Origin of the sequence: Maribacter litoralis, from assembly GCF_902506355.1 — a bacterium.
Classification (GTDB): domain Bacteria; phylum Bacteroidota; class Bacteroidia; order Flavobacteriales; family Flavobacteriaceae; genus Maribacter; species Maribacter litoralis.
This window is the reverse complement of sequence record NZ_LR733271.1, coordinates 1,068,015-1,183,357: the sequence shown is the minus strand read 5'-3', so window position 1 is coordinate 1,183,357 and position 115,343 is coordinate 1,068,015. Positions and strand designations below refer to the sequence as shown.

The 115,343-nt window shown below is 36.0% G+C and carries 104 protein-coding genes and 1 tRNA gene (2 of these 105 cut by a window edge); 47 read left to right on the top strand and 58 right to left on the bottom strand.

From position 1 onward, the window contains the following. The 4 genes in view from EXIGUO8A_RS04950 to EXIGUO8A_RS04935 are tightly spaced (at most 57 nt apart) and all read left to right on the top strand, a layout consistent with a single transcriptional unit that may run on beyond the window. Positions 1 to 722, top strand: the 3' portion of a protein-coding gene (locus tag EXIGUO8A_RS04950; protein WP_159302158.1) for an alpha-amylase family protein. 1,054 nt of this gene lie to the left of the window's left edge; only the last 722 of its 1,776 coding nucleotides appear in the window; its start codon lies beyond the left edge, outside the window; its stop codon occupies positions 720 to 722. A 57-nt stretch (positions 723 to 779) separates the two neighbouring features. Next, on the top strand, positions 780 to 1,472 hold the full coding sequence (locus EXIGUO8A_RS04945; RefSeq protein ID WP_159302157.1) for a glycerophosphodiester phosphodiesterase: 693 nt from the start codon (positions 780 to 782) through the stop codon (positions 1,470 to 1,472). After that, positions 1,472 to 2,752 (top strand): BaiN/RdsA family NAD(P)/FAD-dependent oxidoreductase, encoded by a 1,281-nt coding sequence (locus EXIGUO8A_RS04940; protein WP_159302156.1) that lies wholly within the window; start codon positions 1,472 to 1,474, stop codon positions 2,750 to 2,752. The genes EXIGUO8A_RS04945 and EXIGUO8A_RS04940 overlap by 1 nt, the downstream gene beginning before the upstream one ends. A gap of 1 nt (position 2,753) precedes the next feature. Then, positions 2,754 to 3,293, top strand: coding sequence for a DUF1697 domain-containing protein (locus EXIGUO8A_RS04935; protein ID WP_159302155.1), 540 nt, complete (start codon positions 2,754 to 2,756; stop codon positions 3,291 to 3,293). Here EXIGUO8A_RS04935 and EXIGUO8A_RS04930 read toward each other — a convergent pair. Continuing rightward, the gene (locus tag EXIGUO8A_RS04930; protein ID WP_159302154.1) at positions 3,290 to 3,763 is read right to left on the bottom strand and encodes a TspO/MBR family protein; all 474 of its coding nucleotides are present in this window, start codon (positions 3,761 to 3,763) and stop codon (positions 3,290 to 3,292) included. The two genes, EXIGUO8A_RS04935 and EXIGUO8A_RS04930, sit on opposite strands and share 4 nt — an antisense overlap. 81 nt (positions 3,764 to 3,844) lie before the next feature. On the opposite strand from EXIGUO8A_RS04930, the gene EXIGUO8A_RS04925 reads away from it, so the two are divergent. The 6 genes from EXIGUO8A_RS04925 to EXIGUO8A_RS04900 all read left to right on the top strand — a co-directional run bounded on the left by EXIGUO8A_RS04925 (position 3,845) and on the right by EXIGUO8A_RS04900 (position 10,027). Further along, positions 3,845 to 4,927 carry a diphosphomevalonate/mevalonate 3,5-bisphosphate decarboxylase family protein gene (locus EXIGUO8A_RS04925; RefSeq protein ID WP_159302153.1) on the top strand — a complete coding sequence of 361 codons (1,083 nt, stop codon included), beginning with the start codon at positions 3,845 to 3,847 and terminating at the stop codon, positions 4,925 to 4,927. A 145-nt stretch (positions 4,928 to 5,072) separates the two neighbouring features. Further along, positions 5,073 to 6,011, top strand: coding sequence for a mevalonate kinase family protein (locus EXIGUO8A_RS04920; RefSeq protein ID WP_159302152.1), 939 nt, complete (start codon positions 5,073 to 5,075; stop codon positions 6,009 to 6,011). 12 nt (positions 6,012 to 6,023) lie between these two features. After that, positions 6,024 to 6,929, top strand: a complete 906-nt coding sequence (locus tag EXIGUO8A_RS04915) for a geranylgeranylglycerol-phosphate geranylgeranyltransferase (RefSeq protein ID WP_159302151.1) — start codon at positions 6,024 to 6,026, stop codon at positions 6,927 to 6,929. Between the two features lie 75 nt (positions 6,930 to 7,004). Further along, positions 7,005 to 7,847: a pseudouridine synthase gene (locus EXIGUO8A_RS04910; protein WP_116771160.1), complete on the top strand. Its 843-nt coding sequence runs from the start codon at positions 7,005 to 7,007 to the stop codon at positions 7,845 to 7,847. A 34-nt stretch (positions 7,848 to 7,881) separates the two neighbouring features. Further along, positions 7,882 to 8,943, top strand: a complete 1,062-nt coding sequence (locus EXIGUO8A_RS04905) for a zinc-binding metallopeptidase family protein (protein WP_159302150.1) — start codon at positions 7,882 to 7,884, stop codon at positions 8,941 to 8,943. A 202-nt stretch (positions 8,944 to 9,145) separates the two neighbouring features. Then, a complete protein-coding gene (locus tag EXIGUO8A_RS04900; protein WP_159302149.1) occupies positions 9,146 to 10,027 on the top strand; it encodes a YihY/virulence factor BrkB family protein in 882 nt (293 codons plus the stop codon). On the opposite strand, the gene argH is transcribed toward EXIGUO8A_RS04900, so the two are convergent. The 14 genes from argH to EXIGUO8A_RS04830 all read right to left on the bottom strand — a co-directional run bounded on the left by argH (position 10,020) and on the right by EXIGUO8A_RS04830 (position 25,145). Beyond that, a complete protein-coding gene (gene argH / locus EXIGUO8A_RS04895; protein ID WP_159302148.1) occupies positions 10,020 to 11,300 on the bottom strand; it encodes an argininosuccinate lyase in 1,281 nt (426 codons plus the stop codon). The genes EXIGUO8A_RS04900 and argH overlap by 8 nt on opposite strands. Positions 11,301 to 11,360: 60 nt before the next feature. Then, on the bottom strand, positions 11,361 to 12,434 hold the full coding sequence (locus EXIGUO8A_RS04890; protein ID WP_159302147.1) for a M20 family metallo-hydrolase: 1,074 nt from the start codon (positions 12,432 to 12,434) through the stop codon (positions 11,361 to 11,363). 1 nt (position 12,435) lies between these two features. Then, complete coding sequence (gene argB, locus EXIGUO8A_RS04885) at positions 12,436 to 13,215, bottom strand: acetylglutamate kinase (protein WP_159302146.1); 780 nt, start codon at positions 13,213 to 13,215, stop codon at positions 12,436 to 12,438. A gap of 161 nt (positions 13,216 to 13,376) precedes the next feature. Beyond that, on the bottom strand, positions 13,377 to 14,318 hold the full coding sequence (locus EXIGUO8A_RS04880; protein WP_201304105.1) for a Rossmann-fold NAD(P)-binding domain-containing protein: 942 nt from the start codon (positions 14,316 to 14,318) through the stop codon (positions 13,377 to 13,379). Further along, on the bottom strand, positions 14,315 to 15,082 hold the full coding sequence (gene proB, locus EXIGUO8A_RS04875) for a glutamate 5-kinase (RefSeq protein WP_159302145.1): 768 nt from the start codon (positions 15,080 to 15,082) through the stop codon (positions 14,315 to 14,317). Before proB ends, EXIGUO8A_RS04880 begins: the two co-directional genes overlap by 4 nt. Before the next feature lie 209 nt (positions 15,083 to 15,291). Next, positions 15,292 to 16,488 carry a glutamate-5-semialdehyde dehydrogenase gene (locus tag EXIGUO8A_RS04870; RefSeq protein ID WP_159302144.1) on the bottom strand — a complete coding sequence of 399 codons (1,197 nt, stop codon included), beginning with the start codon at positions 16,486 to 16,488 and terminating at the stop codon, positions 15,292 to 15,294. After that, positions 16,485 to 17,609 (bottom strand): aspartate aminotransferase family protein, encoded by a 1,125-nt coding sequence (locus tag EXIGUO8A_RS04865; RefSeq protein WP_116771150.1) that lies wholly within the window; start codon positions 17,607 to 17,609, stop codon positions 16,485 to 16,487. Before EXIGUO8A_RS04865 ends, EXIGUO8A_RS04870 begins: the two co-directional genes overlap by 4 nt. Before the next feature lie 45 nt (positions 17,610 to 17,654). Further along, positions 17,655 to 18,449, bottom strand: coding sequence for a pyrroline-5-carboxylate reductase (gene proC / locus EXIGUO8A_RS04860; protein ID WP_116771149.1), 795 nt, complete (start codon positions 18,447 to 18,449; stop codon positions 17,655 to 17,657). A 189-nt stretch (positions 18,450 to 18,638) separates the two neighbouring features. After that, a complete protein-coding gene (argC, locus tag EXIGUO8A_RS04855) occupies positions 18,639 to 19,613 on the bottom strand; it encodes an N-acetyl-gamma-glutamyl-phosphate reductase (RefSeq protein WP_159302143.1) in 975 nt (324 codons plus the stop codon). Positions 19,614 to 19,709: 96 nt separating this feature from the next. Beyond that, a complete protein-coding gene (gene argG, locus EXIGUO8A_RS04850) occupies positions 19,710 to 20,897 on the bottom strand; it encodes an argininosuccinate synthase (protein ID WP_159302142.1) in 1,188 nt (395 codons plus the stop codon). A 179-nt stretch (positions 20,898 to 21,076) separates the two neighbouring features. After that, a complete protein-coding gene (locus EXIGUO8A_RS04845; protein ID WP_159302141.1) occupies positions 21,077 to 21,709 on the bottom strand; it encodes a GNAT family N-acetyltransferase in 633 nt (210 codons plus the stop codon). Positions 21,710 to 21,945: 236 nt separating this feature from the next. Continuing rightward, the gene (mptB, locus tag EXIGUO8A_RS04840; protein ID WP_317164575.1) at positions 21,946 to 23,265 is read right to left on the bottom strand and encodes a polyprenol phosphomannose-dependent alpha 1,6 mannosyltransferase MptB; all 1,320 of its coding nucleotides are present in this window, start codon (positions 23,263 to 23,265) and stop codon (positions 21,946 to 21,948) included. Between the two features lie 80 nt (positions 23,266 to 23,345). Continuing rightward, complete coding sequence (gene speB / locus EXIGUO8A_RS04835; protein WP_159302139.1) at positions 23,346 to 24,128, bottom strand: agmatinase; 783 nt, start codon at positions 24,126 to 24,128, stop codon at positions 23,346 to 23,348. A 141-nt stretch (positions 24,129 to 24,269) separates the two neighbouring features. After that, positions 24,270 to 25,145: a helix-turn-helix domain-containing protein gene (locus EXIGUO8A_RS04830; protein WP_159302138.1), complete on the bottom strand. Its 876-nt coding sequence runs from the start codon at positions 25,143 to 25,145 to the stop codon at positions 24,270 to 24,272. Positions 25,146 to 25,238: 93 nt separating this feature from the next. Here EXIGUO8A_RS04830 and EXIGUO8A_RS04825 point away from each other — a divergent pair, with 93 nt between their 5' ends. After that, positions 25,239 to 25,589: a DUF983 domain-containing protein gene (locus EXIGUO8A_RS04825; RefSeq protein ID WP_159302137.1), complete on the top strand. Its 351-nt coding sequence runs from the start codon at positions 25,239 to 25,241 to the stop codon at positions 25,587 to 25,589. 4 nt (positions 25,590 to 25,593) lie between these two features. Here the strand turns inward: EXIGUO8A_RS04825 and EXIGUO8A_RS04820 are convergent, their stop codons facing one another. Continuing rightward, complete coding sequence (locus EXIGUO8A_RS04820) at positions 25,594 to 26,475, bottom strand: LysR family transcriptional regulator (RefSeq protein ID WP_159302136.1); 882 nt, start codon at positions 26,473 to 26,475, stop codon at positions 25,594 to 25,596. A 97-nt stretch (positions 26,476 to 26,572) separates the two neighbouring features. Here EXIGUO8A_RS04820 and EXIGUO8A_RS04815 point away from each other — a divergent pair, with 97 nt between their 5' ends. Further along, complete coding sequence (locus tag EXIGUO8A_RS04815; protein WP_159302135.1) at positions 26,573 to 27,199, top strand: LysE family translocator; 627 nt, start codon at positions 26,573 to 26,575, stop codon at positions 27,197 to 27,199. Between the two features lie 224 nt (positions 27,200 to 27,423). Then, on the top strand, positions 27,424 to 28,035 hold the full coding sequence (locus EXIGUO8A_RS04810; protein ID WP_236564434.1) for a class I SAM-dependent methyltransferase: 612 nt from the start codon (positions 27,424 to 27,426) through the stop codon (positions 28,033 to 28,035). Between the two features lie 22 nt (positions 28,036 to 28,057). Here the strand turns inward: EXIGUO8A_RS04810 and EXIGUO8A_RS04805 are convergent, their stop codons facing one another. The 10 genes from EXIGUO8A_RS04805 to EXIGUO8A_RS04760 form a co-directional block, all read right to left on the bottom strand. Next, positions 28,058 to 28,399: an antibiotic biosynthesis monooxygenase family protein gene (locus EXIGUO8A_RS04805; RefSeq protein ID WP_159302133.1), complete on the bottom strand. Its 342-nt coding sequence runs from the start codon at positions 28,397 to 28,399 to the stop codon at positions 28,058 to 28,060. Further along, positions 28,396 to 28,731 (bottom strand): n-acetylglutamate synthase, encoded by a 336-nt coding sequence (locus EXIGUO8A_RS04800; RefSeq protein ID WP_159302132.1) that lies wholly within the window; start codon positions 28,729 to 28,731, stop codon positions 28,396 to 28,398. Before EXIGUO8A_RS04800 ends, EXIGUO8A_RS04805 begins: the two co-directional genes overlap by 4 nt. 234 nt (positions 28,732 to 28,965) lie before the next feature. Further along, positions 28,966 to 29,652 carry a hypothetical protein gene (locus EXIGUO8A_RS04795; RefSeq protein WP_159302131.1) on the bottom strand — a complete coding sequence of 229 codons (687 nt, stop codon included), beginning with the start codon at positions 29,650 to 29,652 and terminating at the stop codon, positions 28,966 to 28,968. A 151-nt stretch (positions 29,653 to 29,803) separates the two neighbouring features. Beyond that, the gene (locus EXIGUO8A_RS04790; protein WP_159302130.1) at positions 29,804 to 30,373 is read right to left on the bottom strand and encodes a hypothetical protein; all 570 of its coding nucleotides are present in this window, start codon (positions 30,371 to 30,373) and stop codon (positions 29,804 to 29,806) included. Positions 30,374 to 30,554: 181 nt separating this feature from the next. Continuing rightward, positions 30,555 to 32,039, bottom strand: coding sequence for a cellulose synthase family protein (locus EXIGUO8A_RS04785; RefSeq protein WP_159302129.1), 1,485 nt, complete (start codon positions 32,037 to 32,039; stop codon positions 30,555 to 30,557). Between the two features lies 1 nt (position 32,040). After that, positions 32,041 to 32,730 (bottom strand): glycosyltransferase family 2 protein, encoded by a 690-nt coding sequence (locus tag EXIGUO8A_RS04780; RefSeq protein WP_159302128.1) that lies wholly within the window; start codon positions 32,728 to 32,730, stop codon positions 32,041 to 32,043. Next, a complete protein-coding gene (locus tag EXIGUO8A_RS04775) occupies positions 32,730 to 33,221 on the bottom strand; it encodes a toxin-antitoxin system YwqK family antitoxin (protein WP_159302127.1) in 492 nt (163 codons plus the stop codon). The genes EXIGUO8A_RS04780 and EXIGUO8A_RS04775 overlap by 1 nt, the downstream gene beginning before the upstream one ends. Positions 33,222 to 33,276: 55 nt before the next feature. Next, positions 33,277 to 35,682: an alpha-L-rhamnosidase-related protein gene (locus EXIGUO8A_RS04770; RefSeq protein WP_159302126.1), complete on the bottom strand. Its 2,406-nt coding sequence runs from the start codon at positions 35,680 to 35,682 to the stop codon at positions 33,277 to 33,279. 126 nt (positions 35,683 to 35,808) lie between these two features. Beyond that, complete coding sequence (locus tag EXIGUO8A_RS04765; RefSeq protein WP_159302125.1) at positions 35,809 to 37,392, bottom strand: 4Fe-4S binding protein; 1,584 nt, start codon at positions 37,390 to 37,392, stop codon at positions 35,809 to 35,811. A 29-nt stretch (positions 37,393 to 37,421) separates the two neighbouring features. Next, positions 37,422 to 38,768, bottom strand: a complete 1,347-nt coding sequence (locus tag EXIGUO8A_RS04760) for an NAD(P)/FAD-dependent oxidoreductase (RefSeq protein WP_159302124.1) — start codon at positions 38,766 to 38,768, stop codon at positions 37,422 to 37,424. Positions 38,769 to 39,045: 277 nt separating this feature from the next. Between EXIGUO8A_RS04760 and EXIGUO8A_RS04755 the strand changes: the two genes are divergently transcribed. From EXIGUO8A_RS04755 to EXIGUO8A_RS04740, 4 genes are all read left to right on the top strand, one after another. Further along, on the top strand, positions 39,046 to 39,762 hold the full coding sequence (locus EXIGUO8A_RS04755) for a DUF547 domain-containing protein (RefSeq protein ID WP_159302123.1): 717 nt from the start codon (positions 39,046 to 39,048) through the stop codon (positions 39,760 to 39,762). A gap of 26 nt (positions 39,763 to 39,788) precedes the next feature. Then, positions 39,789 to 40,664 (top strand): hypothetical protein, encoded by an 876-nt coding sequence (locus EXIGUO8A_RS04750; protein ID WP_159302122.1) that lies wholly within the window; start codon positions 39,789 to 39,791, stop codon positions 40,662 to 40,664. 137 nt (positions 40,665 to 40,801) lie between these two features. Then, positions 40,802 to 42,091, top strand: coding sequence for a BamA/TamA family outer membrane protein (locus tag EXIGUO8A_RS04745; RefSeq protein ID WP_236564433.1), 1,290 nt, complete (start codon positions 40,802 to 40,804; stop codon positions 42,089 to 42,091). Positions 42,092 to 42,157: 66 nt separating this feature from the next. After that, positions 42,158 to 43,192: an N-acetylmuramoyl-L-alanine amidase family protein gene (locus tag EXIGUO8A_RS04740; protein WP_159302121.1), complete on the top strand. Its 1,035-nt coding sequence runs from the start codon at positions 42,158 to 42,160 to the stop codon at positions 43,190 to 43,192. A gap of 81 nt (positions 43,193 to 43,273) precedes the next feature. On the opposite strand, the gene EXIGUO8A_RS04735 is transcribed toward EXIGUO8A_RS04740, so the two are convergent. From EXIGUO8A_RS04735 to EXIGUO8A_RS04715, 5 genes are all read right to left on the bottom strand, one after another. Beyond that, positions 43,274 to 44,842, bottom strand: coding sequence for a Kelch repeat-containing protein (locus EXIGUO8A_RS04735; RefSeq protein WP_159302120.1), 1,569 nt, complete (start codon positions 44,840 to 44,842; stop codon positions 43,274 to 43,276). Between the two features lie 167 nt (positions 44,843 to 45,009). Further along, positions 45,010 to 45,714, bottom strand: coding sequence for a TIGR04283 family arsenosugar biosynthesis glycosyltransferase (locus EXIGUO8A_RS04730; protein WP_159302119.1), 705 nt, complete (start codon positions 45,712 to 45,714; stop codon positions 45,010 to 45,012). 44 nt (positions 45,715 to 45,758) lie between these two features. After that, positions 45,759 to 46,574, bottom strand: a complete 816-nt coding sequence (locus EXIGUO8A_RS04725) for a purine-nucleoside phosphorylase (protein WP_116771125.1) — start codon at positions 46,572 to 46,574, stop codon at positions 45,759 to 45,761. Then, positions 46,571 to 47,242: a TIGR04282 family arsenosugar biosynthesis glycosyltransferase gene (locus EXIGUO8A_RS04720; protein WP_236564531.1), complete on the bottom strand. Its 672-nt coding sequence runs from the start codon at positions 47,240 to 47,242 to the stop codon at positions 46,571 to 46,573. Before EXIGUO8A_RS04720 ends, EXIGUO8A_RS04725 begins: the two co-directional genes overlap by 4 nt. Positions 47,243 to 47,327: 85 nt before the next feature. Beyond that, on the bottom strand, positions 47,328 to 47,834 hold the full coding sequence (locus EXIGUO8A_RS04715) for a rhodanese-like domain-containing protein (RefSeq protein ID WP_159302118.1): 507 nt from the start codon (positions 47,832 to 47,834) through the stop codon (positions 47,328 to 47,330). A 55-nt stretch (positions 47,835 to 47,889) separates the two neighbouring features. Between EXIGUO8A_RS04715 and EXIGUO8A_RS04710 the strand changes: the two genes are divergently transcribed. Continuing rightward, positions 47,890 to 49,473 carry a glycoside hydrolase family 32 protein gene (locus EXIGUO8A_RS04710; protein WP_159302117.1) on the top strand — a complete coding sequence of 528 codons (1,584 nt, stop codon included), beginning with the start codon at positions 47,890 to 47,892 and terminating at the stop codon, positions 49,471 to 49,473. 300 nt (positions 49,474 to 49,773) lie between these two features. Here EXIGUO8A_RS04710 and EXIGUO8A_RS04705 read toward each other — a convergent pair. Beyond that, positions 49,774 to 49,846, bottom strand: a tRNA-Phe gene (locus tag EXIGUO8A_RS04705). A gap of 101 nt (positions 49,847 to 49,947) precedes the next feature. Here EXIGUO8A_RS04705 and EXIGUO8A_RS04700 point away from each other — a divergent pair. From EXIGUO8A_RS04700 to EXIGUO8A_RS04670, 7 genes are all read left to right on the top strand, one after another. Continuing rightward, on the top strand, positions 49,948 to 50,676 hold the full coding sequence (locus EXIGUO8A_RS04700) for a type III pantothenate kinase (protein WP_116771122.1): 729 nt from the start codon (positions 49,948 to 49,950) through the stop codon (positions 50,674 to 50,676). Beyond that, positions 50,677 to 51,963, top strand: coding sequence for a hypothetical protein (locus EXIGUO8A_RS04695; protein ID WP_116771121.1), 1,287 nt, complete (start codon positions 50,677 to 50,679; stop codon positions 51,961 to 51,963). Between the two features lie 39 nt (positions 51,964 to 52,002). Beyond that, a complete protein-coding gene (locus EXIGUO8A_RS04690; RefSeq protein ID WP_164674190.1) occupies positions 52,003 to 53,376 on the top strand; it encodes a hypothetical protein in 1,374 nt (457 codons plus the stop codon). A gap of 5 nt (positions 53,377 to 53,381) precedes the next feature. Continuing rightward, the gene (gene lptC, locus EXIGUO8A_RS04685) at positions 53,382 to 54,008 is read left to right on the top strand and encodes an LPS export ABC transporter periplasmic protein LptC (protein ID WP_116771120.1); all 627 of its coding nucleotides are present in this window, start codon (positions 53,382 to 53,384) and stop codon (positions 54,006 to 54,008) included. Further along, positions 54,001 to 54,207: a hypothetical protein gene (locus EXIGUO8A_RS04680; protein WP_058105041.1), complete on the top strand. Its 207-nt coding sequence runs from the start codon at positions 54,001 to 54,003 to the stop codon at positions 54,205 to 54,207. Before lptC ends, EXIGUO8A_RS04680 begins: the two co-directional genes overlap by 8 nt. Continuing rightward, a complete protein-coding gene (locus tag EXIGUO8A_RS04675; protein WP_159302116.1) occupies positions 54,207 to 55,493 on the top strand; it encodes a hemolysin family protein in 1,287 nt (428 codons plus the stop codon). The genes EXIGUO8A_RS04680 and EXIGUO8A_RS04675 overlap by 1 nt, the downstream gene beginning before the upstream one ends. Before the next feature lie 110 nt (positions 55,494 to 55,603). Continuing rightward, positions 55,604 to 57,721 (top strand): peptidylprolyl isomerase, encoded by a 2,118-nt coding sequence (locus tag EXIGUO8A_RS04670; RefSeq protein WP_159302115.1) that lies wholly within the window; start codon positions 55,604 to 55,606, stop codon positions 57,719 to 57,721. Positions 57,722 to 57,759: 38 nt separating this feature from the next. Here EXIGUO8A_RS04670 and EXIGUO8A_RS04665 read toward each other — a convergent pair whose 3' ends face one another. Together EXIGUO8A_RS04665 and EXIGUO8A_RS04660 are read right to left on the bottom strand one after the other, a co-directional pair. Continuing rightward, positions 57,760 to 58,686 (bottom strand): GYDIA family GHMP kinase, encoded by a 927-nt coding sequence (locus EXIGUO8A_RS04665; RefSeq protein WP_159302114.1) that lies wholly within the window; start codon positions 58,684 to 58,686, stop codon positions 57,760 to 57,762. A gap of 11 nt (positions 58,687 to 58,697) precedes the next feature. Beyond that, positions 58,698 to 60,014, bottom strand: coding sequence for a hydroxymethylglutaryl-CoA reductase, degradative (locus EXIGUO8A_RS04660; protein ID WP_159302113.1), 1,317 nt, complete (start codon positions 60,012 to 60,014; stop codon positions 58,698 to 58,700). Between the two features lie 211 nt (positions 60,015 to 60,225). Here EXIGUO8A_RS04660 and EXIGUO8A_RS04655 point away from each other — a divergent pair, with 211 nt between their 5' ends. Next, a complete protein-coding gene (locus EXIGUO8A_RS04655) occupies positions 60,226 to 62,391 on the top strand; it encodes a S9 family peptidase (RefSeq protein ID WP_159302112.1) in 2,166 nt (721 codons plus the stop codon). A 16-nt stretch (positions 62,392 to 62,407) separates the two neighbouring features. Then, on the top strand, positions 62,408 to 63,940 hold the full coding sequence (locus EXIGUO8A_RS04650) for a peptide MFS transporter (RefSeq protein ID WP_159302111.1): 1,533 nt from the start codon (positions 62,408 to 62,410) through the stop codon (positions 63,938 to 63,940). 6 nt (positions 63,941 to 63,946) lie between these two features. Here the strand turns inward: EXIGUO8A_RS04650 and EXIGUO8A_RS04645 are convergent, their stop codons facing one another. The 5 genes from EXIGUO8A_RS04645 to surE form a co-directional block, all read right to left on the bottom strand. Continuing rightward, positions 63,947 to 65,959, bottom strand: a complete 2,013-nt coding sequence (locus EXIGUO8A_RS04645) for a ComEC/Rec2 family competence protein (RefSeq protein ID WP_159302110.1) — start codon at positions 65,957 to 65,959, stop codon at positions 63,947 to 63,949. 1 nt (position 65,960) lies between these two features. Next, entirely contained in the window at positions 65,961 to 66,527 is a 567-nt protein-coding gene (locus EXIGUO8A_RS04640) for a C40 family peptidase (RefSeq protein WP_159302109.1), read from the bottom strand. A 68-nt stretch (positions 66,528 to 66,595) separates the two neighbouring features. Next, positions 66,596 to 67,717 carry a lipid-A-disaccharide synthase gene (gene lpxB, locus EXIGUO8A_RS04635; protein WP_159302108.1) on the bottom strand — a complete coding sequence of 374 codons (1,122 nt, stop codon included), beginning with the start codon at positions 67,715 to 67,717 and terminating at the stop codon, positions 66,596 to 66,598. Position 67,718: 1 nt separating this feature from the next. Next, positions 67,719 to 68,003 (bottom strand): hypothetical protein, encoded by a 285-nt coding sequence (locus EXIGUO8A_RS04630; protein ID WP_116771110.1) that lies wholly within the window; start codon positions 68,001 to 68,003, stop codon positions 67,719 to 67,721. A gap of 31 nt (positions 68,004 to 68,034) precedes the next feature. Continuing rightward, a complete protein-coding gene (gene surE / locus EXIGUO8A_RS04625; protein WP_159302107.1) occupies positions 68,035 to 68,808 on the bottom strand; it encodes a 5'/3'-nucleotidase SurE in 774 nt (257 codons plus the stop codon). A gap of 190 nt (positions 68,809 to 68,998) precedes the next feature. Here surE and EXIGUO8A_RS04620 point away from each other — a divergent pair, with 190 nt between their 5' ends. Next, on the top strand, positions 68,999 to 71,140 hold the full coding sequence (locus tag EXIGUO8A_RS04620) for a carboxy terminal-processing peptidase (protein ID WP_159302106.1): 2,142 nt from the start codon (positions 68,999 to 69,001) through the stop codon (positions 71,138 to 71,140). 63 nt (positions 71,141 to 71,203) lie between these two features. Here the strand turns inward: EXIGUO8A_RS04620 and EXIGUO8A_RS04615 are convergent, their stop codons facing one another. From EXIGUO8A_RS04615 to msrB, 3 genes are all read right to left on the bottom strand, one after another. Continuing rightward, positions 71,204 to 71,611 carry a DoxX family protein gene (locus EXIGUO8A_RS04615; protein WP_116771108.1) on the bottom strand — a complete coding sequence of 136 codons (408 nt, stop codon included), beginning with the start codon at positions 71,609 to 71,611 and terminating at the stop codon, positions 71,204 to 71,206. 129 nt (positions 71,612 to 71,740) lie between these two features. Next, positions 71,741 to 72,283 (bottom strand): peptide-methionine (S)-S-oxide reductase MsrA, encoded by a 543-nt coding sequence (msrA, locus tag EXIGUO8A_RS04610; RefSeq protein WP_159302105.1) that lies wholly within the window; start codon positions 72,281 to 72,283, stop codon positions 71,741 to 71,743. Then, positions 72,276 to 72,734, bottom strand: coding sequence for a peptide-methionine (R)-S-oxide reductase MsrB (gene msrB / locus EXIGUO8A_RS04605; protein ID WP_159304397.1), 459 nt, complete (start codon positions 72,732 to 72,734; stop codon positions 72,276 to 72,278). The genes msrA and msrB overlap by 8 nt, the downstream gene beginning before the upstream one ends. A 91-nt stretch (positions 72,735 to 72,825) precedes the next feature. Here msrB and EXIGUO8A_RS04600 point away from each other — a divergent pair, with 91 nt between their 5' ends. Next, the gene (locus EXIGUO8A_RS04600; protein WP_159302104.1) at positions 72,826 to 73,638 is read left to right on the top strand and encodes a DNA/RNA non-specific endonuclease; all 813 of its coding nucleotides are present in this window, start codon (positions 72,826 to 72,828) and stop codon (positions 73,636 to 73,638) included. Here the strand turns inward: EXIGUO8A_RS04600 and rodA are convergent. The 8 genes from rodA to EXIGUO8A_RS04560 all read right to left on the bottom strand — a co-directional run bounded on the left by rodA (position 73,635) and on the right by EXIGUO8A_RS04560 (position 82,641). Then, positions 73,635 to 74,924 (bottom strand): rod shape-determining protein RodA, encoded by a 1,290-nt coding sequence (gene rodA / locus EXIGUO8A_RS04595; protein ID WP_407658172.1) that lies wholly within the window; start codon positions 74,922 to 74,924, stop codon positions 73,635 to 73,637. The two genes, EXIGUO8A_RS04600 and rodA, sit on opposite strands and share 4 nt — an antisense overlap. Beyond that, on the bottom strand, positions 74,908 to 76,776 hold the full coding sequence (gene mrdA / locus EXIGUO8A_RS04590) for a penicillin-binding protein 2 (protein ID WP_159302103.1): 1,869 nt from the start codon (positions 76,774 to 76,776) through the stop codon (positions 74,908 to 74,910). The genes rodA and mrdA overlap by 17 nt, the downstream gene beginning before the upstream one ends. Beyond that, positions 76,773 to 77,282 (bottom strand): rod shape-determining protein MreD, encoded by a 510-nt coding sequence (gene mreD / locus EXIGUO8A_RS04585; protein ID WP_116771103.1) that lies wholly within the window; start codon positions 77,280 to 77,282, stop codon positions 76,773 to 76,775. The genes mrdA and mreD overlap by 4 nt, the downstream gene beginning before the upstream one ends. Beyond that, positions 77,272 to 78,096, bottom strand: coding sequence for a rod shape-determining protein MreC (gene mreC, locus EXIGUO8A_RS04580; RefSeq protein ID WP_159302102.1), 825 nt, complete (start codon positions 78,094 to 78,096; stop codon positions 77,272 to 77,274). The genes mreD and mreC overlap by 11 nt, the downstream gene beginning before the upstream one ends. 172 nt (positions 78,097 to 78,268) lie before the next feature. After that, positions 78,269 to 79,297 carry a rod shape-determining protein gene (locus EXIGUO8A_RS04575; RefSeq protein WP_027066022.1) on the bottom strand — a complete coding sequence of 343 codons (1,029 nt, stop codon included), beginning with the start codon at positions 79,295 to 79,297 and terminating at the stop codon, positions 78,269 to 78,271. A 56-nt stretch (positions 79,298 to 79,353) separates the two neighbouring features. After that, positions 79,354 to 80,886: a bifunctional phosphoribosylaminoimidazolecarboxamide formyltransferase/IMP cyclohydrolase gene (gene purH, locus EXIGUO8A_RS04570; RefSeq protein ID WP_159302101.1), complete on the bottom strand. Its 1,533-nt coding sequence runs from the start codon at positions 80,884 to 80,886 to the stop codon at positions 79,354 to 79,356. A 92-nt stretch (positions 80,887 to 80,978) separates the two neighbouring features. Next, positions 80,979 to 81,428: a GAF domain-containing protein gene (locus EXIGUO8A_RS04565; RefSeq protein ID WP_159302100.1), complete on the bottom strand. Its 450-nt coding sequence runs from the start codon at positions 81,426 to 81,428 to the stop codon at positions 80,979 to 80,981. Between the two features lie 112 nt (positions 81,429 to 81,540). After that, complete coding sequence (locus EXIGUO8A_RS04560) at positions 81,541 to 82,641, bottom strand: hypothetical protein (protein WP_159302099.1); 1,101 nt, start codon at positions 82,639 to 82,641, stop codon at positions 81,541 to 81,543. 188 nt (positions 82,642 to 82,829) lie between these two features. Between EXIGUO8A_RS04560 and EXIGUO8A_RS04555 the strand changes: the two genes are divergently transcribed. The 3 genes from EXIGUO8A_RS04555 (at position 82,830) to EXIGUO8A_RS04545 (ending at position 86,099) form a co-directional block, all read left to right on the top strand. Further along, a complete protein-coding gene (locus EXIGUO8A_RS04555; RefSeq protein WP_236564432.1) occupies positions 82,830 to 83,246 on the top strand; it encodes an HYC_CC_PP family protein in 417 nt (138 codons plus the stop codon). Between the two features lie 225 nt (positions 83,247 to 83,471). Further along, positions 83,472 to 85,709 carry a TonB-dependent receptor gene (locus tag EXIGUO8A_RS04550; RefSeq protein ID WP_159302098.1) on the top strand — a complete coding sequence of 746 codons (2,238 nt, stop codon included), beginning with the start codon at positions 83,472 to 83,474 and terminating at the stop codon, positions 85,707 to 85,709. A gap of 24 nt (positions 85,710 to 85,733) precedes the next feature. After that, a complete protein-coding gene (locus EXIGUO8A_RS04545) occupies positions 85,734 to 86,099 on the top strand; it encodes a heavy-metal-associated domain-containing protein (RefSeq protein WP_159302097.1) in 366 nt (121 codons plus the stop codon). Between the two features lie 417 nt (positions 86,100 to 86,516). Here the strand turns inward: EXIGUO8A_RS04545 and groL are convergent, their stop codons facing one another. The 7 genes from groL to miaB form a co-directional block, all read right to left on the bottom strand. After that, complete coding sequence (groL, locus tag EXIGUO8A_RS04540; RefSeq protein ID WP_116771097.1) at positions 86,517 to 88,151, bottom strand: chaperonin GroEL; 1,635 nt, start codon at positions 88,149 to 88,151, stop codon at positions 86,517 to 86,519. 92 nt (positions 88,152 to 88,243) lie between these two features. Then, the gene (locus EXIGUO8A_RS04535; protein ID WP_036156781.1) at positions 88,244 to 88,522 is read right to left on the bottom strand and encodes a co-chaperone GroES; all 279 of its coding nucleotides are present in this window, start codon (positions 88,520 to 88,522) and stop codon (positions 88,244 to 88,246) included. 143 nt (positions 88,523 to 88,665) lie between these two features. Further along, the gene (secG, locus tag EXIGUO8A_RS04530; RefSeq protein WP_159302096.1) at positions 88,666 to 89,025 is read right to left on the bottom strand and encodes a preprotein translocase subunit SecG; all 360 of its coding nucleotides are present in this window, start codon (positions 89,023 to 89,025) and stop codon (positions 88,666 to 88,668) included. Between the two features lie 6 nt (positions 89,026 to 89,031). After that, positions 89,032 to 90,183 (bottom strand): hypothetical protein, encoded by a 1,152-nt coding sequence (locus tag EXIGUO8A_RS04525; protein ID WP_159302095.1) that lies wholly within the window; start codon positions 90,181 to 90,183, stop codon positions 89,032 to 89,034. A gap of 4 nt (positions 90,184 to 90,187) precedes the next feature. Further along, complete coding sequence (locus EXIGUO8A_RS04520) at positions 90,188 to 90,709, bottom strand: LptE family protein (protein ID WP_116771705.1); 522 nt, start codon at positions 90,707 to 90,709, stop codon at positions 90,188 to 90,190. A gap of 19 nt (positions 90,710 to 90,728) precedes the next feature. Further along, on the bottom strand, positions 90,729 to 92,015 hold the full coding sequence (locus tag EXIGUO8A_RS04515; RefSeq protein ID WP_159302094.1) for a sigma-54 interaction domain-containing protein: 1,287 nt from the start codon (positions 92,013 to 92,015) through the stop codon (positions 90,729 to 90,731). 19 nt (positions 92,016 to 92,034) lie between these two features. Beyond that, complete coding sequence (gene miaB, locus EXIGUO8A_RS04510; RefSeq protein WP_159304395.1) at positions 92,035 to 93,480, bottom strand: tRNA (N6-isopentenyl adenosine(37)-C2)-methylthiotransferase MiaB; 1,446 nt, start codon at positions 93,478 to 93,480, stop codon at positions 92,035 to 92,037. A gap of 151 nt (positions 93,481 to 93,631) precedes the next feature. On the opposite strand from miaB, the gene EXIGUO8A_RS04505 reads away from it, so the two are divergent. From EXIGUO8A_RS04505 to EXIGUO8A_RS04465, 9 genes are all read left to right on the top strand, one after another. Beyond that, positions 93,632 to 94,360 carry a hypothetical protein gene (locus EXIGUO8A_RS04505; RefSeq protein ID WP_159302093.1) on the top strand — a complete coding sequence of 243 codons (729 nt, stop codon included), beginning with the start codon at positions 93,632 to 93,634 and terminating at the stop codon, positions 94,358 to 94,360. A 74-nt stretch (positions 94,361 to 94,434) separates the two neighbouring features. After that, positions 94,435 to 95,700 carry an LVIVD repeat-containing protein gene (locus tag EXIGUO8A_RS04500; RefSeq protein WP_159302092.1) on the top strand — a complete coding sequence of 422 codons (1,266 nt, stop codon included), beginning with the start codon at positions 94,435 to 94,437 and terminating at the stop codon, positions 95,698 to 95,700. A gap of 211 nt (positions 95,701 to 95,911) precedes the next feature. Beyond that, the gene (gene topA / locus EXIGUO8A_RS04495) at positions 95,912 to 98,401 is read left to right on the top strand and encodes a type I DNA topoisomerase (protein WP_159302091.1); all 2,490 of its coding nucleotides are present in this window, start codon (positions 95,912 to 95,914) and stop codon (positions 98,399 to 98,401) included. 59 nt (positions 98,402 to 98,460) lie between these two features. Further along, positions 98,461 to 99,618, top strand: a complete 1,158-nt coding sequence (locus tag EXIGUO8A_RS04490) for a formimidoylglutamase (protein WP_159302090.1) — start codon at positions 98,461 to 98,463, stop codon at positions 99,616 to 99,618. Positions 99,619 to 99,740: 122 nt separating this feature from the next. Continuing rightward, positions 99,741 to 101,105 carry a T9SS ring complex lipoprotein PorK/GldK gene (gene porK / locus EXIGUO8A_RS04485; protein ID WP_116771089.1) on the top strand — a complete coding sequence of 455 codons (1,365 nt, stop codon included), beginning with the start codon at positions 99,741 to 99,743 and terminating at the stop codon, positions 101,103 to 101,105. Between the two features lie 85 nt (positions 101,106 to 101,190). Then, entirely contained in the window at positions 101,191 to 101,847 is a 657-nt protein-coding gene (porL, locus tag EXIGUO8A_RS04480; protein WP_116771088.1) for a type IX secretion system motor protein PorL/GldL, read from the top strand. Between the two features lie 56 nt (positions 101,848 to 101,903). Then, complete coding sequence (gene porM / locus EXIGUO8A_RS04475) at positions 101,904 to 103,463, top strand: type IX secretion system motor protein PorM/GldM (protein WP_116771087.1); 1,560 nt, start codon at positions 101,904 to 101,906, stop codon at positions 103,461 to 103,463. A 64-nt stretch (positions 103,464 to 103,527) separates the two neighbouring features. Further along, positions 103,528 to 104,415 carry a type IX secretion system ring subunit PorN/GldN gene (porN, locus tag EXIGUO8A_RS04470; protein WP_116771086.1) on the top strand — a complete coding sequence of 296 codons (888 nt, stop codon included), beginning with the start codon at positions 103,528 to 103,530 and terminating at the stop codon, positions 104,413 to 104,415. A gap of 95 nt (positions 104,416 to 104,510) precedes the next feature. After that, positions 104,511 to 105,554 (top strand): NAD(P)/FAD-dependent oxidoreductase, encoded by a 1,044-nt coding sequence (locus EXIGUO8A_RS04465; protein ID WP_159302089.1) that lies wholly within the window; start codon positions 104,511 to 104,513, stop codon positions 105,552 to 105,554. Here EXIGUO8A_RS04465 and EXIGUO8A_RS04460 read toward each other — a convergent pair. Beyond that, positions 105,532 to 105,939 carry a DUF983 domain-containing protein gene (locus tag EXIGUO8A_RS04460; RefSeq protein WP_159302088.1) on the bottom strand — a complete coding sequence of 136 codons (408 nt, stop codon included), beginning with the start codon at positions 105,937 to 105,939 and terminating at the stop codon, positions 105,532 to 105,534. The genes EXIGUO8A_RS04465 and EXIGUO8A_RS04460 overlap by 23 nt on opposite strands. Before the next feature lie 136 nt (positions 105,940 to 106,075). Here EXIGUO8A_RS04460 and EXIGUO8A_RS04455 point away from each other — a divergent pair, with 136 nt between their 5' ends. From EXIGUO8A_RS04455 to EXIGUO8A_RS04430, 6 genes are all read left to right on the top strand, one after another. Then, positions 106,076 to 107,986: an ABC-F family ATP-binding cassette domain-containing protein gene (locus tag EXIGUO8A_RS04455; RefSeq protein ID WP_159302087.1), complete on the top strand. Its 1,911-nt coding sequence runs from the start codon at positions 106,076 to 106,078 to the stop codon at positions 107,984 to 107,986. Positions 107,987 to 108,147: 161 nt separating this feature from the next. Beyond that, positions 108,148 to 109,023, top strand: a complete 876-nt coding sequence (locus EXIGUO8A_RS04450; RefSeq protein WP_116771082.1) for a leucine-rich repeat domain-containing protein — start codon at positions 108,148 to 108,150, stop codon at positions 109,021 to 109,023. A gap of 211 nt (positions 109,024 to 109,234) precedes the next feature. After that, a complete protein-coding gene (locus EXIGUO8A_RS04445) occupies positions 109,235 to 110,119 on the top strand; it encodes a leucine-rich repeat domain-containing protein (RefSeq protein WP_159302086.1) in 885 nt (294 codons plus the stop codon). Between the two features lie 430 nt (positions 110,120 to 110,549). Beyond that, positions 110,550 to 111,680 (top strand): efflux RND transporter periplasmic adaptor subunit, encoded by a 1,131-nt coding sequence (locus tag EXIGUO8A_RS04440; RefSeq protein ID WP_159302085.1) that lies wholly within the window; start codon positions 110,550 to 110,552, stop codon positions 111,678 to 111,680. After that, positions 111,680 to 114,940: an efflux RND transporter permease subunit gene (locus EXIGUO8A_RS04435; protein WP_159302084.1), complete on the top strand. Its 3,261-nt coding sequence runs from the start codon at positions 111,680 to 111,682 to the stop codon at positions 114,938 to 114,940. Before EXIGUO8A_RS04440 ends, EXIGUO8A_RS04435 begins: the two co-directional genes overlap by 1 nt. After that, on the top strand, positions 114,940 to 115,343 hold the 5' end (the start) of the coding sequence (locus EXIGUO8A_RS04430) for a TolC family protein (RefSeq protein ID WP_159302083.1). It continues 961 nt past the right edge of the window; 404 of the gene's 1,365 nt are visible here — the first part of the coding sequence; it begins with the start codon at positions 114,940 to 114,942; its stop codon lies beyond the right edge, outside the window. The genes EXIGUO8A_RS04435 and EXIGUO8A_RS04430 overlap by 1 nt, the downstream gene beginning before the upstream one ends.

The window sequence follows — 115,343 nt, the reverse complement described above, 5'->3', positions numbered from 1 at the left end:
AAGGCTATGGTTGGTCTGATCACTTGCCTGTGGTGCAAAATGGTTTACGGGATATAGAACATCATATGCTTCATTTTTTAGAGAATCATGATGAACAGCGTATTGCTAGTCCAGAGTTTGTGGGTAATGCAGAAATTGGTAGACCGGCAATGGTCGTTTCTGCTACGATAAGTACGTCGCCCACAATGATCTATTTCGGACAGGAAGTAGGTGAGCCAGCAGCAGAAAATGCCGGTTTTGGGAGTCCGTCAAGAACTTCGATATTTGATTATATAGGCGTGCCACATCACCAAAGATGGGTGAACGATAAGAAGTTTGATGGTGGTCAATCTACCCCCCAAGAAGCTTCTTTACGTGATTTTTATAAGCGTTTGTTGAATTTTACTATAAGTAGTGAAGCTTTAATGGGAGCTTATAGAGAAATACATTTCTATAATAAAGAAATTACTGAAAACTACAATCATCGCGTACTGTCGTATGTACGTTGGTCTGAAAATCAAAAATTGATTATTGTTTCAAACTTCGATGTTAATGATCATTTTTCTTTCGATTTAAAAATACCGGTAGACTTGGTGGATTTGTGGAAACTTAAAGAAGGAATTTATCCTTTACATGATGCCTTATATGGTCATAAAAATTCATTACGAATAGAAAATGGAGAAGGTCATGTTTTCATTGAGCTTAATCCTCTAGAATCCTTTATTTTTGAAGTAAAACTATAACCCATGCTCAAAAGAATTACCCTAGCTTTTATTTGTTTCACGTTAGCATCTTGTCATATGAAAGAAGAACCCTTAGTAATTGGTCATAGAGGTGCTATGGGGCACGAAACCGAAAACACGATACCTTCAATACAAAAGGCAATGGATCTTGGTGTTGATATGATAGAGATAGACGTTTTTAAAATTAAGAGCGGCGAAATTGTTGTATTTCACGATGATAAGCTAGATCGTTTAACCAATGCTCCTGGAGATATAGAAGACTATTATATTGTAGATTTAATGCAGGTAATTGTTGATGGAGGTCATAAAATACCGATGCTTCAAGATGTGTTAAAGACTATTGATAATAAGGTGGCGCTCAATATAGAGTTAAAAGGAGCCGGTACTGCAGATAGGGTTAATCATATTATGAACTATTACATTGAGAACAAAAATTGGTCACCTGATAATTTTATAATATCTAGCTTTAATTGGGATGAGTTAAAGGAAATGCGCAAACATAATCCTAATGTTGCCATTGCTGTTTTAACCGAAGAAGACCCGGTAGAAGCCATACCGGAGGCAAAAGAATTAAATGCCGTAGCCATTAATCCATACTTCAAAAAATTGGATGAGCAGAAGGCTGATGAAATACATGATGCCGGATTTAAAATTTATACGTGGACAGTTAATGAGCCTGCAGATATAGAGGCTATGAAAAACATTGGGGTAGATGGCATAATTACCAACTTTCCTGAACGAGTAAATTAATGTACGATGTTCTTGTAATTGGTGGCGGTGCGGCAGGTTTTTTTGCGGCAATTCATATTGCCGAAAGTAGACCGCATACCAAAATTGCAATACTGGAACGTGGTAAAGAAGTACTAACCAAAGTAAAAGTGTCTGGTGGTGGGCGTTGTAATGTAACCCATGCAGAATTTAACCCGAGTGATTTAAGTAAAAATTATCCTAGAGGAGAAAAGGAACTTCTGGGTCCTTTTCATACCTATGCCAGTGGTGATACTGTAGGGTTTTTTGAGGAACGAGGGGTTGCTTTAAAAATTGAGGAAGATGGTAGAATGTTTCCTGTTAGTAATTCTTCCCAAACAATTATTGACTGTTTTCTCTCTGAGGCGGATAGATTAGGAATTCAAGTGAAAACACATTGCTCCGTCACTGGTATAGAGCATACGGAAGAGGAAGGAACAAAAAAATGGAAGGTTGCTGTTGGTGATAGTTTCATGTTCTGTAATAAGCTCGTTCTAGCTACCGGAAGCAATCCTAAAATGTGGAATTATATTGAATCATTGGGGCATACCATTGTACCGCCGGTACCTTCATTATTTACTTTCAATATTAAAGATGAGCGTATAATTGATATTCCCGGTGTTGCAACACACGCAGAAGTTAAGGTTATTCCGAAAAAGAATGTTGGGAAAAAATCATCGCGATTAAAATTGGATGCTTCAAATTTAACTTCAGAAGGACCATTGTTGGTTACCCACTGGGGAATGAGCGGACCAGCTATTTTAAAATTATCGGCTTGGGGAGCACGAATTTTAGAGCAGTATAATTATCAGTTTAAAATTCAGGTAAATTGGGTGCCTGAGTATCATCAAGACGGATTATTGGCATTGCTTCTTAAGGTAAAGCAGGTAGAAAAGAAAACAGTTTTAAGAACCAAAGTACTTGATATACCGAAGCGATTATGGGCAAATTTGGTCAACGCCTCGGGAATTGAAGATACAGTGACATGGCCAGCAGTATCAAAACAGCAATTGACAATTTTAGCGGAACAATTAACGGCAGGCATATTTCAGGTAAACGGAAAAAGTACTTTTAAAGAAGAATTTGTAACCGCAGGTGGGGTAAATCTGAAAGAAATAAACTTCAAGACCTATGAAAGCAAAATACTCACAGGTCTATATTTTGCGGGCGAGATTATCAATGTCGATGCCATTACCGGCGGATTCAATTTTCAAAATGCATGGACAGGTGCCTTCATTGCTGCAAAAGGTGTTGTTAACGATCTAAACACAAATAGTGAATAACATGAAAACCTATATCGCATTTCTTCGGGGAATCAATGTTAGTGGAAAGAATAAAGTTTCAATGGCTGAGCTAAAAGAGTTGCTCGTTGACCAAGAATTAAAAGAGGTGAAAACTTATATTCAAAGTGGGAATGTGGTTTTTAAAAGTGAATTGAACAATGATAAACAATTGGAAAAGCAGATAAAAGCTGCGATTTTGAGGCATTTTGAATTTAATGTTCCTGTAATAGTGAAGACGGTAGATCAGATGAAAGAAATTTTAAATGAAAATCCCTTTAAAACTAATGATGAAAACTTGCGAAAGCAAAATTACTATGTTCTTCTCAATGAACAACCAAAACAGGAAGCGGTAGAAAAGTTCAAATTAGAGAACTTTGTAAATGAGGAGTTTTATATTACAGCTAATTGTGTTTATCTAAAATGTAATGCAGGATATGGTAAAGCAAAATTGAATAATAATCTTGTAGAGCGTAAGTTGAAAGTTGAGGCAACTACTAGAAATTACAGGACAATGAGTAAGCTGTTAGAACTCTCCGATTAGTTCAATTCCCATATTTTAAAATTTAAGGCCGTGGCAAAACAGACCCACAGGAAATAAGGAGTTAAAAGATACGCTGCAAATTTACTCACTACTTTAAACCATTTTATGGTTAGGGCTAGTACAATTAGAAGTGCTATAATTATCAATAAAGCCAATAAGGGCTGTTTTAACCCAAAGAACATGATACTCCATAGACCATTTAAGAGAAGTTGAAATCCGAAATGATAGAGTCCGGTCTTAACCCATTTGTGATGAAATCCTTTGGCCCAAACCCATCCTGCCGAAATACCCATCATAACATATAACACGCTCCAAACGGGGGCGAAAACCCAATTGGGAGGGTTAAAACTTGGTTTGTTCAATGTCATGTACCAACCGTTTACCGAGCTTTGTGTTACAACACTGCTCAAAAACCCTATGGTTGAACAAATTACAATGCCAATTAATATATACGTAAGCTTTCTTTTCAATTGGTTGGTGTTTAGCTCTAAAATAAGGATTTATTTTTATTGATAGACCTAAAAACTATATTTGCACAAATTCAAAATTCAATGTCAGAAAAAGATTTTATTCCAGTATCATATATAACATTGAAAGAAAAGGGTGTGGTTGGTTATTCATCGCCCAGTAATATTGCATTGATCAAGTATTGGGGTAAAAGGGAAAATCAAATTCCTGCCAATCCGTCTATAAGTTTTACCCTTGCCGCTTGTATGACAAAAACCAGTGTTGAGTACCAAAAGAAAGCCCAAAAAAATGATGAGTTTTCTTTTGAACTTTTTTTTGAGGGAGAGGCAAAAGAAGAATTTAAGCCAAAAATTAAAACCTTTTTAAAAAGGATAGAGGTATATCTACCTTTTTTAAAAGACTATCATTTGGTGATACGAACATCAAATACTTTTCCTCATAGTAGTGGTATTGCTTCATCTGCCAGTGGTATGTCTGCTTTGGCACTATGTTTTATGGAAATGGAAAGGTCATTTTCTGCACCTATTACTGATGAGTTTTTTAATAGAAAAGTATCGTTTCTGGCCCGACTAGGTTCGGGTAGCGCATGTCGTAGCATTGAAGGTCCTTTGGTTCAGTGGGGAGAAACAGCTTCGGTTAAGGGTAGTTCAAACCTATTTGGCATTAAATATCCTTATAAAGTTCATAAAGTATTCAATAATTTTCATGATACCATTTTATTGGTAGATAAAGGCGAGAAGCAAGTAAGCAGTACCGTAGGTCATGAGCTTATGCATGGGCATCCATTTGCATCACAACGATTTGATCAAGCTCATGATCATTTAGAAAAGCTCGGCCTTGTTTTGGCAGATGGTAATTTAAAAGATTTTATAAGTATCGTTGAAAGTGAGGCACTTACTTTACATGCAATGATGATGACCAGTAATCCTTATTTTATATTGATGAAGCCTAATACCCTTTCTATCATTAATGAGATTTGGAAATTTAGGGAAGAAAGTAAAACCCATGTTTGTTTCACATTAGATGCAGGGGCAAATGTACATGTGTTATATCCTGAAAATGAAAAAGATATCGTTTTTCCGTTTATAAAAGAGAAGTTAATTTCTTTTTGTCAAAATGGGCAGTATATTTGTGATCGAATTGGTCTAGGGGCTAAGAAGTTGTAGTTGGGTTGCACACTATATATTTGTAAAATGCGTTTATTAATGAACGGTTTTGTGATTTTGTTTAACCTTTTCGGGTAAAACGTTCAACTTTATATGTTTCTTTGACTATATTTATATAAGTATAATGTTCGCTTAGTTTTTAAAAATGAAAGGACCTTTATTTTATTCAAAAATTCTTCTCTTTGGGGAATACGGCATCATTAAAGATTCCAAAGGATTATCCATTCCTTATAACTTTTATAAAGGAGCCTTAAAATCCGATGCGAGTGTATCTAAAGAAGTATCGGCATCTAACAAAAGCTTAGAAGCGTTCGCTATTTATTTGGAAAAATTAACCACAGATGAGCCTCAATTGGTTTCGTTTGACTTAGAAGTATTAAAAGCAGATGTGGCTGCAGGTATGTATTTTGATAGTTCAATACCACAAGGCTACGGGGTAGGTAGTAGTGGTGCATTAGTAGCTGCTATTTACGATAAGTATGCGCAGAACAAAATAACGGTACTTGAAAATTTAACAAGAGAAAAATTACTGAAGCTTAAAACGATATTTGGTAAAATGGAATCGTTTTTTCATGGTAAGTCTTCAGGACTTGATCCTTTGAACAGTTATTTAAGTTTGCCTATCCTTATCAATTCAAAAGACAATATAGAGTCAACAAGTATTCCATCACAGAACGCAGAAGGTAAGGGAGCCGTGTTTTTATTGGATAGCGGTATTATTGGCGAAACCGCACCAATGGTTCAAATTTTCATGGAACAAATGAAAAATGATGGTTTCAGAAGTATGCTAAAGAATCAGTTTATTAAGCATACCGATGCTTGTGTTGAAGATTTTGTTAGTGGTAATATAAAATCATTGTTCGGTAATTTAAAGCAGCTATCGCATGTTGTTTTAGATAACTTTAAGCCAATGATACCGGCAAAGTTCCATGACTTATGGAAAAAAGGTATAGATACAAATGAGTATTACCTAAAGCTTTGTGGTTCAGGTGGTGGCGGATACATTCTTGGTTTCACCGAAGATTTTGAAAAAGCTAAAACTGCGTTAAAAGATTATAAACTTGAAGTAGTTTATAATTTTTAGGTAATTTCCAAAATGCTTAATAGAAAAAATAAACTCTTACTTTTAAAGGTATTGAGTCTGTTTTCAGTGGTTAGGGGGTATAATATTCTTGTTATTGCCCTAGCTCAGTATTTGGCGTCCATTTATATTCTTGCCCCAGAGCTACCTGTTCGTAGTGTAGTTCTAGATTTTAATCTATTTGTTATTGTTTTGGCATCTGCATTGGTAATTGCGGGTGGTTATATTATCAATAACTTTTATGATGCTGAAAAAGACCTTATAAATAAGCCAAGAAAAAGTATGTTAGACCGTTTGGTAAGCCAACGATTTAAGCTGACCACATATTTTGTGCTAAATTTTATTGCGGTATTTGCCGCTAGCTATGTGTCTTTTAAAGCTGTGTTCTTTTTCTCTTCTTATATTTTCGGTATTTGGATCTATTCCCATAAACTTAAGAGAATTCCTTTTTTAGGAAATTTTATTTCGGCCACTTTAGCAATTACACCTTTTTTTGTGGTATTCGTATATTATAAGAATATACAAGCGGTAATATTTGTGCATGCAGTATTTCTGTTTCTACTGATTCTCGCCCGCGAAATAGTTAAAGATTTGGAAAATATTTCTGGAGATTTGGCACAGAATTATAGAACTATTCCTATCATTTATGGGGCTCGTACGGCAAAACTTTTGATTTCGTTTTTAATTTTTTTGACATTGGTACCCTCATTACTGTTGATTTTTAGGTTCGATGTGGGTCATATGAATTTCTATTTCGTTTTTTGTGTGCTACTGTTACTTTTATTTATAGTAATGTTATTTAAGGCAAAGGCACGTAAAGACTATGTTTGGCTTCATAATATTATCAAATTGATTATTGTAATGGGCGTATTCAGCATTCTTCTAATAGACATAGACCTTGTTTTAAATAGAATAGTGTAGTTGTTGGTAATATGTTTCATATAACTATTTGAACCGCAATGCAATTTGCTACCTTTGTGCAAAATTGGTACAATTATGAGTAGGGATGATTCTAGTAGAGGTAAGAAACCGTCAGGCAGGCAAGGAGGTAATTTTAAAAAGAAGAGCTACGCCCGAGGTAATTCGCCCATTAAGAAAAATACAACGGCAAGTAAGCCGCAAGATCCAAATTCAATTCGATTAAATAAATACGTGGCCAACTCTGGGGTTTGCTCTAGAAGAGATGCCGATATCTATATAGCGGCAGGTAGCGTTACGGTGAACGGAAAACCTATTACAGAAATGGGTTATAAGGTCAAATTGAGCGATGAGGTAAAATTTGATGGTCAACTTTTGAATCCTGTTAAAAGGGAGTACGTTCTTTTAAATAAGCCGAAAGACTTTGTAACCACTATTCGTGATGATAGAGGTAAAAGACACGTTTCTGGGTTAATATCAAGTGCTTCTAAGTCAAAATTACTACCTGTAGATAAATTGGAAAAGGAACATACCGGTTTACTTTTGTTTACCAATGATGGTAATATGACCAAGACTCTAAAAAGTCCTATAAATGGTTTACGAAAGATATATCATTTAGTTCTTGAGCAAGAATTGCGTAGTGCCGATTTGAAGAAAATACAAGAAGGTGTTGTCGTAGATGAGAAAGTTGTACGTGTACAAGATATTAGTTTCATTGCCGATGCTCCAAAAAGAGAAGTTGGTATTGAAATTTACAGCTCTAGAAATAAAATTGTAGAGCGTTTGTTCGAAACCTTAGGATATAAAATCCAAAAATTGGATAGAGTAGTATATGGTGGTCTTACCAAAAAAGATTTGCCAAGGGGACACTGGAGGTATTTGACCGATCAAGAAGTTATTAATTTTAAGATGATCAAATAATACATGCTCCTTGTCTATGTAAAGGCTAGAGGATATGAAATTATTTCAGTGTACCAATTGTAAGAATACGGTTGTTTTTGAAAACAATAAATGTTTAAACTGTGGTTTTAAACTAGGGTATTCATCGTATTATAATAAAATTGTTTCATTAGATCCTAGTGCCAGCTCATGGCAGGTAGAGGAGTTAGATGGCAAGACTTACGAATATTGCGAGAATTACAATCACAAGGTCTGTAATTGGTTGGTTGATGTTTCGAGAGGGCGAAAATTCTGCCTGGCTTGTACTTTAAACCGAACCATACCACATCTTTTAAATGATGACAACTTAGAGAAGTGGAAACATATCGAAATTGCCAAACATCGATTGGTATATCAGCTACTACGTTTTCGGCTTCCTGTAGTTAGAAAAACAAAAGATGCCATAGATGGTTTTTGTTTTGATTTTTTAGCAAAAGATGATTTGCCAGAAGAATCTAAAGATTTAAAAACCGGACATGCCAATGGCGTAATTACGCTCTTAATATCTGAAGCAGATCCTGTTGTTCGAGAACAGATCAAGCAGCAAATGGCTGAACGTTATAGAACTTTATTAGGGCATTTTAGGCATGAAGTGGGGCATTATTTTTGGGATTTGCTCATTAGGGACAACCCCGATGTTTTGGTGGAATTCAGGAATATTTTTGGCGATGAATCTCAATCTTATGCAGATGCATTGGCCAATCATTATAATAATGGTCCAAAAGCGCATTGGCAGCAAAGTTATATTAGTAAATACGCATCATCTCACCCATGGGAAGATTGGGCAGAAACATGGTCTCATTACTTACACCTTACCGATGTTTTGGAGACGGCCTATAATTTCGGACTCAGCTCTGATCCCAAGATAACAGCAAAGAAAAACCTAAAAATGAACGCAGGTTTTGACCCATATAAAGTAAAGGATTTTAAAAAAATAATGGATACCGGTATTCCGCTGTTATTTGCCTTGAACAGTATGAATCGTTCAATGGGGGAAGATGATCCCTATCCGTTTGTGATTTCAAAATCTGTAGAGAACAAATTAGAATTTATTCATAATTTATTGAAAGGTATTTAAGCTCTAATAAACCTTTCCCCAAAAAAATAAGTTGTAGTAATAACATGGTTGTTTCCCTATTGGTGGTGAAACTGTAACCGTAGGTTGCGTTATAACTTTTAAAATTATAGTAGTAGTCTTAAGAGATAGTATTTTTTTGGATTGGATCACAGCAAAAAAAGTTTCCAAAGTATTTTTAGGAATAGTGTAAACCGATTGATGCATGTCTGCTGAACCTAAGAATAACATATCTAAATTTAAATTATCTCACCTACCTAAGTTATTGGTAAAAACCTTTAAAGGGTGGATGGAAAAAGAGCCTTTTCAAATTAGTGCCATTATCGCCTATTATGCCATTTTATCGTTACCTGGTTTACTTATTTTAATTTTAGAATTGGTAGGAGGCATTTGGGGTAAGGAAATAGTACAGGGTGAGTTATTCGCAGAGATTTCATCGGCAATGGGTCCGGATACAGCGCAATCTATTCAAGATATAATAAAGAATCAAGGCAACCAGCAGACCTCTCTGGTAGCAACGCTATTAGGTGTCGGAGTACTTATTTATGGTGCAACCGGGGTGTTTTATCAATTGCAAAATGCACTAAATGATATTTGGGAAACAAAACCTAAATACTCCAATGAGTTTTTATCTACGCTGTTTATGCGCTTAAAAGGCTTTGGGTTCATTTTGATTATCGGGTTTTTATTATTGGTCAGTTTTGTATTGACCTCATTGTTGTCGGCATTTTCTACTCAACTTTCTAGATTATTACCAGAAGGTATGCTAGAACTTGGTTTTGTTATAGATTTAATTTTATCCTTAGGGTTTATCTACTTGTTGTTTGGGGCTATGTTCAAATATTTGCCGAGTACCCGTGTGCGATGGAAAGCGGTAAAAGTAGGAGCGGCGTTAACGGCAATATTGTTTTTAATAGGTAAATATGCGCTGGCATTTTACTTTGGTAAAGCAGAACCCGGCTCTACCTATGGCGCGGCCGGGAGTATTATTTTGGTAATGTTATGGGTTTCTTATTCCAGTCTCATTGTTACATTTGGAGCACAGTTCACCAAAATTTATTCAGATAAGTATGTAAAGGTTAACTAAGCTTTTTCATTTTATCATGAATTTCTTTCAAGCATAAATTACCTAAGCTACCCTCGTGAGTGTGGTGAATATCTCTCTTAGGAGTAAATGTACCTTCATTGATTTCCATTCCCATTTTTTTGTAGGCATCCCTAAATGGCATTCCACTTTGTACCAACTCGTTTAAGGTATCTACACTAAATAAGTAATCATATTTAGGATCGTCTAGAATACTGTCGTTCACCTTAATTTCTTTTAGACTAAAGGTTAAAATTTCTAGACATGCTTTCATATCCTGTATTGCAGGAACAATGATTTCTTTCACCAGTTGTAAATCTCTATGGTAACCACTTGGTAAGTTGTTGATGACCAAGGTTAATTGATTAGGAATGGATTGTAGTTTGTTGCACTTACCTCTTACCAATTCAAAAACATCGGGGTTTTTCTTATGTGGCATAATGCTGGAACCTGTGGTCAACTCATCTGGAAATGAGATAAAATCAAAATTCTGACTCATATACAAACAGATATCCATAGCCATTTTAGATAAAGTCGCGGCAATATTGGCAATACCAAAGGCTGCTGCTTTTTCTGCTTTTCCTCTACTCATTTGTGCGGCAACTACATTGTACTTCATAGTTTCAAAACCCATTTCTTCGGTAGTGAAGCTACGGTCTATGGCAAAAGAACTACCGTAACCGGCGGCACTACCTAACGGATTTTGGTCGGCAACTTTATAGGCGGCTTCAATAAAATAAAGGTCATCTATTAAACTCTCTGCATAGGCAGAAAACCATAGTCCGAATGAGGAAGGCATCGCAATCTGTAAATGCGTGTACCCAGGTAACATTACATCTTTATGCTCTTGTGCCTTAACCAGTAACAGGTTGAAAAGCGATTTGGTCATCGACTTAATTTCGGTCAATTCATCCTTTAGGTATAAATGCATTGCCACAAGAACCTGGTCGTTTCTTGAACGTGCCGTGTGTATTTTTTTACCGGTATCACCTAAGCTTAGGGTAAGCATGTATTCAATTTTAGAATGCATGTCTTCAAAAGAATTTTCTATAGAAAAAGTACCTTTTTCTATTCGCGCCGCAATATTGTCCAACTCATTTACAAGCTCAACAGTTTCTTTAGGAGAAATCAATCCTATTTTACCAAGCATTTTAGCGTGTGCCTTAGATGCTATAACATCATACTTTGCCAGAAGCAAGTCTAGTTCCCTATCATTGCCAACAGTAAAATGATCAATCTTTTTATCAGTGCTAAATCCTTTATCCCAGAGTTTCATATGTAGTCAGTTATCAATTATCAATTAGCAATAAACAATGCTATTGGTAATTGTTCAATGTTAATTGTTATTTGAAATAAATCCTTTTAATATTTTAATATACAAATCTATGCCTTCTTCTATTTCATTCACATAGATAAATTCATTGGCAGAGTGGGAGCGTGTACTGTCACCAGGTCCCAATTTTAACGATTGGCAACTTAACGCCGCTTGATCGGATAATGTAGGCGAGCCATATGTAGTTCTACCCAATGCAATGCCAGATTGTACCAACGGGTGGTCTTTATCTATTTTAGATGAATTTAAACGTAAAGATCGTTCCTTTAATTCGCATGGCGCATCCTTCTTTAGTAAATCTGCTATTTCTTTATTACTATAAGAATCGTTTACACGAACATCTACCACTAAATCTACTTGTGCTGGTACTACATTGTGTTGTTTACCTGCGTTAATTTGTGTAACCGTCATTTTTACATCGCCCAATGCTTCAGAGGTCTTTTCAAATGTATAGTTCTTGAACCATTCCAGTACTTTAATGGTATTGTAAATGGAATTATCGTTGTTAGGATGCGCTGCATGGGAAGGAGTCCCCTTAACTACAGCATCAAAAACCACCAATCCTTTTTCTGCGATTGCAAGTTGCATTAATGTAGGCTCACCAACTATAGCCACATCAATGTGTGGAAGTTTAGGCAATAAGCCACGTAGGCTATTTTCACCGGCGTTCTCCTCTTCGGCAGAGGCTACCATTAAAATGTTATGGTTGAGGTCTTCAGATTCGTAATAGGTAACGAAAGTTGCCAAAAGCGAAACCAACGGTCCGCCGGCATCATTGCTTCCCAATCCAAATAGCTTGCCATCTTCTATATGCGGATGAAATGGATCTTTGGTATAGGCAGAATTTGGTTTTACCGTGTCGTGGTGCGAGTTCAATAGCAAGGTCGGTTTTGAGTCGTCCCAGTATTTATTTTTCGCAATAATATTGTTGAGGTCACGCTCGGCAGGTATGTTAAATGTTGCCAACCAAGCTTGTATGGCATCGGCTGTTTTATCTTCTTCTTTTGAAAATGATTCTATTGAAATAAGTTCTTTCAATAACGTGATAGCACTTTCCGTAAGTTCTTTTTGGTTCATCTTATAATTTTATGGTCGTGAACAGTTCTGTTTCTTTATCGAGCATGGTAACATCGCCTAAACATACTTTTGACACGCTATTGTTCAGCGCATGAAAGCAATTGTGCAGTTTTGGCAGCATTCCGTTCGCAATGATACCGTCAGATAAAAGCTCTTGGTAGGTGTCGGAATCAATGTGTTTAACTACACTGTTCTCATCTGCGATATCCATTAAAACCCCTTTTTTTTCAAAGCAATAATACAATGTTGTTTCATAACTAGATGCCATACCAATTGCAATTTCAGAAGCAATGGTATCTGCATTCGTATTTAATAATTGTCCGGCTCCATCATGAGATAAGGCGCAGAAAATAGGCGTTAAATCGGCGGATAATAGCTTGGTCAGTAAACCTGAGTTTACACTATCAATATCACCAACAAATCCGTAATCAATTTCTTTTACAGGGCGTTTATGCGCTTGTATACTATCACCGTCCGCACCACTTAAGCCAATAGCGTTTGTGTTTTTTGCCTGTAGTTGAGCAACTATTTTCTTATTTGCCAAACCGCCATAGACCATGGTAATGATATCTACGGTTTCGGCATCGGTAATGCGTCTACCATCTATCATTTTAGACTCAATACCAAGTTTAGTAGCCAATTGTGTAGCTAATTTACCACCACCGTGAACCAATATTTTTAATCCTTCAAGTTTAGAAAAAGCAGTAAGAAAAACGTCTAAAGCTTTTTCATCTTCTATGACATTGCCACCAATTTTTACAACACTTAATTTATTTTTCATAATCGGAAAATTTAAACATGAGTACCATGGCAATTATGAGAATAATATTACTGACGGGACCCATATAGGTTTTCCAGTGCGCAGTACTATGGTCTATATTAACCATATTCCCTACAAATAGAATGAACGCAAATAAAGCGATGCCAATGTAAATCCACTTATTAATTTTCATTGCTTTCTAATATTTTCTTTAATACTAATTGGGCAGCGTACGTTCTGTTATTCGCTTGTTCTATAACCAAAGACTGGTCGCTGTCTAAAACCTCATCAGCCACAACTACGTTTCTACGAACAGGAAGGCAATGCATAAATTTAGCTTTCCCTAGTTTCTTAAGGGTCATTTGCCAATTAGTATCTTGAGATTTTATTTGACCATAATTAGTATAACTGCTCCAGTTTTTTACGTACACAAAATCTGCATTTTCTAAAGCTTTTTCTTGATCGTGCTCAATGGTGCAATCTTTTGTGATGCTTGGGTCTAACTCATAACCCTTTGGGTGCGTAATTACAAATTCAGCATTTTGCTTTTGCATCATCTGTACGAATGAATTGGCAACGGCATGTGGTAATGCCTTAGGGTGTGGTGCCCAAGATAAGACCACTTTTGGGTTGTTCTTGAAATTATGTTCTTCTAGCGTAATAGCATCTGTAAGTGCCTGTAACGGATGCCCAACGGAGCTTTCCATATTCACGATTGGAACGGAAGCATATTCTTTAAATCCGCTCAAAACTTGTTCTGCTTCATCCAGCTCCTTATCTACCAATCCTGCAAACGCACGAATGGCAATAATATCACAGTATTGAGAAATTACGTGTGCAGCTTCTTTAATATGCTCAGAAGTACCTTGGTCCATAACAGTACCATCAGCATATTCAAGCGCCCAACCTTCACTGCCAAAATTCATAACAATAACTTCCATGCCCAAGTTCATAGCAGCTTTTTGAGTGCTTAAACGGGTACGTAGCGAGTTGTTAAAAAATAAAAGACCTATAGTTTTGTCTTTACCTAATTCTTTAAATTTTTTTGGCTGCTTTTTAAGTGATATGGCTTCTTTTACCCAGTTGGATAGAACGTCTATATCGTTTATTGAAAGGTAATTCATGATGCTTTAATTTTTGTAAATGTGCTTTTATTTTTAATGGCATCAACAATAAAGTTATCGTTCAGGCCATTGGTGATCCAGGTTTCAATACCTGCTTTTTGTGCAATGGTGGCTGCATCTATTTTTGATTGCATTCCGCCAGTACCGTGGGTAGATTTAGATTCCCCTATTTCTTTGACTAATTCGGTTAGGTCTGAAACCGCTTCTATTGTTTTTGGCGAAGAAGTCGTTAAGGACGATTTTGTATAAATTCCGTCAGTATTCGTTGCGATGATAAGAATATCTGCGGATAAAAGAGATGCGGTCAATCCGGCTAACTTATCATTATCTCCAAATTTGATTTCATCGGTTGCCACCGTATCGTTTTCATTGATGATAGGAATGAAATTGTTGGCCACAAGAACATTGATGGTATTTTTAATATTTATTCTTGTTCGCTCTTTTTCAAAGTCGGAATACGATAATAAACATTGGGAGGTGAACAGACCCAATTCCCTAAAATTTTCTTGAAATATACGCATGAGGTGAGGCTGACCTATTGATGCCAATGCTTGTTTTACATTGATATCCTCTCCATTATGTTCAATTTTAACGAATTGCTTTGCCGCAGCAATAGCCCCAGAACTTACGATAATGAATTCGTATTGATCTTTTAATGCTGCTATTTGCCTGCCAATATCCTCAATTTTACCGCGAGAGATATGATCGGTATCTTTCGTTAAGGTATTGGAACCTAATTTCAATAAAATTCTTTTTTTCAACATGCTAATTCTGATTTTGTCAGGCTAATTTTTATTCTTTCCTAACTCCTAACTCCTAACTCCTAACTCCTAACTCCTAACTCCTAACTCCTAACTCCTAACTCCTAACTCCTAACCCCTAACTTTCAGGTCTCGAATGCACTCGACCGGACATAAATTATTTATTTTACGAACAACGAACAACGAACAACGAACAACGAACAACGAATCACTTATCTAACCTGTCCATTCCCTTTTACATACCATTTATTGGTTACTAAATGCTGTAATCCAATTGGTCCGCGTTGGTGTAATTTATCTGTACTGATCGCAAGTTCACCGCCTAGTCCAAATTGCCCACCATCGGTAAAGCGTGTAGATGCATTATGGTATACTGCAGCCGTGTCAACTGATTGCATAAAAATATCAGCCTCCTCTTCATTTTTGGTAATAATGGAAGCGGAGTGACCACCGCCGTACGTATTGATTAGCTGTATGGCCTCGTCCACATTTGGCACTTGTCCCAGTACTATTTTATAATCTAAAAATTCTTCGTACCAAACGGATTCATCTTCCATTTGTGAAGTGCCTTCCAAACCTGCCAGTTTGGCATCGGTCAAAATTTCGACCTTGTGCTTTTTTAAAGTTTGTATCAAGTGATTTAAAAATTCCACCTTGCGAGGTAAATCTCTAGATATAATTACTTTGTCCACAGCGTTGCAAGCAGATATTTTGGTGGTCTTGGCATTGATGATTACATCTAGAGCCATTTGCAAGTCCGCATCTTGAGAAACATATACAAAGTTGTTTCCTCTTCCGCTAACAATTACGGGGCATTTAGCGTGTTGCTTTACAAAAGCGATTAGTTTTTCACCACCACGAGGAACGATTAAATCGAGTTTTTGCGTTGGGTTTTCTAAAAATTGTTGTGTTTCTGTTCTAGAATAGTTGAGATAGCTAACCCAATCTGTAGCACAGTCACAAGATTCTAAAGCCTTGTGCCAAAGATTGACCAAAACTAAATTAGAATTTAATGATTCCTTACCGCCTTTTAATAATATTTTATTCCCCGATTTAAAAGCAATTCCTGCAGCCTCAATAGTAACATCAGGTCTAGATTCGTAGATGATCATAATGGTGCCAAACGGAGCTGTTTTGTTGCTGATTTCCATACCGTTATCATGGGTAAATTGAAATCGTTCTACATGCAAGGGGTCTGGTAGCGCAGATAATTTTTTCAAGGATGATACCATTTCAGCCACCTTTGATTTATTTACTTTTAAGCGATCTACCATGGCAATGTCTCCAGATTCAAAGGAGTTCAAATCTTTTTCATTGGCAGAGATTAAAATGGATTCCTCTTGTTGAACCAATTCTGCCATACGCTTTAATACGGCATTTCTTTTTGTGATACTAAGTGTTGTTTTCATGATAAGGCAGTCTTAAGAGCGGTGAAAAACACATCTAAATCTTGTTTGGTAATGTTCAATGCCGGTAATATTCTAAGTACCGTTTTATCTTTAGCACCACCGGTAAATAAAAAGTGTTCATGAATCAATTTTTTTCGTAGATCGGCAACTTGAAAATCAAATTCAAGTCCTAACATTAAGCCTTTACCCTTTACCCGTTTTACCTGCGGAATTTCTTTTGCTTTTTCGTTGAAATATTCGCCTAGTTCTTTAGCATTGCTAATTAGGTTTTCTTTTTCAATTACTTCTAAAACCGCCATAGTGGCTGCACAAGCCAAATGATTGCCACCGAAAGTGGTGCCCAACATGCCGTATTTTGCCTTGATACTTTCGTGAATTAGAATGCCACCAACAGGAAAACCGTTGCCCATACCTTTTGCAATACTTATGATGTCCGGTTGAATATTATGGTGTTGAAATGCAAAGAATTTACCACTTCTACCAAATCCCGATTGAACTTCATCAGCAATTAATAACGCATCATTTTCTTTGCATAACGATGCTACTTCCTGTAAAAATTCAGTTGTAGGTTCATCTAAACCACCAACACCTTGGATAGATTCAATAATTACGGCGCAAACATTTTTTGATATTTCCCTTTCAAAACCTTTACTGTCGTTCAGGTCAAGAAAAACGACTTCATGCTGTAAATTGATTTCTGCGTTTATAGAAGGGTTATCCGTTGTTGCTACTGCAGCAGATGTTCTACCGTGAAAACCATTGTTAAAGGCGATGATTTTAGATTTTCCTGTTACAAAAGAAGCCATTTTCAGGGCATTTTCATTAGCTTCAGCACCAGAGTTGCACATAAAAAGATTGTAATCTTCACAGTTTGATGCTTCCCCCAGTTTTGCAGCCAATTCTACTTGTAACGGATTCTGTACCGCATTGCTATAAAAGCCAATATTGTCCAATTGATCTTTTAAACGTTTCACATAATGTGGGTGTGTATGGCCAATGGAGATAACGGCATGTCCGCCATAGAAATCTAAATAATCCTGTCCTTGGTCATCTGTAACTACAATACCTTTCGCGGAAACGGGAGTTACATTATATAATGGATAAACGTCAAATAATTTCATAGTTGAAAAGTTTCAAGTTCAAATTGAACGGGTTTGGTCGCGTGCTTACTTGTTTTTAAATTCGGTAATCTTGTCGTATGATGATATAATACCACGTATTAATGATGAGCTAAGTCCTTGGTGCTCCATTTCGTTTAATCCTGTAATGGTACAGCCCATGGGCGTGGTAACACGGTCAATTTCTTCTTCAGGATGATTGCCCGATTCAATCAATAAGCTTGCGGCACCGTTACAGGTATGCATGGCCAGCTCTTGTGCTTCTTTAGCATCAAAGCCTAGTTGAATGGCACCTTGTGTAGTGGCACGTATTAAACGCATCCAAAAAGCAACACCACTTGCACATATTACGGTAGCGGCCTGCATTTGTCCTTCAGGGATTTCCATAGAATGTCCCATCCTGTTGAAAATAGCTTTTGCCAGCTCTACCCTTTTTTTGCCTTTTTCATTACTACAGATACAGGTCATTGATTTGCCTACGGAAATGGCGGTATTTGGCATGCTTCTAATAATAAAGTTGTCCTTACCGATTACAGCCTCAATTTTCTCGATACTAAATCCGGTTATGGTAGAAATAATAACATGTTTCTCGGTCAATAGGTCTTTTATACTCTCTAGAATTTCAGCAAAATGAATAGGTTGTACCGCAAAAATCAAGATATCCGAATTTTCAACGGCTAGTCTATTGTCAGTAGTAACAGTTACCTTATCATACTTTTCATAGTCCGCAATAGATTTGGTGTCCCTTTTGGTAAGGTACATGCTGGTTGCACCATTACTGTTTAGGATACCTTTTGCTATGGAAAGTCCTAAATTACCTGCACCTATAATAGCTGTTTTCATTTTTTTTGTATTAAGTAATGAGTACAAAGTATATTCTAATTAATTGGTAATTAGTATACTCTGCTTATAATTAAACTATATTATTTTATGCTTTATCTCTTTAAATAGATTTTTTAAATTTCCATCAACCATCAACTAAAATTTTAGCTTTGCTCAATATTATTTATGGGTAATTGAGCGTAGCCGAAGTTAAAAAACCCCTGCTTTCAAATTCAAGCCTAAATTTTCTTCTAACCCAAAAATTAAATTCATATTCTGTACTGCTTGTCCCGATGCACCTTTTAATAAATTGTCAATCGCAGCCGTAATCAATAATACATCTTCATGTTTATGTAGGTGTATGTGGCACTGATTGGTATTTACTACCTGTTTTAGATTGATGGGTTCTTCGGATATTTGTGTGAATACAGCATCCTTATAAAATTCGTGATATATTTTTTTGGCATATTCTAAACTACCTTCAAATTTGGTATAGGAAGTAGCTAGAATTCCACGCGTGAAATTCCCTCTATTGGGCATAAAAAATAAGTTACCCGTGTTCTCTTGTAGGGAGTGCAAACTCTCATTGATTTCACCCAAATGTTGATGCGTAAAAGGCTTGTACCAGCTTACGTTATTATTTCTCCATGAAAAATGAGAAGTCGCTGACGGACTAACACCTGCCCCGGTACTGCCGGTTACTGCATTAATGTGCACTTCGTTTTCCAATAACTCAGCCTTTGCCAATGGAAGTAATGCCAATTGAATAGCGGTGGCAAAACAACCTGGGTTGGCAATATATTTTGCGTTTTCAATAGCTGTTTTGAACAATTCGGGCAAACCGTAAACAAATTGTTTGTCATTAAAATTGGCATCGGCATGCAACCTAAAATCATTACTTAAATCGATGATTACAGTATCTGAAGAAAAATCATGTACCTTTAAAAATGCAGTAGAGTTGCCATGACCTAAACATAGAAAAACAACATTGACATTTAAGTTGACATCACCGGTAAACTCAAGGTCGGTAGTCCCCAATAAATCCGGATGCGCAGTAGTTACTTTTTTTCCAGCCCTAGTGGTACTGAATACAAAATCTATTTCCGTTGCCGGGTGATTCAATAGAATACGAATAAGTTCACCACCCGTATAACCAGAACCGCCAATAATACCTGCTTTAATCATAATTTTGTTTTTAAGTAAGTAGTATTAAGTATTAAGTACGAAGTACCTGATTTCTAAAAGTTCTTTAACTTAATACTTTGTACTCTTTACTTTATACTATTCACTTCCATTTACATGGTTATATATCTTTCCTGAATTTGATAAAATTTTAATAAATCCTTTGGCGTCATCTGCAGTCCATCCTTTATTGACTTCACCATATTTACCAAAAGCATCGGTCATTAAATCGTATTCAGACGAGATACCGTGCAACCTGAACTGAAATGGATATAGACCAACGAATACATCGCCGGAAACCGTTTTTTGTGTATCTGTCAAGAAAGTTTCTATGTTACGCATTACGGCATCTAGGTAATTACCCTCGTGCAATAACATGCCATAAAAATTACCTTGTTGCTCTTTTTGATATTGTTGCCATTTGGTAAGCGTGTGCTTCTCTAATAAGTGGTGTGCCTTAATGATGATCAATGATGCAGGAGCTTCAAAACCAACTCTACCCTTGGTGCCAATAATAGTATCGCCAACGTGAATATCTCTACCAATGGCGTATTTAGATGCCAAAGCCTCAAGTTTTTCAATATTGGCAACGGGAGTGTCTTTTTCTCCATCAATAGCAACTAGCTCTCCTTTTTCGAATGTAAGTTTTACCTCGGTTGGGTTCTTTTCTTGCAGTTGACTAGGGTAGGCGCTGTCTGGCAACGGTTTTTCAGAAGTTAGTGTTTCTTCACCGCCCACAGATGTTCCCCACAGTCCTCTGTTGATAGAATATTTAGCTTTCTCCCAAGGATAGTCTACTCCGTTTTCCTTTAGGTATGCAATTTCTTCTTCTCTAGCTAATTTGTTATCTCTAATAGGAGTAATGATTTCAATTTCGGGAGCAATGATTTGGAAAATCATATCGAAACGAACTTGGTCGTTACCGGCACCGGTACTACCGTGGGCAATATAACCTGCACCAATTTTTTTCGCATAGTTTACAATTTCTATGGCTTGCACAATACGTTCTGCACTTACAGATAGTGGGTAGGTATTGTTTTTTAGTACGTTACCAAAAATAAGGTACTTAACTACTTTGTCATAAAAGGTTTGTACGGCATCAATTGACGTGTAAGAAGTTGCGCCTAGTTCAATAGATTTCTTCTCTATTTCCTTTATTTCATCCGAAGAAAATCCGCCAGTATTTACACTAACTGCATGTACTTCAAAACCTTTGTCTTTTGATAAATGTTTGGCGCAATAAGAAGTGTCCAATCCGCCGCTGTATGCTAGTACTAATTTTTTCATGATATGATGTTCGTTTCCGGCAAGCCGGGTAATTATTATTTTGGTTTGATATGGATTAAAATAGAGAGGTTAGAAAAAGAGAAAAGAAAAGAGATTTTATTAAATTCAGCTATTTCATTAATCCCAATATTTATTTTTAAACTTCTATACTCTATACTCTATACTCTATACTCTATACTCTATTGTTTACTTTTTTCTTCTTTCTTCCTTAAAAACAAACTTTGTTTTATACTTTTTAATCTTGTAAATGCCTTACCGTTCACTTCTTTTGTTTCTTCTGCTTTTTTCTTGGAAACCGGGTCATATAACATACCTGTACAAAGACACATCTTTTGCTCTGTTCTAGTAAGAATATCGAAGTTTTTGCAAGTTTGACACCCTTTCCAGAATTCTGGGTCATCAGTCAGTTCAGAAAAGGTAACTGGTTTGTAGCCAAGTTCGTAGTTAATTTTCATAACTGCTAAACCAGTAGTAATGCCGAATATTTTAGCATCTGGAAATTTTTCCCTGCTCAGTTCGAAAATTTTTGCCTTGATTTTTTTTGCAAGTCCTTGACCCCTGTAATCTGGGTGTACGATGAGTCCGGAGTTTGCCACAAATTTCTCATGCCCCCATACCTCTATGTAGCAAAAACCAGCAAACTTGTCTCCGTCCAAAGCAAGAATAGCATTGCCGTTAGATAGTTTTCTCTGAATATATTCTGGTGTACGTTTTGCTATACCGGTACCGCGTACTTTAGCAGATTCTGCAATGGTATCACAGATATCCTGAGCGTATTTAAAATGTGATTCGTTAGCAACAATTAAGTTCATTGCCAGTTAGATTTAAAAGTGTAAAAAAATGTTTGATTTGTTGTGCGGAAATGGACTCACCTAATTCCATAAATATATCTTACCCTTACGGGCGACGACGGCGAGACGTGAACGGGCGCGCTAGAGCCAATGGGCTCACGGTGCTATATAAAAAGTAGTTTATTTCGTTCATTACGGCGTAAATGTACAAATTATATTTATTGAACATTGCGCATAACATATTTTTTACAAAAAGTTCACTTTTTGTTACGATGTGCAACAATTTCATAAACCAAATAGCCTAATACTGAAATATATTCAAGACCTAAAAGCCATAAACTCTCTTTAAAATCTGTCTGTGAATAGGCGTAATAGCTAAGAACAATTGCTGCCGACCATATAATGGCGTATCTGTAAGAAGTGAAAATGGACAGTAATACTAAAAATATAATATACCATGGGTGCACCGTGGTAGATATAAAATAATAAATGGTCAATACCCACATCATGGACCAAAGGACCCTGTTTAAGTCGTATTTCTTAGGGATAAACGTAAATAGCCCTACAATGAAAATAGTGAACAAGGGAGTGATTTTACCGTATTCCTTTATGAATTCCCACGGTTTGGCATCAAAATGTACAGCAGTTTTTTTGGCAATATTATAGAGACTTGAATTGAATTCGAAATTAGAAAACCATAGTTTAATGGTTCTGCCATAATTGTCAATAAACTCGGGGGTGTTGAAAGGTAAAAATAGTATCAAAGAGGTTATGCCTATAATAGTATAGAAAACGATGCTTTTTTTCCATCCTAAGTATTTAAAGAAAAGTGGTAAGAATAGAAGTGGTACCAGTTTTATTGATATGGAACATGCTAAAACTATACCGGCAATTTTCCACTTATCTATTGATAATAAAAACATGGCCAGAATAAAGAAAAATAACATGAGTCCTTCGAAATGAAGGTTACCTGTTAGTTCCACAATTATTAACGGGTTTAAAAAATACCAGAATATTAAATGTGGAGATTTATTAAGGTTTTTTAATAGCCTTCTACCAAAATAAAACACACCGATATCTGCAAGAATTATAATTGCGCGCATCGCAAATAGAGAGCCAAAAATACTTTTACCGCCTAATAGTGCGACCAATGCAAAAATAAGTTGGTTTAATGGTGGGTAATTACTATAATGCCTTGCGCTTAAGCTACCCATACCTTCGTACAACTCATCGGCATTTGGTATGATCGCTGCCATGTTCTGTATGAATTCATCTGGGGTGTGCAAGTAGGGGTTGATTCCGTTGGAAACCAAATGTCCGTCCCAAATGAATCTATAGAAATCTTGAGAAAGATTGGGTTCCGCAAATAAAAAAGCCAATCTAAAAAGGATTCCTATGCCCAATAAAAACCGAAAGTTGTGCTTTTCAAACTGTATCAGTTTAAAACAGATGAAGAAAAGAGCAACAAACAGGGTGAGCAGTTTAACAAAATCTGTTCTTGGTAAATGATATGCGAACGTATAGTAGAATACAAAACTTAGTACCGCTAAGGACAAGGAAACTCGGTGGAGTTTCAAAAAGTTTTTAAAGCTAATTGGCATTAGGGGTTTTGATTTAGTAACAGGTCAATTTAATGGTTTTTTATTGAATAATGATTTCAACTGCCCATCAATTTGCCTAAAAGTTCCTTCATCATTTTTGCGGCCAGGTAAGCCGTCATATCTTGAAAATCTCGATCTGGGTTATATTCCACAATATCGGCACCTACAACTTCGGTATCTATACCATGAATAAGGTCTAACACTTGGCGAGAAGTGAGTCCGCCCGGTTCATGGTGAGAAACGCCAGGGGCATAGGCAGGGTCAAAACCGTCCATATCTAATGAAATGTAAAGCGGATTTGTAAATTTAGGAATTGTGTTAAGGTCCAAGTTGCGCATTTCATGTATTTCAACATTGAATTTTTCCGCTTGTGATGCCTGGTGCGGATTTAAAGTTCTTACACCTACCTGAACTAATTTTACAGCAAAACCGTTCTCCATAATACGAGCAAAAGGGCATGCATGAGAATATGGGTCACCTTCATAATCATGGTAAAGATCGGCATGCGCATCAATATGTAAAATATCTAGCTTAGGGTAGTGTTCGTTAAAAGCTTTTATGATGGGAAAAGTAACAGAATGATCTCCTCCCAGCGTTAGCAGTTTAGAGCCAGATTCAATATTCTTTCTGGTAATGGTTTCAATATCAAAATACTCATTAATGATAAAATCACCTTTGTCGGTTATGTTGTCATGTTCTATGGATGTTCCAAACTCGGTACATAGGTTCATAGAATCGCTATAAAGTGCTTTTCGTATTAAATTTGGAGCTTTTGCAGTGCCTTTTTGAAAAGAAGACTTTGCATCCCAATTAATTCCTTGAATATTTATTTTACTCATAATGGTCTGTATCTTATCCTATACATAAAATTTGGGTTCTTGGTTATTTGCTGAACGGTACCCCAGTTTTTACATATAATTTAATCGTCATTGAACCTTTAGACTAATGACGTTTTGTGCTTAATTTTTTTGACTTCGGATTTAATGAAAATACAATTTTCTAAATTCATTTGGGGTAGTACCTGTTTTTGCTTTAAAGTATTTTGAGAAATAGGCGTAATCTGAGAATTCAAGAGTATGGGCAATTTCGGCTAAATTGTCATTGGTGTGCACAATTAATCTCTTCGCCTCTAAAACAATGCGTTCAGAAATTAATTCGCTCGTAGTCTTATTGATGGTGTCTCTTACCACCCTATTTAAATGCTTGGTGGTAATATTAAGTTTGTTCGCGTAAAATTTTGGCAGTTTCTCTGTATAAAAATGAGAGTTTATAAGCTTTTCTAATTCTTCAAGTATTTTTGAATAATTGCTAGAGCTAACGTGTTCAATAGTGTTATCTGCGGTATAGGCACGTGTAAATTCTATGTAGATGTAATGGATAAGACCAGAGATTTTTGCCTCCCGCAATAAATTTTCTTCCCGGTACTCTGTGTAAAGTTCTTCGAAAATCACAGATAGGCTTTTCATTTTTTCCGCTGGCAATTGCAACAATGGCGGATTCTGATTTGAGTAATAAAAAGGAAATGAACTTAAGCCGTGGTCTAAAAATTTTAGCTCATAAAATTCTTGGGAATGAAAAAAAATATAACCTTCTGGTTTAGAAGTAAATTTCCAAAAATGGGTTTGCCCGGGTTTTAAAAAGAACACTTTTCCGGGTGCTATAGTGTAGCTGTCGAAATCAATTTCATGAATACCGCTTCCTTTTAAAAACATCACACATAAATAGAAATTATGGCTATGTGGCTTACTAATAAGTGTCTTATTAATTTGTATGTGATCGGCAAACGAATTTACGTATAAGCTATGAAGCGTCTTTGATTTTAAAAATTGATCAATATGTAGAATGGGTATTTTCATAGTAAATGTCCTAAAAATACAATTAATTGAGCTAAAAATACCATAATTTAAATACTAGTGTGTCTTAATTTTGCAGTATTAAGAATTAAGGTTATGAGTAAAGTTTTAGATGTTGTTCAATGTAAATGCCCAAACTGTGGAAAAGGAAAGGTATTTAGTGGTCAAGGGAATATATTTTTGTTCAAAATGCCCAAAATGAATGAAAGATGCTCTGAGTGCAACTTTAAATTTGAAAAAGAAACAGGATTCTTTTTTGGTGCAATGTTCGTAAGTTATGCGCTTGCAGTAGCACAGATGATAGCATGTTTTGTGTTGTTTTGGTACTTTGTTGATCTTTCGCCTATGCGCGTATTTTCAATTATAGCCATAATAACCATTCTGTTGAGTACTTTTAATTTTAGGGTGTCAAGATCTATTTGGATACACCTATTCTATAAAGTTTAACGTCTTACGTATAAGGGTTGTTCATTTCTTTTGCAATCTTAATAACCCTTTGGGTAATTTTATTTGGGTCGTTTTTTCTCCAGTTCATGTATAGACTAATCGTTTCGTTCAGTTCGATAAACCTAACACCTTTTGCATTGGAATATTTATACGATAATGGTAGTATTGATATGCCTAGGCCTTGTGCTACCAGGTTGATGATCATACCACCAAAATCAGATTCGATTATTGTTTTCGGTTCAAATCCGTTTTTTTGAAATAGGCTTCTTAAAAGGGAAGGAAAATAAGAGGTTCTGTGCAGGCCGGAAATAATAAATTTCTCATCATGTAAACTTTTAAAATCTTGCATGCTTTTAGCGGTTAGCCAATGCTTTTCAGAAACTACTAGGCAAATAGGTTCTGTGTATAGTTTGTAATTGGCTAAGTGAATGTTTTCTATAGCATCTCTGTTAAAAGCAATGTCCGTGTCGTAATTGAGAAGTAATTTTTCGTGGTTTTCATCAATGGGTTCAGTTAATTCAAGCTTTAAATCTGGTAAACTAGCGTTTATTTTATTCAAGAATAACGGTAAGAAACTGAAGGCGATTGAGCCAGGGTACGAAAGTGATATAAGACCGGTGGTACCTTGATCTATCTTTTTGGCCTGTTTATGAATATGATCAAGTTCATTGATGGTGACTGTCCATTTTTCTTTTAAAAACTTACCGGCGTCGGTAAGTTTTACGTTTCTCTTATCTCGCTTAAAAAGCTGTATGCCCATTTCATCTTCTAGAGATTGAATTTGCCTACTGAGGGTAGATTGAGAGATGAATACCTTTTCTGCTGCTCTCCAGAAATGTAGTTCGGTGGCAAGAGTCAAAAAATATTTTATTTGTTGGGTAGTCATTATTAATGCAATTTATGCATTAAAATGAAAGGAATTTGTATTTTTTTTAGTGCTTTAGATTAATTTCTTTGCCTTGTAGGTTTGAAAAAAGATATGGATGGGCGTAGAAAATTTTATCACTTTTATGATATCGGCGTTGTTATTCATAATGACACCTGGTTTAGATACTTTTTTTGTTTTAAACAAGTCTATTGCGCAGGGTAAAAGATCTGGTATACATGCCGCTTTAGGTGTAAATATGGGTGTTTTAACGCATACATTGTTTGCTGCGTTAGGCATATCGGTATTGTTGGCGAAATCGGCTTTTGCCTTTGCTGCTGTAAAGTATTTAGGTGCGGCCTATATCATATATTTAGGGGTTACCACCTACAGAAAGAAAAGTGACCTAGCGAAATTAGAAGCGAGAACAGAAGACGAAAAGAATGTGAAAAGTGACTTTTGGTCTGGGTTCTTGACTAATTCATTAAATCCTAAAGTTGCATTATTCTTTATTGCTTTCTTTCCACAGTTCATTGCTGTCAATGAAATGCAGAACCCAGTACCATATGTGTTATTAGGAATTACTTATGCAATTATAGGTGTAGTTTGGTATATTATTTTAACCTTGTGCGCCAGTATTTTTTCTAGTAAGATTAAAGACAACCCCAACGCTGGTAAATTACTGAACAAAATTGGTGGTTTGGCTTTTATAGCAATGGGCATTAAAATGGCATTTTCTAAATAGAAAATAAAATATACATATCATCACCACTGGTATCTTGGTGTAATAATCAAGAGAAAACCATGAATAGGGAAATTTGTACGCAAACATAATTTTATGTTCTCAGGTTACAGTGGTGATCTTTTATTTAGAAAATCTTATTTTGACGACATGATTATGTGTGGTTGCCAATGAAGTCCGATAATAAAAACGCAAAAAATAAGAAACCATGGCCAACAAAGAAGGCTATGCAACAAGTTTATCAAGAAAGATTATGGGGTAGTGGTGCTTCGGAGTTTTATTCTGGTGAAGGTTCTCATTTGCCGGAAATTGTTGAACCGTATGTTAAAACGGTAATTGATTTTTTATCGCAGTTTAATAAAAACATAAGCGTTTGCGATCTTGGATGTGGTGACTTTAATATAGGTAAGGAGTTGGTGAGTTATACCAAAAAATATATTGCAGTGGATATTGTTCCAGAACTTATATTGCGAAATCAAAACCTATTTCAAATACCCAATTTAGAGTTTCAATGTTTGGATATTGCCAAAGATGATTTACCAATTGCAGATTGCGCCATAATTAGGCAAGTGCTTCAGCATTTATCTAACGCAGAAGTGCTTCAAATTACCCGTAAATTAAAGCAGTACAAGTATATTATAGTTACAGAACATCTACCTAGCGATGAGTTTATTGCCAACGTAGATATTATTTCCGGACAAGGAACTCGACTTAAAAAGAAAAGTGGAATACAGTTGCTACAACCACCGTTTAATTTAAAAATAGTGGAAGAAAAAGAGCTTTTAAAAGTTACGGATCAGCATGGTGTCATAGTCACCAACCTTTACAGGCTTAGTTGATCAAATACATTACTTTATTTGTTTATGGTGCATAACGTTTGAAAGGTATTTTGGCTGTTGATTTTTTAATGCCTTCAAAAATGGTTTCGTAATGTTCAACAGTGGGGAAAGGTTCATAGTAATGATGTAGCAGTTCTTTCCATTTTAAATAGGCGGGAGATTGACGAAAACCATTTTCGTGACTTTCAACATCTTTCCAATCTACCAGTAAAAGATATTGATTTTCATTTTCAAGACATTTGCGCAAAGTAAGCCCCATATAACCTTTTATTGAACTAATATGATCACTAGCCAACCTTAAACTCTTTTCAAATTCCTTTTGCAAGCCTGGTTTTACATTTAATACGGCGACTTCTAATATCATATTTCTTCTAAAATTGAGTTTCCTTTGGATCTGTCGCCAGAAGTCCACTCCCAAGCTTCATGAAGACGAATTTTTCCATTGTCCATAATTTCGGGTTTTGAAAAGCATATGCCAGTCATTAATTTTCCTTTGGTGTTTACTTGATGGTAACGCATTTCAATTGTTCCGTCTTTATTGACCAGTCCAATTAAATGACCTTCTTTAATTTTGCCTCCCTTGTATGTTGAGGTTAGGATAGTGCCTTTTTGCCTATATTCAAAGATTGTTTCTTCTGAGGTTTCTCCATTGTCAGTATTGGAAACAGGTTTAAATCTTTTATTGTTATAGTTCATGGCTTTGTTCTAGGATAATCAGTTTCGGATAAGGGTCGTTAATAGGATAAGTTAGTTTTAAATTTTGAAATTATTTACGCTACCAGTTCCAATTGGATTCGGACGTAGTTGAATCTGCCGTAATTGTTGTTATATCTAGGTATGAAACTTTTTTATCCAATCCATATTTTCAACTTTTCATTAGATAATTCCTTATCAAAAATGCGTAAACCATAGATTTAGCAGTAACTGGTGCTATTTTTTGTATACGTGGTTAGCAATACTACCTATTAAAGACTTATTTAGTTTCTCAATATATTCTTTTCGTTTAAGTAATTGACTCACATCAGCATCAAACGTTTTGGTTTTGTTTAATTTCGGAAATGATAATTTATTTTTAGCGATTGAATTTGAAATCAAAATATTGAAGTAATTAAAAATTAGGATTATTTTTTGTAAAACATCAGTTTCCACAATCTCAAACCCTATTTTTTCTGCCGTTCTTTTATTTATGATATAGCTTGTCCCTCGAATTTTCATTCTCTTATTCTTCTCATACTTTTCAATAAGGTGCAAAAGTCCATCTAAATACTGTTGGATTATAAAATCGGTTCTTTGTTTTCCATTCATTTTTTTGTCAATTACGAAATGGTAATCAAATAAAGTTCCACCGTGAATTTTAATTAGTCCGTTTTTAGGTTTTTCGGCTATAAATAAAGGGGAATAATAAATCATTCTTCCACTTTTTTTTAAGGAAGGCATATCGAAGAATGGTGCAATTATAGATAGGGTTATTGCAAATGTCAAAATTCCAATGAGATATATTTCTGAATAGATTGATATAATGACTGAAAAAAATATAATAATAAGAGAACAAATCGCTAATACAATTAAGATATTATTTTGCTCTTTTTTGTTCTTATTATAAAATCTGTGGTTCAATTTTTATGAATGTGTTTTTTGTGTAATTGCTAACGGTTAGGCTATGATTTCGTTGTGGAATCATCCGCAGGATTATTCCGCCGAAATCCAGCCGTTTGATTTATACTTTTACTTTGGTGTGGCACAAAACCACAATGAATTATAGCCATTGTTACCACACGTTTTTATATTTTTTCTCCTTCAAAAATTTTGTTCGAATTACTTTTCTGTCCTCATTTTGATATTCGACTTTTCCGCCTCCAATTCCATTTAATGAAGTCAAATATTCAATCTTATATGCGTAAAGTTCATTCGTCTTTTTTGAATTTCGATAGTGCTTAATTGTTTTTTCGCTGTCAATGTGATTTCTAGAAGCAAAAAAGTCTTCTAAACTTTTTGCTCTCGAGTCAATTTTCGTGATTATCCATTCCTTTGTTAAAACTCCCTTGCGGTTATAGTATTTAGACCATAGCCAATGTCCAAATCGGTCCTGCATATCATTCCGTGCAATTATTCCGTTTGCATAATAAATTTTGGATTCTCCAGAATAGGTCTCAACTATAATATCATTAGAGGTGTAGAATGATTTTTCTCCAATAAATTCAATGATGCCATTCTTAAAGAATATGGTATCCTTTACTACACTATCCCTTTCAACAGTTTTAACCAATTCTTGGAATCTCTCGGTATGCTGCGAAAAGCAGTTAAATGAAATTAGTAAAATGGGTAAAAAAAACTTCATTCAAATGTGTGGTAACAATAGTATATAGTTACAAGTAACTATACACCCTATTTTAGATGAATAAGATTACTATTAATCATATTCCATATTTTAAATGTAAGTTAAGCAAAATAGAGGGATAGAAATAAAAAAAGGGATAGTCCATGACTATCCCTTTTTTAAAATATCGTTTAGCTTAGTTTTAAGCTCTAGAAGTCAAAGATTTAAAGAATACAAAGCCAAACCCTAGAAATAACATAAAATGAAATGGGAACAGTCCAAAATCATTTAAAGGTATAGCGCTATACATGCCAAACATGAAATAGACCATTAAAGCAAATTCTAATATCATGTTAGGTGATAATTTTTTAGCTAAGTATTTATTGCCTTTCCAACTTTGTTTCAATGAGCTTATATTAAACTTAGGGGTACGTACAAATTCACTTCTTTTTCCCATGTGCCCCTCTAGAACTGCAATGGTATTATGTAAAGAGAACCCAAGTGCAACAGAGAAAAAGGTAAAGAAAATACGAATATAATCTACAAAATTGTCAAAGCCGCTACCTTGTATACTCTTGTAGGTAAACCAGTAACAAACAAATAATATGATGGTACTTATGGTAAATAGGCTTAATAATGAGAATACCCAGTCTAAATGCCCGTATGTATTTTTAATGTAGAGTGATGGTATGCTCAACAGGGCAACTAAAAAGACACATAAGAACATAGAGCTGTTCAATAAGTGCATTACGCCATGAAATTTGGTCTTAAAAGGAATGTTCTTTGCTGTAATAACGCTCCAAACCGTTTTTCTAAAGTTCTCTGCTCCACCTTTGTTCCAACGAAATTGTTGAGAACGTGCTGCACTGATTACTACCGGAAGTTCTGCAGGTGTTTCTACATCTTCCAAATATTTGAATTTCCAGTTCTTTAACTGTGCGCGGTAGCTTAGATCTAAATCTTCGGTAAGTGTATCTCCTTCCCAGTTACCGGCATCAAGAATACATTCTTTACGCCATATACCTGCCGTACCGTTAAAGTTTATAAAGTGGCCTTTGCTATTGCGCCCTACTTGCTCTAGGGTAAAGTGTGCATCTAATGCAAATGCCTGTATTTTAGTCAATGTAGAATAGTCGCGGTTTAAATGCCCCCAACGGGTCTGTACTACACCAATTTCTTCGTCCTTAAAATAGATAACGGTTTTCTTCAACCAATCTGCTGCAGGTAAAAAATCGGCATCGAAAATGGCGATGAATTCTCCTTTGGCAATTTTAAGTCCTTCCTTTAAGGCTCCTGCCTTAAAACCTGATCTGTCTGTTCTGGTAATATGTTGTATGTCGAGACCGGTCTCCTGTAATTTTGCAATACTGGCAGCGGTTGCTATAACGGTATCATCTGTAGAATCGTCTAAGACCTGAATTTCAAGTTTACTTTTAGGGTATTCTATTTTGGCAATGTTCTCTAAAAGCCTGTCCATTACATACTCTTCGTTAAATACGGGAAGTTGTATGGTTACGAAAGGAATTTCCTTTGGGTCTAATAAATTAAATTTAGGGGCTGTTTGGTTCTGTCTTTTTTGAGATAGATAGTTGATTAACAGGTTTAGTTGCGCCAAGCTGTAAAAGAAAATCAACAGTAACGAAATACTGTAGATGACAAGAATAAAATATGCAAGAGCTAGTGCCATATTATTTAATACTGTATTTGAAGATCCACCCCAATATTTTTATGCCAGCAAATATACTACCTTTTACGGTTCCTGACACTTTTGATATCCCAATTCTTCTTTTGTAACGCACTGGTACTTCGGTATATGTCATTTTTTTCTTCAGAACTTTTAGTTGCATTTCAACCGTCCACCCATAAGTTTTGTCCTCCATGTTCAATTCTTTGAGTTTTTCGTATTTTATTGCTCTAAAAGGACCCAGATCCGTAAATTTTGCGCCAAAAAACAAGCGCATTAAAAATGTGGCCAACCAGTTGCCAAAAACCTGTTGCGGGGTCATAGAACCTTCTTCTCGTAAATTTTTTTCTCTGGCTCCGACAACAAAATCTATATCATTTTCCAAAATTGGGGCAACTACCTTGTCCAATTCTTCTGGATAATCGGAATAATCTCCGTCAATAAATACGATAATATCCGGTTGTTTGGATTTTTTGGACACATAATCCAATCCTTTTAAACATGCATACCCATATCCTTTTCTGGTTTCTGTTAGCACTGTTGCTCCGGCAGCTTTTGCGTTTGCTTCAGTGTTGTCTGTAGAGTCATTGTTAACAACGATTATCTCAGATACCGTTTTGGGTATTTCGTTGATGACATGTGCAATGGAATGTGCTTCGTTAAAAGCTGGTATAATTACCTTAATGTCTGTCATTATTTTAAATCTGATAAGCTATTTTCATGTGTGAATGCACTAAATGAGGTCCATTCCTTAATTTTTTCTCCTTTACTATATTTTTCGGCAGATATGAGTTTGGCATTCTTGTACTTCAAGCAATATCCATCTTTTATACCGTTGGTCAATTGACATTTGTGGTTAATGCGACCTTGCTTGTCGTAAAAAAGCCACCAGCCTATTTCACTATTTTCCTTAAATCGCCCTTCTTTTGTTCTAATTCTGTTTTCATCAAAGAAAAACCAATACTTTTCTTTCTTTCCATAAGAATAGAAACCTTGTTGAGATTTCTTTCCGTTCGGGTGATAAAATGTCCAATAATCAGTTCTTGTATTATAACGCATCCATCCTTCACTTTCTAAGGTACCGTCTTCATAATAGGTACGTTCATAACGTTTGTCTTCAGGATTGGTAAAAGCTAACAATCCTAAACAAATAAGAGCGGGTAAAAAAAGTTTAAATAGCTTCATTTTTTTAAAATATTAGATTAAAAAATAGGTGCTTACCATACCGAAGATTACACTTTTACTTTTTACTTTTTATGGTATAGGTATTTTTTCCTTTTTTAAGAGGAATTACAGTTCCTTGCCAATTTAAGTTGCCTTTCATGGTATCGGGAATTGTTATTTCGGCGGATAATTTATGCTTGTTTCTTTTTAGTTCAAATGCAATAGTTCCTTTTGATGTAGGCAGCATACCTGTTATTTCATTTAGTTTCCCAAATGCAGGGGCAATTTCCATTTCTTCAAAATCATTTTGTACCGATCGGATGCCTGCCAAATAATTAAAATAAAAATATGCGGGCGACGCACTCCACGGATGCACTTCTGATCTTGTTGGTTTCTCAACACTTTCAAATCGTTCTAATGTTGTGGTCATATGGTTGTCGATCATTTGCTCCCAAGGTTTTTGGGCAACATCGAACAATTCTGGGGCATCTACTTTTTTAATCGCTTCAAAAAGATAAAAGCGGTAGTAGTATGTGGCTTGTAACAAATCTTCTTCGTTTAGAATTTTGTCTAAAAGTGCTCTTTGTTCAGTTAGAGGAATAGCATCTGTCAATATTGCCATGATATTGGTATGCTGATCATAAATAGTTTTGTCAGGGCGCTCCGCAAAAAGATTTCTTTCTTGATCGTAACAAAGCTCATAAACAGATCTAATGATTTCTTGAGCTCTGTTCTTGTATTTCATTGATGTTTGTTCGTCTCCGATCTCAGTGAATAGGCGAGAGGCATTTTGTAGCGCATGTACATAATGTAAACTGACCACTGCCGAATTGAGTCCGTCATTTTTGGTAGCGGTACCACTACCATTATTAGGTCCGGTATACCAATCTACAAAATAGCGATATGGCGTTTTGTTGACCAAGTTAAGGTCGTTCATGTTTTTTTCGAATCCGGCAAGGGTATTTACTATACCATCTTTATAGGTCTCAATAAATGCTTTGTCGTTAAAGGTGTTATAGTAATCTGCAATCATATCTACCCAAACCAAGGAGTAAGTAGGGTAAATAAAGGTAGAGCGAAGCGGGTAGGCACCTAAAATATTACCGTCAGAATCTCTGCTGTGATCAAATTGGCGAATTGCATTTTTGGTATGTTCTGCATTGCCGCTTAAAGCTTGCCAGATTAAACCTTGTATTTTAGTATCGCCCACATACTGCATGGTTTCATAATAGGCATCACTTAAAAAATAATCTTGGGTACAGATATCAATGGTACGCTTACAGATATCAAAAATATTATTGTACATGTCATTGTCTGTAGTAAACTTGGCAATAGATGGTATAGTGGTTCTTGATCTATGGTTTACAAACTTTTCAAGAACAAGCTCCTGATCTTTAGTTTCAATTTCAAACTCAATAAAACGGAAGGTGCGCATCCAATTTGGTATAAATTTTTGGGCATCTTCTCCGTTGGAAATTATTTCGTCATAATAACCTAAAAGTTTTTTGTTCTCCAGGTCGTTACGGTCCCCTTTTTCATTGTTGGCACCAAAAAGATTCTCGGCATATTTAATGGCGATAACTGCAGATTTTCCTTTGTTGAATATCAGTTCTGGAAAACCGTTAGTAACGTATTGTTGATCTAGGAGAAAAGTTGTGGTGGTATTAGGTGCTAGCCTTAAAGTACCCAATACCGGAAACTCTGTTTCAAGTGGTTTTGAAGAACGGACAATACTTGCAATTCTTTCCTCGTCCCAAGAAAGCAAAGGTAAATTACGAGGTTCTAGTAAATAAGCAATAGAGCCGCCCATACTACTAGCATTTTCAAAGAACTCTACTTTTTTCCAATCGGTATCATCAAAATTTATGTTTTTCCAATGTGTTGGGTAGTTGTTCATGTCAACCATATCTGTAGGATTGTTGGCATAGAATCCGCCAACGATAGCCTTTTCTCCATCACCTCTCCAAACGACTTCGTTAGCTTTGTAAGATTGGTCAATGGTGCTTAGCCATGTATCATTAAAACCGGTAGTATTAATAATTTTGGCATTATCTGTAACACCGTTTACCATTACACTAGTGAATATAGACTGCATGCCCAAAAACCTTCTTTTTCCAAAATTGATGACCTTAACGGCGATAACGTTCTCACCCGGATTCAGGTAATCTTTTAAGTTTAAGGTTTCATATTTATAATGCTGAATATCGCTCAATTGTGGTCCGTGGGTAATAAACTTACCGTTTACATAAAGAAAGTAGTGGTTGTCTGCAGAAATATTGATGATAAAATCTGCCTTTGCATCAGCAACATTAAATGTATTACGAAACAAAACCGCTGTGTCTTCACCACCTTTTATATCTGGGTGACTAACCCAACTGGCACTGATATTTTCTTTGCCATAAACAACCTCAGGGTAATTAAGTTCTGTCTGAGATTGTGTAGATAGTGATAGTAAAAAAAGTAAGTAAAAAAAGCGAGTCATGTACTGTCTAAGTTGTTGTTAATAGGTTGTAAAGGTCATGAAAGATTAGCTAAAACCAATCTTTCATGAGTTTTTTCCTTGCACTACGAGTAATAGGCATGTTTTAAAATGCCTTTCTGATAAGCACTATTTGTTATTTACAAGATCCATTAAATCAACATCATTACCTAATAAGACATCTTTAGAATTGATACGCCCTTTTTCTGGTCCGTTCTCTAATTTTAATACACCCCTTGGGCAAACAGCGGAACAAATACCGCAACCAACACAGCTAGACCTTACAATATTTGCTCCTTTTTGAGCATAGGCACGTACATCTATACCCATTTCACAGTACGTAGAACAATTACCGCAAGAAATACATTGACCTCCGTTAGTGGTAATTCTAAATTTAGAGAATAGCCTTTGCTGAAATCCTAAAACTGCTGCCATTGGGCATCCAAATCTACACCATACACGGTTTCCTAAAATAGGATAAAACCCCGTACCGATAACTCCAGAAAATATACTACCAATCAAAAAGCTATAGGTAGATCGTAATGTTTCAGCCTTAAAAATGAAAATATTACCAGAATCACTAAAAAAGTGCATTCCAATAAGTACGGCTATTATGGTGAAATAACCAATTGCGCCATACTTGGCATCTTTTTCCAATTCTTCTCTCTTGTAGATCATTACCCATGCGAATACAGCGGTTAATATAACGGCTACGCTAGAAAGAAAAGTTGTTTTTGTAAGCCAGTATTTGCTGGTATCATTACCTAAATAAGAATAAATTACCGCTGTTGTCATTAAGGTTACAAATACCACTACACTATGTACTACCCAACGTTCAACCTTCCAGGCGAATTTAGATTTATCGCTCAACTGTCGAAAAGAATCCCCTGCGGTTTCAGCAAGACCTCCACAACCACATACCCAAGAGCAGTACCAACGTTTTCCGTACTTATAAGTTAAAAAAGGAGAAATAACGAAAATGGAAATGATACCAAATAACAACATGGTCATACCCACGCTACCAGAATCAATAAACCCGTTTACACGGTAGCGCTCAAAATTGTAATAATTTAGAGGCCACATATTCTTAAGGTCATAATAGGGGAGGTCTCCATTTAACCTCGCCATAATTTCTGGAATAAAGAATGCAAATGCCGTTTGAAAGAACATAACACTAACCGTTCTTAATTGTTCATATTTATTATGACGGTATTTCCAAATAAATTTAGCGCCAAAGGCCAATATGGCAACGGTATATAAGGTACCATATACAAACCATTGGCTGGCAGGGTTGCCACTTAAAGCTTTACTAAGTGGGTCGAATAGGGCTATAAGTCCTGTATTGTCCCCGTCTTTGACCAGACCAAGGTATTCTGGATAAAAATAGAGTACTATATAGAACCCGGTTAAGGCAACTCCTGCCATCCAGGCGAGAACTCCTCTACTAGACATAGATTTGAACCAAACCCCGTCGTTTTTTATTCCTTTGTGTTTATGGGCATATGCAGCTTGCGAGAACCAGATAATACCGGCAAAAATGGCTAGTATGGCCACGGAGAGCCACAAAGCACTATTGCCCAAGTTTAAGTTGAACAACTGTAGTATAAGAATGCCCATACCGGTCATTCCTGTTAATACGGCCAGTTTTTGGACCGTATTTAAAGCTTTAGGTGGTTCACCCGCAAGTGACATACTCCTTTCAAAATTACCCATAGTAGGTGTTTTTTATTTTAATTATTGAGTTAGGCGATGCTGAAAATTCGTTTCCAGCTTTTCTTCTTCGGATTAATATTCTTGTTGAAGTCCGCATTATACTTGGCGACAATTTCATCTTCGTGAAGTCTGTAGAACTCTGGATCGAAATTGGCATCTTTTAAATATGTCATTACATGGTCAACATCTCTGTTTTCGGTAAGCCATTGGTCAAAGATTTCGTGTCTCATGCGAATACCGAAAGTATTTATGCCCAAAAATTGATGGCTATCTTTGTTGAACGCTACGGTTATACAGATTTTTTCTACAGGGTGTCTCCAATGAAAGTGTTGCTCGGTATCTTTTTTGCTTCGTTCACTGAACACCCACCCATAGGTTTGGTATTCCACATCTAAAAACTTGGCAGAATTAAACCAGTGACCCGGGTTGTATTTCATAGGGTTTCCACAAAGGGTCTGTGCTAATGCTTCACCCATCATTCTACCAGTATACCAAACGGCTTCTATAGGTCTTCTACTGCCTATGCCTTCATGTTGTTCTGCGCAATCGCCTATAGCGTACACATCTTTAATATTGGTTTCTAAAAACCTGTTTACCTTAACGCCCCTGCCCAATTCTATGTCAGAATCCTTGAGGAAATCTATGTTGGGTGTTACGCCGGCAGTTAAGCCAACTACATTACATTCTATGGTTTCACCTTTGTCGGTCACTACCGCTTTGGCATAGCCATTATCGTCTGCAATTATTTTTTCAAGATTGGTATCTAACCTTAAATCTATATGATGTTCTAAAATATGTTCGTTGATCATGGCAGATTCACCTGCAGGTAAAACACCGTTCCAAAAACTTTTTTCCCTAACCAAAAAAGTGACAGGTATTTCACGTGATCGCAGCATTTCGGCCATTTCTATACCAATGAGTCCTCCACCAACAATAACCGCCCTATTACAGACCTTATTATTAGGTGCGTTTTTTTCCAGCATTTCTAAATCTTGTTTAGAATATAGCCCTTGTACTCCTTTTAAATCTTGCCCTGGCCAACCAAACTTGTTGGGTTTAGAGCCTGTAGCAACGATCAGTTTGTCATATGATAATGAGGCACCATCTTTTAGAAGTAATTTTTTGGTATCGGATTCTACTTTTTCAACAAAGCCGTTTACAAGTTCTATTCTGTTTTTTTTCCAGAACCAATTTTCATAGGGCTGTATGTGTTCAAATTTCATATGCCCCATGTAGACATACATTAAAGCTGTACGTGAAAAAAAATACTCACTTTCAGCAGAAATAATGGTAATTCGCTTTTCTGATAACTTGCGAATATGTCTTGCTAAAGTAACGCCAGAAATACCATTACCAATAATTACAATATGTTCCATAAAATGCTTTTGTTGGAGGTTGTGTCGGTATTAAAGGTAAGAACTTAACAGCTCCCTTTTTATTTAGAAAGATTATAAACTTGTTATAACTCTGTGATACTTTTAAACGTAGTTTGCGTTTTAATTCAATTAAAACGCTTTTGTAACATTCAGATAATCAATGGTTAATTAAGGTGTAAGTATTGAAAAAATCGATGAAAATAATATTCTTGTTTGTATGGTTTTTGAAAAATGATCGACCTAAACAAACTCAAAAGAACTTTAAATTAAGATTGCCATGAAAAAAACGATAATACCTTTTTTATTTATATTTTTTGCTTTGAACAGTATATCGGCACAAGATTTAGACACTTTTTTTAAACAGAGCGATAATTTTTTTAAAGCTAATGTTGTTAACGGCAAGGTAAAGTATGCCGCTATTAAAGATGACACAAAAAGTTTAGATGATATTTTAGCGATGGCGAAAGGGGTATCTGTTTCTAAATCTGATGCTGCACAGTACCAAGCTTTCTGGATCAATGCTTATAATTTATTGGTCATTGACGGCATTGTAAAGAACTACCCCTTAAAATCACCGCTAGATGTACCTGGTTTTTTTGACAAAGCAAAGCATAAAATAGGTGGTAAGTCTATAACTTTAAATGGTATTGAGAACGATTTACTTAGAGCGGAGTTTCCTGCCGAGGCTAGATTTCATTTTGTTTTGGTATGTGCAGGTTTGGGTTGCCCACCAATTATAAACATGGCATATCAACCAGCTACTTTGAACGATCAATTGCAAAAACAAACGGTTTTGGCTTTGAACAACCCCAATTTTATAAAAGTGAATAAGGATAAGGTGCAAATTTCGCAGTTGTTCGAGTGGTATAAAGGAGATTTTGAACAAAAGGGAAGTACTGTAGATTTTATCAATACCTATAGAAAAGAGCAATTACCGGAGAAAGCAAAGGTGTCTTATTATCCTTATGACTGGTCTTTAAATGAAACCAAATAATCAACTAAGAATTTAAATAGCCAAAAATGAAAATTTTAACTAGAAATGTATTTCTTGCAGTAGCTTTATGTGCCTTTTTTAAGGGGTATTCGCAAGATAGTTTACAACAAAAAAGTAATATTCAACAGTATACACCTTCAAAATTAGTAGGCAAAGGTCAGTACGATGTAAAATGGTTCAATAATTTATATACCCAGACCAAAAGTACTTTTACCGATGGTACAGAGCCTCGGCAAACATTTTTTACTTCAACATTAGAAGGGTACACGGGTGTAGGAGCTAATAAAAGATGGAACGTAGGTGCCATTTTAGAATTTAGGTCAAACGTTATCGGTGATAGAAGTGCTACCGATGTTTTTAAGTTTGATGGAGAAAACAACACTGCCAGATCCGGACTCACATCAATTGCGCCATCGGTGAAATTTGTGCCAATAGCATCGGTCAGTAATTTTTCCATTCAAAGTTCATTTTTTATTCCATTGGTAGATAACGAGACAGAAAATGGAGTTTTCTTAGATCAGAAAGGATACATCTGGCAAAATAGATTCTTTTACGACTATACTTTTCCAGGTGATAAATGGCAACTTTTTAGTGAAGTAAACTCAGAGTTGAGTTTTGGGGATAAAGAGGAAAGTTTTGCCAATAATAGTCTAAACCTAACACCTGGTTTGTTCTTGAGCTACTTTCCATCAAGCAAGTTTACCATATTGGCATTGGCTCAACATTCACAACGATTGGATTTAGGTAACAATTTTACACAAGACTTTACCGCAGTAGGTGGTGGGGCAAAATATCAGTTGACCAGTGCCTTGAACCTCGAACTGCTTTATACCAATTTTGTACGTGGTAACAATACCGGTTTGGGGCAAACATTTAACTTAGGCTTGAGAGGTATTTTTTAACTTTTTTTGAGTGTTTTTTAAAAGAGTCTGTTGTGTGAACAATTAGACTCTTTTTTGGTTTAAAATATGTTGTTTTTAACTTAAATTGATTCCGCACCTAATTTGTTCTATCTTGAAAGTCAATATTTAAGATTCATATGAACTGTGATTTAATTGCCTCAAATAAGAGCAATAAGATACTATTTATAGTAATGTTGTTTGTTGGTCTTTCTGTACAAGGGCAAAATATTGAGGTGGCAGAATTGCAGATTACAGGTACAAAACGTACCAAAATATCGTTTGTTGAAAAACTGGTAACCGTACGCCAAGGTATGTTGTTAGATTCTGTGGTGATGAACAAAGATATACTTCGTTTAAAAAAACTTCCGTCAATATCCCATGCTTATTATAATGTTAAAGCTATGCCCAATGAGCAGTGTGTAGTTCAATATGTTATAGAAGAGAATTTTACTTTAATTCCTTTTGCAAATCTCTTTAGTTCATCCAACGATAATTTTGCCTTTCGGGTAGGGTTACAAGAATTTAATTCCTTCGGACGAAATATAACCTTAGGTGCATTTTACCAATATGATAATTATAGTTCGTTTGGGGTTGGGATAAGGGCTCCTTATTTGTTTACCGATAAATTGGGGCTAGCACTAAATTATAATGATTTTACCACACTAGAGCCCGTGTTTTTTGAAGATGATACCGCAAACTATAAATATAGCAATACCGGTTTTGAACTGCTGGCTCTTTACGAGTTCAATTTATTTAATAGAATGGAATTTGGATTCAGTTTTTTTACCGAAGATTATACCTATGTTGAAGGCGCTACAAGTGAAGGCGTTCCATTAAACTTAAACGTTGATAAGCATTTATTCAAATTCATATACGACTACAATGGTTTGGATTATTACTATCATTATCTTGACGGATTTAGAAGTCAGCTGAACTTGCAGTATGTGGGCAGTACAAATGATAATTTGCCAGAATTTTTAATAGGCTTCAACGATTTTACGTTTTTTAAAAGAATTGGCGATCGAGGCAACTGGGCAAATAGGTTGCGTTTAGGTTTGGCAAGTAATGTTGATAGTCCTTTTGCTCCTTTTACCGTTGACAACAATTTAAATATTAGGGGAGTGGGTAATACGATAGATAGGGGTACCGGTATGATAGTTCTGAATACGGAATACAGGCATACCATGGTAGAGAAAAACAAATTTGTATTACAAGGAAACTTCTTTGTCGATGGGGGTACGTGGCGAAACCCAGCGGGTGGTTTTGATGATTTATGGGAAAGTGAAAATCTTAGAATATACCCTGGTGTCGGACTCCGATTTATGCACAAGCGTATCTTCAATGCCATTTTTAGAATTGACTACGGCTTCGGAATCACAAAAGACGGAGACAACGGTATAGTCTTTGGTATTGGTCAATATTTTTAGCAATCTTTGTGTTGAATTTGAGCGTCATAACCTTTTTATGGCATAGACCTTGTATTTGCAGATAGAATGAGATACAGCAATTTTACCTTTAGCTTATGTTTATTTTTCAGTGTTTTTTGCGTAGGGCAAGATTCTTTGAAGACCGTTGTTGCCGAACCTGGTGACGGAATATTATCACTATTAAGAAAGCAAGGGGTAGACCCTTATGATGTGTTCGATGAATTTGTGAAATTGAACAATGATAGCTTAAGGGATAGCGTGCACTTGATTGCGGGTAAAACTTATGTTATGCCTCATGTGAAACTAGATACTGTGGCAATTGTAGATTCGTTACAGCAACAATCTACAGAGATTAAGGAACTGGAAAGTGTCTCCTACGATATCTTTGGGGAAAAGCATAAGAACGTAATTAAAAAAAGCGACCGGTTAGAAGGTAATGTTTATTATTTGGTGAGCGGTCACGGTGGTCCTGATCCTGGGGCAATGGGCGTGTATGCGGGTAAAAATATTGCAGAAGACGAATATGCTTATGACATAACCCTGCGCTTGGCTAAAGAATTAATGGCGCATGGAGCAAAAGTCTATATTATTATTCAAGATCCAGATGATGGTATTAGGGATGATTTTATACTGGAGATCGATCATGATGAAGAGGCTTATTTAGATAAGAGAATTCCCTTAAATCAAGTCGCAAGGTTAAAGCAGCGGGTAGAAATAGTAAATGATCTATATAAATCGAACAAAGGAAAATATCAAAGGTTAATAGTAACGCATGTGGACAGTAGAAGTGTAGGACAGAATATAGATGTTTTCTTTTACCACCATGAGCATAGTAAAAATGGTAAAAAATTAGCAGAAAGTATTCACAAGACCTTTCAGGCCAAGTATAAAAAATATCAACCTAACAGAACCTATTCCGGTACGTTTGAAGATAGAACTTCTCTTTTTTTAGTGAAAAAGACACACCCGGCAATGACCTTTATAGAAATTGGTAATATTAGAAATGCGAAAGATCAAGTTAGAATTGTTGATCCAGATAACCGCCAAGCATTGGCTAAGTGGATCGGTGAAGGGGTGTTGCTAGATTTTGAAGGGGAGTAGCTTCGGGATTAAATTTCTAAAAAAAACCTTTACCGTTTTGAATATCGGTAAAGGTTAGAACAAAAATTGTGTAGGTATTGCCTAATTTAAATCTGCTACCAATACATCCCAATTTTGAAATTCTCCTTCAGCCACTTCTTCTTGTTGGCCATAAAGAATGTATATTTTTCCATTGATTACGGCCATAGAATGAATAGTCTCATTTTCAGGGCTGGTTAAATTGGTAGTTAATTCAGTAAACTCATTATTTAAAGTGTTATATACGCCTATATAGGGGTCATTGCCATTTTGCGTTAAAAAATCATCAGGGTTACCGTCGCCATCGGCATCATCTGTAAATGATTTTATTTGACCGCTTACTATAATTAGGTTTTCATATTTTCCGGTATAAGTAAAGTGTAATGCTGAAGGCATGGTTTCAGTGCTCATTACACGAGATTCAAAATCATAAATATAAATGGAGTTTTTGGCATTTTGACCAAAGGCCTCTTCTGTACCACCAAAAACATATAGTTTGTTTTGTACTATTTCTGCACGGGCTCCACTTCTAGCTTCTGGCATTATGGTTTCAATTGTAAGTGATGAATTTAAATCATCCCATTTATAAATTTCATCACCAATATTTTGTGTGTCGCCAAGAGATCCACCAACAATAAAAATTTCATCGTCAATTACGGCAGAGCCATGTCTAGATAATATAATTTGTCCATCATACGAAGCACTGGTAGGGTCTGTCTGTAGATCTAGGTCATAGGTGTTTATATATTGACCACCGACTACCTTTAGTTTATTGTCTATAATATGAAGTTGTTTTGATACGAAATCTGATTGAAAAAATAATTTATCCGTTAGTTCGCCAGTTTCGTTATCAAATCGGGTTATACGCTCTGGATTAGCAAATTCCGTACCTGTCATTTGACCTTCTCTAGTCACTATAAAAATACTGTTACTACTATTAGAGCCTATCATCCCCGGGGAGAAGCCACTAACGGCATTAGAAGGGTATGAAAAAGCAGTGGAAAATGAAAGTGCTTCTGTAGGTACTTGTACATAATCACTAGCCATTTTAGGGGTAAGTGTAATTGCAACAGTTGATGATCCTTCGCCTAAAACAGTCCCCGTTATGGTACTTTCATCTATATAGGTAAATGTAAAACCTGGGCTTTCTAGATCTGAACTGCTTTCTCCAACAAAATCAAAAGCGGATTTAAAAGGAGATTCATAATAATCGACCATGGTTTCCTCTATTGTTGTAGCCTCGGTTTCAATGAAATTTCCCGGTCTCCATTCTAAGGTGCCGTTAGAGTCTGTTTTTGAGCTGACAAAAACTTCGTTGGTGAAAATAAGTTCATCATCGGTGACGTTAAAATTGTTTGAAATGTCAAAAGTGCCGGAATCATTGGTTAGAACAGCTTCGCTGATTTTCCATACTTTTTGATCATTATTTGTCAAGGAACTTAAAACAGCCTGTTGCTCTTGTGCAAGAATTTCAGAAGGATCTTCTGTTGTATCCTCTTCAGGTTCTACTATTTCTTCTTGTTCTTGCTCTTGTTGTTCTGTTTCAATTACTTCGGTTTCATCATTATCACAGCCAATGATAAATAATGTAAATGTCATTAATGCTAAGAGATGTAATACTTTGGTTTTCATTTTAGATTGGATTTAAAATTAACATGTCTAAATGTATGTTGGTAAGTGCCTAGTGGCAATACCCGTTGATGGGTAATTTTAAATCCGTTTTAATTAAGCTTGCTTAAATTGAAAACATGTAAAATTATCTATTATAGAAAGTGTAAAGAGTTGTCTTTGGCAATTAATTATACGGCTATATACCTTAAATAATATTTATACAACTGATCTGGTTTGGCACCTAAATGATATTTTAAATGTATCATACCAAAATGCCATTGTAACCTAATCATACCGCGTTCTTCATATCTTCTCGCTGAGGTAGTTACCGCTGCAGAAATAACCTTAAAAGGTTTTAGTTTGTATACACGTTGTATAAATTCATTGTCTTCGTAAATAACAAAATTTTCATTGAAACCATTAAGCTGGTGAAATAGTTTATGGGTTATAAAAAGTGACTGATCTCCGCCGCGACAAATATGGTGGTTGATACGGGTACACCAAGAAAAGAACTTTAAAAATGGACTATTGCTATTAAAGCGCATTTGAAAACACCCCACTTCAACCCCTTTTTTAAATTCTGTAATAATGGCCTTGTCAAAACCCTTAGGAGGTAAAGTGTCTACGTGTAAAAAATAAAGAATATCACCTGTTGCTTTTGTTGCACCGAAGTTCATTTGGGCTGCGCGCCCTTTTTTACTTTTTAAGACAATGGCGCCGTATTTTTTAGCATTGACCACGGTATGATCAGTGCTGCCGCCATCAACTACTAAAATTTCTTTTATGCAAGTGGTACATGCATTGTTTGAAATGGAGAAAAGCACATCTTTAATGTACTTTTCTTCATTTAATACCGGAATAATAATACTTATGGTTGGCTGTGGGGTACGCATAAAACAATACTTGCTAACTTATGGTAGTCAAATACTGTTATACCTTACAGTTGCTTGATCAATTCTTTAAACAACTTTACCATTTTAGGCTCGGTTTTCTCTGCAATCGATATTATTTCATTAATATCTACAGGCTTAAGGTTGTCTGGGTCGCACTCATCGGTTAAAACTGAAACGGCAACAATGGGTAGTGATAAATGATTGGCAACTATAACTTCGGGTACGGTACTCATACCAACTGCATCGGCACCAATTAGTTTAATCATTCTGTATTCGGCCCTGGTTTCTAATTGAGGCCCTACTACAGAAGCATAAACCCCTTGTTTTAAAGAAATGTCATTTTCTTTGGCGATATCGATTAGTTTTTTGCGCATGTCAACATCATAGGGCTCAGACATGTCTGCAAAACGTTCTCCAAATTCGCTTACGCCCTTAAAAGCCAATGGAGATCCTCCTTGAAGGTTTATATGGTCTTCGATCAACATCATATCCCCTTTTTTAAAGTCAAGGTTTACCGCGCCGGCGGCATTTGATATAAATAATTTGGTAATACCTAGCATATGCATTACACGTATAGGGTAGGTAATATCTAAAAAATCATATCCTTCATACAGATGAAAACGACCCTGCATAACCACTACTTTTTTTCCTGAAATGGTTCCATAGACCAATTTACCGGTATGGAATTCTACCGTTGCTAAAGGAAAAAACGGAATATGATTGTAATGCGCATCAATAGGATCTTCAATACTATCTACTAGTTTTCCTAATCCCGTACCAAGTACAATACCAATTTCTGGATTGTCAAAACCTTTGTTTTTAAGGTAAGCTACAGATTCTAAAAGTTCTTCTTTCATCATAATGTCATATGTTTTAAAAAAGGAGCAAAGGCATCAATATCCTTTATGTCCTCGTAATAATCAACGTCGTTTTTTGTTTCTAATAGGGTGGTAGTTTCATTTTCAAGGTCAGCTAATGTGTCTTTTAAAACGGTTTCTGTACCCCAAGATTTATTTTTAAAAAGTTCGGGCATAAATTTCTTCATACCCAATAGGTAATAGCCACCATCTTCTGCTGGTCCAATTACAAAATCATTTTTTTTCAGGGCTTTAAATGCAGCTTCTAAATCTTCTTGAGATAAGTCAAGCATATCACTGCCGATGATAATAATTTTTTGATATTCGTTTTGAAACCCTTCTTGAAAGGCATTGGCCATACGTGCGCCAAGATCATCGCCTGATTGTAGTTTTTTTGCAAATTTCTTGTTGTCCCAAATATCATCTTCCCAAATTTCTTCCGAATAATACACTTGCTTTTCAGCATATAGATTTTTGGTAATAGTTACGGTATGGTCTAGTAAAAATTTATAAATATTAAAAGCGGCTTGATCGCCAATAGTGGCTGCTAAGCGCCTTTTACCTTTCCCTAATTCCGGATTTCTTGTAAAAATTAGTAAAAGGTTTTTTGAATTTGCGAGGGTAAAATCTATAATCTTCTCGTCTCGCTCCGCTTTATTGTTCAGTAGTATTCCCAATGTAATTTTTTAATTTTTCCTAACTCCTAACTCCTAACTCCTAACTCCTAACTCCTAACTCCTAACTCCTAACTCCTAACTAGTATACCTTTATCCCTTCATGTAAAAGCTTGCCCCAGTGCTTACTAAAAGCATGAACGCTATCGGTTTGTATTTCTTTGTCGTTAAAAACTTGCCCTCCTTTATTTTTCCAATCAAAAATTCCTCCGTAAAGGTTTAGAATTTTGGTGTATCCCAGGTCTTTTAATTTTTCGCCGATATCCTCAGAACGCACCCCTATCGAGCAGTACACAATAATCGGTTGGGTTTTATCGGGTAATGTTTCAAGAACCAATTGCTCATCAAATTTCTTATATCCTACCCAAATGGCATTTCTTAAGTGGCTTACCTCAAATTCTTCTTTTTCCCTGGTGTCTAAAAAAGCGATAGAATCGTTGGTAGGTAGGTTGTCAAAATACACATAAGGTATGGTTCCCTGGTTCCAAGAGCTAAGCGCTTTTGATATTTTGTCTTGTCCCGTGCCTTTTTGAGAAAAAGATAGCAAGCCAAACACGCAGAGTAATAACTTATAATTTAGTATTTTCATTACTACAAAGGTACTATAATTACAATTTAAGAAGTGCCGGTATAAAAGTGAATTTATGGTTAAAACTTTACGAAATAAAGGCTTAGAGGTGTTTATTGTAATATGTATTCTGTTTAATTTCAGTTGTAAAGAAAATGTAAAACAAGAAGTGTTCGTAGAAGATGAAGAGCCAACAGGGTATTATATTGAGCCGTATAGGCCACAGTATCATTTTACGCCAGAAGAAAAATGGATGAACGATCCCAATGGTCTTGTTTATAAAGATAGTTTGTATCATTTGTTCTATCAATACTATCCGGATAGTACCGTTTGGGGACCTATGCATTGGGGGCATGCCGTAAGTAAAGATATGATGAAATGGGAACATAAGCCCATTGCACTTTTTCCTGATGAACACGGCTATATATTCTCGGGTAGTGCCGTAGTGGATCATAACAATACCTCTGGTTTTGGAACTGAAGATAAAACGGCTATGGTAGCAATTTTTACATATCATGATATGGAAGGGGAGCGATCTGGAGCGACAAATTATCAGACCCAAGGCATTGCCTATAGCTTGGATAATGGGGATAGTTGGACAAAATATGAGGGTAACCCGATTATTGGCAACCCTGGTTTTAAAGATTTTAGGGATCCAAAGGTATTTTGGAACAATGAGGCGGAAAGTTGGACAATGTTATTGGTAGCAGGTGACCATTTACAAATATGGAATTCCACTAACTTAAAAGAATGGGAGAAAGTAAGCGAATTTGGTAAGGATCAAGGAGCTCATGGCGGAGTTTGGGAATGTCCAGATTTATTTCCACTAAAGGTCGAAGGTACAGATGAGGTTAAATGGGTTTTGTTAATTAGTATAAACCGCGGTGCTCCAAATGGCGGTAGTGGCACACAGTATTTTATTGGTGATTTTGACGGTACCACATTTACGACCGATCAGGTAGAACATAAATGGATAGATCTAGGTCGAGATAATTATGCCGGTGTAACTTATAACGATGCCCCTAATAATGAACGGGTTTTTATTGGGTGGATGAGCAATTGGAACTATGCGCTTGATACGCCCACGGAAAAATGGCGTAGTGCCATGACCGTACCAAGAGAGTTGACCTTGCGTAAAATTGATGATGAGGTAATGTTGTTCAATTATCCTCTACAAAGTTTTGAGAGACATGTAGCCATGGCGTACCCAGAAAGTGTTTTAGAGATTTTACCTTCTAGAAAAAGAATAATGCCACTTAAATACGGTAATCAAAGTAAAATACAGTTTACATTGTCCGTTCCAAATGCTCAAATGTATTTTAAAAATACAAACGGTGATAGCGTAAGTATTGATATCGATAGGGAAAAGAAACTGGTAACTTTTGATCGAAGAAAATCGGGCAAGGTATCGTTTAGTGATGAATTTTCTCCAGGAGTTCAGCAAATGAAAATTAAGAATATACCGCAGGGACCCATAGAAATAACCTTGCTTCTAGATCATTCTTCGTTGGAGCTTTTCATAAATGAAGGTCAGTATGTAATGACCAATCAGATATTTCCGAATGATTTTTTTAGGGCATTGACCATTGTGAACAACTCAGAAAGTGAATTAATAATAGAGGATTTCACTGAACATAAAGTTGAACGTATGTGGGATTAGTTTTATGTAGATCGGTCTCTTAAACAAGGTAAATTTAAGTTGTTCCACTTATCCTGATTAGGGTGGATTCCTTTTCTAAGATGGGTGTGGTTAAGATTTACTTAAGCTATACTGAATTTCAGCGTACTGCTTTGATTTGATGAAATCATAAGCGGAAAGATTCCTATCCATTTAATTTTTGCCCTAAAGACAAAATATACTGCGGTATTCATTTATAGATAAACTAAGCTTTATATTTTCGTGGTATGAAAGGTAGGTGTAAAAACAAAAAAATCCTTACCGTTAAGTAAGGATTTATTGTGGTGCCTCCAGGAATCGAACCAGGGACACATGGATTTTCAGTCCATTGCTCTACCAACTGAGCTAAGGCACCATGCTTGCTGTAAGCGGGTGCAAATATAATTTCAATTTTATGATTTACAAACTAAATCGTAAAAAAAGAGAAATGTTTTTTTAATTTATAATCTTTGCAACATGAATTTAATTGTTGATGCAGGTAATACAAATGTTAAGTTAGCGATATTTAAAAAGTCGGAAATAATTCATTTAGAGACTGTTGTTGTAGATTTGTTCGTTGAGGCTGTCAAAAAAATATTCAAGGAATTTCCGAAAATAGAATTTTCAATAATTTCTAGTGTAGGGTCTCTTTCTAAGGAACAAATTAAGGTTTTAGCTCTTTTTAGCAATCTCCACGAGCTCTCTTATAGGTCAAAAGTGCCTTTTAAGAATTCATATGCCTCTCCACAGACTTTGGGTGTAGATCGTTTGGCTTTGGCCACAGCTGCATATTATCATAATCCCCATCAAAATAATTTAATAATAGATACGGGCACCTGCATCACCTATGATATGCTCAATGATTTTGATGAGTATTTGGGCGGTGCCATTTCTCCAGGCCTGCAAATGCGGTATAATGCTATGCATTATCAAACATCTAAATTACCGTTACTCGAAAAAAAAGAGCTTTTAGACTACATTGGCAATACAACAGAAAACTGTATGCATAGTGGAGCCGTAAATGGAATTACGCTTGAAATAGACGGTGTCATTGATCTCTACAAAGCAAGATTTAAAAATTTAACAGTTATTTTAACCGGTGGAGACACACAATTTTTGTCTAAACGATTAAAAAATACCATATTTGCGGATTCCAAATTTCTCCTGAAAGGGCTTAATTATTTGCTGGAATACAACAAGCACTAAATGATCAGAAAAATTGTAATTGCAATTGTATACATAACCACCATTGGTTTGTACGCTCAAGATGGTACTGTTTCTCCTTATTCTTTCTACGGAATAGGAGATTTAAAAAATAACAGTACGGTAGAAAATCAAATGATGGGGGGTATTGGTGTGTATGCCGATAGTATTCATATCAACTTAAAAAATCCCGCTGCTTTTGGCAAGTTAGGTCTGGAGGTTATGGATAGGGAAGGACTGGTAACCTATACTGCAGGGGTCTCCAATAAACAATATACGCTTAAAAGTTTTACGGCGGAAGAGCAAAGCTCGGTTACTAGCTTAGATTACTTGGCACTTGGTTTTAGTGTAGGTAAAGGTTTAGGTATGGGGTTTGGTATTATGCCTTATTCTTCTGTAGGATATAATTTAGTCGATGATCGTACCGAAACTGGTGGGTCATTGGTAAATATTTACACAGGAGAAGGTGGGTTAACACGTGCGTTTTATTCCATTGGCTATGAAATTGTAGATAATTTAAGTATTGGGGCTACGGTTAACTTTAACTTTGGTACACTCGATAGTGAAAGGCTACAACAAATAGAAGATATTCAGTTTGGTACTTTTGACAGACGTTCATCAAGGGTCAATGGTTTTGATTTTAATTATGCGCTTAATTATACTCCTTTGATCAAGGGTAGGCAAAGGCTACATACTTCTATTCGGGTAAATACGCAAGGGAATCTAGTTTCTAAGAATGATAGGCAATTGGGTTCTTTTTCTGTATCCAGCGGTGTTACTATAGAAGAGTTGGAGGTTGATTTGGCTTCCCAAAATTTAGAGAATACAGAATTAAAGATACCCACCACCACTACATTGGGTATTGGTTACGGTGAAGATTATAAATGGTTTGTGGGAGCAGAATATAGTTTTCAAGAGATGAGTTCTTTTGAAAATGTATTTTTAGGCTCTGATAATATAGTATATGAAGATGCAAGTTCATTTGCTTTTGGTGCCTTTTTAACCCCAGATCACGATTCATTTACAAGTTATTTTAAAAGGGTTACCTACCGTGCAGGTCTACGTTTAGATAAGACCGGCATGTTGGTGAACGATGTGGATATAAATAACTTTGGCATAACTTTTGGATTAGGCTTACCTCTGGGCAGAAGTTTCTCTAATCTTAACTTAGGTTTTGAGTTTGGTAGAAGGGGAACAACTAGGGCGGATCTTATTGAAGAAAGCTACTTTAAATTTAATGTAGGTCTCTCATTGAACGATCGTTGGTTCCAGAAAAGAAAAATCAATTAATAAAAATTTAGTACATTAACCATTTTAAAAAGAGAAAAAATGAAATCGAAACTTTACTTCACGGCAATTATGTTCCTTGGGATGATGGGGGTGAGCAATGCGCAGGCGCAAAACCCTGAATGTATGACGAACCTGTCAATATTTTCCGAGCATGCAAAAGTTAAAAATTATGACGCGGCCTATGAGCCATGGAAAATGGTTTATGAAACTTGTCCACAGTTAAATAATGCTATATATGTATATGGTGAGCGTATCTTAAAGGATAAGATGAAAAAAGCTACAGGTGCTGACAAAGAAAAATTCGCAAATGACCTAATGGGTCTTTATGATAATAAGCTAACACATTTCTCGTCTAAAACTAGCCCAGGTGAGACTATGGTAGATAAGGCTCTGGTGATGTACGATAACAAAATGGCCGATGATGCTAAAATGTACAGCATGTTAAGTGAAGCTTTTACTCAAGATAAAGAAAACTTTACAAGTCCTAAAGCTTTGTACATCTATTTCTCTAGTTTGGTTGATGAGCATAAAGCAGGTAGAAAAGATTTGCAAGAAGTTTTTGATGTATATGATGCGGTGACCGAGAAAATTGAAACTGAAAACGAAAAGCTTACAGGTAAAATTGCTAAACTTTTACCTAAAGAAGAGGCTGGTACGTTAACTTCAAAGGAAAAATCTCGTTTAAAAGCGTATAACTCTTATTCTGAAGCTTATGGTAAAATTGCAGGAAGTATCGATTCTAAATTAGGTCCTTTAGCAGATTGTAGTAACCTTATTCCTTTATACGAAAAGAGTTTTGAGGAGAAAAAAGGTGATATCGTTTGGGTAAAAAGAGCGGTAGGTTTGATGTTCAACAAAGAATGTACCGATGATCCAATGTTCCAAAAGTTATTTGAAGCTCAATTATCTTTGGATCCATCTGCTGATGCTTATGTATATGGTGGTACGTTGAAAATGAAAAACGGAGACAGTTCTGGTGCACTTGCTGATTTTGATAAGGCATTGTCTTTAGAGACTGATAACGATAAAAAATCTAAGATCGCTTATAAAGTAGCTGTGATCAATAAAAGAAAAGGTAGCAAGTCTACTGCACGTAAATACGCTCAAAAGGCTATTGATGCAAACCCTTCAAACGGTCGTGCTTATCTTTTAATTGCTAACTTATATGCAACTAGTGCCAATAACTGTGGTACCTCTGCATTTGAGAAAAGAGCAATTTACTGGAAAGCTGCTGATATGGCTAGAAAAGCGGGCAGAGTAGATCCATCTTTAAGTGGTTCTGCTAGTCAAGCTGCAAACAGCTATAGTGCAAAGGCGCCAACTAAAGAGATGATTTTTAGTTCAGGAATGGCCGGTAAGACTGTTACATTCAACTGTTGGGTTGGTGGTAGCGTGAAAGTACCTTCTTTATAGAAAAAATGAAACAGATTTATAATTTTAGAGGCATTGCCGTGGTATGTACCATGGCAATGCTTTTTTTATCTTGTCAAGATAATTACAAGAGGGTTGGTGAAGAGGCAGTGAAAAAGATCTACCCAAGAGGTGTAGTTGAAGATTTTGTGCTTACATATACAGAAACCCCAGAAAAATTAGGATCTGAAGATACTGGTTCGTCAAAGATATTGTCCGTATTGTCCGGACCCCTTAGAAATGATTTTGAACAACTTTCATTTCCCTATCAGACTTTTCCAGAAGGTCTATTGATAGAAATTTTCAACGAAAAAAATGAAAAAACAACCATAGAGGCAGATTTTGGAGTGTTGTACTCTAAAACTTCTATTGTAGATTTGCGTGGTAATGTGTTGATCAAAGGTGATGACGGTAAAAAATTGGCGACCTCACAGATGTATTATGATCGGGGTAACGAATGGGCTTTTACCCAAGAAAAATTTACATTTACAAATCCTGAAGACGGCACGGTAATGGACGGTGAAGGTATGGACGTGCAAAAAGACCTTAAGTTTTTGAATGCACAAAAAACCTATGGTCTAATGTTGATCAAAGAAGAAGATAAAGAAGAAGATAAAGAGGAAAAAAATGATTAATATTTTAAGATATACAGAGTATTTATATGTTATAGTCGCGGGCTTTTCGATCTACAGAATTATAACAGATTGGAATACCGATAGAAGTATGGCGTATTTCTTTATATTTTTCGCCGTAATTTCTATAGGAATGTTCTTGTTTAGAAGAAACTATAGGAAGAAATTCGAACAGCGTAAGCGAGATAATCAAAACAAATAGTGGGTACAGCCGGTATTATCATTATAATTTCCTTGATTTTTTCAGCGTTTTTCTCAGGAATGGAAATTGCCTTTATTTCTGCGAACAAAATTCATATAGAAATAGAGAAAAAACAAGAGGGATTTTTAGCTACTGTACTAACGCGATTAACTAAAAAGCCGTCAAAATTTATAGCTACTATGCTAATTGGAAACAATATAGCATTAGTAATTTACGGACTCTTCATGGGTGAATTGCTCATGAACTGGTTTACCGAGATAGTGCCCGATAACGCTATTTTACAGTTATTGATTACGGATTTTAGTTTGTTGACCCAAACGGTGATTTCTACGTTTGTTATTTTAATAACTGCAGAATTTTTGCCGAAGGTACTTTTTCAAATTTATGCCAATACTCTTTTAAAGTTACTGGCCATACCTGCATTTTTATTCTATATACTTTTCTCGTTTATATCGGACTTTATTATTTGGATATCAGATTTTATATTAAAATACGTGTTCGGCACTTCTGGTGATGAGGTTCAATTGGCGTTCAGTAAGCTTGAATTAGGCGATTATATTACAGAACAAATGGAAACGGTAGAAGAAGAGGATGAGGTCGATACCGAAATTCAGATTTTTCAGAATGCCTTAGAGTTCGCGGCCGTAAAAGCTCGCGAGGTTATGGTGCCAAGAACTGAAATAGTGGCTGTAGAAATGCATGAGACGCCTAAGAATTTGGCAAAATTGTTTACCGAAACAGGCTATTCTAAAATATTGGTTTTTAATGATACTGTAGATAATGTTATTGGTTATGTGCACTCTTATGAGCTCTTTAAAAAACCAAAGACCATAAAAAGTATTTTATTGCCGGTTGAATTTGTGCCAGAAACAATGCTTATTCAAGATATATTGAATGTGTTGATCAAAAAACGAAAAAGTATTGCCGTTGTATTAGATGAATATGGCGGTACAAGCGGTATTGTAACCGTTGAAGATATTGTAGAGGAGCTTTTTGGGGAAATAGAAGATGAGCATGATACCACAGATTTAAGGGAAGAAAGGGTAGATGAGCGACACTATTTTTTTTCTGCAAGATTAGAAGTTGATGATATTAATGAAAATCATAAGTTGAGCCTGCCTGTATCGGATGAATATGAGACACTTGGAGGGCTTTTAGTACATACCCTAGGTGAAATTCCAGAGAAAGAAGTAGAGCTTACCATAGACCAATATAAGTTTACTGTACTGGAAGTTTCCAACACAAAAATAGATTTGATTTCCATAGAAGTTTTGGAAGAGGAATAACAGTGCATCAATCAATAAATTAGGTGGCTTTTTAGTTTTTATTATTTCAATTAAAAATGGTAGTTTTGCCACCCAATAACCACAAACGATTATTTTAAACGTTAATAAGAATGGCAGTATTAGAAAATATTAGGAAACGTACAACAGTGTTGATCTTGATCATAGGTTTGGCACTTTTTGCATTTGTTATTTCTGGGGTATTTACCAGTAGCAATTTTGGAGGGGAAAAAGTAGGTTCGTCCGTGGCCGAAATTAATGGAGAAGATATTTCTATTGATGAATTCAGACAAGAGGTTGAAGTAGCTACAAACAGAGTTGGTCCTACGGCATCTTCAATGCAAGTGGTAAACCAAGTTTGGGAGAATAAAGTAAGAAAGACCATTTTAGGTGAGCAGTTTGAAGATTTGGGTATTGGTATTGAGCAAGATCAAATCGTAGATTTCTTAAGAACTACAGGATATGCTCAAAATCCTCAGTTTCAAGATGAAAATGGGCAGTTCGATGCTAATATGTTCAAGCAAACAGTTGCTGATTGGAAAGTGAACAATCCTGCTCAATATGAAGCTTGGTTGCAAACGGAAGCTGAGATCGTTCAATTGGCAAAAGAACAGACCTATTTTAATTTGGTTAAAGCAGGTGTTGGTGCTACGTTAAAAGAAGGTGAGCTAGATTATAAATTGGCTAACGAAAAAATGGATATTAAGTATGTAAGAGTACCTTACACTTCTATTCCAGATAGTACAATTACAGTAACTAAAAGTGAAATTGCAGATTACGTTAGCAAACATAAAGAAGAATACAAACAAGATCCAGCTAGAGATTTACAGTATGTATTTTTTCAAGAGAAACCTTCTGAAGCTGATGAAGCGGCTATTAAAGAAGAAATTACAAAACTGTTAGACGATACGATCGAGTATAATTCGCAAACAGATCGTAACGATACAATTAGAGGATTTAGAAATACTAAAGATGTAGCGGCATTTTTAGACAGATATTCAGATACCAAGTTTGATACGATTTACAAAGCAAAGAAAAATTTACCTTCTAGTGTTGCAGATACATTGATGAACTTGAACATTGGTCAAATCTATGGTCCATATAAGGATGGTGATTCTTACAAGATTTCAAAAATGATTGCTAGAAAGCCAAACGGTTCGGTAAAGGCAAGTCATATTCTTTTGGCATATGAAGGTGCTACTAGAGCCAATCCTGAAGTTACAAGAACTAAAGAAGAAGCCGAAGCTAAAGCGAAAGAATTATTGAGAGAAGCAAAAAAATCTGGTGTTGTTTTTTCTACATTGGCTAGAGATAACTCAGACGGTCCATCTGCACCAAACGGTGGTGATTTAGGTTACTTCCAAAGAGGGGTTATGGTGCCTGCGTTTAACGATTTCGCTTTTGGAAATTCAGAAGGGTCGATTGGCATGGTTGAAACCGATTTTGGATTTCACGTAATTAAAATTGATGATAAGGAAGATGTTGTGCAAATAGCAACTGTGTCAAGAGAGATTGTAGCATCGGATGAAACAATAAATACATTGTTTACCAATGCAACTAAATTTGAAATGGAAACTACCGATGACGAAAGTGCTTTTTCAACATTGGCAAAAGAAAATAATTATGTGGTACGTCCTGTGAATAAAATAAAAGCTTTGGATGAAAACCTTCCTGGTTTACCGAATCAAAGAAATATAGTTCAATGGGCTTTTAATAGTGATACTGAAGTTGGTGATATTAAAAGATTCAACATTAATAACGGTTATGCCGTTGTTCAGTTAACTGGTTCTTATGCTGAGGGTGTAATGAGTGCTGAGGATGCTTCTGTACTTGTATTGCCTAAAATCAGAAAAGAGCGCAAGGCAGCTAAAATAATTGCCGCTAATAAAGGTAAGGATATGAGTGCTATTGCTTCTGATAACGGAGTAAGCATTTCTAATGCATCTGCACTTACTGTGAAGTCTCCAACAATTCCGGGAGCGGGTAGCGAGCCGGTAGTGGTTGGTACGGCATACGGTATGGCCGAAGGGGCAACTTCTGGTTTAATTGAAGGTAATACAGGGGTTTTCAAAATTGAGATAGTGAAGAAAACTGAAGCTCCAAAGCTAGATAACTATAGCGTATATGCAAATGCATTAAAAACAGGAGCTGCAGCTCGTGTGAATTCAGCAGTATATAACGCATTGAAAGAAGGTGCGGAAATTGAAGATAAGAGAGCTACGTTCTACTAAACGTAACTTGTTTAAACATAAAAAAAAGAGCATCTAATTTAGATGCTCTTTTTTTGTAGTATCATTTTTTTATAGGGTAGTATAGTGGAATAGCCTTTATTTTTAAAATATTCCATATCCTCCATTGTTCCGGTAACAAGTACAAAATCTCCGCCCCATGCTCCTAAGCTTTTAATAGTATTAGGATAGTCTGCGAAACGAATGTTTTTAATAGTTTCAATTTGAAGTGTTTGGGACAAGATGGTTTCGTGAAGGTTTAATAAGTTCTCAAATTCAGCCAATGTTGAGCATTTTAGAACCTTCTCCGTAATATTGTTAATTTGATTGATCAATTTTTCTTTATCAAAATCTAAATTTCGGTAACTGGTTATGGCGTCCCTACTGTTTTTCTTTTCATTCAGATAAACAAAGAATAGCCTATCTGAATAATTCGGATTAAAGATGACTTCCTCTACATTAGGGCTAAAACCGTTTCTTTTATAAATAATAGGTGTATTATGTTTGGCACATGCTATATCGTAGCCACTACCACCAAAAGTGGCTTCTAACAATTTATAAGGATTTACGCCAGCCCATTCAGCAATATTGTTGATTAAGGTAGAAGAAGTGCCAAGGCCCCAATCTCTAGGGAAAGTAACTTTAGCATCTACTGTATTTACCTCTTTGGTGCTAGGTTCAAATAATGGGTTAAGTTTTTTAGCTTCAGAAAGTATATGAGATAGCCTGTAGGCTACCTCTTGGTCGGAAGTATATATAGCTTTTAAATCTTTTTTTGAAAGCTCGGCACTAAACCATACCGTATAATTTTCATCTAAACTGTTCCAAACAAAATTCTCAGAATCTGTGTAAGATAAACTCAATGATTGTCCAAACTTGGTAGGTAGAGCTAAACCCTTTGCCCCATCAAGAATGGCGTATTCCCCTGTGAGCAATAATTTACCGTTACTATAAAAAGTTTTGGGCATACGGTTAAGGCTTATTTTCTTATTTCGTTAAGTTGTAGTTCTACACCATGGTGGGTTACCGGGTTGGTTTTAAAGTAGTCTACTAATGTTGCCTTTTCATTCTCATTGGCACCAAGTTGGTTAAGAATATTCAATAGATGCATTTTCATATGCCCTTTTTGAATACCCGTAGTTACCAATGAGCTTATAGCTGCAAAATTTTGTGCCAGGCCTGCAACAGCTATAATTTGCATAAGCTCTTCTGCAGACGGTCGCTGAAGCATTTCAAGATTTAGTTTCACTAACGGGTGCAAGTTTGTAAGCCCGCCAACGGTACCTAGTGCCAAAGGTAATTCTATCCAGAAGGTAAAAATTCCGTTTTCAATGGCAGCGTGGGTCAAGCTACTATATTGACCATTTCTACAGGCATACGCATGAACCCCAGCTTCGATGGCTCTAAAGTCATTACCTGTTGCTAATACCACGGCATCAATTCCGTTCATGATACCTTTGTTGTGCGTTACCGCTCTGTAAGGTTCTACATGTGCAATCTTTATGGCTTGTACTATTTTTTCGGCAGTATGTTGTGGGGTCAATTCGGTAGTAAGTTTTAATTCTTCTACTGGGCAACTAACTTCTGCGCGAACGGTACAATTGGGTACATAATTAGATAGAATGCTCATTACGATCTCAATATCTTTTTCCTGAGCAGAAAACCCTTCAAAACTAGCGGCTTCTTTTTTTAATGTTGCGGCAAATTGCTCCAAACAGCTATTAATGAAATTGGCGCCCATGGCATCTTTGGTTTCAAAGGTGGCATGTAATTGAAAATAATGAGCCAGCTCATTCGTTTTGTTCTTTAAGATAATATCGGTAATGCCGCCGCCTCTTTTTTCCATACTAGATGTCAAAGAAGCACTATCGGCAAGTAGTATAGGTTTTAAGTAGGTGAAAAAAGAGTTTAGTTTATTGGGGGCTCCTTTATATATAAAATGAACTTGACCAACTTTTTCAGTACCTAATATTTTAGTTTTAAATCCGCCTTTTTTCAGCCAAAATTTTGCGGCCTTACTTGCTGCTGCAATTACCGAACTCTCTTCTATTGCCATAGGAATAGCGTAAAGAGAATCGTTTATTAAAAAGTTGGGAGCAATGCCCTGGGGTACATAAAGGTTGGTAATGGTGTTTTCTATAAACTCATCGTGCAACTGTTGTATACTGTCATTTTGATTCCAATACGTTTGTAAAATCTTTTTTGACTGTGCTGCGTTCTGGGTGTAATTTGTGGTGATCCAATCTATTTTCTCTTCTTTCGAGAGTTTAGAGAAACCACTTATTGGCTGGGTCATTTAGGTATAACTTTCTTCTAATGGTTCATGTTTTGTAAAGATTGGAATACATGTAAATAAATTCCATTTTTACGCTGGTAAAGATAAGCATATTGACCTGAATCTATTTTATAAGGACAAAGCGTTAAAAGCAGCTTCTTTTTTCGGCTAAAGCGTGTTTTTTTAAGGAAATAGTGGTAAACTTGAGAGATTTAACAAAATTCAATTATTTATGCGAAAAATACACTTATTTACGTTGATTTTACTTTCCTTCAACGTAATTATTTGGGCACAGGACAAACCTATTTCGGTTTCTGAAATTTATCAAGGTGCATTTAGAACGGAAGGGTTAGAAGCTCTGCGTTCCATGAACAACGGTACTCAATACACTGTATTGCATACCAACAGGATCAGCCAAGAGACGACGGTAGATAAATATGATTACAAGACTTTGGAAAAAGTAGGAACGGTGGTGTCATCATCAGATATCGCTGAAATACCTTCCTTTTCTGCGTATACTTTTAGTGATGATGAGAAAAAATTGTTGCTTTCAACAGAAATAGAACCCATTTTTAGAAGGTCTAGATTGGGTATTTATTATGTATATGATATTGCAACAAAAAATGTCGTTAAGGTTAGTGAGTCAAAAATTCAAGAACCTTTATTCTCTCCAGATGGTAATCGGGTAGCATATGTAAAAGATAACAATCTATATATTTTTACGATAGACACAAAGAAGACCGAACAGGTTACTACCGATGGGGTAAAGAATCAAATTATTAACGGTGTTACCGACTGGGTTTATGAAGAGGAATTTGCCTTTGTTCGTGCCTATGAGTGGAATGCAGACGGAAGTAAAATAGCTTTTTTGCGTTTTGACGAGACAAATGTACCGGAGTTTTCAATGGATGTTTACGGTACCGGATTATATCAACAACCTTATGTCTTCAAATATCCAAAAGCAGGTGAGAACAATTCGCTTGTTACCTTACATCTTTTAGATGTTGCTAGCGGAGATATTGCTGCGGTAGATGTAAACAATGCATACTACATACCACGAATTAAGTGGATGAACCATAAGGACATGTTGAGTGTTCAAACTTTGAACAGGCACCAGAACCATTTAACAATGTATGCGGTAAACGCGAAAAAGAATGAAGTTTCTGTTTTGTTGGAAGAGAAAGATGATGCATATGTGGATGTTACCGATAATTTGACCTTTTTAGAAGACGATAGTTTTATATGGACTAGTGAAAAAGATGGTTGGAACCATATCTACTTATACGGTGAAGACGGTAGCTTAATGAACCAGATTACAAAAGGAGATTGGGAAGTAACCAAATACTATGGGTATGACCAAAATGAGGATAAGATCTATTACCAATCTACAGAGAACGGTTCAATTAACCGTGGTGTTTATAATATTAGTAGCGCTGGTGATGATAAGAAAGCATTAGCTGTTGTGGAAGGAACAAACAATGCTTCTTTTAGTACAGATTTTACCTATTTCATCAATACATTCTCAAGTGCCGAAATGCCGCCGGTATATACATTGCACAAAGCTGTTAATGGCAAGAAGGTAAAAGATATAAAAGATAATGATCAATTGTTGCAAAGGTTAAAAAGCTATGCTGTTAGCCCCAAAGAATTTTCTACGATTTCTATTAATGGCAATGATTTGAATATGTACATGATCAAGCCAAAAGATTTTGATGCATCAAAGAAATATCCATTATTTATGTATCAATATAGTGGTCCTGGTTCACAAAATGTGAGCAACAGCTGGATGGGCGCTAATGATTACTGGCATCAAGGTTTAGTAGCCGAAGGTTACATAGTTGCTTGTGTAGATGGTCGTGGAACCGGATTTAAAGGAAGAGATTTCAAGAAAGTTACCCAAAAAGAGTTGGGTAAATACGAGGTGGAAGATCAAATAGCTGCTGCAAAAAAGCTGAGTGAATTACCATATATAGATGAAGAAAGAACTGGTATATGGGGCTGGAGCTATGGAGGCTTTATGTCTACTAACTGTATTTTAAAGGGTAATGATACTTTTGAAATGGCTATAGCGGTTGCACCTGTTACTTCATGGGCTTTTTATGATACTATTTATACGGAGCGTTACATGCAAACACCGCAAGAAAACCAAAGTGGTTATGATGACAACTCCCCGTTCAACTATCCTCATTTGTTGGAAGGTGATTATTTGTTAATTCATGGTACAGGAGACGATAATGTGCATGTGCAGAATTCAATGCGAATGATCGAAGCTTTGATACAGGCGAACAAACAATTTGATTGGGGAATCTATCCTGATAAAAATCACGGCATTTATGGAGGAAATACAAGAATTCACCTCTATAACAAAATGGCCAATTTTATAAAAGAAAAACTATAACCAAACTAACATCAATATGACTGAAAGTACTGAGTTCTCAGACCAAAAACAGGTTTTTGGGCACCCACAGGGTTTATTTTATTTATTTTTTGCAGAATTATGGGAGCGTTTTAGCTTTTACGGAATGCGTGCACTGCTCACGCTCTACATGATCGACGTAATTTTTCAAGCGTTGGCAGAAAGAGATTATGCAACTGCCGCAGTTTACTCATCATATGGCTCTTTAGTATATGCCTCTACCGTAATTGGAGGTAAATTATCCGACAAGATTTTAGGAATGCGTAACTCTATTTTTTTAGGAGGTATTCTTATGTCCATAGGTCACTTTGTTTTGGCAATAGAAGATAATATGGCCTTCTTCTTGGCCTTATCTCTTATAATTGTGGGTAATGGATTTTTTAAGCCTAACATTTCAACCTTCGTTGGTACTTTGTACGAGAAAGGCGATCCTAAAAAAGATTCAGGGTTCACCATATTTTATATGGGTATTAATATTGGTGGATGGGTTGCTCCGTTACTATGTGGGTGGCTAGCTGCAACATATGGCTGGCACTATGGTTTTGGCTTGGCAGGTATTGGTATGTTAACAGGTTTGATCGTATTTTGGCGAGGTATTCAAAACAATGTGTTCGGGAATAGAGGTCTGCCTCCAAATGAGCATGTTTTGGAAAGAAAAGTACTTGGTGTAAAGCAAGGAATTCTTGTACCGGTTTTAGCAGTATTGTCAGCGCCGTTAATAGCTTTATTATTGTCTTCCTATAAGGCTATAGCAACAGAAGGTATGTTTGCTGATCAGAATATTGTTAATGTTATTTTTACCGGAATAGGTATTGCAGTTCTAGCATACTTGGCGTACGAAATGTTCAAGGCAAATAATAAAGAAAGAAAAGAGTTGTTCGTAGCTGTTTTGCTGACATTTTTCATGACTATCTTTTGGGGTTTCCATGAACTATCGGGTAGTGTAATTACATTGTTTGCTGCTAGAAATATTGATTTAGACGGTATTATGTCCGCTGCACAGACCAATTCACTGAATTCGATGTTCATTATAATATTGGCGATTCCTATTTCAATGATGTGGACATGGTTGAGCAAGAAAAACTGGAACCCTAGAACACCGTATAAATTCGGATTAGGATTGCTTTTTGCAGGTATAAGTTTCTACGTTTTGGCCATAAGTGGAGGAAGTGCCAATGACAATGGTTTTGTACCGTTCACATACTTATTGTTAATGTATTTCTTACTGTCAGTGGGCGAGTTGTTTATGTCTCCTGTTGGGTTGTCCAAAATGACCGATTTAGCTCCTGCTAGATTAATTGCCTTTATTATGGGGGTATGGTTCTTATCCTCAGCCTTTGCGTTCCAAATTGTTGGTTTCATAGGAAAACAATTGGCAATAGAAAGCACCGATAAAAATGTAGGTGGATTTGAAACCTTAACAGTATATACAGATGGTTTTTTACTAATTGCCAAGTACGCTATTGGTGCTGGGTTAATTGTACTTGTGGCATCACCGCTCATTAAAAAATTAATGGGTAAGGTGCATTAAGATATTTTATTCTAAATAATAAGCTCCCTTTTCACCTGTATAGTGGAAAGGGATTTTATTTTTTATACAGGTTGCTTTCCATCGGTCAACATAACTATTGTAGTTGCTACCATCTACGATGATTTCGCTGGGTTTAATACTATCTATTAACCGGTCTAAATTTATTTTGGGAGATTGTGTAAGAAGTATTTTATGGGAAGGAGATGGCGGGTAAATACCAGTGCTATCAATTATTATCAGAGGTTCATCTTTAAAAAGATAGCTGTTCTTTAAAGTATCAAAACGAATTGTACGTATACGTTCTGCCGTAGTATATCCTGTAATGAGATAATTCGTTTGATTGTTACCATCATTCAAGATAGATAGGTTTTTTCCGTTTCTATTTATAATAATTCGTTCTTTGGTTTTATGTAGTACAATAGCTTCTATTTTTTCATTGGCTTCATATTCTTGATATATGGTATATCCTTGAAAACAAATAATACCGGTAAAGAACAGTACCAAACATTTATAATTAAATTTAGCCCAAAGTTCAAGTCCCAATACTATTACGGTAAATGAGAGAATCAATTGAATAAAATCGAAAAGGATAGCTTTAAAAATAAAACTTTCTTGTTGTGCCACCCATGCAATAAGAGAATTCATTAACCAGATAATATCATTATATATCAATGCTATTTGTGATGGTAGCCAGTTTATGAGGGAGAGAAAAATTACCAAAATACCCATTCCAAGAATCAGGCCTAAAGCGGGTACGATAACCAAATTAGAGATAAAGAAAAGACCGGGAAATTGATGAAAATAGAATAAACTTATTGGCAAAACCCCAAGTTGAGCGGCAATGCTTACACACAGTAATTGCCAAAAATATCGAACTATTTTATTCTTCGGATACCATATGTTTTTTAATAAAGGGAAAATCCAAAGTATGGCGAAAACCGCAGCATAGCTCATTTGAAAACCAACCTGAAATAATAAATTGGGATCAATAAATAATAGGATGAAAAGAATCGATAATGCCAGTATATTAAAAGTGTTGCTAGGTCTATTTAAGTACAGTGCATAGGCAACAAATGAAAACATGGTGGTGGCGCGTATAATACTGGCAGAGAGCCCTGCCAAAAATGCAAACCCCCATAATAGTATCACTGATAACAATAAAATAATTGTTCTGCCTTTGGGTAACTGTTTTATAGGGCTTAATAAAATTTGTATTAATAATAGTAGAATACCAATGTGCAACCCAGAAACGGCTAAAATATGTATAGCTCCGGCTTTTTGGTAATTGGTATAGGTCTCTTGCGATATTTCTGATCGTTGCCCTAACAATAAGGCTTGAATTACACCTAGTTCATCCTTCCCAAAATTTTCATTTTTAAGTTTGGCGATGATATGGTTTCGCGCCTTGGCGGCAATTCCTTTTAAAGAGGTTTCAGCGGTTGGGGTAATTGTAAATTGCCTAGGTTTTATTCTCATTTGATGATAAATGCCTAAACTTTTTAAATAATTTTTATAATCGAATTGATGTGGATTTAAAGGTGACGCTATAATCTCTATTTTGGAATAAGTCATTAGTTCGTCATCTATTTTTAAACTGGCAATAGATGAGTCATTCGGTATGCTAATTAAAATTGTACCGTTTGTTGGGTGCGTACCAATACTTTTAACGGTGGCGTAGTACCGCAAAGAATACTGGGTTGGTTTTAAAACTTCTTTGATTTTTAAGTTCCAAATGTCATGGTCTGTGAAAGTACGTTTGGTATAATGATCTTTATGATTGATAGGTTGGGCATTAGTATAGCAGTAAGTGCCTATGGATACAAACAATATGGCGGAAACTATTGCGAATAAAATTGATTTCGTATTCTTTTCAAACAAAAAGATTGCCGCGAGGACAAGAAAAAGAACGATGATGAATATCTGTAGATACTGTAAGTTGAACGTAAAAAAATAACCTATTAAAATTCCAAGAATGAGTAAAAGCGTTAATCTAATGGGGATAAACGCTAAGAGCTTCATGTTATAAAATTCTTGTAGCCTTTACAAATGCTTGGTTCCAGAAACCGTCTCTTAACGAAGAAACGGTAACACCACGTGATGTTGATGCGTGAATAAAAGTTATTTCATCATTATCTGTACCCACCACCATACCAACATGATTAATACGTTTAGATCCTCTGGTAGTCTTAAAAAATAACAGATCTCCCTTCTCAATATGTTTAACCGCTACTCTATGGCCTTCTTCCGCCATATGAAAAGAGGTACGTGGTAATTGAACATCATGCTCCCCAAAAGAAACGTATAAAAGCCCAGAACAGTCCATCCCTTTTCTAGTGGTACCTCCAAATTTATATCGAGTACCCGCAAATGAAAGTGCGGTATTGATAATTTCGTCAGCTTTGGTATTGGCAGTCGTAGTTGTTGCAACTCTGCGTGTATCTGTATTAGAAGGTTGCGTTGTGTTACCTGTTCGTTCATTATTTGCGGCAGCCACAGATATTGTTCTTTCTTTATCAGAACTAGTACTCTTTTTAGCCCCACAACTGGCTAAAAAGCAAATAATAAGAAAGAATGGCAGTTTACGCATATAAAAAGGTGTACACTATAATACGAGTAACTTCAAAATTATAGAATTATTTTCTAAAATATATAAACCTAAGCATTTTTGGCATTTTCAATGATCAACGTGGCAGCATTCGAACTAGCTCCAGAACCCCCTAATTTTGCAATAAGCTCATTATAAGATGATAGTTGTTCAGTTCTTTCTTTGCCATTCAAGATAGAGGCAAGTTCCTTTTTTAAATTTTGTTTGGTAAAATCGTCTTGTATCAATTCTTTAACGACTTCTTTTTGCATAATTAGGTTGACCAAAGAAATATATTCTAGTGTAATAATACGTTTTGCAATTTGATAAGAAATCCAATTAGCTTTATAACAAACTACCTGTGGCACTTTGAACAGTGCTGTTTCTAGTGTGGCCGTACCACTAGTAACAAGGGCGGCTTTAGAAATAGAAAGCAAATCATAAGTTTTGTTTTGAATGAATTTTACATTGGCATCATTTAAAAACGTATCATAAAAATCCTTTTCAAGACTAGGCGCACCTGCAATAACAAATTCATGGTCCGCAAAATCATTAGTAAGCGAAAGCATTAAGCTAAGCATTTTTTGAACCTCTTGCTTTCTGCTTCCGGGTAGTAAGGCGATAATAGGTTTTTTCGGGTCGAGATTATTTTGAGATCTAAAATCACTTTCGTTTAATACCGGTCTATTGGCAATTGCATCTAGTAAGGGATGGCCCACAAAGTGTACTGGGTAATTATGTTTCTTTTCGTAAAATTCTTTCTCAAAAGGCAGAATAACGTACATGTGGTCAACAGTAGCTTTGATTTTTTCGATTCTACCTTCTCTTGATGCCCATATTTGCGGAGATATATAATAATTGGTTAAGAAATTATGCTCTTTTGCCCATTTGGCGATGCGTAAATTAAATCCCGAATAGTCAATAAAAATAATGGCATCGGGTTTAAATGCTGCAATATCTTGTTTACAGAACTTTATGTTTTTAAAAATGGCGTTCAGGTTCATGATCACCTCTAGGAACCCCATAAAAGCTAACTCTTTATAGTGCTTTACCAATGTTCCGCCAGCTTGCTGCATTAGGTCACCGCCCCAACATCTTATCTCGGCATCATTGTCTTGTTCAATGATCGCTTTAATTAGGTTGGATCCATGTAGGTCACCCGAGGCTTCACCGGCAATAATGTAGTATTTCATTCTAGAAGATTTTATAATATAAGATTATAAAAGCGGTTAAAATGGTGGCGATCAATACACCTTTTGCCCTATGGTCTCTTTTGATTTTTAAAAACCCGAAAAAGGCAATTAAGTTGAGAATGGCACCTAAAGCTAATAGACTACCAATGTGTTCTTGTGCAACGGCTGCTTCAAAAGTTTCGGTTATACTTAAATCGGAAAATAAAAGAATGTATAATAATGTGCCAATGGTGTTGGCAATTAGACCTACTATAAAACCGATTATTATTTCTTTTTTGGTATTCATTTAAAGTGTTTCTTCTAAATAATTTTATACGTTAAAGACTCCAAGTATTCAATTCTTGAATAACATGGTGCGCTGTTAAATCAAATTGAGTGGGTACTACAGAGATATAGCCGTTTGCCAAAGCCCATTCATCTGTATCTTCTCCTTTGTCCAAAAGCTCAAACTCTCCCGTAAGCCAATAATAATCTTTGCCCATTGGGTTGGTGCGCTTATCAAATTTTTCTTTCCAATTAGCTTTTGCCTGTCTACAGATTTTAATTCCTTTGATATCCTTCTTTTCAAGCTTCGGAATATTGACATTTAAAACCGTTCTTTTAGGAATTCCATTTTCCAAGGCTTGGGTAACTATGGTGGCAATAAAATCTTGCGCATGAGTAAAATCGGCATCCCAATTATAATCGCAAAGAGAGAAACCGATTGCTGGAATACCTTCAATTCCGGCTTCTATAGCAGCACTCATAGTACCAGAATAAATAACGTTTATAGAAGAGTTGGCCCCGTGGTTGATACCGCTAACACAGATATCGGGTTTTTTTGGTAGTAGTTCTTGTAATGCCAACTTCACACAATCAGCGGGTGTGCCACTACAGCTATATTCATCAATATCGTCATTGTCAAGGTCTATTCTCATTTTCTTGGAAAATAGGGCGGTATCTAAGGTGATGGCATGGCCCATACCAGATTGCGGACTATCTGGTGCAACCACCACAACATCTCCAATTTTTTTCATGATGGTGATCAACATGCGTAACCCTGGTGCGGTTATACCATCATCGTTGGTAACTAAAATCAATGGTTTTTCCATAGCGTATACTTTCTGTAGTAAAAATACGTTTTTAAATATGATATGTTCCGTTGGCCGTTTAACAAAAAATTAATTCCAACCCCATTAAATGGCATGGTTTTTTCTTTACCTTAGAGGTTTAAGTGGCTTTTACTGCTACTGTAAACCCTCAAATTCGGAGATATTGAAAAGGAAAGTAAAAGATAATTTTATGAAAAGAAATTTAGCCTACGTACTGTTATTGATGTTAGCGGCAGTGGCATCGTGCAGTTTTACCAATAAGAATTTTGAAAATGATGACAAGGATAAATTGTTGTTAGATTTAATAACCTATGTACTTGAAAAAGGGCATTATGAGCCTAAATCTCTAAATGATGATTTTTCGGTACATGTATTTGAAGACTTCATAGATGTTATTGATCCCACCAAAAGATATTTTTTAGCTTCGGATATTGCGGAGTTTGAAAAGTATAAATATCAAATTGATGATGAGATTAAGAATACCGATATCACTTTCTTTAATGTAGTGCATGAAAGATTGATACAGCGTATGAACGATGCGAAGGAAATTTATAAAGAGGTTTTAGAAACACCTTTTGATTATTCTGAAAATGAAAGCATCAGTATAAAATATGATGAAGAACCTTTTGCCGCTAATAGAGAAGAGCTTAAAGAACGTTGGAGAAAGCAATTGAAGTATGCAACCTTGGGTACTTACGACTCTAAGATTTCTAAAATAGAGAATGGTGAAGTAGATGGTGCAGAAGGGGATGATAGTAAAGTGGCAAAGACTCCAAAAGAAGCCGAAGAGGCGTCAAGAAAGTCAACAGAAGCAACGTTAGATGAGTTTTTTGATTTTGTTGGTGATTTAGAACGTAAGGATTGGTTTGTACAATATATTAATACAATTGTAGACGAGTTTGATCCACATACATTTTACTTTGCTCCAGAAGAAAAAGAAAAATTCGATACCAGCATGTCCGGTAAGTTTGAAGGTATTGGGGCAAGACTTCAGAAAAAACCTGAAGGTGCAAAAATCGTTGAGATCATTTCTGGCGGACCAGTTTGGAGAGATCAACGATTAGAAGTAGGTGACGAAATTATAAAAGTTGGTCAAAATGGAGAAGAGCCTATCAATATTGTTGGTATGCGTTTAGACGATGCCATTAAATTGATAAAAGGAGCGCAAGGTACTGTTGTAGACCTTACGGTAAGAAAAGTAGATGGTTCTCTAGATGTGGTTTCATTGACAAGAGATGTAGTTGAATTGGAAGAGTCTTATGCAAAATCTGCAAATATTATTAAAGGTCAAGAAAAATTCGGAATCATTAATTTGCCGAAATTCTATGTCGATTTTAATGATTATAGTGAAAGAAATGCAGCTACCGATGTTGCAAAAGAAGTTGAACGTTTAAAGGATGAAGGCATGGAAGGCCTAATTCTTGATTTACGTGATAATGGAGGTGGATCATTAAAAACGGTTGTTGAAATGGCAGGTCTTTTCATAAAAGATGGTCCTATTGTTCAAGTTCGTTCTAAGGATAAGGGTAAAGACGTATATGATGATAAGGATGAAAGAATACAGTGGGATGGTCCATTGGTAATTCTTGTAAACGAATTATCGGCTTCTGCTAGTGAGATTTTGGCAGCTGCTATGCAAGATTACAAAAGAGCTGTTGTAATTGGTAGCAAACAAACTTTTGGTAAAGGTACTGTACAGAACGTTATACCATTGAACAATATGTTGCGTAGTAATGAGCATGGCGATTTGGGTGCAATTAAAATCACTACTCAGAAGTTCTATAGAATCAACGGTGGATCTACCCAGTTAGAAGGTGTAAAGAGTGACATTATTGTTCCAGATAGATATAGTTATATTGATTTAGGAGAAAGAGATCAATCCAATCCTTTAGGTTGGGACAAAATTACCCCAGCGGATTATAAGCCTTGGGATGGTTATATCGACTATGAGAAAACGATTGCCGATAGTAAAAAACGTATGGCAAACAGTCCTCAAATTAAGTTGATCGAAGAAAATGCCAAATGGTTAAAGGCCGAGCAGGACGAAACAGAAATTTCTTTGAACTATGATACGTATAAAGAAGAGAAAATCAAGGATAAAGAACAATCTGATTATTTCAAAAAGTTAACCGATTATGATTCTAAACTTACCTTTCAATCTTTAGGTTATGAGGAGGAATTGTTTACCAAAGATTCTGTCTTACGTGAAAAACGTAATAGATGGCATAAGAATTTGGCAAAGGATGTTTATGTAGAGGAAGCGGTAAATGTTTTAGAAGATTTAAAGATGAACAACATTAAGCAAGGTAAACTAGCTAGTGTAAAAAATTAATAAAGTATTGTAAATACAAAAAGCCGCTACATGAAATTGTAGCGGCTTTTTTGTTGATTTGAGTTAGATATATTTAACGAATTCTGGCTTGCCAAATGCTTCTAGTTCATTATTCGTGTTTCGTATTTTTCTACTTTGAATATAGGTTACGAACAATAGTACAATACATACTACGGCAGAAGCACCATTACCATCTTTTATAGCTAAATGAGCCAAAGCGCCAAGTGTATAGTTCATGAAAAAGCCGGCATATACCCACTCTAGTACCCAGTGAGATTTGTTTATTAAAATCATGGCTAAGCCTATAAATTGGCAAACGCCTAAAACGTATATAAGATATGTTGGATAACCAAGTTTTGAGAATGTATCTGCAACTGTCTCAAAATTTATGATGGAGTTGATTATGGATCCGATTACGGCTATGCTAAAAAGACCTAAAGCAATATAATAGAATGTTTTTTGAGATTTCATAATAAGTAGGTTTTAAGATTATTATGACCCAAAAATAAATTCACCTATGAAATCTTTAAATATTTCATAGGTGAATGGAAAATTGCTATAGATGAATTGAATTTCGTTAAAGGTAGACCGAAATGCAATTTATGATAATAGTTTATCGGCGTGTAACTGTCTAAGTTTGGTCAATTTCGGATTTATGACCACTTGGCAATACCCTTGTTCAGAATTGTTCTTGTAATAATCTTGGTGATAATCTTCTGCGTCATAGAATATACCTAATGGACTTAATTCTGTTACAATAGGCTTGTCGTAAACCACTAGCATTTCATCAAGTACTATTTTTGCTTTCTTCTGTTGTTCGTCATCGTGGTAGTAAATAACGGATCTATACTGAGTGCCGGCATCAGCACCCTGTCTATTGAGTGAAGTTGGGTCGTGTGTGGTCATAAAGATGATAAGAATATCTTCATAAGTAATGATGGATGGGTCAAAAGTAACCTGAACCACCTCTGCATGACCGGTTAGACCTGAACAGATTTCTCTATAGGTGGGTCTTCCAGGAGCTTTTCCGCCAGTATATCCAGATACCACGTTGTGAATACCTTTTACCTCTTGAAATACCGCTTCTGTACACCAAAAGCAGCCACCACCAACAGTTGCAATTTCTAGATTTGTGTTATCCATGAGTTTCCTCCTTTTCTAATTGCATAGATTCAGAATTTATACAGTAGCGTAATCCGCTTGGTTCCGGTCCGTCGGGGAAAACATGACCCAAATGGGCATCGCAAGTATTACACATTACCTCTACTCGTATCATACCATAAGAAGTATCTTTATGATACTTTATGGCGTTTTCTTTTATGGGTTGCGTAAAACTTGGCCACCCCGTGCCAGATTCAAACTTTATAGTAGAATCGAATAAAGAGGTGCCACAACAAATACATTCATATTTACCGGCATCGTGTACTGTGCATAATGCTCCGGAATGTGGTGCCTCCGTACCTTTTTTACGGGTAACTCTAAATTGCTCAGATGTTAGAATTTCTTTCCATTCCTGTTCTGTTTTTTCAACCCGTCTGTCGGGCTTAGGGTTACCATTCACTGAAAAATGAATAACATCTTTCCAAGTTAACATCATAATTATCCTTTCGTTTAGACTTTATAATACTGGTTTTATTGGTCGGTAAAATGCCTTAGTTCTTACAAAATTACGGTAATTTTGGCGCATGGCATACCGTAAAAAAAATAGTACTATTTATAGTATTCTAATTCTTGTGTGTATTGTAGGCTTTTGGTTGTTTGAAAATTTTTATACTCCGGCTACCTATTCAAATAACAATAATGAAGTTGGTTCTAATAATTTTCCAAAAGAACTACTGCCCGAGTCTACGACCGGTGAAATTGTAAATCATTCTTTTTTTACCTTATCGTATAATGAACCTTTTGAACAAGCGGAGTGGGTAGCCTACGTTCTCGATAAAAGCCACTTAACCTATGATGACAGAAAGCGACCTTATTTTATAGAAGATCCGTACGTGACATCCAAGTCTGCAGATTGGCGTAATTATAAAGGGTCTGGGTATGATCGTGGTCATTTAGTGCCGGCGGGTGATCGCAGATTTTCATTACAAGCGTATAATGAAACCTTTTATACAAGTAATATAAGTCCGCAAGATAGAGAGTTCAATTCCGGTATTTGGAACGACTTAGAGCAACAGACAAGGCGTTGGGCAAAGCAATACGGTACTTTGTATATATTTACTGGTGGAGTGCTCGAAAGTGGCTTAGAAGAAATAGGAGATGAAGATGTTGATGTTCCCAATACATTCTATAAAATAATAGTTAGAAAGAAGGGTGATAAGATTTATAGCCTTTCCTTTTTGATACCGAATAAGCCTCAATTTACAACGCTTAGAAATTTTGTCGTTTCGGTAGACGATATTGAACAGGCTACAGGAATCGATTTTTTTAATCAATTGCCAAAAGAGAAGCAAAAGGTTTTTGAAGGAAGTAAAAATACTGTGGGTTGGAAGTTTTAATAACCTTCTTTTAGTCTGTTGGTATCTAGTCTCAAGAAAATAAACAATAGAATTGTAAAGAATAGCAGCCCAGATCCACCATAACTAAAGAAAGGTAGCGGAATACCAATGGTTGGTAGAATACCTATTACCATGCCAATATTTATAAAATAGTGAATAAGTAAGATTGATATTACGCCGTAACCGTACATTCTGGCAAAGGCATTCTTCTGCCGTTCGGCCAATGAAATCAATCTTAAAAATAAAACCGAGAATAAAATGATCACGGTTGAGGTACCTAAAAATCCCCATTCTTCACCAACGGTACTAAATATATAATCGGTGTCTTGTTCAGGTACAAAATCACCCTTGGTACGTGTACCTTCAAGAAATCCTTTTCCCCATCGTCCACCAGATTCAATAGCTTTTTCAGATTGATAGGTGTTGTATCCAATAGACTTTCTAATTTGCTCTAGCTTTTTAGGGTCTTTTTCAAGTCTTAGCCAAAGACTAAAACGGTCTCTATGGCGTTGTTCGAAAACATTGTTGAATACAAAATTCACCGACAGTGAAAATAGTATTACAGCGGCAAAGGTAAGCCCAAGTGGTATAACCGGAATTTTAAAGGTTTTTCTTTTAAGGGCGAACAATATAATGGTTAGTAATACAAGCCCAATAATAAGCCAAACCGTACCGAACATTAGTGTTGTAACAAATACGAGTATTAGACTTAATACTACAACCAAATAATAGAGGGGTAAACCTTCCCTGAAAATTACAAATATCAAGGCAAAGAATACCAGGGCACTACCGGGATCTGGTTGAGGTATGATCAATAGAGCGGGTACAATGATAATCATTAGGGCGTAGAATTGATCTTTTCTCCTTTTAATATCGGTTTGTATATCGCTTAAATATTTTGCAAGAGCCAGAGCTGTAGTTACTTTGGCCAACTCTGAAGGTTGTAGATTAAAAAAGCCAAGGTCGTACCAAGAAGTTGCGCCTGCAATGGTCTTACCGAATACGAATAAGCCAAGTAAGGAAACCATTGAAATGAGGTAGAACAAGCTAGAAAACCTTTCGTAAAAGTTAACCTCCAAGGCGAGGATTACGACAATAGTAACTAAGCTTACGCCAATGAAAAAAAGTTGCTTGCCATATCTGGTACTAATATCGAAAATGGAGCTGCTATCATCGGTAAATGTGCTGGAGTAGATATTGACCCATCCTATGAGTACCAGTGCTAAATAGATAAAAACACTTAGCCAATCTATTCTTTTAAGTATACTTCTACCAGACACGCTCATTTATTTTGAACTCTTCCCCACTGTAGGGTTTCGCGTATTCAGCTTCTAATGTTTTCTCAAGCATTCTCTTTTCAAGGGTCTTCAATGTGATTTCACCTTTAAGGTATTTTTCAATCATTAAAGTAGCTATGTGGCCAGCATATCTAGATCCAAAATATCCGTTTTCAATATAAACGGCGATGGCGATTTTAGGGTCATCTACAGGTGCAAATGCTACAAAAACTGAGTGATCTGTCAATTGTGTACGTACCCCGTTAATTTTAGTAAAATTTTCTGCGGTACCGGTTTTACCAGCAACTTCAATTCCGGGTATTTGTAACCATCTTGCAGTTCCACTTTTGTATACATCGGCCATACCCTGTACCACTGGTTCAAAATGTTTTTTATCAATTGTAGTATGTTTGGCCTCTGTAAATTTAGGCTCTGTAATATCTTTCCCTTCAATTTTCTTTAAGATGTGAGGGGTAAAGTAATGCCCTCTGTTAGCAATAGCTGCGGTCATATTCGCCAATTGAACAGGTGTTGCCAATATTTCGCCTTGTCCGATAGAGTTGGAAATAATATAAGAAGAGCTCCATCTATTATCGCCATACCACTTATCATAGTATTCTTTACTGGGAATACGGCCTTTTTGACCAAAAGGTAAATCGTATCCTAAATAATCGCCCAGACCAAAGCTACGCATGTGCTTTTCCCAAACGTCCATGCCTTCATCGGTAGTTTCGAATTTTTCGAATATTTTTCTGAATGCACCAGCGAAATAAGCATTACATGATTGTGAAATTCCACTGTTCAGGTTTCGTAAGCCACCGCCACAGTGACAGCCTCTTTTTTTTCTGCCCACATAAAATCCGTGATAACACTGTATAGTAGTGTTTTCATCTAAAACACCTTCTTGTAATGCAATAAGGGCATTTAGTGTTTTAAAAGGAGAACCCGGTGGTTGTTGTGCGTGAATAGATCTGTCCCAAGTTGGGTTTGCTATTGTATCATTATAAAGTTTGGTATAATTTTTTGAACGTTCTCTTCCGACCAATAATGCTGGATCATAAGTTGGTCCGGAAATCATGGAGAGAATTTCACCGGTAGCGGGTTCAATAGCTACAATACCTCCTCTTTTACCGTGCATTAATGTTTCGCCATACTCCTGAAGTGTTTTATCAATAGTAATGCTGATTTGCTTTCCTTGTTCAGGTAAAGTATCTAAAGCACCGTTTTTGTACGGACCAATATCTCTATTAAACCTATCTTTCTGAATATACTGTACACCTTTTCTGCCTCTCAACAGATCTTCATAATAACGCTCTACACCAGTTCTGCCCTTGAGCTCACCTTGAACGTAGTATTTGTTAACGGCAAGGTCACCTTCGTTAACCTCACTAATATAGCCAAGTACATTAGCTGCACTTGGAGTGTCATAATAGCGTAAAGATCTTTTTTGAATATAGAAGCCTTTATACTTTCGCATTTTCTCCTGTAGCTTGGCATAATCTTCTTTGGAGAGTTGTGGTACTAAAACTGAAGGAAGACGAGGGGAATAAACCCTAGCTTTTTTTAGTTTTTGAATGAATTTCTCTTTGTCGATGCCCAATAATCCACAGAATTCTAAAGTGTCTAAAGGTTTTACTTCCCTTGGGATAACCATAACGTCATAGGCAGGATCATTACCTACCAATAACTCACCATTACGGTCATAGATATAACCACGTTCAGGATAATCATAAATTGCCTTAATAGCAGGGTCATCTAAAACCTGATCTGCAGAAAAACTGAATATTTGCAAATAGGATAGCCTTCCCAAAAAGGTAATTGCTATGACAATGATTATAGTTGATAAAAGAATTTTTCTCATTCTTTTTTAGAGCTGAATAACGTACTGAACAAAATGGCTAATATCAATGTGGAAATACCCACTACTACTGTTTTCTGCAAAATTAACAAGCTGTTCGAAAAGCTGAAAATTTCTAAAGTGAAGTATACCAAGTGATGTATTATAATCAATAACGCTAAAAACGTAAATTGTTGTGCCTTTGTGCTATTGTTTAACTTAAAACTTTGAAATTCATAATTGACACCAAAAACAAAACGCATAATGGTTGGTCTAAGATAAGCTATGGTTACTGTAGCTGCGGCGTTTATGGCAAGTGTATCAGAAAATGTGTCTACGCAAAGTCCTAAGAAAAAGCATAGTATTATAAAGGTAGTTCTATTTTGTTTAATAGGATACCAGTAAAGGAAAAGAATATAAACGAGGGGGTTTATATAGCCAAAGAAATTCAGTTTATTGAACACCAGTACTTGTACCAGCACCAATAAAATAAATCGGAGCACAATTAAAAAAGACGTACTATTGATCATTGGCTTCTGTTTCTGCTTCTAATTCTAAAACTTCCTTACGGTGTAAATTTCTAATAATATATACATTGCCAATATTGGTCATATCATTGAACAGTTCTACGTTAATAAAATAGAAACTTTTAGAATTGTCCAAGTCAAAACTCTTAATGGTTCCAATAGGTATGTTCTCTGGGAAAATACTGCTCATTGCCCCCGTAACTATGGTGTCGCCTATGGTTAATGGAACCAATCTTGGTATATCTATAAGCTGAACTACATTGTAGTCGGTGGTGTTTTCCCAGACCAAAGAGCCAAAGTGATTGGAATTTTTGATTTTGGCATTTATGGTAGACTTATCACTTAAAATACTTTGAACGGTCGCAAAATTGTTCGATGTATTTTCTACAATGCCAAGAATACCTTTATCGGTAATAACCCCCATATCTTGGGCGATACTGTCATTTTTACCTTTGTTGATAGTTATATAATTACGCTGATCGGCATAGCTGTTATTGATGACACGCCCCCTTGTTACCTCATAATCTACCGAAGTGGAATCTATTGTTGACGAGGGTAGCAAAACGTTGTTGAATAACCTATCTCTAAGTCGCTTATTTTCTTCAACAAGTCTATTGTTTTCTTCCCTTAGACCAAAATAGGAAGTTATATTATCTGAAAATGTATAAATACTTCCGGTGATGTAGTTAGAAGAGTTTAAAAATTTAGATTGGTGGTACGAGTGCGACTGAAAGGTAAAAATGAAAGAAATAAAGAGCAAAAAAAGGTATAGCAAGAAAATCTTATACCTAATTAAAAAATTTATGATCTGCTGCATTCACCTCTAAATTTTTACTCTATAATCGAGATTTAAAATTAACTGTTATAAGCTAAGTTCTTTCAAGATTTAACTTGAAAATTCATCATTTAATGACTTATAAATGGATCTTGAACTTTGCTAAAGGATGTTTACCATGAAGTTAAAAAGTTATTCTTTAAAAAAGAACTTCTTACTTGATCAATATACTTTTATAACGTTCTAGATTTTTTAAGGCAATACCTGTACCGCGAACAACTGCACGTAACGGATCTTCTGCGATATACACAGGTAAATCGGTTTTCTGAGACAATCTTCTATCAAGTCCGCGTAGCATAGAACCACCACCTGCAAGATATATACCTGTATTGTAAATATCGGCAGCCAATTCTGGTGGCGTCTGAGATAAGGTTTCCATTACCGCATCTTCTACACGTAATATAGATTTATCCAAGGCTTTAGCTATCTCTCTATAAGAAATCTGAACCTGTTTTGGTTTTCCGGTTAAAAGATCACGACCCTGTACAGATTTTTCATCTGGTGGAGATTGAAGATCTTCTGTTGCAGAACCAATTTCTATCTTAATTGCTTCAGCCGTACTTTCACCAACGTAAAGGTTGTGCTGTGTACGCATGTAATAAATAATATCATTTGTGAAAACATCACCTGCAATCTTTACAGATTTGTCACAAACAATACCTCCAAGGGCAATTACGGCAATTTCAGTGGTACCACCACCTATATCAACGATCATGTTACCTTTTGGTTGCATAATATCTAGGCCGATACCAATAGCTGCCGCCATAGGTTCGTGGATCAAATACACCTCTTTACCATTAACACGTTCTGCAGATTCTTTTACCGCACGCATTTCCACTTCTGTAATTCCACTTGGTATACAAATTACCAAGCGCAATGCTGGAGGAAACCATTTCTTCTTTAATGCAGGAATGTTCTTAATGAACATCATCAACATTTTTTCGGAAGCATCAAAATCTGCAATTACACCATCTTTCAATGGTCTAATGGTCTTTATATTTTCATGGGTCTTTCCTTGCATCATATTGGCTTCTTTACCAACTGCAATAATTTTGCCGCTAATTCTATCTCTGGCAACAATTGACGGACTGTCAACAACCACCTTGTCGTTGTGAATTATAAGGGTGTTCGCTGTACCTAAATCTATAGCTATTTCCTCGGTCAAGAAATCAAAAAATCCCATATGTGATGTTTAAATTTTAGATAAAAGGGTGTATTTCATCGACAAAAGTAATGAAATTAATGCTTGAAATGACGTGTGCCTGTCATCACCATTGAAATTTTGTGTTCGTTGCAATAATCTATACTTAATTGGTCTTTGATTGATCCGCCAGGTTGTATTACACTGGTGATCCCGGCTTTGTCCGCAATTTCCACACAGTCAGGGAAAGGGAAGAAAGCATCACTTGCCATAACCGCACCTTTAAGGTCGAAATTAAATGATTGCGCTTTGTGTATTGCCTGGTTTAATGCATCGACTCTACTGGTTTGTCCGGTACCGCTTGCACAAAGTTGTTTGTTTTTGGCTAAAACAATGGTGTTCGATTTTGTATGCTTGCAAAGTTTAGAAGCAAAAATTAAATCTTCTAACTCTTGATCTGTTGGCTTTGTATCTGTTGCATTGGTCAAATCTGCAACCGTATCTGTTTTATGGTCTTTTTCTTGAAGCAACATACCGTTTAAACAAGTTCTTACTTGCATTTCTGGCATTTCAACTTCATTTTGTATAAGGATTATTCTGTTTTTCTTGCCTTTTAAGATTTCCAATGCTTCTGTATTGTAGCTTGGGGCTATAACAACTTCACAGAACAATTTGTGAATTTCCTCTGCGGTAGCCTTATCAATTTCTTTGTTGCTGATAAGAACACCGCCAAATGCAGATACGGGATCACCGGCCAAAGCGTCAACATAAGCTTGGTGTAATGTGTCTCTTTGTGCTAATCCACAAGCATTGTTATGCTTTAGAATTGCAAAAGTGGGAGCGTCGTTCTTAAATTCTAGCATTAGGTTTACCGCTGCATCAACATCTAATAGATTGTTGTATGATAGTTCTTTACCGTGCAGTTTAGAGAACATAGCATCAAAATCGCCAAAGAAGAATCCTTTTTGATGAGGATTTTCTCCATAGCGTAATACCTTACCGGAAGTTTCGCTGATTTTTAAAGAAGCTAAATCGTGATTCTGGTTGAAGTAGTTGAATATAGCAGTATCGTAGTGAGAGGAAACATTGAATGATTTAGCGGCAAAACGCTTTCTGTCCTCTAAGCTGATGTTTCCGTTATCTGCAGATATAACCTCAAGAAAATCTGCATAATCTTCCATTGAAGAAACACAGGTTACATCTTTAAAGTTTTTGGCTGCTGCACGTATTAGGGAAATACCGCCTATGTCGATTTTTTCAATGATATCTTGTTCTGGTGCACCACTAGCTACTGTTTTTTCAAACGGATATAGATCAACAATAACGATGTCTATCTGTGGAATTTCAAACTCGGCCAATTGGGCAACATCACTTTCGTTGTCTTGTCTGTTTAAAATACCACCAAATACTTTTGGGTGTAAGGTTTTTACTCTTCCTCCCAAAATAGAAGGGTAGCTAGTTACGTCTTCTACGGGAACAACGTCAATTCCTAAATCAGTTATGAATTTTTCGGTTCCTCCAGTGGAGTAAATAGTGATTCCTAATTCTTGAAATTTTCTTACTATTGGCTCTAATCCGTCTTTATGAAAAACTGAAATTAAGGCTGAAGACGCTTTTTTTACACTGCTCATTGTATGATGCTTAAATGTTTTTAATAAGCAAGCAAAAGTAATTTTTTTGCAGTTATAAAATGAGCTAGTTTATCAACAAAAAGGCTAAAGTTTTAAAGAATTTTGGCTACTTCAAAATTTACGAATTCTAAAAAGGTCTCATCTGCCTTGGTAAAAGGGTCGGGAGTATTAGAATCAATGTCTATTTGACCAATATTTTCACCGTTTAAAAATAGAGGTACAACTATTTCTGATTTCACGGTAATACTACAGGCAATGTAGTTGTCTTGCGCCTGTACATCTGGTACCACAAAATTTTCATTACTTTCGGCTACTTGTCCGCAAATGCCTTTTCCGAAAGGAATTATGGTATGGTCAGTTGGGGTACCTGCATATTGCCCAAGTTTTAGTTCTCTTTTGTCTCCATTTTTAAAATAAAAGCCTACCCAGTCATAGTGAGGTATTTCAGCTTTTAGAAGTTCACAAATGGCTAGCATTTTGGCATCTGGAGTTTTGTTTGAATCTATTATGGAACTTACTTGAGGGCGAAGTGCTTCGAACATTACTTTTTTTTACAAAAATACATATTGTTGTCATGTGACGGTGTGTGCTAAAACAAAAAAAGAGAATGTTTTTAAACATCCTCTTTTTAAAACTAAAAATTATGATTTGCCATTATGGTTGGATCTTAACATCGAATTCAATGAAATCGTTATTGTTAAAACCTGGTTCAATGGCGGTAATTTTAATTAAGCCTTTTTTGCCGTAGTTATCAACGAACTCTACAATATCACCTACACTTAGGTTGGTTATGTTTTGCGAGCTTGAGCTTGCAATGAAGTCTAATTCACTATTTAGGGTAATAGCATCAAAAGCGGCAACATCTATAGTAGTTGAACTTGCAAAGAACATTTGGTTCAATGTTTCTGTTTCTGCATTTTCTTCGTCTGCGCCAGGTTGAAGTCCTTCTACTGCAAATCCAAAAGAATTATCATATTGTTCCGTAGAAGCAAAAGAAGCGTTATCACCAGCAGAATTACCAGAAGCTCCGTAGTAGTATCCAAAATCCCAAAATGCTCTAAACTCAGGGCCTACATTAATTCTATAAACGGTTTCGTTCAATAGCGAAAAGAAAGATTCTGTTGTTCCATCTTGTGCCGGTGCAAATAGTTTTATATCTGTAAATTCCCTAACGGCAGCAACAGGATTGGTGCCCGTACCTACGGTAACCGTAATTTGACCTACACCTAAAGCCAATCTTTTTGAGCTATCTCTAAAGTCACCTTTTCCGGTAGTTGTCCAGAAGGAATATACAATCTCTCCATTTTCAATATCTGGCACTGGAAGAGGAAAAGAAAAATCGATTTCTTTCTTAGTGGCGCCATCTAAGTCAATAGAACCATCGGCTTTTAAAGCTTTGGTTAAATCATCACTTACCAAATCAAAAGAACTAAAAGGCATTTCTCCTTGTCCTAAATAATTTTGGGTAATGTACATTCTACGTTGTGTGGTAGCGTCTGAAGTAAAAATAACTCTACCGGTAACATTTGTGCCGGCTTCTCCGCTAGCAGAGGCTGTTGTAATATTTGAAGAAGGAACAGCTTCGTTAAAAACTATTGTTGCCACTTCTGGCTCATCAGTGTCATCGGTGCCATCATCTCCTGTAGTGTCATCTGGCAATGGGGTATCAAAAATTGATCCGTCGTCAGAACTACAACTCCCTATAAAAAGAGCGATAGAGCATATTAAAAATGCGTGTCTTACATGTTTTTTCATGATTTTAAATTTAGTTAATGGTTATAATGTTAATGTGTTTAACATTTTTAACTTAAAAAGCGATGTAATCGTATAATTGGTGTTCGGTTTTTTCGATTTTAGCGCGGTTTGCATAGAGAACATTACGTGATATCGTTAAAAAAGTGGATTTTAAACATTGGAAATTTATAATTGTTAACTTTGCAGCAATGAAAAATTTGCTACATAGTTTTTTTTCAATTACAATGGCTTTGCTATTGTTGCTGTCTACGGTTTCGTGGACTGTTGAAAAACATTTGTGCATGGGGCGGGTAATGGATGTCGCCTTATTTACCCATGCAGAAGATTGTGGTATGAAAGCCGGTTTGTCTTTATTGGGTGATGATGCAGCAGAAGTAAAGAAAACATGCTGTGACGATGAAGCTTTTACTTTGCAAGGGCAAGACGATTTATCTAATCATAAATCGGATTTAGATTATTCTCAACAACTATTTTTATACTCCTTTACAACTGCTTACTTAGGCTTGTTTGTTGATAGTGCAGAAAAGGAAATTCTTCATAATTTTTATCCTCCACCAATACTGATAAAGGATTTAAATATTCTTAATCAAGTATTTCTAATTTGATTTAAAGTGATTGTGTCATTGGGTTGTACAATACGATAAATCATAGCTGTCCTTTTAAACTTAAATAGGAATTTATTTTACAAGCACATACATGTGCTGTAATATCTAATCAGTTCATTTTCAGGGTTTGGATTTTTTTCGATTGTAAATCATTGGCAAACAGTTAAAAGTACTTACGTGCTTTCTTGATTTTTAAAATTATTTACTTAGATCGAATAAAAAATAATGAATAAATATATAATTATACTTATAATGGCAATGCTGCCCCTTTTTGGCTTTTCACAGGAAAAAGTAGAGGGTGTGGTTTTAGATTCTGAAGGTGCAAATGCTTTAGGATTATCTGGTGCCAGCGTTTACTGGCAAGACTCCCAAACGGGTGTGGTCACTAATTTTGACGGTGAATTTTCTATTCCGTATACAAAGGAATTCAATACATTAATAATTAGTTATGTAGGGTTTCAATCGGATACCTTAACGATTAATGAGCCTAAAACTATCCGAATTGCTTTGAAATCATCGAATGAATTAGATGAGGTAGTTGTTCAGCAAGAACGTGATGCTATACAGAAGACGTATTTTAGTCCGCAAAACGTAATTACGGTAAATAGTGCGGAGTTGTTAAAAGCCGCTTGTTGTAATTTGGCAGAGAGCTTTGAAACAAATCCTGCAATTGATGTAAATCTTTCAGACGGATTAACAGGTACAAAACAAATCGAAATGCTGGGTTTAACCAGTCCATATTTATTGATAACCCAAGAGAATATCCCTATGGTTCGCGGGGCATCTCAGGCATACGGACTAACTTTTACACCCGGTACGTGGATAGAAAGTATTCAAATTACAAAAGGAGCGGGTAGTGTGGTTAATGGCTATGAAAGTATCTCTGGTCAAATCAATACCGAGCTGGTAAAACCTTTAACCGATAAAGCTGTTTTTGTAAATGGTTATGCCAATCAAAATGGCCGTTATGAATTAAATACACATTTCAATAGAAAGTTAACCGACAAGTGGAGTACAGGTTTGTATATTCATGGAAATAAGCGGACACAAAAAGAAGATAATAACAACGACGGATTTTTAGATGCCCCTTTGGCAGATCAATTAAATGTGATGAACCGTTGGCAATATCAAGACGCTGAAAAAGGATGGGTAAGTTTTTTCAATGTTCGATTTCTAAACGATGAAAAACAAGTGGGGCAAGTGGATTTTAATCCCGATACAGATAAGTTTACCACTAACGCCTGGGGTAGTGAGATAGACACTCGTCGTTTTGATACTTCTTTAAAACTGGGCTATGTTTTTCCAGAATTACCCTTTCAAAGCTTAGGGTTTCAGACATCGTATAGTTTGCATAAACAAGATTCTTATTTTGGTTTTCGAACCTATGATATCAACCATGAAAGTTTGTACAGCAACTTAATTTTTAATTCCATTATTGGAGATACCAGAAATAAATTTAAAACCGGAATTACTTTTGCCTATGACGGTTATGATGAAATGGTATCTTCAACGGATTATTCTAGGGTAGATAGGTCTGTGGGTGCCTTTATGGAGTATAGTTATGAGAATTTAGAGAAAGTGAGCCTTACTGCGGGTTTGCGAGTAGATAATCATAATAGATTGGGAACTTTTGTTACGCCTAGATTTCATATTAGGTATACCCCTTGGGAAAAAGGGAGTTTGCGAGGCTCTTTCGGTAGAGGTAAAAGAGCTGCTAATATTTTTGCCGAGAATCAGCAATTATTTGGCTCTACCAGAACAATCAATATTGCAAGTTCAGATGGCGAGGTTTATGGTTTGGAGCCAGAAGATGCCTGGAACTATGGAGTTAGCTTTTTACAAGGATTTAATTTTTTGAATAAAAAAGGAGATATTACCTTAGATTACTACATCACCGATTTTAAAAATCAAGTAATCGTAGATTGGGAAAATCCTCAAGAAGTTTCTTTTTATAATTTGGATGGTGACAGTAGTGCAAAAAGTTTTCAGGTTGAGGTAAATTATGAGCTGTTAAGTAGGTTGAATTTAAGAACGTCATATAAATTCTATGATGTTTCAACAGATTATAATAGCGGAAACCTTCAAAAACCCTTACTGGCACAACATAGATTTTTTGTTAATTTAGGATATGAAACAGAGGCTAAGGAGAATGGGTCGCAATGGAAGTTCGATTATACCTTACATAGAGTAGGAGAGAAACGATTGCCAGATACAAATAGTAATCCCGAGCAATATCAGTTAAGGGAATATTCGTCACCTTACAGCCTTATGAATGCTCAAATAACCAAAGTATTTTCAAAAAATGTAGAGGTATATTTAGGTGGTGAAAACCTATCTGAAGTACAGCAAGACAACCCTGTTTTAGGAGCTAATGATCCTTTTGGTCCAAATTTTGATACCACAATAGTGTTCGCTCCCATTATGGGGAGAATGTTTTATGCGGGCTTTAGATTTAAAATTTAATATATGATAATAAATACAGATATAATGAAAACAACGATTTTATCAATTGCAATGATGTTGATTGCCGTAGTTACCTATGCGCAAGACAAGAACAAGAAAATGACTTTTGATGTAAATGGTAGATGCGCCATGTGCAAAGAGCGAATTGAAGAAGCTGCCTTAAACGTAAAAGGAGTGAAGTACGCAAATTGGAGTATACCTACACATCAATTGGATATTATAATGGATGAGCGTAAGACCGATGCCATGAAGATCAAAACGGCTATAGTTGCGGTCGGTCATGATACCAAAGAACTAAAGGCAACAGAGAAAGCTTATAATAGTGTTCATCCATGTTGCAGGTATAGAGAAGACAATTCCGATGATGGTATGCATCATGGTAATGAGTAGTAAAACTCTGTGCTTCAGTGCGATTATGGATTAATATGAATTGGAGAAATATTATAGTTAATATTTTGCCAATGAAATAATCACGGATCAAAATCTGAAATACATTAGCTATAGATTTATCTTAAATTCTATAGCAATGGCACAAGCAAAATCAGCGGGGAAACCAGCTGCGAAGCCTACACCGGCAAAAGCTGGTAAAAAGGCTGCTCCAAAAGCTGCTCCTAGAAAGAAGTAGTTAAGTTATTGCCTTTAGAAGGCGATACCGTTTGGACAATAAAACCACCTTCTGTAAATAAAGAAGGTGGTTTTTTTGTTGCTCATATTTGAAATAAAAAACCGCTCTTGATATTTCAAGAGCGGTTTTAAATAATATAAACTGTAAGAACAAGCTAATAATTGCCTGTCGACGCTGTCGACCTACATCATGCCTGGCATTCCGCCACCGCCACCCATAGGAGGCATTGCCGGAGCATCTTCTTTAATGTCGGTTAAAGCACATTCGGTAGTTAAGATCATACCAGAAACAGAAGCTGCATTTTCTAATGCTACTCTAGTTACTTTCTTAGGATCAATAATACCTGCTTTCATCATTTCAACATACTTTTCAGATTTGGCATCGTATCCATAATCGCCTTTTCCTTCTAGAATTTTAGCGATTACAACAGAACCTTCACCACCTGCGTTAGAAACTATCGTTCTTAAAGGAGCTTCAATGGCACGAGCTACGATTTGTAGACCTGTAGCCTCATCTTCATTATCTGTAGATACTTTTGAAAGAACAGATTTAGCTCTTACCAAAGCAACGCCACCACCAGCAACAATACCTTCTTCAACGGCAGCTCTTGTAGCGTGTAACGCATCATCAACTCTATCTTTCTTCTCCTTCATTTCAACTTCAGAAGCAGCACCTACGTAAAGTACGGCAACACCACCGGCTAATTTAGCCAAACGCTCTTGAAGTTTTTCCTTATCGTAATCAGATGTAGTTGTCTCTATTTGAGATTTGATCTGGTTAACTCTAGTTTTGATATCTTTTGCAACACCACCACCGTTAACGATAGTTGTATTGTCCTTATCTATCTGTACTTTTTCGCAAGTACCTAACATGTCTAAAGTAGTGTTATCCAAAGAGAAACCTCTTTCTTCAGAAATAACGGTACCACCAGTTAAAATTGCGATATCTTCTAACATTGCTTTTCTACGGTCACCAAAACCTGGAGCCTTAACAGCGGCAATTTTTAAAGAACCTCTTAATTTGTTCACAACCAAAGTAGCTAAGGCTTCACCATCTACATCTTCGGCAATGATCAATAAAGGTTTACCAGATTGAGCAACAGGCTCCAATACCGGTAATAAATCTTTCATTGAAGATATTTTCTTATCGAATAATAAGATGTATGGATTTTCTAGGTCAGAAACCATTTTTTCTGAATCTGTAACGAAGTATGGAGAAAGGTAACCTCTGTCAAATTGCATACCTTCAACAACGTCAACATAAGTATCGGTACCTTTAGCTTCTTCAACGGTAATAACACCTTCTTTACCAACTTTTCCGAATGCTTGAGCGATCAAATCGCCAATAGTTTCGTCGTTGTTTGCAGAGATAGAAGCAACTTGTTTAATTTTTTCAGAAGAATCACCAACTTTTTTAGCTTGTTTTGCTAAATCGGCAACAATAGCTTCAACAGCTTTGTCTATTCCTCTTTTAAGATCCATTGGGTTTGCACCTGCAGCAACGTTCTTTAAGCCTTCTTTTACGATTGCCTGTGCAAGAACGGTAGCGGTAGTAGTACCGTCACCTGCTAAATCATTGGTTTTAGAAGCAACTTCTTTTACCATTTGCGCACCCATATTTTCTAATGGGTTCTCCAATTCAATTTCTTTTGCTACGGTAACACCATCTTTAGTTACTTGTGGTGCACCAAATGATTTGCTGATAATAACATTTCTACCTTTTGGGCCTAATGTTACTTTTACCGCGTTTGCCAATGCATCAACACCTCTTTTAAGACCGTCTCTAGCATCTATATCAAACTTAATATCTTTTGCCATTTTTATTTGTTGTTTAAATTTTGACCTGGTGATGTTCTCCTTGGGTCATTAAAATTATTAATTATCTATTCTGTGAAAATTAAAAAGCTATTTTAGATAATAGCTAGAATATCACTCTCTCTCATCATCAAGTAATCAGTACCTTCTAATTTTAGCTCGGTGCCTGCATACTTTCCATAAAGAACCGTATCTCCAACTTTAACGGTAACACTGTCATCTTTTGTACCAGGACCCACGGCAACTACTTTGCCTTTCTGTGGTTTCTCTTTTGCGGTATCAGGAATGTAAAGTCCAGACGCAGTCTTAGTTTCAGCTGCCATTGGCTCAATAAGAACTCGGTCTGCCAATGGTTTGATATTAACTTTAGCCATAATTATTAATTTTTAAATTGATTTTTAGTTTCGTGCGTTCATAAAGGCAGAAATTATGCCATAGCCTTTTTACTGACAAATTGTAAACAAAAAATGCCAGCTTGTCATAAGCTGGCATTTTAAAATATATTGTAGTGTATCTTCTATAAACTATCTGAAGGCGTAGCTTCATTTGTTGCTGGTGGTGTTACCTCTTCTGGCAACGTTTCAGGAACAACTGTTTCAATATCGTCACCTTGTAATAATTTAGAATCTGCATCTCCAAAATTACCTTTAAGGGCAATGTTAGATGCTAATATTAAAACTATTAATAAACCAGCTAGTGTCCATGTGCTCTTATCTAAGAAGTCACCTGTTTTTTTAACTCCACCAACTACTTGGTTTCCACCTCCGCCAAAGGAAGAAGAAAGTCCGCCACCTTTTGGGTTCTGTACCATGATCACCAATACTAACAATAAGCAAACGACAATGATAAGTATCAGGAATATTGAAAATGTACTCATTCTAAATTATTTATTATCTTTTCGTAATTTTTCTACCGCCTTAATTCGGTCTGCAAAGAAACTACTTTTTTCTGGATATTTCAAACTTAAAATTTTGAATGCCTGAATAGCCTTTTTATACTTTTTTTGCTCAAGATAAACCCTTGCCAAAGTCTCTGTCATAAGCTCGTTTTGGTCAATAGTCGAAGACTTTGAAATATCTATTATAGCACTTTGTTCTGTAGGTACTATTTTAGGATTAGTGGCTATGAACTTGTCAATACGATCATATTTCTTTTTAATGGCCTCGTTTTTAGGTCTTACTTTCTTTATAGGCTTGCTCTTAGCTTCCGGTGTATTGGCAATTTCTGATTCTTGCCTTTTTGTATCAGCGCTTTTTTCGATAGAAGCGGTTGGCGCCTGGTTGATTTCTTCCTCCAGCTCTTCTTTTGGAGCTACAGGAGATTCATCGCTAGATTTTTCCAATGGTTTTTTAGACGCAAGGCTTAACCATTCTGAAAAAGAATATTTTTCCTTGGCATCAAAAGTTAATGGTTTACCTATATCAAGGGCATCTTCTTCTTCGGTCGTTTCTGGATTTTTAGACTGAAATAACTCAGGATCTAAAATCTGTTCGGCATCTTTTTCATCTTGAGGTAAAGGACTGTCTTCTGAAGGAGTAATTAAACTTACGGTTGAAGCTTCATCAATTTCATTGGATTTTTCTTCAAGTTTTATGACCTTAGGTTCGGAGATGGACTCTTTAAGACTGTTGGTGTCTTCAGGTGTATTGGTATCTTCGGTTATATTGGATGTATCTTCTTTTTCTGCAGATACAATTTTGTTTATTTCGGAAACTTCTTTAGTCTCTTCGGTAACTTCAATAGCATTGTTGACCTCTATTTTTGCAATTTTTTCAATAGGGGCATCGTACTGCAAGAAGTCTTTTGATGTAATGAATTCAAAAAGTACATCTCTATCTGTGGTAAAAGCAGCTGTTGTTTTTAGCGCTTTGTTGTATTTGTAGCTATTTAAATTTTTAAGGCCTTTTAAGTGAAGGGCACGTGCAGCTTGAAAATATGGATATTCGGCAATAATATCTTCTAAATGTTTTGTGTGAATAGGTTCTACCACTTTGGTAGGATTTTCTAGAAAATATGTAAAGTCCTTAACGTTCATAGTTTTACCAATCTGCGAGAGAAGCGTTAAAAATATCTTGTGTTAACCTTTCAAAAATGGTTTCGTGTGCTTCACTTTTAATTGTTGCCAATTGTGTATCTGCAGGGTAGTCATAAAAGAATGAAAAACTTTGGTCGAAACCGGCGTCTTCTTTCAATTGATTATAAAATCTAACTTTAACCCGCATGGTTAATCTGTTTTGGGCAGCGGTTTGATCTGCAGTTGCAGACATAGGTGAAATTTTATATTCTGTTATTTCACCTTCATAAAGTAAATCTGGGTTGCCGGTATTGATCAATTCTAAACTGGTTTGGTTTTGAATTCGGTCCTGTAAGGCCAATGTGAAGTCTCTATCTACACCAGGTTCAAAAGTAGATCCTGGACTCTGGGTAGCATAATTTTGGAAATAGGTTACTTTAAATGTTTTGGCCTCGCCAACGTTACCTCCTGTGAAATTATATACACCACAACCTAAAAACAAGGTAATCGGTAAAATGTACAGTAGTACTTTTCTAAAATATTTCATTGAAATGTTGTTCATGTATTTAAAGGTCGTATTGCTTTATTTTGCGATAAAGGGTGCGCTCAGAAATACCAAGTTCTGTTGCCGCGGCCTTTCTTTTACCTCGGTTTCTTTCTAATGATTTTTTTATCAACTCTATCTCTTTCTCTTGTAAAGATAGGGTTTCTTCCTCTTGAATTTCTTCGGCAAAATGATATTTGTCTTCGTATGAATCTTGTATTATGGCAGCTTCTTCTTTCATTGGTTCAGGTAAGTGTAGAACGTTTAAAGGGCTGTCATCTTGAGTGTCATGGTCGATATCGACATCTTCGTCATCTTCATTGCCGTAGATTTTTCGAATAAGGTTTTCGTTCTCCTCTTGCACCTTTTGAGAATCATTGTTCTTAAGCAGTTCCATGGTCAACTTTTTAAGATCGTTGAGGTCTCCTTTCATATCGAACAAAACCTTGTATAGGATTTCTCTTTCGTTACTAAAATCACTTTCAGATTTTGAATTTGAAACTACCGCAGGTAAATTACTTGTGGTATTGTTAGGTAAATAACCGTGTAGGGTAGATGCGGTTATAGATCTATTTTCTTCAAGAACAGATACTTGTTCTGCAATATTTCTTAACTGGCGTATGTTTCCCGGCCATCTGTATTTGGTAAGTAATGAAACGGCATGGTCATCTAGTCTAATAGTAGGCATTTTGTATTTCTGACTAAAATCTGATGCAAATTTTCTAAAGAGTAAATGAATGTCATCTTGGCGATCCCGCAAAGGTGGAATGTTAATTTCAACGGTACTTAATCTATAATATAAATCTTCTCTAAAACGTTCTTTTTTAATCGCCTCGAACATATTCACGTTGGTCGCCGCAACAATGCGCACATCGGTTTTCTGTACTTGCGAAGAACCAACCTTTAAAAACTCGCCATTTTCCAGAACACGTAATAAACGAACCTGTGTGGTTAAAGGCAGCTCACCAACTTCGTCTAAAAATATGGTTCCACCATCGGCAACTTCAAAATATCCGCTTCTTGTTTGCGTAGCACCTGTAAATGCTCCCTTTTCGTGACCAAAAAGTTCACTGTCAATAGTGCCCTCGGGTATGGCTCCGCAGTTTACGGCAATGTATTTTGCATGTTTTCTATGAGACAACGAATGAATAATTTTAGGAATAGATTCCTTACCTACACCACTTTCTCCCGTAACCAATACAGAAATATCGGTTGCCGCAACTTGCATCGCTTTTTCTAATGCACGGTTTAGTTTGGGGTCTTGCCCTATAATTTCAAAACGTTGTTTTATACTTTGTATGCTTTCCATATAAAATGGCTACTAAAAGTTAATTATTGTCAGAATACCCAACTGCAATACCTTTTAAGGTAGCAGAAGTGCAATCATTTATTTGAACGTTTACAAAATCACCAACTTTGTAGTCCTCCTTTGGGAAAACGACAACGGTACTTTGAGAGTTTCTGCCCATCCACTCATCTTTGGATTTTTTGGAAGTACCTTCGATCAATACTTCTTGTATTTTGCCAACGTGCTTCTCTGTTCTAAACTGACAGTGGCTTCTTTGTGAAGCGATAATTTCAGAAAGACGCCTCTTTTTTGTTGGCTCAGGTACGTCGTCTTCCATTTTTCTGCCAGCTAAAGTGCCCGGTCTTTCTGAATATGCATACATGTAACCAAAATCATATTTTACATATTCCAATGCTTTTAAGGTATCGGCATGGTCTTCTTCTGTTTCGGTAGGAAAACCACTGATAATATCTTGTGAAATGGCACAGTCGGGTATTATTTTTCTGATATTGTCTATAAGTTCAAAATACTCTTCAATAGTGTGCAGGCGGTTCATTTCCTTTAAAATACGATTGCTACCACTTTGCACCGGTAAGTGAATGTGGTTGCATATGTTTTTATGCGCTGCCATGGTTCTAATTACATCTAAGGTCATATCTTGAGGGTTAGATGTTGAAAAACGAATTCTCATTTTTGGATAGGCAGTGGCAACCGTATCTAAAAGTTTAGAGAAATTAGTTGCGGTCGCTTTCTGCATTTCAGAAGCATTTTCAAAATTTTTCTTGAGTCCGCCACCATACCATAAATAACTATCTACGTTCTGTCCTAAAAGAGTAATTTCTTTAAAACCTTTTTCAGAAAGTTCTTTGATTTCAGCTAAAATCGATTGAGGGTCTCTACTACGTTCACGCCCTCTTGTAAATGGCACAACACAAAATGTGCACATATTGTCACATCCTCTGGTGATGGAAACAAAAGCCGTAACTCCGTTTGTATTTAATCTTACAGGTGCAATATCGCCGTAGGTTTCATCCTTTGAGAGAATTACATTTACGGCATCTCTTCCAGAATCCACTTCTTTGATCAGGTTTGGCAGATCCTTATAGGCATCTGGGCCAACCACCATGTCAACTATTTTTTCCTCATCTAAAAGTTTGTCTTTAAGGCGTTCAGCCATGCAGCCGAGTACACCTACTTTTAAATGCGGTCTAGATTTTTTTACCTTGTTATATTCGGTTAATCTTTTACGAATGGTCTGTTCTGCTTTGTCTCTAATAGAACATGTATTTACAAGTACTAAATCGGCTTCCTCTAATGTTTGGGTGGTATTAAAACCTTCGGTCGCTAAAATAGATGCTACAATTTCACTGTCTGAAAAATTCATGGCGCAACCGTAACTCTCAATGTAAAGATTACGTTTGTTCGTTTCTTTTCCTTCAACTACCAAAGTTGTGCCCTGCACATTTTCGTCTATGGTTTTCTCCATTTTTGTAATACGTTGCGTATAAAATAATTTGGATGGCAAAGATACTATTATAATCAAAAATATGACAAGATGACATGATTATTTAGCGATAGTTTAAGCTTTCTTATAATAAATTATTTAGTTTTATCCTTAATTATAACCACCTATACCAATGAATTTAAAAAACCTAACTCAATACATTAAAAATAAGCCAGATTTAGAATTTGGTACCATCTTTAGTAGATCTATAGAACTTTTTAAAAAGGTATGGCTTCAGGGCGTTATCATTTTGCTTTTGACATTTGTTGTCATTTTGCCATTCTATATCATAATGTATATCCCCATGATCGCAATGGGAATAACCGACCCCGAAGCACTTCGGCAAAACGAGTTACCGCCTATGGTGGCAATTGCCATGGCTATTCTTGTTCCGGTTTTTGCAGTAGGTATAACCACATTTGCGTTAGCGTTGAATGCGGCGTTTTTGAAAATATGTAAGCAAAAAGACCTAGAGGAAGTTGCTAACGACGATTATTTTTACTTTTTCAAGGAAGGTCGTTTAGGTAAGGTTTTTATTCTGTCACTCTACTTGCTAGGTCTCTCTTTACTTGGTGCACTTGCTTGCGGGGTAGGGGCTTTTTATGTTATGGTGCCTCTATCGATACTGCCGGCTTTTTTGGCTTTTTCAAGCCATTTGTCCCCATTAGAAATGGTTAAGGCAAGCTTTACGTTAGGAAACAAGAACTGGCTGGTTATTTTCGGGTTGGTGTTTATAATGTCGTTCGTTGCACAATTAGGAATTATTTTATGTTGTGTGGGTGTGTTTTTTACCGCAATGCTAAGTAAAGTGCCAACTTATTATATGTATAAGGACGGAGTAGGGTTTAATGAGTTAATTTAAATTTAACCTCTTGATAACGCAACTATTAGCAGTTGCATTAATCTATAGGGTACAACCGTTTAAATTTAAAGACCATGAGAAATTTCTTTTTTGTTTTGTGTGTAATTGCCACATCAGCATTGGTGTCATGCGATGATGACGGACCGTATGAAGATTATCTTGTAGCAAGGCCTATTTTGCAAGATGCCGTTTCTTTTAAGGCTGAAGCAGTAGCGGTTACTGAGCCAGTGCCTATAGTTTCTTCGGGTAAAATTTATGCTTATGGAGATTATATTTTTGTAAATGATGTAAATCAGGGTTTTCATGTTATAGATAATCATGATCCTGTAAATCCAGAAAGTATTGCTTTTATCAAATTAGAAGGAAACAATGATATTTCTATAAAAGATGATAAAATTTACGCAGATAGCTACGGTGATCTGGTTATTATTGATATATCGGACATTAATAATATTACTATTTCTAGTCGAATTGTAAATGCTATTTATAATAATGATGTTTGGTTGTATGATATCGATTATCCTGAAGCAGATTTTTATGAATACGGCGATATTGATTACGATAGGGATATTGTTATAGGTTGGGATGTTGTAGCTGAAAGAAGGTCGGTAGAAGAGTATGAGTCCAGGTTTAATTGTGATGGTTGTGTTGTAGATTCTCTTGAAAGTTTTAATGATAGTCCACAACCAAGTACTGGTCAAGGCGGATCATTAGCGCGATTTAAGATTATTGATGATTACCTTTATGTTGTCGATTATAGTGACATTAATATTTTTGATATTGCCGATGTAGAAAATGTAAAGGTTTTGGATGATGTGCAAGTAGCTTGGGATATTGAAACAATTTACAGTCAAGGAGATATTCTTTTTATTGGAGGTGCTCAAGGCATGTATATTTACGGAATAGAAAATCCTGAAAAGCCAGAGTTTATTTCAGAATTTAGACATGGAACCGCTTGCGACCCCGTAGTCGTTGATGGTGATTATGCTTATGTAACGCTAAAAGGCGGTAATTTTTGTGGCACTGCGGAAAGTGGTCTTTATATTGTTGATGTATCCAACCTGGAAAATCCGGAATTAAAAGTAATTTATCCTATGTCGGGTCCTAATGGTTTGGGAATAAAAGGAGAAACCTTATTTGTATGTGATGGTAGTGCTGGTTTAAAAGTCTATGACAAAAGCGATGCTCCTAACATATCTTTAATCAACACTTTTGAAGATATTGTTGCATACGATGTTATACCATTGTCATCATCTCTTTTAATGATTGGTGAAGGTACCTTGTATCAATACGAATATGTAAATAACGATATTAGGTTATTGAGCACTTTACAGTTGTAAAATTACCAAATGGTTAAAAAAAGGGGAGGCAGATTCAGTCTCCCCTTTTTTATAGTAGCCACTCAAGGTTTATAGATGGAGAAATGATTCGTTTATATCTATGAATTTCACGAAATTATGAATGAAACACTGTTGAAATATGGGAAAAAATAAATTCCTGAAATTTCAAAGTATAATTTTTAGTATACATTTGTAAGTATAAACAAGGTTGATGGCGAAAAATTTAGTAATTGTTGAGTCTCCTGCAAAGGCCAAAACTATAGAGAAGTTTTTGGGTAAGGATTTTAAGGTAGAATCGAGCTTTGGTCACATTGCAGATTTACCTTCTAAGGAGTTGGGAGTAGATGTTGAGAATGATTTCACCCCTAAATATATAGTAGATAAAGAAAAGAAAGCTTTGGTAAAGAAGCTCAAAGGTCTTGCCGATAAAGCAGAAACTATATGGCTTGCGAGTGATGAGGATCGTGAGGGAGAGGCTATTTCTTGGCACTTGGCAGAAGAGCTAGGTTTAGACAAGAAGAAGACAAAACGTATTGTTTTTAACTCAGTTACAAAAGCAGCTATTCAAAAAGCGATTGAGAACCCAAGGGAAATCAATTTCAATCTTGTAAATGCACAACAGGCTAGACGAGTATTAGACCGTTTGGTAGGTTATCAACTATCACCTGTACTTTGGAAAAAAATTAAACCGGGTCTTTCAGCTGGTCGTGTTCAGTCGGTAGCCGTAAGGTTGATTGTAGAAAGAGAAAGAGATATTGAGGCTTTTGAGCCACAAGCATCTTTTAAGATAGCAGCAGAATTTAAAACAGAGGCAGGAAGTGTTTTTTCCGCAAAACTTAATAAAACCTTTTCTACCGAAGAAGATGCAAAGGCATTTTTAGAGAAAAACAAAGCAGCTGATTTTTCAGTAAGTAAATTAGATAAAAAACCGGCTAAGAAATCGCCATCTGCGCCGTTTACCACTTCTACATTACAACAAGAAGCATCAAGAAAATTATATTTTTCTGTAGGTAGAACCATGCAGGTAGCCCAACGTTTGTATGAAGCGGGTTTAATAACCTACATGAGAACGGATAGTGTTAATCTTTCTAACGAAGCATTAGCATCTGCCAAGGAAGCTATAGAAAAAAACTACGGTAAAGAGTATAGCGAGACAAGAAACTTTAAAGGGAAGTCTAAAGGAGCTCAAGAAGCACACGAAGCCATTAGACCTACGGATATGGGGAATCAATCTCCTTCGTTGGAGCGTGATCAATCTAAATTATATGATTTAATATGGAAACGTACCGTTGCATCTCAAATGAGCGATGCGCAATTGGAACGTACCAATGTTAGAATAAAGGCCAACAAACATACAGAAGAGTTCACAGCTAATGGTGAAGTAATAAAGTTTGATGGTTTCTTGAAAGTTTACATGGAAGGTGTAGATGATGAAGATGTTGCAGAAGAACAAGAAGGTATGCTGCCGGCAATGAAGCAAGGTGAGCGTTTGTTGAACAACTTTATTTCAGCGACAGAACGTTTTACAAGAGCACCATATAGATTTACGGAAGCATCTTTGGTTAAGAAGTTAGAAGAGTTGGGTATTGGTAGACCGTCTACATATGCGCCAACAATATCTACTATTCTTAATAGAGGTTATGTTGAAAAAGGTACTATTGAAGGTAGTGAGCGTAAGTATCAACAATTGATATTGGCTTCAGATAAAATAGAAACAAAGAATCTAACCGAAAATGTTGGTTCTGATAAAGGTAAAATGGTGCCTACGGATATTGGTATGATCGTAACTGATTTCTTGGTTAGCAATTTTGCGAATATTCTTGACTATAACTTTACGGCACAAGTAGAGGAAGATTTTGATGAAATAGCTTCCGGTGATGAGGATTGGAAGAAAATGATGAAAGAGTTCTACAAAGACTTTCATCCTAATGTAGTAGATGTAGAAGAAAATGCAGACCGTGCCAGCGGAGAAAGAATATTGGGTAAAGACCCAAAAAGTGGAAAACAAGTATCTGTACGTTTAGGTAGATTTGGACCAATGGTGCAAATAGGTACCGTTGATGATGAAGAAAAGCCAACATTTGCAAGTTTATTACCAGAGCAATCTTTAAACACCATTTCTTATGAAGAGGCAATGGATCTTTTTAAACTGCCTAGAAAATTAGGGGTTTACGAGGGTGAAGAGGTATTGGCCAACGTGGGTAGATTTGGACCGTACGTAAAGTTTGGTGATAAATTTATTTCTATGGATAAAGGCGAGAGTGCTTTTGAAATAGAGATGGATAGAGCTATAGAACTTATTGTTGCTAAGCAGAAGGCCGATGCGCCAATTGCTATGTACGAAGATTTAGAAGTTACAAAAGGTACAGGTAGATTTGGGCCGTTCATTAAATGGAACGGTATGTTTATTAACGTAAACAAAAAGTACGATTTTGATAATTTATCTAATGATGACATTATAGAGCTAATCGAAATCAAAAAACAAAAAGAGATCGATAAGGTTATTCATAACTGGGAAGAAGAAGGCATTCGTATAGAGAAGGCTAGATGGGGGCGCCATAATGTAATTAAAGGTAAAATCAAGGTAGAATTGGCCAAAACGGTCGATGTAACTAAAATGACCTTGGCAGAAGCTCAAAAATTAATTGAACAAAAAACACCAAAGAAAAAGACAAAAGCTAAGGCTAAGAAAAAAAAGTAATCTATTTTTAGGTCTCAATACGAGTGTAGTATTTTTATGATTTCTAAACATATTCTATAATGGCCTTTGATTTTCTAGTTCCTGTATCGGACAAAGTTTTAGCCCATAATGAGTTATTGCCAAGTCAGTCTATTGGTAAAAACACCTATATACATACTGAGAAAGATGGTTTGCCTGTATTGGCAAACGCTACAGTAGCGCTTTTAGGGGTAAGGGAATCTAGAAATGCCTATGAGAAGAAACACGAAAAGCTCGATGTCTCCGCAATAAGACTACAGTTCTATAAACTCTTAATAGGTAATTGGAACGCTACAATTGTCGATTTAGGTGATATTGAAGAAGGAGCTACCGTTGAGGATACCTATTTTGTGGTAAAGGAAGTAGTTGCCGGTTTACTTGAAGAAGATATAATTCCTATTATTTTAGGGGCTACACAAGATATTACCTACCCTGCGTATAGGGCTTTTGATGGTATCAGGGAAATGATCAACCTGGTAGCTATAGACAGTAGGTTTGATTTCGGAATAGAAGACGAGCTTATCTCTTCTCATTCTTATATGAGTAAGATCATCACCGATAAGCCAAACAATCTGTTTAATTTTTCAAACATTGGTTATCAAAGTTATTTTAATGCCCAAGAAGAAATTGATCTTATGGAGCGTTTATTTTTTGATGCTTATAGGCTTGGTGAGGTCGCAAACGATATTTCTTTGGCAGAACCTGTGCTAAGAAATGCCCATATGGTAAGTTTAGACTTACGATCGGTAAAAGCAAGTGAAATTTCTATGTCGGCAAATTTCTCTCCTAACGGATTCAATGGAAGAGAAATCTGTGCAATATCTAGATATGCCGGTATAAGCGATAAAGTATCTGTATTTGGATTGTATGAAATGGAGAATACCGTACAATCACAACAGCTTATAGCGCAGATAATATGGTACTTCATAGAAGGAATCAATTTTAGAATAAAAGAATCTCCGTACACCAAAACAGATGACTTTGTTAAGTATAATGTGCCTAGCGAAGACGAAGAATTGGTATTCTACAAAAGTTTATTAACAGAAAGATGGTGGACAGAAGTGCCATCAATTTTTACTTCACATACTAAAGCCAATACACCTGCGTTATTACCTTGCACCGAGAAGGATTATGTAGACGCATGTAATCAACAGATTCCTGAAAGGTGGTTCAAGGCCTACAAGAAAGGCTTTAATTAACATAATTTTTTTTAAAGCATTAAAAGACTTTAATACAATATTTTATATAAAACCTAGTTTTAGTTGTTAGAATAAATTATTGTATTCTGAGTTTAAACCATAATCGAAATTTAACCTAAAGTATGAAGAAGCTATTGTTATCCTCTATAGCGTTTGTTTTTTTACTCACAAGTTGTGGGTCTAAACAGAAAGGTGAGCTAACCGGAGTCCAGGGAAAAAAGTGGTATCCAGAAAAACCATATGGTATGGAACTTATCCCTAGGGGTTCTTTTATCATGGGTAAGAGTGAAGAAGACCAAGGAAAATTATTGAATGCACCTACTAAGACAGTTACGGTACGTTCTTTTTACATGGATGATACTGAAATCACTAATAGTGAGTATCGTCAATTTGTTGAATGGGTAAAAGATTCTATTGTTAGAACCAAGTTGGCCATTTTAGCAGATGAGTTGGGTATTGGCCCAGAAGAAGGTGGTATCGGTGATTATGCATTTAAAGATGCAGATACTACAAGAGCATCTGTTTATGACAAGTATATGTTAGATAATTATTCCGGTATGGGCGAAACAGGATACGAAGGTAGAGCGTTGAGCAAAGACGAAGAACTGATTTGGGATACGTCAGATTATCCAGATGAGTATTATACCGAAATCATGGATTCTATCTATTTATCTGAAGAAGAGTCTTATAACGGTCAACGTACAATCGATGTTAAGCAATTAAAATATAAATATAGCTGGATGGATATTGAAGCTGCGGCAAGAGCTTCTGTAAAAGGAAACACAAGCCGTAAAGACTTTATCAAGACAGAAGAGGTAGAAATTTATCCAGATACAACGGTATGGATCAGAGATTTCTCTTACTCTTACAACGAACCTATGCATAATGATTACTTCTGGCATGATGCCTATAGCGAATACCCTGTAGTTGGTATTACTTGGCAGCAAGCTAAAGCATTCTGTAACTGGAGAACAAAGTATAAAAACGATGATAACAAGAGTCGTGGTAAGCAATTTGTAAACCAGTTTAGACTTCCAACAGAAGCAGAATGGGAATATGCAGCAAGAGGTGGTATCGAAGGTGGTACGTACCCTTGGGGTGGACCATACGTAATTAGCGATACAGGTTGTTTCATGGCAAACTTTAAGCCACAACGTGGAGATTACGCGGCAGATGCAGCATTATATACCGTAGAAGCTAAGTCTTACGAACCAAACGATTTCAATATGTACAATATGGCCGGTAATGTTTCTGAGTGGACAAACTCAAGTTACGATCCAAGTGCTTACGATTATGTTTCAACCATGAACCCTAACGGAGGTGACCAATCTAATACGAGAAAAGTTATTAGAGGAGGATCTTGGAAAGATGTAGCATACTTTTTGCAGGTAAGTACAAGAGACTTTGAGTACGCAGATTCAGCTCGTAGTTACATAGGTTTCAGAACAGTACAAGATTATATGGGTGAGGAAGACTCAACACAATAAATAATAATATTAACAGTTTTATAATAAATTCAAATTCATTTTTTAACCAAATCTTTTTTATTAAACCTTAAATTAAATTAAAATCATGGCACAGTCAAAATCCACAAAAAAATTATTTAACATGGCCTACGGCCTAGGGGCATCAGTTGTAATTATTGGTGCATTATTTAAAATTCTTCACTGGGAGTTAGGTCCATTAAACGGTGGTATTCTTCTAGCGATAGGTCTTATTACAGAGGCACTTATTTTTGCGATCAGTGCATTTGAACCAGTAGATGACGATTTAGATTGGTCATTAGTATACCCAGAATTAGCTGGTGGTGAGGGCAAAGCTCCTAAAAAAGCACAAGCTGCTACAGAAATAAAAGAAGCAGAAGCGTCTTTATCTAAGAAATTAGATGATTTATTGAAAGAAGCAGGTGTTGATGCAAATCTTATGGAAAGCTTAGGTTCTAGCATTAAGAATTTTGAAGGTGCCGCTAAAGGTATCGCTCCGACAGTAGATGCTATGGAATCTACTAAGAAATATTCTAGTGAAATGGTTCAGGCTGCCGCTCAAATGGAGTCTTTGAACAGTCTTTATAAAGTACAATTAGAAAGTGCTAGCAAGCAAGCTTCAGTTAATGAAGAAGTTGTTCAAAATGCAAGTGCACTTAAAGAGCAAATGGCTTCTTTATCTACAAACCTTTCTTCATTGAATGGTGTTTATGGTGGTATGTTATCTGCAATGAGCAAAAACTAATTTGGATTTTTACCGACCCGAATCAATTATTAATTAAAAATCTAAATTAAAAATCCATGGCAGGAGGAAAACAATCACCACGTCAGAAGATGGTCAACTTAATGTATTTGATCTTCATCGCAATGTTGGCGTTAAACATGAGTAAAGAGGTGCTAGCAGCATTCGGTATTATGAATGAAAAGCTAGAGACTTCTAACGAAAAGACTACAGCAAGTAACAATGCGTTCTTGGAAAGTCTTGGAACTAAAGCATCTGAAGATGCTGCGAAGTACGAAAAGTTATATCAAGATGCTCAGAAGATCAAAGCAATGTCTCAAGAGTATTATGATTACCTAGAAGGACTTAAAACAGGTATGACTGAAGGTATAGAAGATCCTAAGGATTATGCTCGTATGGATATGTCTGATTATTTAGATCAGAAATTATTTCAAGGTGAAACTTTATCAGAAGATGGTAAAAAGTTCATGAGCAACCTAACTGGTTATAGAGACCAAGTAGCTGCAATTGTACCAGAAGCTTTAAAGCAATCTGTTATCGATCGTTTCCAAACAGGTGACGAGAATGGTAAAGTTGAGAAAAGAGACGGTACTAAGCAAGATTGGATCAACTACCACTACGAAGGATATCCTTTGGTAGCATCTTTGGCAAAATTAACTCAGTTACAAGCTGACGTTAAAATAACTGAAGAAGCAGCATTAAAATCAATGTTGGCAGGTGAGTTGTCTAACCAGGTTTCTTTAAAGAACTTTGCAACTTCACTTTCAGCTACAAAATCTGCATACTACGCAGGTGAAAAGTATGATGGTAAAATCATTATTAGTAAAACTGATAATTCTTCTACTCCGGTAAGAGCAGAATTGACTTTAGACGGAAGAAAATTATCTGAAGGTACTGATTACAAATTAGAAGCAGGTGGTGTTAAAATGTTGATTGGTTCTGGTTCTGCCGGTGACCATGAAGTAAAAGGTACTATCTACTTTAAGCAAGACGGTGAAGAAATTCCTGTTGAGGTTAACAACTCGTTCGCAACTATATCTAAGCCAAACGCTGCTTTGATCGCTGCAGATAAAATGAATGTTGTTTATAGAGGTGTTGCTAACCCAATGTCTATCTCAATACCAGGTATACCTAACAATAAGGTAAGAGCTTCTGCTCCAGGCCTTAAGAGTGTAAGTGGTAGTAAATATGTAATGACACCAGGTACTGGTAGAAATGTTACTATTACAGCATCAGGTACTTTACCAGATGGTCAAACAGTATCTTCTAAGTCTGAATTCAGAATTAAGGATATTCCAAGACCTTCAGGTAGCATAAGCAAGCAAACAGGTAGTCTTAAACTTCCAAAGAGAAACGTTGAGATCGCTACTATAGGTGCTGGTTTAGAAGACTTCGATTTTGATTTGAACTTAGCGGTAAGCGGTTTCAAATTCAAAGTACCAGGTCAACCAACAGTTTCTGTAAGAGGAAACAAAATGAATGCTAAGGCTAAACAAGCTTTAGGTCGTGCTAAAAGAGGAGATGTTGTTCAAATATTTGACATCGAAGCTTATATCACAAATAATAAAACGTACAAGTTGAAGAAAGTATCTCCAGTAGTTGTGGAGATTACAAACTAAATAAATAGAATGATACCGGGTAAGCCCATTGGTCTTGCCCGGTTAATTTTAAAGTGTAGCAAACATGAATTGGAAAAATGTTTTAGTAATGGGAGTGGTAACAATGTTACCGTTATCAATGATGGCCCAAGCAAATGTATTGAATGCTAAAAAACCAGAAGAGGTTGGTATTCGTACAGAAGCACAGAAAGCTGTAGATAATGATGCTCCGTTAGAATATGGTTATGTAGATGATAGGGATATACTTTGGTCTAAGACTTTATGGGAGACCATAGATTTAGATGAGAGAGTAAACTTCCCATTATACTACCCAACAGATACAATGGATATAGGTCCTGATAGAAGATCGTTATACCATGTACTGGTTAAAAATTTAAAAAGTGGAAAATTAGATACCTATACAGATTCTTATTTTACACAAAAAAGAACTTATGCAGATTTAAAAGATGCATTGCAGATGGTCGATACTCTAGATTATGGGTATGAACAAATGAATGCAGGTGAAGCTGTTTCTGAAGAGTATATTACCCGTAGAACTATATCTGCAGCAGATATTGAAGAGTATCATATTAAAGGAATATGGTATTTTGATAAGAGACAAGGAGAATTAAAATACCGTCTTTTAGGTATTGCTCCAGTTGCTCCAGATGTTAACTTTATGGATGATGAGAATCCTGATATGGTTGAGCTTTTTTGGGTATGGTACCCAGATGCTCGTGAAATGTTACACGAGGCAAAGCTGTTTAACTCTCAGAATTCTGCACAGCCAATCTCATTTGATATGTTACTGAATGCACGTAGATTCAATGCCGTTATTTATAAAGAGGATAACGTACAAGGAGATAGAAACATCGATGATTATATTTCTGATAATGCTTTGTTCCAGTTATTGGAAGCGAAGAGAATTAAAGAAACTATTAGAGATAAAGAACAAGACATGTGGGCTTATTAAGCTTGCTGAAAATCCAATTCACATAAAAAAGACCCGATCGACAGATCGGGTCTTTTGTTTTATATGGTTTCATACATTGTAAGTACATTTGTGCTATGGTAGATTATATAGTCGTAGGGCTTGGTTTGGCAGGTACTGCTTTTTGCGAGAATTTGCGTAGAAATAATAAAACGTTCGTAGTGTTTAACGACCGTTCGCAAACATCGTCTCGTGTTGCTGGCGGGTTATATAACCCTGTAATTTTAAAAAGGTTTACCCTTTCTTGGCGTGCAGATGAGCAACTTCCTATAGCTACTCGGTTTTATTCCGACTTAGAAGAATTACTAGATGTAAGGTTTGATGAAAAATTAAGTGTTTTTCGAAAATTCGCCAGTATAGAAGAACAAAATTTATGGTTTGAGGCAGCCGATAAAGTCAAGTTAAAACCTTATATGGATACTTCCTTGACTGCTAATGAGAATGCCGCATTAAAAGCTCCGTTTAAATTCGGTAAAGTATTGCAAACAGGTAAATTGAATACTAATCTATTATTTGATAGTTATGAGAATTGGCTGCGTGACAATGATAAGCTGATGCTGGATACTTTTGATTATGGTGAAATACAGTTTGAAAAAGATTGTATTACTTATCAAAACATAAAAGCAAAACATATAGTATTCACCGAAGGTTTCGGGTTAATGCGTAATCCGTATTTCAATTACTTGCCCATGCAGGGCTCTAAAGGAGAGTATATAGTAATTGAGGCAAAAGAACTAGATGAATCGAATATTATTAAGTCATCAATATTTTTAATTCCACTAGGTAATGATCTGTACAAGGTTGGTGCAACATATAATAGGAATCAAAAAGACAATATAACTACAGAAGAGGCTAAAAATGAGCTTGTAGATAAATTAAAAAATCTTTTAGATTGTTCCTTTACCGTTGTAGACCACGTAGCCGGTATGCGACCTACGGTTAAAGATAGAAGACCTTTGGTGGGGCAACATCCAAAGCATAAGAATTTATGGGTGTTGAACGGTTTTGGTTCCCATGGTATAACCATTGCCCCTTGGGCGGCACGATCACTTTATGACTATATAGAATCTAAAATACCGCTTTTGCCAGAAATGGATATTACTCGTTTTGGTGAATATTAGTCTTTTTTTGACTAGCCTTTGGGTCATATTTTACGAACATATTGATCCAAATGTTTCTTGAAATCCTCATAATTACAGGCATAAATACAATGAGTGTTCCAATAATGGCAATGAACGTTGTAATAAGGTCGGCACCAAGAAAAAGATTTGCGATTACAAATGCGGCAACGGCGAAAGCAATTCCCACGGCATAGCTTACATACATAGCTCCGTAAAAGAAAGAAGGTTCAATCTTATATTTTAGGCCACAATGGCTACAACGTTCGTGCATTTCAAAGATTTTACCCATATGATATGGGTTTTTATCTAAATACATACTTTCTTTATGGCATCTGGGGCAACTTCCTGTTAAAATACTGTAGAGTTTGTTTCCTTTTTTTAACATTTGCAAAACTTTATACTAAGGTACGATTTTAAGGCATTTTTCTTGTCTTATATCTATAGCAAGAAAAGATAAATAAGCACAAAAGGTATGGGTATATGTTATCCACACCTTGGGTCAACAAGAAGAATAAGAATTTATGTTAAACGTTCACAACCTATCTGTCTCTTTTGGAGGAGAATATCTATTTGAAGAAATTTCATTTCGTTTAAATGCGGGTAATCGAGTAGGACTAGTAGGTAAAAACGGAGCTGGTAAGTCAACCTTATTAAAACTGCTCAATAAAGATATGGCTTTGGATACCGGTGTCATTGCGGTTGAAAAAGACATTAAAATTGGCTTTTTAAGGCAGGATATAGATTTTGTTCAAGGTAGGTCGGTTTTAGAAGAGGCTTATCAGGCTTTTGAAGAGATCAAGGCTTTAGAATTAAAGTTAGATGAAATCAATCATCAACTTGCAGAACGAACGGACTACGAATCTGAATCATATAATCAGTTAATAGTAGATTTAAGTGATATCACCCAACATTATGAAATTTTGGGCGGTTATAATTACCAAGGTGAAACAGAGAAAATACTTCAAGGTTTAGGTTTTAAGAGAGAAGATTTCGATAAAAAGACCGAAACATTCTCAGGTGGCTGGCGAATGCGAATAGAACTGGCAAAACTTTTACTACAAAGTAATGATGTACTGCTTCTCGATGAGCCTACTAACCACTTGGATATTGAATCCATTATTTGGTTTGAACAGTTTTTGAACAATTATACCGGTGCAGTGGTAATTGTTTCTCACGATAAAATGTTCTTAGATAATGTTACCAATAGAACCATAGAAATTTCTTTAGGTCGTATATACGATTATAATAAGCCATATACCGAGTACTTGGTTTTAAGAAACGAGATCAAGCAACAACAAATTAACGCTCAAAAAAATCAAGAGAAAGAAATTCAACAGGCAGAACGATTAATAGAAAAGTTTAGAGCTAAATCTACCAAAGCTTCAATGGCACAATCATTGATAAAAAAGCTCGATAAAATTGAGCGCATTGAGGTAGATGAAGATGACAATAGTGTTATGAGCTTACGTTTTCCTATTTCCGTTACGCCAGGTAAAGTTGTTGTAGAAATAGAGGAGCTTTCCAAATCTTACGGTAGTAAATTGGTGTTGAACGATATTAACCTACTTATAGAGCGTGATAGTAAAACCGCATTTGTAGGTCAGAACGGACAAGGTAAATCTACTTTGGCAAAGATTATAGTTGGCGAACTAGAACATGAAGGTCACCTAAAGCTAGGGCACAACGTTCAAATAGGATATTTTGCACAGAACCAAGCAGAATATTTAGATGGTAACAAGACCATACTAGATACTATGATCGATGCTGCAAATGAAAAGAACAGAAGCAAGGTAAGAGATATTTTAGGATCGTTTTTATTTAGGGGCGATGAAGTGGATAAATACGTAAAAGTACTATCCGGTGGTGAACGTAACCGTTTGGCTTTAGCTAAAATGCTTTTACAGCCCTTCAATGTACTTGTAATGGATGAGCCTACCAACCACTTGGATATTAAATCTAAGAATGTATTAAAGCAAGCTTGTTTAAATTTTGAAGGAACCCTAATATTGGTTTCTCATGATAGAGATTTTTTACAAGGACTTACCAATAAGGTCTATGAATTTAAAGATCAAAAAATTAGAGAATACTTGGGCGATGTTGATTTCTATTTAGAGCAAAGAAAAGTAGAAGATTTTAGGTCGATTGAAAAAAAACAAACAGTAATTACAGAGAAGGAAAAACCAAAAGCATCCACATCTTTTCAGGATCAGAAAAAGATTAAGAGTCTTAAAAATCAATTGAGTTCGGTAGAAAGTAAGATCGGTACTTTAGAAAAAGAAATTAAGGAAATTGATCATAACCTGCTTGTAGATTATGATGCCACTATTGCGGAACCTAATTTCTTTGATGGTTACCAAGCCAAAAAGAAGAAATTAGAGACGTTAATGCAAAAGTGGGAAACCTTAACCATTGATATTGAGGAGTTAACGTAACTCGTAATTTTCTTACCACAGATTTCAGGGGTTTCACAACATATTTTGGTAGTTTCACAACAAAGCAGGGTAAATCAACGATAAAATTTCAGTTTTCAACGTTATTAGTTCAAATTTGTAGGATAATTCTTAGTTGAATACGAATACCAAACCACCATCATATGAAAAAACTATACTATTTAAGTTTCAGCTTGTTGTTTCTAACAACCGTTTGTTTTGCAGAAGTTTCTAAAAAAGAGAAAAAAGCATTAATTGACCTTTACGAAACTACCAATGGTATGCATTGGGTAAAGAAGTGGGATTTAAAAGCTCCGGTTTCTTCATGGCATGGCGTTAAGGTTGAAGATGATAAAGTAGTTGAAATCAACTTGTTCCATAATAATTTAATGGGGTCGCTATCCTCAGAGATTGGTGATTTGGAGAATTTAAGAGTTTTAAATCTTGCTTTTAATTCATTGACAGGTAAGTTACCGGTAGAAATAGAAAATCTTTCCAATTTAAAAGTATTGAAATTAGAAATGAACAGGCTAAATGGTGAGCTGCCAGAAGGTATTGGTAGTTTGTTACAATTAGAGGAGCTTTCTGCATTCAATAATTTTTTCACAGGTGAAATTCCTGCTTCGGTAGGTAATTTAAAAGGTTTAAAGGTGTTGAACCTTTCTAGTAATGAGTTGCACGGCGATATTCCTAGTTCATTAGGTGCGTTGTCTCAATTAGAGACCCTTGGTCTTTTTGAAAATAGACTAGAAGGTACTATTCCACGAGATATGGGTAACCTTAGTAAGTTGAAAGAATTGGTATTGGCAAATAATAGGCTTATTGGTGATATTCCGAATGAATTTTCACAATTGGCGAGTTTAGAGGTTTTTCAAATACAGAATAACAATTTCAGTTCATTTAAAGCTTTAGAACTTTTGGAAACTAAAGAGTACTTGGTTTTTGATTATGATAAGGAAGATGAGAAAATTGAATTTAAGGATATTAACTTCAGTAGAACCAGAATGGCAGATACGAAGTTTGAAGATATAGAAGAGTAAGAGTAGTTTACACTTTTAGTTAGTTTGGTGAAAAAAAGAGATGTTGAACAGCATCTCTTTTTTATTTTTCTACAATTTAAAATACCAAACTATCATAAATGTAATTTTCGCACGTTATAATAAAAGTACTTTTTACACCAAAGTGTTCTAAATGATGTTTTTAGGTGTTAATTGTATGAATTGAAATCCCCCAAAATCTAATTTTTTCAGTATGAAAAATAATATCAAACAAACCTGCTTATTTATTCTTCTGGCCTGTAGTGTTTTGGTGCAAGCCCAAATACCGGCAAGTGAGAAACAGTATTTAATAGAATTCAACCAAAGTACCGTTGGTGAGCAATGGCAACAAAAATGGGATCTTACAGCAGATCCATCTAGTTGGCATGGTGTTGAGGTAGCAGATGGTCATGTGGTTGGTTTAAAATTGTATCGTAATAATCTAACGGGAGCAATCCCAGACGGTATATCTGCCCTTACTCATTTAAAATCGTTGAACCTTGCTTTCAATGTTCTAGAAGGTAATTTGCCTAAGGACCTTTTCAGCTTAGAAAATTTGATATCATTACGTTTAGAAATGAATAAGATCTCGGGTACATTACCACAAGAGTATTCAAAAATGAAACAATTGGAAGAGCTTTCTATGTTCAACAACTTGTTTCAAGGTGAAATTCCAGAAGGCATTGGTGAAATTCCTAATCTTAAAACGTTGAACCTATCCAGTAATTACCTAGAGGGTAATCTACCTAGGTCTCTAGAAAATCTTCAAAAATTGGAGCGTTTAGAGTTGTTTGGCAATAAGCTTGCAGGAGAAATAGAGGTTGATTTAGGTCGCTTGGTGAACTTGAGAGAATTAATTCTTTCATATAATCAGTTTGAAGGAGATATGCCTAGTGGTATGGCAACCTTAAGTAATCTAGAATTTGTTCAATTACAGGGAAATGATTTTAGGTCGCTTAATTCGTTGTTACGAATGCAAAGCACTAAACTAGCAGTTTTTGATAGTGATGACGAATTTTTAAATATGAAATTTGGTACAGGAGAAGCAAATAGAACACGTATTGTGGATACCAAATACGAAGATGTAAAACGAAATTAAATCAATGTAGAATATATTGTAAAAGGGATGCGAAAGCATCCCTTTTTTATTTTATAGCGAACGTAAAAGTCATATTTTTTTATGATTACTTTAACCATAGGGGCTTTCAATGCCAGATGTGTTTTTTTGTAGTTTCGCCAAAGATTAACTGATTTCCAAAAATATCTAGTTAAAGTCTGTTTAAAAATGCAGCTTGTTTTAACAATATTTTGATTGTTGTCTTAGACGGTAATTGTTTTTTAAACGTTGATGTTAAATGCTCTTTTGGGAAATGGTGATGAAAATGATAATAATGCTTAAAGCTGAGATTGTTTCAAAGTCGTTTCACATTTGAATTTGGTCGTTTCATTTAATCGTCATAATCCTAAAGGATATTAAAAAGTACTTTTGATCCTGTGTTTTTTGAAATACGCTTATAAATTATAATAAAATGCGAAAAATTATTTTTACCGTACTAGGTATTTTACTAATTGTAGTATCCTTTTTTCTTGCGGGTTATATTATTGATAGTAAAAAAACATTCAAGCCTAAATCAGAGAAGGTTGTAAAAACTGTTTTTACCGAGGTCGTTGAAAACGGTACGGTGCCCATTGTAGTGTCTGCCAATGGTAATTTAACTGCCAAACAACGTGTAGAGCTTTATGCTGAAGTTCAAGGTGTATTCAAAAAAGGCAGTAAGCTATTTAAAGAAGGTCAGGCATTTCGCCAAGGTGAGACCATTATAAGTATAGATGCAAATGAATATGCAGCAAGTGTTCAATCTGCAAAAAGTGATCTTTTTAATCAATTAACGGCAGTAATGCCAGATTTACGTTTAGACTACCCGGATATCTATTCTAAATGGCAAGATTACCTCGCTAATTTCGATATGTCGAAAAGTACACCTGCACTACCTGAAATGGGTACGGAGAAAGAAAAGTTTTTTATATCTGGTAGAGGTATTCTTACCAGTTATTATAATGTCAAGAATTTAGAGCAAAGATTATCTAAATACCGCATTACAGCGCCATTCTCTGGTGTTCTTACCGAAACGTTGGTTACGGAAGGTACGCTGGTAAGGTCAGGTCAAAAATTAGGAGAGTTCATTAATACGGAAGTTTATGAACTTGAAGTGGCTATCAGTAAGCGGTATACAGATTTATTGAAGGTAGGCGAATCGGTAGAGCTAACAAATCTAGATGATAACAGCACATATAAAGGTAAGGTGACGAGAATCAATGGTAGTATTGATCAAGCAACGCAAACCGTTAATGCCTACATAGAGGTTGAGGACAAAAACCTACGTGAAGGAATGTATTTAGAGGCAGATTTAGATGCTAAGAAGGAAGAAAATGCAATTGAGGTAGATAGAGGGCTTTTATTGGAAGACAACAAAATTTTTGTTGTTAGAGATTCTATTCTAGATGTTATCGATGTAGAGCCTGTTTATTTTTCCGATAAACGCGTAGTGCTTAAAAATGTTCCCGATGGCGTAACTATCGTGTCTAAACCTATAAGCGGTGCATATACCGGTATGGCGGTGAAAATTTATGCTGAACAACCAGAAAACACAAAAGGATAATGCGTAAACTTATTGAATATTTTATTCGGTATCACGTTGCCGTTAATGTCGTAGTAATATCCTTTGCCCTTTTTGGTATTGTTGGTGCAAAGGCATTGAAATCATCTTATTTTCCACTTACCGATTCTAAGAATATTTCCATCACTATTACCTATCCAGGAGCTTCGCCACAAGAGGTAGAAGAGGGTATCGTCTTAAAGATAGAAGACAACCTAAAAGGCTTGGAGGGCGTGGATCGTGTAACTTCCACTTCAAGGGAGAATAGTGGTACGATCAATGTAGAAATCGAGAAGGGAGAGAACATTGATTTCATGCTTTTAGAGGTCAAGAATGCGGTAGATAGGGTGCCAACTTTCCCAACAGGTATGGAGCCTTTGATCGTTTCTAAGTTAGAGACCGTTCGCCAAACCATATCATTTGCCATAAGTGGAGAAAATATTCCGTTGGCAACATTAAAAAGTGTAGGTAGGGAAATTGAGAATGATCTACGTGCCATGGACGGTATATCTCAAATAGAACTTTCTGGTTTTCCAGATGAAGAAATTGAAATAGCCGTGAACGAGAATGATCTTTTGGCCTACGGACTTTCATTTACAGAAGTTGCAAGTGCAGTTGGTAATGCCAATATACTAGTTACCGGTGGTAATATTAAGACTGATGCCGAAGAGTACTTAATACGTGCCAATAACCGTTCGTATTATGGTAGTGAGTTAAATAACCTTGTGGTTAGGGCAGATCAATCTGGTAACGTAATTCGTTTAAAAGACGTTGCAGAGGTAAGAGATCGTTTTGCAGAAACGCCAAATGCAAGTTATTTCAATGGTAATTTATCTGTTAGTGTCTCTATTACAAGTACCAATAATGAAGATCTTATTTTAGCTGCGGATCAGGTGAATGAATATGTTGATGATTTTAATGAAAAGTACAACAATATAAAGCTAGATGTTGTTTCCGACCAATCTATCACGCTAAATCAAAGAACACAGTTGTTAACTGAAAATGCCATAATGGGTATGGTATTGGTATTAATATTCCTATCTCTTTTCTTGAATACAAGATTGGCGTTCTGGGTGGCCTTCGGGTTGCCAGTAGCATTTTTAGGAATGTTTGTTTTTGCCGGTTTCTTCGATGTGACCATTAATGTGCTTTCTTTATTCGGTATGATTATAGTTATCGGTATTCTGGTAGATGATGGTATTGTAATTGCAGAGAATATCTATCAGCATTATGAAAAGGGTAAATCTCCTGTTCAGGCAGCTGTAGACGGTACTATGGAGGTATTGCCTCCAATTATTTCAGCTATTATAACCACTATTTTGGCATTCTCTATTTTCTTGTTTTTAGATAGTAGAATTGGGGAATTCTTTGGTGAAGTATCCGTAATCGTTATTTTAACATTGGTGGTGTCATTGGTAGAGGCATTGGTCATATTACCTGCTCACTTGGCACATTCAAAAGCATTACAGCCTATTGATACCAAGCCAAAAAGCGGATTCGCAAATGCATTTGCCAAACTTAGGGTAATCAATGAGTTTGGAGATAGATTAATGGTATGGATGCGTGATAATCTTTATACTCCCGTATTGAGATTTTCAATGAATCATAAAATATTTATGTTCGCCGTTTTCGCTTCGGCATTCATATTAACGTTAGGTTCTGTTGGTGGTGGTATTATTAGAACGGCTTTCTTTCCAAGAATTGCCAGTGACCGTGTGGGTATAGAGCTAGAAATGCCAAACGGAACCAATGAGAAAATAACAGATTCTATTATTTCATTTATAGAGGAGAAAGCAATCATAGTAAATCAAGAACTGTCCGATAAATATTTTCCTGAAGGCGATAAAATGGTTTTTGAAAATATGATCAGAAGATTGGGGCCAGGTTCTTCATCTGCGGTATTGACCATTAACCTATTACCAGGCGAAGAAAGACCTAATGATATTTCTGCGGATATGGTTACCCGTAGATTAGAAGAGTTAGTGGGACCGGTTTTAGGCGTAGAAAGTTTGATCTATGGTTCTGGTGGTAATTTTGGAGGATCGCCTGTTTCGGTTTCTTTGTTGGGTAATAATATAGAAGAGTTAAAAGCTGCAAAAAAGGAGCTTAAGGATATACTTACTAAAAACCCAAGATTAAAGGATATCGCAGATAATGATCCTGCCGGTATTAAAGAAATCAGATTGACCTTAAAGGAAAATGCCTATTTACTTGGCTTGGATCTTCAAGCTTTAATGACCCAGGTTCGTGCCGGTTTCTTTGGTGTACAGGCACAACGTTTTCAAAGGTCACAAGATGAGATTAGGGTTTGGGTGCGCTATGATAGAGAAGAGCGTTCTTCAATTTCCAATTTAGATGATATGAGAATTGTAACTCCATCTGGTGAGCGTGTGCCATTAAGCGAGGTTGCAGATTATACTATTGTTCGTGGAGATGTAGCCATCAACCGTTTAGAAGGAAGGCGAGAAATTCAGGTATCCGCAGATATGAAAGATGTAAAGGATAGTCCTACGGAAATCATGACAGAGATTCAGAACGTACACATGCCGGAAATACAATCTAAATATCCAACGGTAAGTGCTTCTTATGAAGGGCAAAATAGAGAATTGGAGAAATTAACGGGTTCTTTAAAGCTTGTAGGTTTCACCGTAATTCTGTTAATATATATTACCATAGCATTTACGTTTAGAAGTTTCAGTCAGCCGTTAATGTTATTGTTATTGGTGCCATTTAGCTTTACCGCAGTTGCTTGGGGTCACTGGATTCATGATTTTCCAATAAACGTACTTTCCATATTGGGTATCATTGCATTGATCGGTATTATGGTTAATGATGGTTTGGTACTCATAGGTAAGTTCAATACTAATTTAAGAGAAGGTATGTCTTTTGACAACGCCATTTTTGAAGCGGGAAAATCAAGATTTAGAGCAATTTTCTTAACATCGGTAACCACAATCGCCGGTTTAGCTCCATTAATGTTAGAGACCAGTAGACAGGCGCAATTCTTAAAGCCAATGGCAATTTCCATTGCTTATGGTATTGGTATTGCTACGGTGCTTACCTTATTGATGTTGCCATTGTTTTTATCGTTCAGTAACAACTTAAAAGCACAGAATCTATCTTTCGCTTCTGGTCATAAGATTACGAAAGAAGAGGTAGAAAGAGCGATCAAAGAAAGAAAGGAAGCTGCGCATTTAGAAGGTCATACGCAACATGCAATAGAAGATGGTGCACAAACACATAAGAATCTAGATAAGTTATAATGAGTAAAGTAAGATTCATCACATTATTGATATTTCTCCCTGTTTGTTCAATTTTTGCACAAGAGAAAACACTCTCAAAAGAAGAGGCTGTAGCTAAGGCATTGGAGAATAATTTTGGAATTGAGATTGCAAAAGGTCAGGTTGATATTGCCGAGAATAATGCCAGTGTGCTCAACTCCGGCTATTTGCCAACTTTAACGGGTACTGCCGCCGCTACATATAATAACAATAATACCACTACGGAATTCCCAGGGCAGTTCAATGATGATGGTAGTGCTAGAGATGATATTTCCATTGATGGTGCAGAGAGCCAAAGATACAGTGGGGCTTTAAACCTTAATTACACTTTGTTTGATGGTTTGGGTAGGTACTATAACTATAAAAGACTAAAAGAGCAGTATCA

Excerpts from the sequence above, each read along its gene's own strand:
- EXIGUO8A_RS04945 (WP_159302157.1), top strand. The coding sequence starts at position 780 with ATGAAAGAAGAACCCTTAGTAATTGGTCATAGAGGTGCTATGGGGCAC.
- EXIGUO8A_RS04940 (WP_159302156.1), top strand. The coding sequence starts at position 1,472 with ATGTACGATGTTCTTGTAATTGGTGGCGGTGCGGCAGGTTTTTTTGCG.
- EXIGUO8A_RS04935 (WP_159302155.1), top strand. The coding sequence starts at position 2,754 with ATGAAAACCTATATCGCATTTCTTCGGGGAATCAATGTTAGTGGAAAG.
- EXIGUO8A_RS04925 (WP_159302153.1), top strand. The coding sequence starts at position 3,845 with ATGTCAGAAAAAGATTTTATTCCAGTATCATATATAACATTGAAAGAA.
- EXIGUO8A_RS04920 (WP_159302152.1), top strand. The coding sequence starts at position 5,073 with ATGAAAGGACCTTTATTTTATTCAAAAATTCTTCTCTTTGGGGAATAC.
- EXIGUO8A_RS04915 (WP_159302151.1), top strand. The coding sequence starts at position 6,024 with ATGCTTAATAGAAAAAATAAACTCTTACTTTTAAAGGTATTGAGTCTG.
- EXIGUO8A_RS04910 (WP_116771160.1), top strand. The coding sequence starts at position 7,005 with ATGAGTAGGGATGATTCTAGTAGAGGTAAGAAACCGTCAGGCAGGCAA.
- EXIGUO8A_RS04905 (WP_159302150.1), top strand. The coding sequence starts at position 7,882 with ATGAAATTATTTCAGTGTACCAATTGTAAGAATACGGTTGTTTTTGAA.
- EXIGUO8A_RS04900 (WP_159302149.1), top strand. The coding sequence starts at position 9,146 with ATGTCTGCTGAACCTAAGAATAACATATCTAAATTTAAATTATCTCAC.
- argH (WP_159302148.1), bottom strand. The coding sequence starts at position 11,300 with ATGAAACTCTGGGATAAAGGATTTAGCACTGATAAAAAGATTGATCAT.
- EXIGUO8A_RS04890 (WP_159302147.1), bottom strand. The coding sequence starts at position 12,434 with ATGAACCAAAAAGAACTTACGGAAAGTGCTATCACGTTATTGAAAGAA.
- argB (WP_159302146.1), bottom strand. The coding sequence starts at position 13,215 with ATGAAAAATAAATTAAGTGTTGTAAAAATTGGTGGCAATGTCATAGAA.
- EXIGUO8A_RS04880 (WP_201304105.1), bottom strand. The coding sequence starts at position 14,318 with ATGAATTACCTTTCAATAAACGATATAGACGTTCTATCCAACTGGGTA.
- proB (WP_159302145.1), bottom strand. The coding sequence starts at position 15,082 with ATGTTGAAAAAAAGAATTTTATTGAAATTAGGTTCCAATACCTTAACG.
- EXIGUO8A_RS04870 (WP_159302144.1), bottom strand. The coding sequence starts at position 16,488 with ATGAAAACAACACTTAGTATCACAAAAAGAAATGCCGTATTAAAGCGT.
- EXIGUO8A_RS04865 (WP_116771150.1), bottom strand. The coding sequence starts at position 17,609 with ATGAAATTATTTGACGTTTATCCATTATATAATGTAACTCCCGTTTCC.
- proC (WP_116771149.1), bottom strand. The coding sequence starts at position 18,449 with ATGAAAACAGCTATTATAGGTGCAGGTAATTTAGGACTTTCCATAGCA.
- argC (WP_159302143.1), bottom strand. The coding sequence starts at position 19,613 with ATGATTAAAGCAGGTATTATTGGCGGTTCTGGTTATACGGGTGGTGAA.
- argG (WP_159302142.1), bottom strand. The coding sequence starts at position 20,897 with ATGAAAAAATTAGTACTAGCATACAGCGGCGGATTGGACACTTCTTAT.
- EXIGUO8A_RS04845 (WP_159302141.1), bottom strand. The coding sequence starts at position 21,709 with ATGAACTTAATTGTTGCTAACGAATCACATTTTAAATACGCTCAGGAT.
- speB (WP_159302139.1), bottom strand. The coding sequence starts at position 24,128 with ATGAGTAAAATAAATATTCAAGGAATTAATTGGGATGCAAAGTCTTCT.
- EXIGUO8A_RS04830 (WP_159302138.1), bottom strand. The coding sequence starts at position 25,145 with ATGAAAATACCCATTCTACATATTGATCAATTTTTAAAATCAAAGACG.
- EXIGUO8A_RS04825 (WP_159302137.1), top strand. The coding sequence starts at position 25,239 with ATGAGTAAAGTTTTAGATGTTGTTCAATGTAAATGCCCAAACTGTGGA.
- EXIGUO8A_RS04820 (WP_159302136.1), bottom strand. The coding sequence starts at position 26,475 with ATGACTACCCAACAAATAAAATATTTTTTGACTCTTGCCACCGAACTA.
- EXIGUO8A_RS04815 (WP_159302135.1), top strand. The coding sequence starts at position 26,573 with ATGGGCGTAGAAAATTTTATCACTTTTATGATATCGGCGTTGTTATTC.
- EXIGUO8A_RS04810 (WP_236564434.1), top strand. The coding sequence starts at position 27,424 with ATGCAACAAGTTTATCAAGAAAGATTATGGGGTAGTGGTGCTTCGGAG.
- EXIGUO8A_RS04805 (WP_159302133.1), bottom strand. The coding sequence starts at position 28,399 with ATGATATTAGAAGTCGCCGTATTAAATGTAAAACCAGGCTTGCAAAAG.
- EXIGUO8A_RS04800 (WP_159302132.1), bottom strand. The coding sequence starts at position 28,731 with ATGAACTATAACAATAAAAGATTTAAACCTGTTTCCAATACTGACAAT.
- EXIGUO8A_RS04790 (WP_159302130.1), bottom strand. The coding sequence starts at position 30,373 with ATGAAGTTTTTTTTACCCATTTTACTAATTTCATTTAACTGCTTTTCG.
- EXIGUO8A_RS04785 (WP_159302129.1), bottom strand. The coding sequence starts at position 32,039 with ATGGCACTAGCTCTTGCATATTTTATTCTTGTCATCTACAGTATTTCG.
- EXIGUO8A_RS04780 (WP_159302128.1), bottom strand. The coding sequence starts at position 32,730 with ATGACAGACATTAAGGTAATTATACCAGCTTTTAACGAAGCACATTCC.
- EXIGUO8A_RS04775 (WP_159302127.1), bottom strand. The coding sequence starts at position 33,221 with ATGAAGCTATTTAAACTTTTTTTACCCGCTCTTATTTGTTTAGGATTG.
- EXIGUO8A_RS04770 (WP_159302126.1), bottom strand. The coding sequence starts at position 35,682 with ATGACTCGCTTTTTTTACTTACTTTTTTTACTATCACTATCTACACAA.
- EXIGUO8A_RS04765 (WP_159302125.1), bottom strand. The coding sequence starts at position 37,392 with ATGGGTAATTTTGAAAGGAGTATGTCACTTGCGGGTGAACCACCTAAA.
- EXIGUO8A_RS04760 (WP_159302124.1), bottom strand. The coding sequence starts at position 38,768 with ATGGAACATATTGTAATTATTGGTAATGGTATTTCTGGCGTTACTTTA.
- EXIGUO8A_RS04755 (WP_159302123.1), top strand. The coding sequence starts at position 39,046 with ATGAAAAAAACGATAATACCTTTTTTATTTATATTTTTTGCTTTGAAC.
- EXIGUO8A_RS04750 (WP_159302122.1), top strand. The coding sequence starts at position 39,789 with ATGAAAATTTTAACTAGAAATGTATTTCTTGCAGTAGCTTTATGTGCC.
- EXIGUO8A_RS04745 (WP_236564433.1), top strand. The coding sequence starts at position 40,802 with ATGAACTGTGATTTAATTGCCTCAAATAAGAGCAATAAGATACTATTT.
- EXIGUO8A_RS04740 (WP_159302121.1), top strand. The coding sequence starts at position 42,158 with ATGAGATACAGCAATTTTACCTTTAGCTTATGTTTATTTTTCAGTGTT.
- EXIGUO8A_RS04735 (WP_159302120.1), bottom strand. The coding sequence starts at position 44,842 with ATGAAAACCAAAGTATTACATCTCTTAGCATTAATGACATTTACATTA.
- EXIGUO8A_RS04730 (WP_159302119.1), bottom strand. The coding sequence starts at position 45,714 with ATGCGTACCCCACAGCCAACCATAAGTATTATTATTCCGGTATTAAAT.
- EXIGUO8A_RS04725 (WP_116771125.1), bottom strand. The coding sequence starts at position 46,574 with ATGATGAAAGAAGAACTTTTAGAATCTGTAGCTTACCTTAAAAACAAA.
- EXIGUO8A_RS04715 (WP_159302118.1), bottom strand. The coding sequence starts at position 47,834 with ATGAAAATACTAAATTATAAGTTATTACTCTGCGTGTTTGGCTTGCTA.
- EXIGUO8A_RS04710 (WP_159302117.1), top strand. The coding sequence starts at position 47,890 with ATGGTTAAAACTTTACGAAATAAAGGCTTAGAGGTGTTTATTGTAATA.
- EXIGUO8A_RS04700 (WP_116771122.1), top strand. The coding sequence starts at position 49,948 with ATGAATTTAATTGTTGATGCAGGTAATACAAATGTTAAGTTAGCGATA.
- EXIGUO8A_RS04695 (WP_116771121.1), top strand. The coding sequence starts at position 50,677 with ATGATCAGAAAAATTGTAATTGCAATTGTATACATAACCACCATTGGT.
- EXIGUO8A_RS04690 (WP_164674190.1), top strand. The coding sequence starts at position 52,003 with ATGAAATCGAAACTTTACTTCACGGCAATTATGTTCCTTGGGATGATG.
- lptC (WP_116771120.1), top strand. The coding sequence starts at position 53,382 with ATGAAACAGATTTATAATTTTAGAGGCATTGCCGTGGTATGTACCATG.
- EXIGUO8A_RS04680 (WP_058105041.1), top strand. The coding sequence starts at position 54,001 with ATGATTAATATTTTAAGATATACAGAGTATTTATATGTTATAGTCGCG.
- EXIGUO8A_RS04670 (WP_159302115.1), top strand. The coding sequence starts at position 55,604 with ATGGCAGTATTAGAAAATATTAGGAAACGTACAACAGTGTTGATCTTG.
- EXIGUO8A_RS04665 (WP_159302114.1), bottom strand. The coding sequence starts at position 58,686 with ATGCCCAAAACTTTTTATAGTAACGGTAAATTATTGCTCACAGGGGAA.
- EXIGUO8A_RS04660 (WP_159302113.1), bottom strand. The coding sequence starts at position 60,014 with ATGACCCAGCCAATAAGTGGTTTCTCTAAACTCTCGAAAGAAGAGAAA.
- EXIGUO8A_RS04655 (WP_159302112.1), top strand. The coding sequence starts at position 60,226 with ATGCGAAAAATACACTTATTTACGTTGATTTTACTTTCCTTCAACGTA.
- EXIGUO8A_RS04650 (WP_159302111.1), top strand. The coding sequence starts at position 62,408 with ATGACTGAAAGTACTGAGTTCTCAGACCAAAAACAGGTTTTTGGGCAC.
- EXIGUO8A_RS04645 (WP_159302110.1), bottom strand. The coding sequence starts at position 65,959 with ATGAAGCTCTTAGCGTTTATCCCCATTAGATTAACGCTTTTACTCATT.
- EXIGUO8A_RS04640 (WP_159302109.1), bottom strand. The coding sequence starts at position 66,527 with ATGCGTAAACTGCCATTCTTTCTTATTATTTGCTTTTTAGCCAGTTGT.
- lpxB (WP_159302108.1), bottom strand. The coding sequence starts at position 67,717 with ATGAAATACTACATTATTGCCGGTGAAGCCTCGGGTGACCTACATGGA.
- EXIGUO8A_RS04630 (WP_116771110.1), bottom strand. The coding sequence starts at position 68,003 with ATGAATACCAAAAAAGAAATAATAATCGGTTTTATAGTAGGTCTAATT.
- surE (WP_159302107.1), bottom strand. The coding sequence starts at position 68,808 with ATGGAAAAACCATTGATTTTAGTTACCAACGATGATGGTATAACCGCA.
- EXIGUO8A_RS04620 (WP_159302106.1), top strand. The coding sequence starts at position 68,999 with ATGAAAAGAAATTTAGCCTACGTACTGTTATTGATGTTAGCGGCAGTG.
- EXIGUO8A_RS04615 (WP_116771108.1), bottom strand. The coding sequence starts at position 71,611 with ATGAAATCTCAAAAAACATTCTATTATATTGCTTTAGGTCTTTTTAGC.
- msrA (WP_159302105.1), bottom strand. The coding sequence starts at position 72,283 with ATGGATAACACAAATCTAGAAATTGCAACTGTTGGTGGTGGCTGCTTT.
- msrB (WP_159304397.1), bottom strand. The coding sequence starts at position 72,734 with ATGTTAACTTGGAAAGATGTTATTCATTTTTCAGTGAATGGTAACCCT.
- EXIGUO8A_RS04600 (WP_159302104.1), top strand. The coding sequence starts at position 72,826 with ATGGCATACCGTAAAAAAAATAGTACTATTTATAGTATTCTAATTCTT.
- rodA (WP_407658172.1), bottom strand. The coding sequence starts at position 74,924 with ATGAGCGTGTCTGGTAGAAGTATACTTAAAAGAATAGATTGGCTAAGT.
- mrdA (WP_159302103.1), bottom strand. The coding sequence starts at position 76,776 with ATGAGAAAAATTCTTTTATCAACTATAATCATTGTCATAGCAATTACC.
- mreD (WP_116771103.1), bottom strand. The coding sequence starts at position 77,282 with ATGATCAATAGTACGTCTTTTTTAATTGTGCTCCGATTTATTTTATTG.
- mreC (WP_159302102.1), bottom strand. The coding sequence starts at position 78,096 with ATGCAGCAGATCATAAATTTTTTAATTAGGTATAAGATTTTCTTGCTA.
- EXIGUO8A_RS04575 (WP_027066022.1), bottom strand. The coding sequence starts at position 79,297 with ATGGGATTTTTTGATTTCTTGACCGAGGAAATAGCTATAGATTTAGGT.
- purH (WP_159302101.1), bottom strand. The coding sequence starts at position 80,886 with ATGAGCAGTGTAAAAAAAGCGTCTTCAGCCTTAATTTCAGTTTTTCAT.
- EXIGUO8A_RS04565 (WP_159302100.1), bottom strand. The coding sequence starts at position 81,428 with ATGTTCGAAGCACTTCGCCCTCAAGTAAGTTCCATAATAGATTCAAAC.
- EXIGUO8A_RS04560 (WP_159302099.1), bottom strand. The coding sequence starts at position 82,641 with ATGAAAAAACATGTAAGACACGCATTTTTAATATGCTCTATCGCTCTT.
- EXIGUO8A_RS04555 (WP_236564432.1), top strand. The coding sequence starts at position 82,830 with ATGAAAAATTTGCTACATAGTTTTTTTTCAATTACAATGGCTTTGCTA.
- EXIGUO8A_RS04550 (WP_159302098.1), top strand. The coding sequence starts at position 83,472 with ATGAATAAATATATAATTATACTTATAATGGCAATGCTGCCCCTTTTT.
- EXIGUO8A_RS04545 (WP_159302097.1), top strand. The coding sequence starts at position 85,734 with ATGAAAACAACGATTTTATCAATTGCAATGATGTTGATTGCCGTAGTT.
- groL (WP_116771097.1), bottom strand. The coding sequence starts at position 88,151 with ATGGCAAAAGATATTAAGTTTGATATAGATGCTAGAGACGGTCTTAAA.
- EXIGUO8A_RS04535 (WP_036156781.1), bottom strand. The coding sequence starts at position 88,522 with ATGGCTAAAGTTAATATCAAACCATTGGCAGACCGAGTTCTTATTGAG.
- secG (WP_159302096.1), bottom strand. The coding sequence starts at position 89,025 with ATGAGTACATTTTCAATATTCCTGATACTTATCATTGTCGTTTGCTTA.
- EXIGUO8A_RS04525 (WP_159302095.1), bottom strand. The coding sequence starts at position 90,183 with ATGAACGTTAAGGACTTTACATATTTTCTAGAAAATCCTACCAAAGTG.
- EXIGUO8A_RS04520 (WP_116771705.1), bottom strand. The coding sequence starts at position 90,709 with ATGAAATATTTTAGAAAAGTACTACTGTACATTTTACCGATTACCTTG.
- EXIGUO8A_RS04515 (WP_159302094.1), bottom strand. The coding sequence starts at position 92,015 with ATGGAAAGCATACAAAGTATAAAACAACGTTTTGAAATTATAGGGCAA.
- miaB (WP_159304395.1), bottom strand. The coding sequence starts at position 93,480 with ATGGAGAAAACCATAGACGAAAATGTGCAGGGCACAACTTTGGTAGTT.
- EXIGUO8A_RS04505 (WP_159302093.1), top strand. The coding sequence starts at position 93,632 with ATGAATTTAAAAAACCTAACTCAATACATTAAAAATAAGCCAGATTTA.
- EXIGUO8A_RS04500 (WP_159302092.1), top strand. The coding sequence starts at position 94,435 with ATGAGAAATTTCTTTTTTGTTTTGTGTGTAATTGCCACATCAGCATTG.
- topA (WP_159302091.1), top strand. The coding sequence starts at position 95,912 with ATGGCGAAAAATTTAGTAATTGTTGAGTCTCCTGCAAAGGCCAAAACT.
- EXIGUO8A_RS04490 (WP_159302090.1), top strand. The coding sequence starts at position 98,461 with ATGGCCTTTGATTTTCTAGTTCCTGTATCGGACAAAGTTTTAGCCCAT.
- porK (WP_116771089.1), top strand. The coding sequence starts at position 99,741 with ATGAAGAAGCTATTGTTATCCTCTATAGCGTTTGTTTTTTTACTCACA.
- porL (WP_116771088.1), top strand. The coding sequence starts at position 101,191 with ATGGCACAGTCAAAATCCACAAAAAAATTATTTAACATGGCCTACGGC.
- porM (WP_116771087.1), top strand. The coding sequence starts at position 101,904 with ATGGCAGGAGGAAAACAATCACCACGTCAGAAGATGGTCAACTTAATG.
- porN (WP_116771086.1), top strand. The coding sequence starts at position 103,528 with ATGAATTGGAAAAATGTTTTAGTAATGGGAGTGGTAACAATGTTACCG.
- EXIGUO8A_RS04465 (WP_159302089.1), top strand. The coding sequence starts at position 104,511 with ATGGTAGATTATATAGTCGTAGGGCTTGGTTTGGCAGGTACTGCTTTT.
- EXIGUO8A_RS04460 (WP_159302088.1), bottom strand. The coding sequence starts at position 105,939 with ATGTTAAAAAAAGGAAACAAACTCTACAGTATTTTAACAGGAAGTTGC.
- EXIGUO8A_RS04455 (WP_159302087.1), top strand. The coding sequence starts at position 106,076 with ATGTTAAACGTTCACAACCTATCTGTCTCTTTTGGAGGAGAATATCTA.
- EXIGUO8A_RS04450 (WP_116771082.1), top strand. The coding sequence starts at position 108,148 with ATGAAAAAACTATACTATTTAAGTTTCAGCTTGTTGTTTCTAACAACC.
- EXIGUO8A_RS04445 (WP_159302086.1), top strand. The coding sequence starts at position 109,235 with ATGAAAAATAATATCAAACAAACCTGCTTATTTATTCTTCTGGCCTGT.
- EXIGUO8A_RS04440 (WP_159302085.1), top strand. The coding sequence starts at position 110,550 with ATGCGAAAAATTATTTTTACCGTACTAGGTATTTTACTAATTGTAGTA.
- EXIGUO8A_RS04435 (WP_159302084.1), top strand. The coding sequence starts at position 111,680 with ATGCGTAAACTTATTGAATATTTTATTCGGTATCACGTTGCCGTTAAT.